This is a genomic window from Klebsiella sp. MISC125 (assembly GCF_051131775.1).
Taxonomy (GTDB): domain Bacteria; phylum Pseudomonadota; class Gammaproteobacteria; order Enterobacterales; family Enterobacteriaceae; genus Klebsiella.
This window is the reverse complement of record NZ_CP180448.1, coordinates 3,037,525-3,151,665: the sequence shown is the minus strand read 5'-3', so window position 1 is coordinate 3,151,665 and position 114,141 is coordinate 3,037,525. Positions and strand designations below refer to the sequence as shown.

Here is a 114,141-nt window from a genome sequence, read left to right as displayed (position 1 = left end):
CAGCACTTTGCCTTTTCCGCCCATCTGGCTGAACAGATATTCACAGGAGGTTTCTCCGGCCTGGATGGCGTTGGTCATGATGGCGGCGTCAGCACCTTTAGCGGGCGTATCGACCGCAATAACGATGATGCCCGCGGCTTTTGCCCTTTGAATTGCGGGCTCAATCCCGGACTCGTCAACCGCAGAGATAATAATGAGATCCATTTTTTGCTGAATAAACGCATCAATCTGGGTGTTCTGATTTGCCAAATCGACCTGCGCGTCTTGTACGTTAATGGAGGCACCGATCTCACCAGCGGCTTGCTTAGCATTTCTCTCCATTGCCGAAAAGAACGGGTTGGACATGTCCTGCACCATTAGTCCAATACGGGCAATTTTTTTGCCCTCCTGGGACGCGGCGCTGGCGGTGGGAGAAAAGCCGGTCATGGTGGCGATGACCGCTGTAACCGCGACAGCCAGCCATGCTTTGTGAAGTTTAGTCATGTTCTGCTCCTGTAATTATCTCGTTGTATGACGGTACGGCCAGGTATGGGGGAACCTCAGAAATAATTCCCTGATGTTGTTTTGTAATATTGGCTGAACGCTCAGCCATTATTTAAATAGATGAAAATGCGTCTTTTATTTCTTATTCGTTTTGCTACAGCCGCAGGACTGGCGAACAACCAGCTCGGCGGGCACTCTGAGTTGCGTTGTGGTGTCTCCTTTTCCTTCTTCTTTTATTAATCGGATCAGCATTTCTGCAGCCTGTTTGCCAATTTCTTCACTATTTTCATTCAGTACGGTGAGCGGTGGATTTAACAGCGGCGCCCAGTCAAATTCGTCATAGCCAATAAGGGCTATATCGTCGGGAATGGCTATTTGCCGTTGCTGGAGTTGTTGAAGCGACCCCAGCAGAATAGGGTTGTTACCGGCAATAAGTACGTCGGGCAACTGCGCCTGGCTGTCGAGGTATTGACTCAGTTTTTCAGAAGCTGAATGCGCGTCGTTTTCGGTTTCCAGCACTCGCAGCGTTGCGCCGCAGCGTTCTGCCGATTCGCGGATCCCGCGTTCGCGTTCAAAGCGTGTCGTCCAGCGTTCGGGGTAGATAAGCAGCAGCCAGTTTTTATATTCGTGCTGCGCCAGATGTTCACCGACTAACAGGCTGGCATGATAATTATCGGTGGTCACGCAGGGAAAATTATGATCGCCCCGAGGAGGGGAATCGACAAAAACCACCGGAATATCCCATTTAGCCAGCAGACTCAGGCTCTCCGGATGGAGCGTCACCGTCGAAATGATGCCCGCCATTCGGGATTCAATCAGACGGTTAATCATGCGATCTTCCTGGGTCCGATCGTAGATACCGTTTACTGCAATATCCCCAAGAACCACGGTCCATTGCGAAGGTTGCAGCATATGCTGAATCCCGGACATCAGGTTGAGGTAGTAGGAGTTGGAGGCGTGTGCGGTGATAACCGCCACGGAATCCCTGCTGGAACGGCGTAGCGCCTGGGCTGCACGATTAGGGACATAGCCAAGTTCCCGCGCCACCTTGAGTATCAGCTCCCGGCTGTCATCCGCAACGCCATCTCCGCCGTTTAGCGCACGTGAGACGGTAAACATTGAGAATCCTGTTGCCTCACTGACGTCCCGCATTGTCGCTTTTCGCATTTTCCACTCTCTATCTTTATGTGTATCAACTGGTGATATAAACGATTATTCCATTAACCTAAACGTTTATGATGTAAAACATAAACGTTTAGGTTTGTTAGATCAGTGAGCGGTTTCTCGTTTTGTGAACAAGATGTAATCAAGGTGGTTTGTGAATGAAATTTGATATTTATTGATTTCATGCATGATTGAACGCTCAATCATTTTGTTACTCTTGGCCTATTCGTTCGCAATCAGACAGGGTAGTCGCGTTGGAAATCTTTTTTTAACCCACTGAAAAGTATTCTCTAAATATTTTTCACATCGCAAAAAAATCACGGTCCGTTATAGACGGATCCGCTTTTGTATGGGTTAAAAAAAGGGTTACCATGAAAGTCACATGGAACGTCAGTCCTGTGGGCTACCAGCTGATTAGCAAACGCTGTCCCTCATGTCATGGGGCGCAGGATTTCACGCCATCCGGAGCCTTCCGGATCAATTCGCAAAAAAAGGTACTGGATGTCTGGAGTATCTATAAGTGCGTGCGCTGTGCCTACACCTGGAATATCAGCCTGTTCTCTCGTTTGCCGATCGGTAAAATCAATCCGCAACTCTATGGGCAACTTGTCGCTAACGCTGAATCTGCCGTTCAGCACTATTCTCACGATCTGCAGGTTCTGCGGCGCAACGGCGCAACGCTATCAGGTTCGCCTGAATTCGTTGTTGAAGAGCGGTGGCAAATCAGCCTTCTTCGCACTTCTCGCGTTAGGGTAAGAGTCAGACTGGAACGTACTTTTCAGGTCAGTTTGCTGGCGGTACTGCGCAGTCATCTGGGCCTGAGCGGCAACGAAATCCGCAAGCGCCTTGATTCGGGAGATATTGCGGGTATTACGTTGAAGACGTTGAAAGCACGAAGATTAAGGCCTGAAGGGTATACGCTTTATATCGCTACGGAAGTTCTCCTGGCGAACAGGCGTATTCCATTATCTGCAGGATCTGACCTGAGGAGAAAATAGCCAGTACCCCGGATAGTTATTCTATCCGGGGTACTGCCTCGCAAAAATTAACTCTGGTTGCTATGAGAGGAAAAATAACCTTGCCTTTATTACTGGGTATTTATACAGTTTTAGCGCGTGTAACAACACGCCAATTGCGTCGATTGCAAGAGCGACGCCAGGCAATCCGAACGCCGTCACGGCGGAATCTGTGTTTACCAGAGTTTTCGCGGAAAGCCCCTTCCTTTGAGGTAGGGGATGTAGAGCGAAGCGCCCGCCAGGGCGCTAATGAGGCCGGTTCTGCTCTTCAATGTATTTCTTAATCACCTCAAGGGGCGCACCGCCCACACTGCCAGCGAAATAAGATGGCGACCATAGCGCGTCTGACTTCCAGGCGGGCTTGTGCAGGTCTGGATGATGCAATTTCATCTTGCGGCTACTAACCCCTTTCAGGCTGTTAACCAGCTTGCTGATTGACACCTTCGGCGGGAAGTTAAGCAGCATATGAACGTGATCCGACTCGCCATTAAATTCCACCAGTTCGCACTCAAACAGCTTGCAAACGTTGCGACAAATCCCCTCAAGCGTTTCCAGGTGCGTGTCATTAAAAACACGTCCGCGATACTTCGTAAGGAAGATTAAATGACAATGCAGCATGAAAACACAATGCCGCCCCGTTCGATATGCCAAGCTCATAGACCAACCTTGTAAATATGTTTTAGGTGTGTAGTGTAGAGTGCTATGAGCATTCAGACCAAAACTTTATCAGTCAGAATTAAAGACCGCCACACCGCTATTTTGAGGCAAATGGCCTTTGAGGTTAATCAGGTCTTCAATCTGGCAAATGAGATAACCAGCGCGGCATACAGCAACGCTGGCGCTTTTGGTGCGCAGGTTCCAAAGTGGTTAACCGCGTTTGATGTTCAGAAGATGACAACCGGTATACAGCGTGAGCGCGGCTATTCCATCGGCAGCGCTACGGTACAGGAGGTGATCGCGCACCACGGCAAGGCACGCAAACAGTTTAAGCGTTCCCGCCTGCGCTGGCGTGTTAGTGGTGGCGCTCGCCGTTCACTGGGCTGGGTGCCGTTCAAGTCAAAACAGGCGCAGTGGCAGAATGGCTGCGTTAAGTTCGCCGGCCACTACTTTAAAGTTTGGGATAGCTACGGCCTGGCGGGATACAAATTCCGCGCTGGTAGCTTTTCAGAAGATAGTCGGGGCGCTGGTACTTCAATATCTGCGTAGAGGTTGTGACCGTCCATACCACGGGCGCGACCGCTGTCGGCATTGACCTCGGATTAAAGGATACCGCCACAGTATCCGATGGTAGCAAGCTGGTAGCTGGTCGTTTTTATTGTGACCTGCAACCAGCGTTAGGCAAGGCGCAGCGGGCAGGTAAAAAAGCCCGTGTACGCGCCATCCACGCAAAAATTAAGAACCGCCGCAAAGATGCCCTGCACAAGTTCAGCACGGCGCTGGTAAACAGCCATGCGGGGATATTCGTGGGCGACGTGAGCAGCAGCAAGTTAGCCAAAACCAAAATGGCTAAGAGCGTTTTAGACGCTGGCTGGGCGATGCTCAAAACACAACTGGAATACAAAGCGATTGCGCGGTCAGTGGTGTTTGAAGTAGTCAACGAAAGGTATTCCACCCAGGCTTGTTCGTGTTGCGGAGCTATCTCCGACAACAGTCCGAAAGGTAGAGTAGGCTTGCGAATAAGAGAATGGACTTGTTGTGAGTGCGGAACCGCTCATGATCGCGACGTTAACGCCGCAAAGAACATTCTCGCGGCAGGACATTGCCGTCTGGCTGTAGGAATCCCCGTCCTTTAGGCGGGGAGGATGTCAAAAAGGAGAGAACGATGTCTTTGGATACCCGCAAAGAAGTGTTGTTTGTGCTGATCCCAGAGTATGCCGACTGGGAGTTTGCATTATTAGCGCCGGGGTTACGTCGGGGATTTGGCGTATGGGAACCGCAATATGACGTCAAAATCGTCGCACCGGATGAGGGCCCTGTCACCTCTATCGGTGGTGTTCGCTGCCTACCGGACTATACCTTCCAGACGATGCCAGAAGATTACGCCGCCCTGGTTTTGGTTGGCGGGCTTAACTGGTGGGGTGAAGAGGCACTGCGAGTGGTGCCTCTGGTCAAGCAGGCGCTTGCCCGGCAGGTAGTGGTTGGGGCTATTTGTGATGCATCGGCATTTTTAGGTGCCAATGGTTTTCTCGATGAAGTTGCGCATACTTCTAACGGCCTGGCCTATCTCCAGGACAAAGCGGGGTCAGCCTATCGTGGCGAAGCGCGGTACCAGAACGTCCCTTCCGTGCGTGACGGCAACCTGGTGACTGCCAACGGCGTCGGTTTTGTCGATTTTACCTGCAATATGCTGGCCGCATTAGACGCGGCACAGGAAAAGGAGATTGCAGCGATGAGAGCGGCGTTTACATCAGGAATGTTTCCTGAAGGTTGATGCGATGCAAAGCGCGTCAGAAAGAGGGGCCTGGTTTTGCGTGCTTAGTGCACATCCGCATAATAAACGAACGCCAGCTTATTGCCGTCGGGGTCTCTGACGTAGGCGCTATAGAAACCTTCACCGTACTGCGGGCGGTGTCCTGGTGCCCCTTCATCGGTTCCCCCCAGGCTTAGCGCCAGCGCATAAAGCTGCTGAATGTGTTCAACGGAACGCGCATTCAGCGCAACCATCACGCCGTTGCCGGTTGTTGCCAGCTGTTGGTTAAACGGCCTACCAACGCACAGGCCGGTGGTGCGGTTTTCGCTGAATGTCCCCCATGATGCGCCTTCATCGCTCCGACCGCTCTGCGGGTGTCCCAGCATTTCCATCAACGGGTCGTAAAAACGAATAGCATGAGGCAGATCGTTGGTGCCAGGCATGATATAGGAAAACATGGAGCCTCCTGGTTTTTCGCCTGAGTAACGTGTCAATCTAGCAGCTATGGCGGTGACACGAGGCCTGGCAGGCCAAAAGTTCTACATTGATCGTGATTAATCAGCGCGGGTTGTTATCTGTGGCAAGGTATTTGAACGCAGGTAAAGAAATTAACCTTATGAAATATAATGGTAAATGGGTGTTTTAATCTTTTTGTTTATCGTAAAACGATAAATTATTATTGTTTTGCAGTGATTCTGTGTATTCTGTCATCACTTACTCAGAGAAATCACGAGGGATTGAATGTCTACTGATGCACTTGCGCGGTTCAGCCAAAGGATGGTTAGTATCACCCTGTTATTGATGGTGGCGATTATCGTGATGAATACGGCCGTTCTGTTCTTTCCATCGATATCATTGACCCATGAGCTGGCGGGGATCAATCTCTCGCTATCCGATCGGCTACTCTCGACGCTTAACATTCGCTTACCGGATTTACCATGGTGGCAAGCCGTCGGTGCGGGGGTCATCAGCTTTCTGGTTGTGCTTCCTCTTTGCTACAGCCTGTTCCACCTGCGGGCGCTATTTCACTCCTATGCGCGCAGGGACTACTTTTCTGCCGGTGCGGCACAGCATATGCGCAAAATTGGCGCTTCACTGGGGGCCTGGGTCATGATGACGATCGTCGTGGACCCGCTGCTCAGCTATTGGCTAACGATGCTAAAGCCCGCGGGCGAACGTGAGATATTATTCGGGTTTGAGCTGCAATCAATAGCCTGGCTTTTTGTTTCTGCCTGCGTCATGGCAGTGGCGAAAATACTGGAAAAGGCAACCGCGATCAATGAAGAAAATAAACTCTTTCTTTGAAAAATTGCAATAAACGATGATTATTATAAATCCGGGTGTGATTTCCACCCGGAATACTCCAAACTCTCTCGTTATGGTATTTTTTAATAATCAATGAAATACATTATTTGAAACCAGTTTATTTTACCAACAGGATGTTATTTATCCATTTGATACTGGCAATATTTTTCTATTGCCAACAGGAGTTCCTATGCTCGTAAAATATGCAGGCCTGGCTATATGTATTCTGACGATAACGTTCGCCTCGGTAAGCGCAAGAGCCTTAACCAATCAGGCGGTCAGTGTCTCAGAAACAGGAAAATATGAAATATTACATCGGGGAGACTATCTCCTGTTGATGGCGGAAAAGAAACAGCGACTGGCCGAAGAACCGCACAACAACGCGCTGCGCTGGGAACTATCCCAGGATGAGCTGATGAGCGGAAACCTGGAGGATGCGGAAAAAAGCCTCGAGCCGCTATTGGCAGTGGCTGCCTGGCAGGGGAATGCGACTTATTCTATGGGACTCATTCACTATTCGCGTGGACAATATAGTGAGGCAGAAAAAAATTTCTCCGCTATCAAAATGGATTCGCCGTTTTATCAGAAAAGTCGCTCAGAACTTCTCTACGTCTATTACCAAACCGGGCAATATGCAAAAGCGCTACAAATATTCAATCACGACACTGAATTATCACATCTTTCCGATAATGAGAAAGCGCTTGTGCAATTAATGAGAGACTTTGGCGATATAAAACCTTATCAACTGCTGTGGCGGGAAAATAAGGCCAAGCTTCCCTTTATTTCGATGAATAATCTGCCGGTGGTATCCGTCAAGGTGAATGGGCAACCCATTAATGTCTTCATCGATACCGGAGCCGATCTTTTTGTCCTTAACTCTACGCTGGCTGAGAAACTCGGTATTAAGCCCATCGCCAGCTATGCCGGGATTTATGCTGGCGGTAAAACAGCAGAAACCCGCTACTCGCGTCTGGAACGTCTCGACTTAGGGGCGGTGACGCTGAGTAACGTGCCTGTCGACTTAGCGGAATTTCCGCCAGAGTGGATTTTTACCGATGAGAAAACGGGAGAGACGATAGAAGTTGACGGTATTTTATCGACCGGGGTGTTCCATCAGTTTCTCACCACGCTGGATTATCCACAGAGACAGCTCGTTCTGAAACCCAGAAGCGGAACTACAGCTCATGTCAGCCCTGATGCGACAGCAGCCGCCAGGATCCCGTTTATTCTTGATGGTTCGCATTTCATGATTGTGAAAGGGGCGATCAACGGTAAAGAGGGAATGACCTTTTTCCTCGACTCCGGGCTGGACGACCCGGAGGCTTCGATTCTACTGCAGCAAGGGGCTCTGGATTATGTCGGTATTAAGCGCGATCCGCAGGATGCCTTTGTGCCGGATAACAGTAAAGGTGGGCTTGGCGGCGGTGGCTTTGAGATAACCCGATTAAGCATTGATAGCGTTGCTTTAGGTCCGCTAAAGCAGACTGGGTTAACCGGTCTCTTTGGTGTTCTGCCTGACGCGTTGTACCACACTGAGTCGGGGATGATTCTGGACGGTTTTATTAGCCATCAATTCCTCAGGCACTATAAGTGGACGATTGATTTTGATTCGATGGCTATGACATTTGAGTAGAAGCAGAGGCGGGAGGGTGCCCTCCCGGCGTCTCAGCTCAGGTCGTGCAAATCTTTACCATTCGGCGACAGCAGCGAAAGGTCGTGGAAATCGACCTTGAGTCCACTGCGTTGCGGCGTACAGCACATCACGCCGACCTTTGCCATCCCGGTTGGAAAAGGGCACAGGCGCAGCAGCGGCCAACGGTGACCGTCTGTGGAATATTGCAAACGTAGCGCTTCTCCCTGACGGGTCAGGCGCAGCCAGAACTCTCGGGGATCTCCTGAATAGTTGCCGGTTGCCCAGTCTGATTTCCCCAGCGTCAGTACGCTGCCGATGGCGGGTGCGCCGTCGTTATACTCAATGCCGGCCTTAAGCCAATGTCGCTCATCCTGCATCAGCATAATCCCCGCCTGGTCATACAGGGTGTCGAAATCAGCGCGAACCCGAACCTGGAAGGTGAAATCGCTGGAGATTTCCGTTGCGTAGATATGCCCGGAAAAGCGCTCAAACCCGTACCAGGTTTCACGCCAGAAGTCAGTTTGCGCGTCGGTTACCACGCTGAGGACGCCATCCTTATCGGCCCATGTTGTCGGTTCGTTAATCCAGTGAAATGCCTGATGCATCATGCCTCCTGTTTCTGCTGAATAAGGGATATGAATAGTTCTGCGGCCTCGGCTGCCTGCTGCGCAAGGCATGCGTCCCACGCCTGGCTATCGGCATCACAAAAGCCGTGCTGTGCATTGAACATTCGACAGGACACAGACGGCTTTTTCTCAAGTTCATTTTGCATTATGCGGGGATCGAACGCGGGCTCATCGCTGGCAATAATAACAAGCGTCGGGCAGGGCGGCGCAATGTCACTGTGCTGACGGATCCGTGAGCCATAATGGCAAATGACACCGTCGCAGAGTCCGCTTCTGGCGGCCAGCCAGCCTAAGGTTGCGCCCACGCTATAGCCGATCACCAGTACCGTGCCATATTTTTCCCTTAGCCCGGCTAGCAGGGACTCGACACCCGCCGTATCAAAGCCGACGTTATCGCTAAAGTGGCGGTAGGCTTCATCCTGCTGGTCATAGCGGAAAGGCGCTGAATGGGGAAAGAGCATTGGGGTATAAACATCGAAACCGCGTCTTTTCCATATATCAGCGGTTCGCTGAATATGCGCATTGATGCCATAGATTTCATGCAGCAGAACGATGGCTTTATCGCAATCAGGTAACATAAACGCGCCTCTGTTGGATAAAAATGAGTTTGTCAGAAATTGAGAACCATCCCGAACTGGGTCAGTGTATCAGAGCCCGTCAAGATGGTTGCTCGCTTCTGATTGTTTCTTGCCTGTACGCCTACCTTTCCGGCGCAACCGTGCGCGACATTGCAGCAACGATAAGCATCAACAAGGTGATAAAAATAAACGCATAGGTCAATGAGCTAAGATGCGCGACATAACCAATCAACGCAGGTCCCGCCAGTACGCCCAGATACCCCATGGTGGTAATCGCAGGAACGGCTACGGATTGTGGCATGACCTGCTGACGCCCCACGGCTGAGAACATCGCCGGGACAATATTGGCACAGCCTGCGCCGACCAGCACGTAGCCAAGCAGCGACAGCGACCAGGCGGGGACGAACGTCACCAGGCAAAAACCGATGGCGGCCAGAATGGAACCGCCAAATACCACCGGTACAAAGCCGAGGCGAGTGATAAGGCGGTCGCCGCTCAGGCGGACTGCGGTCATCGCTATGGCAAAGAAGGCAAAACCCAGCCCGCCCAGGTTTTCCGGCATGCCGCGAACTTCGGTGAGAAAGACGGCGCTCCAGTCGAGCACCGTGCCTTCGGCCAGAAAGACCGCAAAGCAGATTATGCCGATCAACAACACGATGCCTCGCGGGATAGCAAATGCAGGCCCGCTGGACGGGTTGGCCCACGGTAAAAGCCCTTTGGTACAGATGAGTAACAGCCCGGTGACGATCAGTGCAACAGTGATGGTGGCGGAGAGAGCGGCAAGTCCGGCGGTCAGCAGGAGAGTCATCACCCCGGCACCGGCAATTCCCCCGACGCTGTACATCCCATGAAAGCCGGACATTAATGGTTTGTTTGCCTGGCGTTCGACGATAATCGCCTGAATATTCATGGCGCAGTCCGTCACGCCGATGCCCACACCAAATATCAGCAGCATAAAACCGAGCAGCCGGGCATCGCTAATGATGGCCAGTAAAGGCATGGACACGATAACGATAGCCACTGACGACACAATCACCCGACGACAACCGTAGCGACTGGTCAGTATGCCGGTCAGCGGCATGGCAATAAGCGCGCCCATCCCCAGGCACAGCAGCAGGGTACCGAGCATGGCGTCGTTAACTGCCGTGTTGCTTTTGGCGAATGGCACGATCACCGCCCAGGTTGCGGTGGCAAAGCCTGAAATGAAAAACGCGATACGTGTTGCCAGGGACTGGCTGGCATTTAGAGCAGAAGCGTGCATTGATGTTCCTTGTCGTAAGATCGTAAGGCTTCCCTGTACTCAGTTGGCATCACGCCGATACCTTCAGAGAGGACTAATCATTCAGGTGCTCAATATTGCTCGAATGGTGTTTTCAGGGTGGTTTTGTTGCTCGATTTTGCAATATTAGCGCAAGGGCAGCAAGCGTTGATTAGCTGAAGGCACTGGTCAGGATGTCCGTAGTATCACAGTCTGTTGCATGCTAAACGGGTATTATCATAATAACTGTGAATACTCTGAGCATGACTCCTGCGGTAACTCACAGTAAAGGAACATCTTGCTTATTTTTCAGGGAGAAATTCATGTTCGATCATACCGGCATCACCGTGACTCATTTTGAACGTAGTAAAGTTTTCTATACCTCGGCGCTCTCGGCCCTGGGCCTCGGGATCAGTAAAGCTCCACCGGGCGAGCGGGTGGGGTTTGGCAATTTACAAAAGACCGGGCTGGAGCTGGCGGCGGAAACCTTCTGGATAACCGTCGGGATCCCTTATGTACCCCGAACCCATATTGCCTTTCGTGCGTATTCGGAAGAAGAGGTCGTGGCGTTTTATCACGCCGCTCTGAAAGCAGGTGGCCGTGACAACGGTTTGCCCGGTCTACGGCCCCAGTACGGCGCTGGCTACTATGCTGCATACGTTCTCGACCCCGATGGCTACAATATCGAAGCAGTTTATCGATACTAATGCGTCTGGATCTCTGGTCGCGCCAAATGGATATACAAGTTGTGAATCGGGATAAATTACTTCAGCTACTTAATAATCTGCATATCGATTATCGCTATATTGAACATCCGGCAATGAACAGCGTCAGCGATCGAGAGCGCTATGCGGTGAAGCTTCCTGCGCAACTGCTTAAAAATATGCTCTTAAAAAACAGCAGCGGACGCCATTTCTATCTTTATATTCTCGATGGTGAAAAGAGGGCCGATCTGAAGGCGTTAGCCAGAGAAATTGGTGACTCCCGTCTCTCCTTGGCAACGCCTGGCGAGCTAAAGCAGCTTTTGGGACTGGAGCCGGGCGAGGTCACTCCCTTTGCGCTGCTAAACGATCCGGCTCATAAAATTAAGGTGCTGATTGATGCCTCGGTTGATGAACTGGGACCATTAGGTTTTCACCCATTGGTGAATACCGCCACAGTGTGCATTTCACTCAGCGCGCTCCATCAATTTTTACACTACTGTACGCATGCATCTCAGCAGGTCGGCGATGTTGCCGGTCACTGCGGCTAACCGCAATGACCGGTATTTTTAATACACTAACGTTGCGTGATGCTGATCAGACGGTTGCAGCTTTCAGACGGGCAGCAAAGGCTTTCAGTTCTGTCAGCATGGCATCACGATCGTCAACATGTTGCTCAATGATCTTCACAATAGCAGAACCAGAAATCGCTCCGGCGGCGCCCGCTTCTAATGCATCCGCAACCTGGCCCGGGGTTGAAATTCCGAATCCCTGTAGCGCCGGGACAGCCTGGTATTCTTTAAGCTTCGCCACCAGATGTTGCAATGGCACTGCGCCACGATTTTCCGCACCGGTTACGCCCGCTCGCGACAGCAGATAGGTGTAACCGCGACCGTGCGCGGCAATCTGGCGCAGTAGCTCATCGTCAGCGTTGGGCGGACAGATAAAAATAGGCGCAATGTTGTGGCGTATTGCCGCCTGGCGGAACGGGGCTGATTCTTCGAACGGGACGTCCGCCACCAGTACCGAATCGACTCCGACGCGGGAACAATCGGCATAAAATGTATCGATCCCTCGGTTATAGACCAGATTGGCGTACATCAGCAGGCCGATGGGGATAGTCGGATATTTCGCGCGGATAGCCGCCAGCATCTCGAAGCAGCGGGCAGGGGTGACGCCTGACGCAAAAGCACGCAGAGCGGCGTTTTGAATGGTCGGGCCATCAGCCAGCGGATCTGAAAACGGGATCCCCAACTCCAGCGCATCAGCACCTCCGGCAACCAGCGCGTCAATGATTTGCAGCGATAGCCCCGGTTGCGGATCGCCCAACATGACAAAAGGAACAAATGCGCCTTCTCCACGGTTTTTCAGCTGCGTAAACAAATCGTTATAGCGTTCCATCACATTTCTCCTCGCGCTTGCAGAATGTCGTGTACGGTAAAGATGTCCTTATCGCCGCGACCGGAAAGATTCACCACCAGCAATTGCTCTTTGTCCGGATTTTCGCGCATCATCCTCAAGGCATGAGCCAGCGCATGGGATGACTCAAGTGCCGGAATAATCCCTTCAGCGCGGCTCAGGGTTTTAAATGCTGCCAGCGCTTCATCGTCGGTCACAGAGACGTATTCTGCGCGACCAATGCTGTTCAGATAAGCATGTTGTGGCCCGACTGATGGGAAATCGAGGCCAGCGGAAATAGAACAGGACTCTTTGATCTGGCCGTCATCAGTCTGCATCATGGGCGACTTCATGCCGAAGTAAATGCCAGTGCGACCGTGTTTTAACGGTGCGCCGTGCTCGCCGCTCTCAATGCCATGTCCCGCAGGCTCAACGCCAATCAGCCCGACCTGTGGGGTATCGATAAAGTCCGCAAACATGCCGATGGCGTTGGAGCCGCCGCCCACGCAGGCGATAACGGCATCCGGCAGGCGTCCCTCTTTTTCCTGTATCTGTACTCTGGTCTCTTCGCCGATCATGCGCTGGAATTCACGCACGATGGTTGGAAAAGGATGCGGCCCCGCGGCGGTGCCGAGCATGAAGTGGGCGGTTTCATAGCTTCCGGACCAGTCGCGCAGAGCCTCGTTCGGCGCATCTTTCAGGGTGGATGAACCGCTGTGAACGGGGATCACTTCCGCACCCATCAGGCGCATACGGAAGACGTTAGGCGACTGGCGTTCAATATCTTTCGCGCCCATATAAATGCGGCATTTCAGGCCCAGCAGGGCACTGGCCAGGGCCGATGCTACGCCGTGCTGTCCGGCACCGGTTTCGGCGATAATCTCTGTTTTGCCCATACGCTTTGCCAGCAGCGCCTGGCCAAGAACCTGATTGGTCTTATGCGCGCCGCCGTGCAGCAGGTCTTCTCGTTTGAGGTACAACGTTGAGCGGGTTCCTTGCGTAAGATTGCGGCATTTTGTTAGCGCCGTTGGACGACCTGCGTAATTTTTCAGGAGATGGGTAAATTCAGCCTGAAAGAGCGGATTTTCGCGTGCGCTGACAAACGCCGCTTCCAGTTGGCGTAGCGCCGGGATCAAAACCTGCGGAACGTACATACCGCCGAATTCGCCAAAATAGGGGTTAAGTAATGTGCTCATTATTGCTCCTTAATATATGCGCAGTACCTGAGTCGGGTTCCATCTCTCCCTGTGAGGACTCTGCACGTGAAGTGAAATCGGGTACTGCGCAGCGGTCGCGGCTATTTTCCTGCGCCGCATACGTAAAATCTGGACAAAAAAAAGCCCGCTTATTGGCGGGCCGGGTATCGGTGTGCAAACTGCAGACGTGACGATACTGCCCGTTAACGGGAAGTGCGCCACCAGCTGTGCAAAGTCATCATGATCACGAGTTGCATTTTTCGATACCTGGAAAATAGAGTTTGTACTAGTAAACTAGTTCTTGAGGTCAATGTCAACTTTGGAATTATTGGTACCAAGAATCGATCATTGCGATTTTTCTCGTCAGCGCAAACGTGAAACAGCGCATTGCTTCAATGCATCAAGTCGAGTTACCGTGGTTTTTTCAGCTGATTTTCTAACACGTTAGCGAGTTCGTATGAATTTGAACCGTGCCGATATGGCCGATCTTATCTATTTTTGCGCCATCGCACGCCATCACAGTTTTAGCAAGGCAGCCATCGAGCTTGGCGTCAGCGCCTCGACGCTCAGCCACGCCCTAAAGGGATTTGAGGCGCGACTGGGCGTACGTTTGCTGAACCGCACCACTAAAAGCGTCACTCTGACGGCGGCGGGTGAGAGCCTGGCCCGCGCGGTGAGCGAACCGGTAGCCACGATCGATGCGGCGATCGAGCAGCTTAATCAGTTCCGCGACTCACCCGCAGGACGCATTCGGCTTAACGTCGCCGTTGAAGCCGCCACGCTGCTCCTGGCTCCCATTTTGCCGATTTTTGCTGAGCGCTATCCCGACATTGAACTAGATATTGCCGCCAGCAACCGCATTATTGATGTGACGGAAGAGCGTTTTGATGCCGGGATCCGCTACGGCGGAACAGTACCTGAGGACATGGTGGCCCAGCGCCTCTCCGCCGATGTTCGCTGGGTTGTCGCAGCGTCTCCGGCCTATCTCGCGCGGTTTGGAGAACCTCAGCATCCAAACGATCTGCATCACCATCGCTGCGTTAGCAACCGGCTGGGGAATAATCGTGTTTATAAGTGGGAGTTTGAGCGCGGTGAGGAGCAGCTCACCATAAAGGTCCCCCCTTTGCTGACGGTCGATCAGGCGGAAACCGGGGTGGTGGCGATATTGCAGGGATTCGGTTTGATGTACCTCCCGGAACCGCTGATTTCTCAGCACGTTAGCGAAGGGCGTCTGCGCCTGGTGCTGACCGACTGGGCTTCTTCCGGGCCAGGGTTCTATATCTATTACTCCAGCCGTCATCAGCTTCCCGCAGGGCTGCGCTTATTAATTGATCTTGTCAGAGAGTTAAAACCGCTGGGCCTGTAGCCTGATTGATGAAAATTACTCACAACCCCATTCGATAAGCGGGGCTGGCTCCTTCGCAATGCACGCCTTACCCTTGAGGCAAAAGAGAAGGAGACCTCAATGAAATTACAACACCGCAATATCCCTGGACTATTTTGCTTTTTGGCCGCCACCCTCTTTTTTATCGGCTCTGTCAGTACCCGCGCGGTCGCAGAGACGAAAACCCTGGTGATTGTTTCTCACCCTTATCCTGAACAATCGGTCATGACCAAAGGTCTTGAGACCGCAGCGCAAAGCGTACCCGGCGTGACCGTGCGTAATCTGGAGACGCTTTACGGTTATGACACGCGAAAAATCAATGCCGATGAAGAGCGACGCCTTATGCGTGAACACTCGCGCATTGTTTTCATTTTCCCCACTCACTGGTTCAACATTACGCCGATGATGAAAGCCTGGATGAACGATACCTGGGGCAGCGTGGGACCAGGGTCGTGGCAGGGCAAGGAAATGCTGATTGTGACCACCGCAGCGGGAGGCGACACGACCTACGGCGAGTCCGGTCGAATTGGCGTCAGCCTTGCCGACGTATTTATGCCGATGAAGGCCAGCGCCCTGCATACTGGAATGACCTGGCTTCCACCGCTGGTGTTTCAGAGCGCCACTCGCAGCCAGTTGCCTGAGTATCAGCGCCAGCTAGTGGAAAGACTCTCAAATTAATTTGCCCACAAGGAGTTGACCGTGAAAGGTTTTATTGCCGTTGCTGCGATGTCACTTATTTTGGGCGATCCTGCCTGTGCTGAAGAAAAAAGAGGTACCAGTATGACTCCATTTACTCCATCCGTATTGTCGACTACGGATATCCAGTCGGTCTCCCCGGCGCTTGCACGTTTTGGCAATGAAGTCCTGGCTGAGGATCTCTGGAAGAGAAATGAACTCTCGCTGCGCGACCGGAGTATCGTGACCATCGCTATTCTTATTGCCCGCAACCAGCCCGCTGAGCTGAAGCATTACGTTGAAATCGCCCTCGATAACGAGGTCACCCCGGCTGAAGTCTCAGAGGTGATTACTCACCTGGCCTTTTATTCCGGCTGGCCAAACGCCATGTCCGCCATCGCCGTGACGAAAGATATTTTTGCCGCTCGTGGTATTAGCCACGAGCAGCTGGCGGCGGCCTCACCGGCGCTGCTTCCCCTCAATCAGGAGGTTGAAAACCATCGTTCGGCCACGGTAGAAAAGAGCGTCGGCCCCATTTCCCCAGGGCTTGTAAAGTTCACCACCGATCCGCTTTTCCTTGACCTGTGGCAGAGACCGGGGCTGAAGCCGCGCGATCGCAGCCTGGTAACGGTGAGTGCGCTGATTGCTGCCGGGCAAAGTGCGCAGATTGGCTATCATCTTAATCGGGCGATGGACAACGGTCTTACGGCGCAAGAGGCCGGGGAGATAGTGACTCACGCGGCGTTCTATGCGGGATGGCCCAATGCTTTTTCCGCCGCGCCGGTGGTTGGCGAAGTTCTGCGCGCTCGCGGTCTGGTCGGATGAGCCTATGTTTAAAACTCTCAGCACCGCGCTGTTTATCTTTGCCGCGCTGACGGGGGCCGCATCGGCTAACGGGCAGGAGAACAGGGTGAAAATTCAGTTTGTTTTTAACGGGGTGAAAGTGGTTGGCTCTCTGGAGGAGAGCGCCGTCACGCGCGAGTTTTTGGCGCAGTTACCGTTGACGGTGAAGCTTGAGGATTACGGCTCAACCGAGAAAATCGCCTGGCTACCGGCGAAGTTGCGCCAGGCAGACGCCCGGGAATCGATAATGCCGAAGCGGGGTGATATCGCGTATTACGCGCCTTGGGGAAATCTGGCTATTTTTCGTGAAGATTACCGCCATTCGCCGGGTTTAATAAAGCTGGGTAGGGTGGAGCAAGGGCTTGCCTCACTTAATCTGTCCGGTGCTGAAGTGGTGACTATCACGCGTGATGAGGAGCCATAAACGACTCCCTGCTCTGGCGATACCGCGGACATGTTATTTTTTAACCGTCAGGTAGCCGCTAATTGTGTAGGCTTCTTGCTAAGAAAAGCGTTGGGTCCTCCGGCATAGATTAAATCTGGCCGGAGGACCTGCTACTTAAAAGACAGGGACGGCATTATGCAAAAGCATCACCGCCAAGCTGCAATGTTCCATTGAGGGATGAGGTTTTTATCACGAAATTCTGCCCGCCGGGCCAGACGACGGCGTTAGTGGCGTCCGTTACCATGCCAGAAATAGACGGGAGCTTATCCGTGGTACCGCTGCCTGCAATTCTCGCAATTAATTCGGGTATCGCGGCAGCGACCCCCAAAACCAAAGCAACAATGATCGCAACAACAATGCGCACTGCACCCTCCAGCATTTTAGCCACGCCAAATGTAATACACGCAGCAATAATTCCGGCAATGACTTCGGTGATAATGACCCATGTCGCTTTTTCAACCCAGCTGTTTTTATCAGCTGGCCGCAGATCATAATATGAGAGCGTTTGTTCACCTTGATCATTGTTACCTAGCTTAACGCCCAGATAGCTGGTGGACTCGGCATAGGCATCTATACCTGGCAATATAGGAATATGCACTTTCATATACACCACCAACGTATCACCCTGCACCATCATCCAGAATTGTTGGCAAACGGGATAATAATCGCTCAGGGCATAGGTGATTTTCTTCATCGGGACATCTTTGGTATTGACGATCTTGGTATTATTCCCCGTAAGCTGAAAGTAGCTGTCGTCAACATTGTTATCCCACGCATTCGCCAGGGTCGGCAAGGCCATCTGTTGTAAAAACATTGATTGTGAGATCGAAAAACCTGATTGCTGTCCGTCGGGGACTGCCGCCGGGGCAATCTGGTTAGCCAGTCCATCAACGCTGTGATCAAGTACCATGCATAGCACGCCAAATAGCTGATTATTGCCGGCGGTATCCTGGTAATAAGCATAATCAGTCGTTGTGGGTTTAAGCCAGGCAAAAGCACCGCTGGATGCCTTCATATTTAAATTAACCGTATTAAAAACATAGGTTATTTGCTCAAGATGGGCATTGAGATAACCTTGAATGGCCGCTTTTAACAATGCATTAAGCGTTTCATCGCCAGAGTTGGGATTATCTATTTTCAGAACCACGACTGGCTCGACGCCAGAACCTGGACTGCTCTGGTTGAGTTTTAAATTATAAGGAATACCATTTTCTTCCTGTGCATTTTGCTGCTCAAGGTACTTCAATGTGACCTGGACTGTGGCGATCACTCCATTAATACTGAGAGGATTGCCCCCCACTGGCGTCAGCGTCCCATTGGCGACCGGTATTTTCATATTCATCAAACCGCCTGTTCCACCGGCAGTAATTAACCATGGGCCAAAGTTGCCATTAATAGTTAATGTTACTAACGACCCCACAAGGGTGTAATCAAAATTTGTTGGGTACTCGCCAGAGGCGGAGAAAACCTCATTGACTTTATCAACCGGAACAGCAAAAACAGTGTCCCAGCCCAGGGTAGTAAACGTCATCGGATCATATAACGATTCACCTTGTAAAGTTGTCGCCAGACGATGGCGCCGGGTCAACAATTGTTTGTTGGTATGTTCGGAACGATTGATTAACTGGCCGCTGAGCAGCGAGGGGGTATTTTCATGGTCAGGAAATTGGAACCGCAATGCACCACGATAAAGGGCATCTTCGGGTAATACCGTTTCAGTAGACATGATGAACTCCTAACATTGGGTAGCTATTTCAGCGGTGACCTATGCGGTGATAAATGCATTCCCACCAAACTGGAATGTTCCATTCAGTTGGGCGAGCGTAGGGGTAAATGATGTGCCGTCAGGCCAGCTGACTGGATTGGTCATATCAATTACCAAACCCTCAACCGAAGGCAGATGATCTGCGACACCGCCACCAACGATAGTGGCGACCAGACTGGCCGTAATAGCAGCCGCCCCCATCACAACCGCAATGACGCAGGCCACCACAATACGTGCGGTGGTCGTCGCCAAAACGCCCACGATGGTGCTGATCACTGCGCCCAACAATGCAATCAGTACTTGAGTAATCACAATCCAGTTTGCGATGTCTACCCAGTGATTTTGGTTAGGGGGAGCGGCTTCTACATAGCCAAGTGTGCTGGTACCATCTTCTTTCGTTACCAACTGAAGCGAGAGATAACAGGTTTCTTCGTAATAAGCATCTATGCCAGCTGAAATATGACAGTGCACCTTCGAGTAAATACAAATCATATCAGCATCAATCCAAAGTCGAAATTGCTCGATTTTAGGATGGTAGTTAATTGCTCCATATTTTACGGGGGCCGTGGGAAGTTGCCTATTCGCAATAATGGTGGTGTCGATTGCTAATAACTTAAAATCATCTGCTGTGGTATTTTGACCAAATGCTACAGGTAAACCGGGCAAAACCATTTGTTTCATAAATAATGGCTGGGAAACTGAAAACCCGGATTGTGATTCTGGAGGAATAGCCATTGGACCGAGTTGGTTAGCCGCAGTCCCCGGCTCATTATCTTGTACCATACAAAGAACACCAAATACGGCGTTATCAATACTGGCAGCATCATAATAGGCGTAGCTACTGTAAGTTGGTTTAAGCCATTGGAAACTTTCTTTATCGGCCACCATATTGAGGTTGATAGTATTAAAAACGTAGGTAAACGCAGACAGGTTTTGATTCAAATAGGCTTCAAAAGCCGCAGAGGCCGTTGCCAGTACCGCTGGGTCGCTGGAAGCAGGCAATTCAACTTGCAGGACTGTGACTGGATAAAGACCGCTTTGTGACTGAGTATTGAACCGTAGGGCATTCAGTGTGCCATTCTCAGGTATCTGCGGTTGCGGAACATAAACCAAATTTACCGAAATGGTTACTTTTCCCCCTGCCATATCAATTGGCTGCACACCAACGGGGGTGAAAGTACCGCTACTAATTGGAAGCGCCATGCGTACAATTCCGCCGCTTCCCCCGGTCGTGAGTGCCCAGGCACCGAATTTACCTTTAATATTGACGTTAATAATCGAACTATTAAGCGTGTAATCAAATGATTCAGGGTATGCCCTGGAAGCAGCAAAGGCCGTATTCACATTTTTTACCGGTACCGCAAATACGGTATCCCATCCAAGGGTATCGTTTTGTTGCACGGTCCTCAACGCCGTATGGCCAGCGATTCCGGGCGACTGTGGGCCAACCGCGCCGAGTGATGCGGCACCGACATGCGGGGCGCCAAAAATGCCTGGAATTTGAATTCTGACCGAGCGTTTAGTGGGGGCAGTGTCATCTTGAGAAACAGGATCCTTAATTTCACTCATACTATAACTCTCCGATGAGGTTGTTTAAATACATGGCTGTTTTAATCCCCAAATACTGGCGACGGTATTAAACTACGAGTGAAAATATTTCACTGAACTTACGTAGCTAACCTATCTGGAACGATAAATGTCTCCAGTTAACCATTTCCGGGGAGTACCACAGATTATTTGCTGGTCATCACAATCGCATCTTCCATTGTAACGGAATCAGCAACAAAACTACTTGCTCCAATAAAATGAACGGATGAAGGAGGTACGGCAGGAAAAAAATTCCCGGAGATCTTATCTGATAAATCTTTGACCAGAGCGCGGGCAATGAGACTGACTACCGCGGCACAGATACCATAAATAACTGGCCCAAGTGGTATCCAGTACCAAGGGATGTCGATGTCATAGCCCGAATTTGGATTCGGATCTGATAAGAAACTGATGGTTTTATTATCGCTATTAAAATAGAACGAATTATTGGCAGTAACATTCCAGCTACCACTCAAACCAGCATAAAAATCACAATCTCCACTAGCCTGAACATTGAGTGAATTATTGTGTGCGGTAGCGACCATACGTGACATTCTGGGGTAATAGGTAATTGCGGCCTCTTTCATTCCCCCAAGAGATATTGATGTACCTGGCCTGAGAGAAAGCGAAGTCACTGCCCCTGAATTAATGACGAAAGCATCCGCTGGCGTTCCAGCCGGTAATGAGGCTAATAATCCGGGCAAAATAACATTTTTAAAATAAAGTAGGTTAGAAAATGCAAACCCCGAGGAGGCACTGCCTTGCTTCACCAGTGCTGGATCGCAAATAAGGGGAAGATTATCGATTGACTGAGCACTTGATAATAGCACCAGATAGCCGCGTTTAGGGCTATTCAGTTCAAAGTATGCATAGGCAACATTTTGTGGTGCCAACCAGCTTTCCGCTCCCGGTTGGACAGGGTTAATGGAGGCAAATATAAAACTGAGTTCGTTGGCATGATCGACTAGCGCTTGCGCTAATGCATTAAGAATAATGGCCTGGACATCCACAGCCGGAGGTAATTTTGAAAAGCCTAACGGCAGCACCAGCCCTGGATATCCTTGTCCTCCTAGAGTCCCGGCTTTTTCGAAAGCAAACCGCAGAACCTTTACCGCCGGGTCTGTTGGTGAAGGAAGTAAAGCCAAAGATATCTGCATTAATGCTGCTGCCCCAGCCAGATCTATTGGACTGCTATTAGACGAGGTTAATGTCCCGGTCTGGAAGTTAATTTCCAGGTTTAGTAATGCGCCATTACTACCGCCCGTGACGATTTGCCATTGGCCAAATTTCACCTCGATATTGAAATCACCTAGCTGACTATGGATCTCACTATTAAATCCGGGAATTAACGTTGATGCGGTTTGCGACAGAGCATTATTAGCCTCACGGATATCTACCGCATAAGCGGTATCCCAACCAAATAAATTCATTTTGGCAGCCCTCGATAGAAAGTATAGGTATTTAATGGAGAACATTCCTACTGGATTAGTGATAGTTCAGCGTTGTGCGAGTGTCAATAGATTGTAATGTAGCCGATACGCATCTTTTTTAATGCCAGTGCCGTCTTGTAAATAATTACTTGTTGAAATTCAAGTCTAATTAATAAAATGCAAATTATATATATGTTTAAATGTCAGTTAAGTTCGTATAAAATAATAAAATAAATATTTCAGTGGGTTAGGTTTCATAAAGAAGTCCGTTAACAATCATTATCTATTGAAAATTCAGCGAGCTAATGAAACTGGAAAAAAACATGAAAAAAATGCTCCTTGCTAATAACTGCATTGTATCTACAATTGAAGATTCTTACCCTATATCACGTGCTTTCAAATTGAGTAAAGAATGCTGTGTTTATGTCCGCAGATATATACCCTAAATAATTCGAGTTGCTTAAAGGTGGCAAGATTCATTATCACGTAACACGACACTCATCCCGATCAAGCATCTGGTGCCTTCAAACGCACAATGAAATGTGAACCCCCGCATCGCCAAAAATCATCTACACTTTTTCAGCCAAACCATTTTCATGCCCACGAGACGTGATAGCCACCAGACAGAACACCCGACTCACTGCAGGCGTCAGCCAGCAGCCTTGTTTTCTCAATAGAGGAGTTTGTAGCATGGCATTTGTGACAACCAAAGACGGCGTTAATATTTTCTATAAAGACTGGGGTTCCAGAGATGCGCAGCCCATTGTATTTCACCATGGCTGGCCGTTAAGTGCGGATGATTGGGATAATCAGATGCTGTTTTTCCTGGCAGAAGGCTTCCGGGTGATTGCTATTGACCGGCGCGGTCACGGTCGCTCAGACCAGGTGAGTGAAGGTCATGATATGGATCATTACGCCGCGGACGCTTCGGCTGTGGCGGAACATCTGGATCTGCATAACGCCGTGCATATCGGGCATTCTACCGGCGGCGGGCAGGTTGCGCGCTATGTTGCAAAGTACGGCCAACCACAGGGACGCGTCGCCAAAGCGGTGCTTATCAGTTCGGTTCCGCCATTGATGGTCAAAACGGACAGCAATCCAGGCGGGACGCCTGTTGAAGTTTTTGATGGTTTTCGCCAGGCGCTGGCTGCTAACCGTGCGCAGTTTTATCTCGACGTCGCTTCCGGGCCTTTTTATGGCTTTAACCGCGATGGCGCAGAAGTGTCGCAAGGTACCATTCAGAACTGGTGGCGTCAGGGCATGATTGGCAGTGCGAAGGCACACTATGAGGGGATTAAGGCGTTTTCTGAAACCGATCAGACCGAGGATTTAAAAGCCATTACGCTACCGGTGCTGGTTATGCAGGGGGATGATGATCAGGTTGTTCCCTATCAGAACGCGGCGATATTGCAGGATAAACTACTGTCTGATAGCCAGCTAAAAATTTACCCCGGCTACCCGCACGGTATGCATACCACCCATGCTGATGTGATTAACGCCGATCTGCTGGCGTTTATTCGATCGTAACTGAGAAATAAATATCCTCCGGCATAGCCGGAGGTTTTTCATATGCGCCTATAAGGCTCTGTTGCCAGCCGCGCCCTAACAGGCGCATCGCGATCTGACATTTGCATTTATGGATTACTTACGGCCCGTAAACGGGCTGCCTGGATAGGGGATCGAGAGTTGCTCACCCATTTTATCCTCTTCCAACTGGTGCTTTATGTATTCTTGTATCCTGGCTGTATTTTTCCCAACCGTATCAACGTAATACCCTCGGCACCAGAATTCCCTGTTACGGTATTTGAACTTCAAATCGCCAAACTGCTCATAAAGCATCAGGCTGCTCTTTCCCTTCAGGTACCCCATAAATCCCGACACACTCATTTTGGGCGGGATTTCCAGAAGCATATGGATGTGATCCACACAGCATTCTGCTTCCAGAATATTCACGTTTTTACATTCGCACAGCTTTCTTAAGATACTGCCTATCGCTTTGCGCTTTTCCCCGTAGAACACCTTTCTTCGGTACTTCGGCGCAAAAACTATGTGATATTTACAGTTCCATCGCGTGTGCGCTAAGCTCTTTTCGTCCCTCATTGGGACCCCCTTTTGATTTCTTGTTGAACGTTTGCAGTTGCCAGACCGCAAACTGTTTTAACAAATCAAAAGGGGTTTTTATAACTGGCTCAAAGCTGAAAGCTTTACGGAACCTCCAGCCTAGCTGGAGGTTTTCTGTGCACAATCAGAAAGGCCGCCAGATGGCGGCCTTAATCGAAGCGTCAGGCCTGATTCAGGCTCTCATGCTGGAGGATTTTCAGTAACTCATCCTTCAACAGAAGTTTTTCTTTCTTCATATGAACAAGCTCAAGACTGTATCCTTTGCCGTCAGCTCCTTCTATCCGGGAAATATCGTGATCGAGCGCGTTATGTTTTTCGAATAGCGATTGAAAGCGCGAGTGCGAGGTTTTCAATCGAGAAATCAACTCTCTGTGTTCTGGAAACATGTACCTTCCTTGTTGATAGAAAAACGTGTGTACGAAGACACACACGTTTAGATTAACCACAGCAATGAAATGGTAATGAGAACAGTGTCGCGTTTATGTTACAGGCAGAGGAATTTCAGGCGCTGGGGAGGGGGGCCGTAACTAAGAGCCTATCCCATTAGGCTCTTAGCCGCTGGTGGGGTTTTAGTAATTAAATGGAATCCGCCAGGCGGTCGACAATAACTCGTCCACTATTATCAAACTGCGTTATGCGGTAATTCACACAATACGAACGACGAGTAGTAAACTGATTAAATAAGGCCACGCGGCCTTTTTTGTCGCCATTGCTATTGATAATGATCCATTCAGTGACATCCGTTGCGTTTATCATATCGTCGCTTGCGCATTGTTGTTCAACCAGGCGATCTTCTTTTTCTACCAACAAAAAATCTCGTAACATTTACTTATCTCCGCTCATCATTGTTTTTAACAATACTCCTTTTATCGATTCATTCAATTAAACATTTTAATCAATTAACGTAATTATTAGCCGGAAACTTATCGTCTTGCTTGAGTGCTCATTGTTTTGTTTTTAAAGGAAAAATAATTAATTCATGACGCAAAAGGGCAGATTTAATTCCATTAGAATAACTTTCTCTTTGATAAAATCGTATGTGACAACGTCACATTCTCTGAAATGCAAAAAGCGTGTTCAAACGATAAGTGGGCACGCTCGACGGGTTAAAACTTGAACATCAGACCTGGCTCACAGATAAGAATTTTGTATTATTGATGCGAACTTGATCACTTGACTGGACAAGTGGCGCTCGCCTATGTTGAAAGCACCTTCTTATCCGTTCCAGGGAGCAAGAAACATGGGCATCATTCGTACCTTAAACGGCGACATTGCCGCTAATCAACTGGGCGTGACCTACAGCCACGATCATATCTACTGTATTCCGCCTTATTGGGCAGAACGTCAGGATGACGACCTTTTGCTGGACGACCCGCAGGCTTCCGAGCGTGAGTTAAGTGATTTCCGTCTGGCTGGTGGCAACGCTATCTACGACGCCACCGCCCCGGATTACGGTCGCCATGCGGCAACCGTCGCGGAAATGGCCCAGCGGCAGCAACTGCACATTATCGCCACCGCCGGTTTTAACAAAGGCTTTCTGTGGAGCAGCCTGCGTCCAGGTTTTTCACAAAGCTTTGCTGACTGGATTGCCAACTCAGAAATTGATGAACTGGTTGAGCACGTCTGCCACGAAGTCACCGAGGGGATCGAAGGGACCCCGCATCGGGCCGGGGTGGTGAAGTGCGGTACGGGATATAACACGATTTCTCCGTTAGAGAGAAAAACCATGGAAGTCATTGTTCGCGCCCAGCAACGCACTGGCGCGCCGATGCACAGCCATACGGAAATGGGGACGATGGGATTAGAACAGGCGCAGATTTTTACCCGTCTGGGGCTGGATCTTTCCCGCTTATGTTTCACTCACATGGATCGCAACCCCGATCCCTGGCTGCACCGTCAGATCGCCAACACCGGGGCGTTTCTCTCTTTTGACGGTATCAGCCGCATCAAATATTACCCTGAACATATCCGCACCCAGGCCATTCTGGCGCTGTGCCAGCAAGGTTATCAAAAGCAAATACTCATCGGCGGCGATTTTGCCCGCAAATCGATGAGCGCGCATTACGGCAAAGGGGGATTGGGGCTGAAGTTTATCCTCAGCGACTGGCGGCCAAGATTCGTCGAAGAGGCGCGGGAGGCCGGGTTTGACGGCGAAGCGTTACTGCATGATTTCTTCGTTGAAAACCCGGCGCGTTACTTCGCTTTTGGTTAAGGAGAGGTGCAATGAAGCTGCACCATTTAAATGAACGTGAAGCCCGGCTCGCACTGCAGAAGGCGCAGATTGCCTTGCTGCCGCTGGGTGCGGTCGAGCCACACGGCGATCACCTGCCGCTGGATACCGACAACCTGCTGGCCGAGCGCTTTTGCGCGCTGCTCGATGAACAGTTAGGCGAGTGCGCGCTGAGCCTGCCCGTTATTTCTTACAGCCAGGTGTGGTCGCTGCGCGGGCACGCGGGAGCCATTGATATCGGCAATGAACAACTGACGTCGATGCTGGTGTCGCTGGCGGACAACATGGCCAGCTACGGCATTACCACCATGGCGGTAATTAACGCACATTACGGCAATTTTGACGCGATTAAAGCGGCTTCCCGCCAGCTTAAGGAGAAAGACATCACGTTGCTCAGCTACAGCTGGGCAGGTATGGAGCAGGAGGTGCAAAAGCGGCAAACCTCGGCGGTGGCTTATCCCGGCTATATGCATGCTGATGAGGTTGAAACCTCGCTGATGCTGGCGCTGGCCCCGGAGTTCGTCACCATGGCGAACGCCCGTGCGCACTATCCGGTATTTCCACAGAATTTCCGCTATCAACCGATACGCTGGACCGAGTTTTCTGATTACGCCGTGCTGGGTGACCCCACCTGCGCCTGCGAAGAGAAAGGCCGCGCCTTCGTTCAGCAGGCGCTGGAAACCACGCTGGCTTCTATTCGCCATCACTTAACGCAAGGAGCCACCGATGATCGAACGTCAGTCGATAAAGGTTGATTGCCCGGCCAGCAGCCCGGAGGAAGCAATTTGCGAAGCGGGGCAGGCGCTCTGCCGTGCGGGAGCCTGTAGCCCGCAATACGTTCAGGCCATGGTTGATAGCTACCGTGAGCTTGGCCCCTATTTTGTCATTACGCCAGGGCTGGCGCTGCCTCACGCCCGCCCCGAACAGGGGGCCATTAAGGCGCAAATCAGCCTAATCCGGCTGCGCGAGCCGCTGGCGTTTGGTCATGCGGAAAACGACCCGGTGCAGGTGGTGCTGGGGCTTTCGGCAACCAGCAGCGATGCGCATATCCATCTTATCCAGCATATCGTCACCGTGCTGAGCGATGAACATAACCTGCATACCCTGATGCATTCTCACGATCCTGAACAACTTTATCAGCTGTTAGCCAGCGCGTCGTAGGCTGCTCGCAGCGTCTGTAGCTTAATTAACACGGAGTGAATAGCGATGAAAATTCTGACAGTCTGTGGTTTAGGTATGGGCTCAAGCCTGATTTTAAAAATGAACGTCGAAACGGTGTTAAAACAGCACGGTATTCAGGCCTCCGTTGAACATATGGATGTTTCTTCAGCCGCATCGACTAATGCCGATGTAGTGATCACCAATGCCGAACTGGTGGACAATCTAAAACATTTGTCCTGCCCGGTGGTGGTGGTGAATAACTATATCGACAACGCTGAAATAATCCGGGCATTGACGCAGGCCAATATTCTGCAACCGGGAGCGCCGTCATGAGTGAATTTCTTGGCGTTCTGCGCTGGATAACGATCAATATTTTTGGTGAGGCGTCGATTTTAATTGGCCTGATTGTGTTGCTGGGCCTGGTGCTGCAAAAGAAACCGCTCGCTGATATTGTTTCCGGCACTCTGAAAGGGATCCTGGGCTTTCTGATCATCGGCGCGGGAGCCGGGATTATCGTTTCCGCTTTACTGATTTTTCAGCCTATCTGGACCGAGGTATTCGGCCTCAGTTCGATGAACCTGACCAATATTATCGGTCAGGCGCGTTTTAGCGAGCGCTACGGCAGCAGCGTGACGATCGCCATCGCTGGGGGATTCGCCATCAACCTGCTGCTGGCCCGGCTCACGCGCTTTAAATATATCTATCTCACCGGGCATATGATGTTCTGGACCACAATGATTTTTGCCGGGGTAATGGTGAACACCGAACCCGGTATTTCAGCGGTGCAGTTAACGCTAATGCTGACGGTGATTATGGGCCTGTACTGGACGTTACAACCCGCGCTGGTCCAGCCCTGGGTACGCAAAATTACCGGTAACGACAACGTGGCGCTGGGGCATACTTCGGCCTCGGTGGCTCTGCTTGGGGCGCTGTTTGGACAGCTATTTGCGCGTAATAAAATCAGCTCCGAGGATATCAAAGTCCCGAAAAAGCTAGGTTTTCTGCGCGATTCCAACGTGGTGACCGCATTAACGATGTCGCTGTTGTTTTTTATCGGCACCTTTATTCTGCAAATAAAAGGCACGGCGAAGGCGGCTGAAATTCTTGCCCAATCTGGCGACCTGAGCTTCTACATCTACGCGCTCAAACAGTCGCTGATGTTTACCGGAGGCATCGCCGTGGTGCTGCTTGGCGTGCGCATGTTTATTGGTGAAATGGTACCGGCGTTTAACGGCATTGGTTCGCGGCTGGTTCCCGGCGCAAAACCGGCGCTGGACTGCCCAATTCTGTTTAACTTTGCACCAAACGCGGTGGTGTTGGGCTTTGTCGGCGCGTTTGTGGGTTCGCTGCTGTGGTTGACCCTGATTGGCCGCTACACCGGCTACGTGTTTATTCCCAGCATGATTGTGATTTTCTTCCACGCCGGTACGGCAGGGGTTTTCGGCAACATTACCGGCGGCTATAAAGGTGCGCTATTGGCGGGATTTATCACCTCGACGGTGGTCGCGTGGGGGCAATATTTCTGCGTGACTGGTTTTATCAACAACACCATTCCCGACACCGCATTGTGGGCCGGCGACAGCGATATGTTTGTTCTTGCGCCGCTTATTCACCTTTTGACCAGCATGCTGACGTTTTGACGGGGAGAAAATAGATGAGCGATGCATTGAAGCAGTATTACAGCCAAATCCGCCAGAAGCTGGCTTTTCTCGAACAACGTCCAGATGAGCTACTACAGGCGGCGGAAATGATGGCGCAGAGCATCCTGGCACAGCGCAATATCTTTGTTTTCGGGGCCAGCCACGCCGGAATTCTGGCGGAAGAGATGAGCTATCGGGCAGGCGGTCTGGCCATTATCAATCCGCTTTTCACTCCCGCACTGATGCTTAACGTCAGGCCATTAACCCTGACCAGCGCGGTGGAGAATGTGGAAAATCTGGGGCGAGTGCTGGTTGAGCAGTCGCCGCTGCGGGCGGGTGACACGCTGTTGATTCACTCAGTCTCTGGGCGAAACGCGATTACGATTGATGTCGCGCTGGCGGCGAAATCCGGTGGGGCAAAGGTTATTGCTATTACCAGCCTCGCAACGGCGGCGCGGGTGACGTCGCGCCACTCCAGCGGCAAGCTGCTGGTCGATATTGCCGACATCACCATCGATAACCACTGCGAGTACGGCGATGCTTCCGTTAGCCTGCCGGGCCTGGCGCAGAAAGCCGCGCCGTTATCCACCATTATGGGCGCGACGATTGCCAACAGTCTGGTGCTACTTATTTGTGAAATCATGCTGGAAAATGAGCGCACGCCGCCCATTCTCGCCAGCGCAAACATAGACGGTAATCAGGCGATAAATCAGGATATACTGAGCACATACAGGAGCCAGATACACTACCTCTGAGTGGAGCACAAGTATGTTTGAGTCGAATGGACTCCCTCTCTATTTAAGGATAAAAGACGTTATCCTGCAGCGGATCCTCTCTTTTACCTATGACGATAAACTCCCGGGTGAGCTGCTGCTCGCCGGGGAGTTCAAGGTCGCGCGCGGCACCATTAAACAGGCGATAGATTCGCTGGCCAGCATTGGCATGGTGTATCGGGAGCAGGGGAAAGGGACCTTTATTAACCGCGATGCGTTGCAGAAATACTACACCGACCTCCCGGATGTACTGACCACCTTTGATGCGCCAGGGGCCGTCGAAGTGGACGTGCTGTCGTTAATTTCGACCATGGCAGATAAGGACGTGGCGGAGCGAATGGGGTTGGCTTTAGGCAGCCAGCTGATGCGCCTGGAGCGGTTGTTGGTGCAGGGGAAAAAACCGGTCGGCCACGTTCTGACCTGGCTAAATGGGCGGATTTATAACGATCTCAGCCACGTCGACGGCAGCCGATCGCTGTATAAGCAGCTGCGGGAAACCTTCGGCTACTCGCCAGCCAACGCCACGGAGCGCTATACGCCGGTTTCCTGCGATACCCGCACGGCGGGATTGTTAAATATTGAGCCGGGGCGCCCGCTGTTTCGCATTGAGCGAGTCGCCCGCGATCTGGATGACGTGGTGCTTGAATACAGCGTCACGCATACCCTTGATGCCAGCCTGTCGCTACAGATCGCTACCAGCCAGAGCAGCGTGAGCCAACAGTGGAACTGTATGATTGATAAAGGGCGTTAATCCGTTTCCCAGGCGAGAATATCGCCTGGCTGACACTCCAGCGCCTGGCAGATTTTTGCCAGCGTATCAAAACGAATACCTTTCACCTTTCCCGATTTGAGCAGCGACAGGTTCTGCTCGGTGATCCCGACATAAGCCGCCAGCGCCCTGGACGTCATTTTTCTCTCCACCAGCATTTTGTCCAGATTAACCACCACTGCCATAGTCAGATGAACCCCTTATTCTCATTTTCTGTTCAGATCTCCGGAGCATGGAGCGAAACGTCAAAAATAACAAGCCGCCCGTTAGCAGCAGCACAAAATCGCTAAGCAAAAGAATGATCTGGGCATAGGGATGCGGCCAGAAATAGACCAGCGGGACCAGAAATCGAAACAGCGGCAGCAAAACGCCCATACCCAGCATCGCCAGCGCTATAATAGCCGACTCGTGAGTCAGGATCGTCGGTTGCAAACCTCGGTATCATCCCCTGGCTTCCCGCAATTTTCTGGCCATTGTTACCTTTGCCAAAAATCTCTTTACGCCATAGTGTACACATTCTTCTTTTTCATGGAGGTTGGAATGTTAAAAGTCATCGCCGAAGATTTTATAAAACCTGAGGATATTGAGGCTGTTATGCCTTTGTACCGCGAGTTAATAGCGTCCACTAAAAAGGAACCTCTTTGCATCGCTTATGATCTGTATATTGATGAAAAAGATCCGGGTCATTTCATTTTTATCGAAGAGTGGCCGGATCGGGCGGCGCTTGACCTGCATTGTGCAAGTGAACATTTCAGGCGACTTGTGCCGTTAATAGATCACCATAAGCGGAAAGATGCTCAATACATACTGATGAGTTGCCAGGTAAGCGAGGTGAGTTCGTGAAATTAAGAAGGAACGGTTCTCAGTGTTGAGATTTGCAGTTATCAGAAAGTATTTGAGTCGAATTATATTCAGGTCAGGGTTAAGGAAGAAACTTCTGCTACAGGCCTGATGATAACGTTAGTCGAGTGAATGATTTTAATATTGATCGTGCGGGCTTCAAAAAACATGGGTCGCCAAAGTTGTCCGCTTAACCGAGGTGGCGTAATATACGATACATATATAAATCGTTACGGTACGTATAAATGGGTATTGTGAAAATTTCTGACCTGCTGCATGACGACATCCGTGATGCCAGCAAGGCGATGTCGCGTTCGGTCAACGCGCAGGCGGAGTACTGGATCCGCCTTGGAATGATGAGCGAGCTTTATCCTGAGCTTAACCATCAGCAAATTAAACTGATGATGCTGAAGTCCGGCTCCGATCGTTTGCTGGAGGTGATCAATGCTATCAATTCCCATTAAAACCACTGACGAACTCGCCCGCCAGCGCCACGCAGGCGAACTGCTGGCCTCGGTCTTTGACATGCTGGATACCTTTATTCAGCCTGGCGTCACCACCATGGCCATCAACAATCGGGTTGAGGATTTTATCGTCAACGAGTTGCATTCGCGCCCGGCCAGTAAAGGTCAGTATGATTTCCCCTACGTACTAAATACGTCGATCAATGACGTGGTTTGCCACGGTATGCCGAAGGAAACGGAACATCTGAAATCCGGCATGATTGTTAACGTCGACATTACGCTGGAAAAAGGCGGGCTAATTGCCGACTCCAGCAAGATGTACCTGATTGGTGATGTTTCTCCACTGGCTCGTCGACTGGTGAAGAAAACCTATGAAGCGATGTGGAAGGGGATCAAGGTTGTTAAACCCGGCGCAACCTTGGGCGACATCGGCCATGCGATCCAGTCCTATGTTGAAAGCAACGGCTACAGCGTGGTCAGAGAGTACTGCGGACACGGCGTCGGTATAGAGATGCACGAGGATCCTCAGGTGTTGCACTACGGCAAACCCGGTACCGGTGCCGTACTTAAAGAAGGGATGGTATTTACCATTGAACCGATGGTGAATCAGGGCGATAGCCGGATAAAAAACAAAAAAGACGGTTGGACGGTGGTCACCCGCGATAAGAAACTTTCGGCGCAATGGGAACACACCATTGCCGTCACCGCGCAGGGGTTTGAAGTATTGACGCTGCGTAAAGGTGAAGCGATCCCGGATTAAGCCAGACAACAGGTTTCAATCCTGCCGACTGAAACCTGTTTAACTCCCGCCAGCGGCGACTACATCGCCGTTTCTTTACGCCCCATATAGCGCTCCTTCCACAATGCACCCGCCACGCCGATATCCAGGAACGGGGAGGGCGGCATAAAGTTTGCCTGCCCCAGCGACTGCATCGCCGCGATCAGCGGGTTATCCTGCCCCAGTGCCAGGTCGGCGAGCAGCGTCCCGGCGATAGTTTGTTTTGACACCCCGGCACCGTTACAGCCTCCGGCGGTCCACACCTGCGGCGCAAGTCGCCCCCAGACCGGCGCACCGTTGCGGGTCACGCTAATCGTCCCGGACCAGGTCCTTTCCAGCGGCACATCTCGCAGTTCCGGGTAGGCATTGTGGAATAACGCCAGATGCTGGCGCGCGGCGTTGGCGGTTTGTCCCGCAGTGATGACGCCCCGCAGCGCCGGATCGACATGCTGGCGAATCAGAAAACGATGATCTCGGGTATAGCGCAGCGTGGCCCCGGCGATGGCATTCACCGGCGTCAGCCCCCAACTTTCCATTGCGGGCAGACGCTGGCGCTGTTCAGCTGTAAGCGGGGCGGTGATGCTGGCATAGGTCGCCATTGACGCCTGGCGACTTATCACTGGAGAGAGTTCACGAGAAAGCGCATTAGTCGCCAGCATAATCTGCCTGGCCTGAATCGTTCCCTGTAGGGTTGTCACCCTGATACCGCCGTTTTCGTTGTGAATAGCCAGCGCAGGCGTCTGATGGTAAACCGTGACGTTTTCCGGGAGATGGCGCGCGAGGCCCGCAATCAGTTTTGCCGGATTTACCAGAATACAGCTGGGGGTATAGATGCCTTTACTGTAGATCCGAGTTCCCAGCTTCTGATACAGCTCTTCTCTATTCAACAGGCTGTAGGGTTCCTGCATAAGCTGAAGGTTATCAACGTACTCCTGCATAATGGCTTCGCTGGATGGGTCAATCTGGCAGTGATATTTGCCAACGTTTTCCCACTCACACTCAATCTGCTGTGCAGTCACCGTTTCTTCTAGCAGGCGGATCCCTTCCTGGAGCAGGGCGCGATAGTCCTGCGCTTTTTTCAGCTCGGCGGTAGAGCTACCGATATTATGCGGCAGGCCAATAACAAACCCTGAATTTCGGGCTGAGGAACTGGTCGCCGCAGATTCGGCGTCAATAAGCACAATTTTCAGCTGCGGGTTGAGGCTGGCTAACCGGCGGGCAAAGCTCACGCCAGCATAGCCGGAGCCAATGACGACCCAATCAGCGTTGATATCACCGCTCAGCTGCGGTTGTAACTCTCTGTCAATCTCATTAAGCGGCCATCCCACCTGATTTTGATTGAAAGGGATTGATGCAAATTTCACGGTTATTCTCCCTGTGGCAAAAACACCTGCATGGCAGATGTGAATAAGCTCGCCGGACTTCGTTTTGTTGGTCTGGATATCGAGTCGGCAAGTACAGCATGCTGCCAGGACATTCCCTGAATAATCAATATTCTGAATGATAATCACCTAAGCAACAATTTTGCAGAATAACAAGGAACAGTCAAAATAACACCTCTTACCATATGGATATAAATTCATCTTGCGCCCCCCGCAGAATTTTATGACCCTTGCGCAGGCGCAGGCGCAGGCGCTGGAGGTGGAGGTGGAGGTGGAGGTGGGGCAGTTGGAAGCTGAATGAATCGCTGGTGTCAATGTGACAATCGGTTATCGTTGCGCGGGTTCATCCACTATTTTTTCGCATAGCCAGTTGAGACTCTCTTTAATCGATTTCCACCCCTCATCCTCCTGAATGGCGATGCCACCAAAGGTGGGGGTGCTTCTCGACTTCAGCATAAAATACTGTATTCCCGCAAACAGGGTGGTAATGATGATATTCAGCTTCTCAACATCGCCCGGATAGCCTTCCGCCAGCCGTACTTTAACGTCCAGCCCCCAGCGCTCCAGCGAAACGTTGAGGATCTCTGTCAGTACGTTAGGGCTGCTGACTTCCATCGCCAGGATTTCCTGCGTCAGCGGACGAGCACGCAAGGCATCAATGATCTTATCGATAAACAGCTGTAAGCGCGCGCTGAAAGGCATGGCGGCAATATCATACCCGGCCAGAAGTTCATCGACGGAAGGCCAGAAACCGCCGTATGATCCAAACGCGGTCAACAGCTCATCAAGGCCACCAAAATATCGGTATATCAGGACCTTATCAACACCCGCTTCCCTGGCAACTGCGTTAATGCCAAGTCCTGTCGCCCCGTCACGGATTAATATATTGCCGACCGCATTAAGGATAATCCCCTGCGTTTTATTACGATCGCGCGGGGGATGGCGTTTTGCGGATTCTCGGGAAGACATTGACGCTCCAATTAAATGACCAGGTCAGGAAGGTTTCGGCGCGGCGAGAGCGGCGCAGGGTCAGCATACCCTATACGGGCAAGCATCTGTACCGTCTCTTTTTCTGGCGTAACGGTTAAGACCTGGTAGAGCTTCTGCTGGCTTTCAATCATCGCAGGATAATCTTCCAGCGCTTGTGACATTGGCTGCAGGGCGATACCGAGCTGCGTGGCCCTTAAATGTAAGCGGACAAAGGCCCGTCCAGCAGCAATCTGCTGCGAGCGAGAGTTGCCTGTTGTGACCAGCCACACCCACCCCGCTGCGCTGCCTGCCTGCTGCTCACCCATTTCACGCATGCTTTTCATCATTGCCGAGTTTTGCTCGGGTACGCGGTCGCGTGGAAACATCCCCAGTTGCTCGGCCAGTTCGGGCAGAAATCCCTGAATGGCGATACCATCACGGTAATGTTCAATCTCACGCCATCCGATACGGGTGACCTTGAGCATTTCCAGCATGATTTCCGGTTGTTGCAAATCTATTCGCCAGGCCTCAGCGACCTGGGCGCTGATTTCAGATATTTTCCTGGTTTGCACGCTACCGTGGGCGACGGCGTCCCGGCGACTCCCGGCGGCGAGCAGCAGAGACAAGCGCTCCTCTGAAATTGACGCTGTCTGATGAAATGTCTCTCTATTGACCCGACGCGAAGCAGCGAAAGGCAACAATCCGTCCGGCTCCTGCGCGGCTTGCATCCGGGTAAAGATGAAGAGGGCGACAGGCTGATTTACATCTTTATTGGGCGCTAGTTGTTCCACCTCGCAGTGAACGCCATCGGCATTTGCCGCCATACACAGCAGTTCAATAAATCCGCCTAGGGAGATCATGGTTTGCCGACACTGCGGATCGGCTGCGGGTAACAGACTCCCGGTGTCGACATACAGCGCCATTTTGTCCGGTCGGGAAGTCAAAGCGACCTTCCAAGGCTGCATATTGTGCGAACTGGGGGCCCGTGCGGCCACCGCCAGCCAGCGATAGCGGGGATCGCCATCGTTGACTGGCGCAGCGATTACAGTTGATTTCAACGTGTTGCCGCAGCCGTTTAGCAAAGGCAAGAGCAGAATCGACGCGCCCCCCAGCAGGCGAAGAAATCGACGACGCCCTGTATTTTTATTTGTATGAGTCAACATAGTACTTCCCTTTATCACCAAGTGGTGATATTTACATTGTCACTCGTCGGTGACAATGTAAACACGGAAGGTAAAAAACTCTCGATGAGATCCAGGTTTTGTTGGCAGGAGGTGTATTCTTCTATTCACTGCCTGTTTCCGGCGAGCCGCCGCGAACGGCCGACAGGACGTGCAGTATAAAAGCCAAATTTGTCGTATGGCCTTTTTTGCTGGTATCGCTGCTTATTGGGCTGGCTTATTTGCAACCAACAATTAAGCTTACGACTGTTATTATGATCCTGGCGGCAATCGTGTTGATTGCCGGGAAATATTCCTCCCATAAAAGCCAATCAAACGATAAGCCGCTATTCGGACCTTTCACCTTTGATGAAATCAGCCCTGACTGGCGGCGTTAAAAAATATATCTATTTCTTCCATATCTGCGATGCCATGATCGCCCGTAGTCCTCTCTCAACCGCACGATTATTCATTGTATCAAGGGATAAATTGCCAGACATCAATCTCAAGCTTCTGCATCTCGATCGGCATATCATCTACGAGCTGATTAGCCATTTCACGATCATTTTTTAAACAGTGGGTAAAGTAAGCATAAGATTTTTCATTAATTATGACTACATCTCAAACAATATGTATTAGGATTTTTCCTAGCGATAATTCCTAATACACTTCGCTGTAAAAAAACAATCATAAGATGTTGATTTTTATTAATTTAATTAAATTATCCTCAGCCAATCCTGGCCTTCAGGTATATGAGAATTAGAATATAACAAATTTACAGTCATACTTTTACACATATTGTCGTATTTATTTGCATAAACAGCATTTTATTCTGCATATTTTTATTAAAAAAAATTATTTACTCGCAATCGCTTTGTTGGTAGCGACTTGTATTTAATTGTAAGAATTTTCGCGTTAGTATTAATTCGCTGTCAGGAATAAACATAACTTAAGAAGTTGAGTATTTCCTCTGTCTCAATAGATATGAGCATCACTCTTCGTAAGTTATTTTTCAGGATGGTTATCCAGTAACTTTTAATATAACGGAATGTATTATGAAAATTAGCAAAATCGCATCTGCTGTTGTTCTTACTATGGGTGTCGCCTCTTTCGCAGCTCAGGCCGATCAGGGAAGCGGCAAGGTCACCTTCTGGGGTTCCATTATTGATGCACCGTGCTCAATCAAAAATGGTTACGGCGATCAGCGTATTGAGCTGGGACAGATTTCCAATACTCATTTGGATAACGGCGGTATTTCTACTCCTCGTCCGTTCGACATTCAACTGGAAAACTGCTCTTTCGAACTCGACCCAGCGACGCAGGATCCGCTGTATAACACCGTGAAGGTCACTTTCGCTGGCGGCAATGTCCCGGGTGACATGACAATGCTGGCAATCACCGGTCAGGCTGCTGGCGCTGGCGTGCGTATTCAGGATTATGCAGGTCAGCCGATTACTTTATTGACTCCGAGCGCTGGCCGTGGCTTGGGCATTGGCGACAATACCCTGAGCTTTAGCGCTTACCTTGAAAAAATCTCCACTGTAGCTAACGTGACGCCTGGTGATTTTGAAGCAGTAACCAACTTTACCCTGGCTTATGAATAAGGCGAGCCCTGTTCTCATGTAGCTTTATTCGGGCTGCATCTGCAGCCCGATATTCAGGAGCACAGTCATGGTAAAAAAATCGCGTTTCCTGGCATTGAGTTTGTTATTAGGGATATCTCCGTTGTCGGTAGCATCCGATCAGGGAATGGGCCTTGTCACGATGAATGGTCAAATTCAGGAGTCGGCCTGTTCTATTCATACTGACGACGTCTGGCAGGAAATTCCATTTGGTGTGATCTCTTATAACGATCTGAACCAGGAAGGAAAAGCAGTGATCAAGCCCTTTGCCGTACGTCTGGTGAACTGTTCACTGGAGCGTAGCCAGGAAGGCCTGTGGCAGAGCGTGAATATCACATTTGATGGGGAGACTGAGACTTTTCGCCCGGATATTTTTAGAGTACACGGCGATGCTCAGGGGCTGGGACTACGTATTCACAACCAGATTGGCGATCTGGCAAGGGCAGGGGAACCGATGCCCGAAGTCATGCTACAAAATGACAATAACGAATTACGCTATTTATTTTCGCTGGTGCGCAGCGGTAAATCGTTGTCGGAAGGTGACTGGTACGGAATTATTCGTTTTATGGTGACCTATCAGTAACGGAAAATACCATTGGATAAAAAACGGGTAAGCATATCTATGACGACTTATTCAGGTTATCTCCGTAATTGACACTTTCCCTTCGGTGAATTCTACCAGGCAATAAATGGATTTTAAAAAATGAAAAAAAGCAGACCACCAGCTTTCTACCTGCGACGTCTGGGTATTTACATTGTTATTGCCATTTTTGGTTCTACATCACCGGTAGTGGCAGTAGAGTTCAATATGGATATTCTGGATTCAGAAGATCGCGAAAATATCGATTTATCCCGTTTTTCTCGGGCTGGCTATATTATGCCCGGGACCTACACGCTAAGTATGCGCCTGAATGAGCATGGTATATCCGATCAGGAAATTTCCTTTGTTGAAAGAACCCGCGACGACCAGGTCGTTGTTGAAGCCTGCCTGACGCCCGCGCAGGTCGAATTACTCGGTCTGCGGGAAGATGCGCTCAAAATGATCCAGTGGCTCGACGATGGTCGCTGTGCTGATTTTATGGCGCTTGACGGACTCGTCCTGCGTGGTGACTTATCCGAATCCTCCTTACATGTCGCGGTACCTCAAGCCTGGTTGGAATATCAGGATGCCTCCTGGCTACCTATTTCCCGTTGGGAGGAGGGGATCCCGGGGATACTGGTCGACTACAACCTGAATACCAACGTCACCTGGGCACGCCAGGGTAACCAGAACCAAAATGCCAGCATTAGCGGCACCACGGGCGTTAATCTTGGTGCATGGCGTCTGCGTGGGGATTACCAGGGGAGTTATTACAATACCACCGGGCGCTCAGATAGTACCTCGCGCAATTTCGACTGGAGCCGTTTCTACGCCTATCGCGCACTGCCCGGCATTATGTCAAAGCTGACCGTCGGCGAGGATTACCTTTCTTCCGACCTTTTTGATTCGTGGCGCTATACCGGCCTGTCGCTGGTCAGCGATGAAAGCCAGCTACCGCCAAAGCTGCGCGGCTACGCACCTGAAGTATCCGGTATCGCGCGGACGAATGCTAAAGTGACCGTCAGCCAGCAGGGTCGGGTTATCTATGAAAGTACGGTTGCGGCCGGGCCATTTCGCATTCTGGAGCTGAGCAGCGCCCTGACCGGGCGACTGGATGTGCGGGTGGAAGAGCAAGATGGCTCCGTTCAGACATTTTCGGTTGATACCGCTCAGGTTCCTTATCTGACGCGACCAGGCCAGCTGCGCTATAAGCTGACGACTGGTCGCCCGCGCGACTACAACCACAACACTCAAGGGCCGTACTTTGCCACGGGTGAGCTTTCGTGGGGTCTCTCTAACGCCTGGTCACTCTACGGCGGCGGCGTTTTCTCCCAAGACTATAACAGCGTGGCATTGGGGGCAGGGCGTGATATGAGCGTCTATGGCACCATATCCGCTGACGTCACCCATGCCAGTGCACGTTTCCCGGGGGATAAAAACCGACACGGGAGATCCTGGCGACTCAGCTATTCCAAACGTTTTGACGAAATCAGCAGTGAGGTAACGTTTGCAGGTTATCGCTTCTCTGAACGCGACTATCTCACCATGAGTGAGTACCTGGATATGCGCTACAAAGATGGGTATATCGGCAACAGTAAAGAGCTCTATACCATTCAGGCGACCAATAATTTCGAAGATTTGCGCCTGTCGACACATATCAACTGGTCCCATCAAACTTACTGGAACCGCGCAGCAACCGATCGCTACAGCGTATCGCTTAATAAGTATTTTGACCTTGGCGACTGGCGACATCTGTCGCTGTCTCTAAACGCTGCGCGCAGTGAGTTCAACGGTCGCAAAGACGACAGTGCCTATATCTCACTCACCATGCCACTAGGGTCAGGTACCGCCGGCTACAACGGCAGTATGAGTCGAGATCGTTATACGCAAAATGCCAGTTGGAGCCAAAGACTGGATAACAACGATTATTACAGCATTAACGCCGGTAACAGTATTGGTGGTGGTCAAGGGACTCGTAGTCAGATGAGCGGCTACTACTCGCACCTGGGCAGCATTGCGGATGTAACCACCAACGTTAACTGGGCGCAGAGCCAATACACCTCTTTTGGTATCTCTGCCACCGGAGGCATGACCGCCACGCTTGAAGGGTTGGCGCTGCACTCCGGCGGCGTGCAAGGTGGTACGCGACTGATGGTGAGTACTGATGGCGTGAGCGGCGTACCGGTTGGCTATCAGGGTTATACCAATGCTTTTGGTATCGCGGTGATCCCCGGGGTGCCTAATTATTACCGAACCAGCGCTGAGATTGATGTTAACCGCCTACCGGACGATGTGGAATCAGCGGGCTCGCCTATTGCCGAGCTGGCGCTGACAGAAGGCGCTATCGGTTTCCGTCGTTTTGACGTCCTGAAGGGTGCCAAGGTCGTGGCGATTCTCAGTCAGGAGGACGGTCGCCATCCGCCGTTTGGCGCAACGGTACATAACGCAAAAGATCGCGAACTGGGCATGGTCAGCGACAGCGGTCTGGCCTGGCTAACCGGGGTAAATCCGGATGAACGCTTAACCGTGCACTGGGGCGGTTCCGCTCAGTGTGAAGTCGTACTGCCAAGAGTGCTCCCTGCACAGCAGTTGTTACTGCCTTGCAAGCCGATCGCTCGCGGCTGATAAAGTGAATGGTGATGTTATGAAAGTAAATAAAATGGCGATGACTATGCTGCTGGGGAGCCTGGCGGTGGGTCTTGTGAACGAAGCCGGGGCAGCGATTGCCCTGGACAGAACGCGGGCGATTTTCCCCGGTTCGGAAAAAAGCATGTCACTGAACATCACTAATGACAGTACTTCAATGCCATATCTGGCGCAGGGATGGATCGAGGATGATAAAGGGGCAAAGATTAGCGGTCCTCTGGTGGTTGTCCCCCCGCTGCAACGACTGGAAGCGAAAGGCAAGAGCTCAATGCGTATCAACGCGATGCCGGATGCAGCTATGTTGCCCCAGGATCGCGAGACCCTTTTTTATTTCAACGTGCGCGAAGTCCCGCCAAAAAGCGATCGACCGAATGTGATGCAACTGGCGCTCCACACCAAAATAAAATTGTTCTACCGACCGAAGTCTATCCTGCCGGAGAAATATAGCCGTTGGGATAACCAATTGGTGCTGCATAAAGTGAGCGGCGGTTATCGGGTAGAAAATCCTACGCCTTACTACATGACGGTGATTGGGATTACGGCAGCGCCAAAAATGGCCGTGGCAAAGGGATTTCAGACGGTGATGGTGCCGCCGAAATCGACAGCAATGGTCAATAGCTCGCACTATACCGCGCCGCACGTGACGACGATTAACGACTTCGGCGGTAAGCCAACTCTGCCGTTTAGTTGCAACGGTAATCTCTGCCGGGCTGCAGCCTCCCCGAGATCCTGATGGGCACCGGGGTTGTACACAGGAGAAGCCTGATGAAAAAAGGATTTGGTCGAACCACCCTGATGTTGTGGCTGTTGACCGCCGGGACTATTTCTACGGCAGGTGCCGCAAACTGGGATACCGATGGCCTCAATGGCGGACTGCGTGCTACCGGCACACTGGTCGCCTCACCGTGCGTGCTGTTACCTGAGTCAGCAGAACAACATCTCGATTTAGGCAGCACCGTCGCATGGGGGCTGGAGCAACCGGGGAGCACCACGTCGCCGGTGCAGGTTTACATCAAATTAGACCGCTGCCCTGGCGAATTTCAGTTTATGCGTGACCGCCAACTCATGCGGGGCTCAATGATGCTGAACGGGCAGTCCGCTGTGAAAATGACTATCTATGGCGAAGTGGAGCCCACGGATGGGCGCTTTTTCCGGGTACACGGCGGCGTGGAGGGCGTAGCGCTTCGTCTGAGCGACCGCCAGGGAGAACTTTTGCGACCCGGCATGCAGAGCCGACCACAGGTGCTTAATCCCGGTCGTAATGATCTGGTGTTTCAGGCCCAACTGTGGCGTCTTCCAGCACCGCTGATGGCCAACGAATGGCGCAGCGTGGTGAATATCGGGTTGGAGTACGAATAATGAAAAGACACATAGCGCGTACACTGAGCCTGACAATTTTTCCCCTGATGCTATTGCTGACAGGTACTGTGGCCACTCATGCCGATACAGATGTTTATTTCTCCGGCAATCTGATTGCCGATCCTTGTGAGCTGCATGTGGACTCAGAAGATCAGATTGTCGATTTTCGCAACGTACCATCGAAAACGTTTATTCAATACCATCGTAGCGAACGTGAGCGTTTTTCAATCTGGCTAACGGAGTGCGATTTGTCGCTCGGAGACACGGTAACGGTGACCTTTATAGGTTCTGAGGATATCTATCAGCCTGGGTTATTTGCCGTTACCGGAACGGCTGCCGGGATAGCCATTGCGCTTGAAGATGAGAGTGGCACCCCGGTGAAACCCAATGTCCCTATGCGTCCATCAGCATTGGTCGCAGGTGACACTTTTTTGAATTTCCAGGCTTTTATTTCTGCGCCAGTACATAGCCGGGTAAGGGAAGGGGATTTTGAGTGTATAACTACTTTTCTGCTGGAATATGATTAAAGACAGTTGGTTGTAAAAAAGCCATATATTGGCCTGACTTTAAAGCAGTCAGGCAATGTTATCAATGCGTTAATTATAGCGAATTAAGCATTTATATATTTTTATATCAAGATCTGTTTACTTCCTGATATTTGAACTGCAGGGAGTGATGGAATTAATAAGAAATAACTCTGGAGTTAATAGAAACAATGTTCAGATTAGGATGGATCGCAACGATCATTGCAGGCACATTTTTAACCGGCTGCGTCCCACAAAAGGCGCCATCTCTAGTCACGTCCTCAATTGAGGACGTAGCGCCGCCAACCAATGCAGATGGAGAGTTGGATATGGTGCAGTGTGAGAAAGAGCTTAGTGCTTTGGCGTCGGTAAACCAGGCAAGGCAAGTTGATCTCAAAGCTCGCTTTGAACGAGTGATGCACGGCGCATCGGGCTATACCGACGTTCGTGGTTCAATTAATCCAGAAACACGCAATGCCATTGATGCTTTGTATAAGTTTCAGGCGGTAAAATTGTGTTCGGAGATACGTGGAGAAATGCTGAACAGCCTGGCGGTAAAACCTACAGGTGAGCGTGTCGAATGAGCCGTAGAGCAGGGAGTGCTGTAGTTTTCATTCTCGGCATTGTTTTGATCCCCTGCTCCAGGGCAGATGTTTTGAACTATGCGCGTGAATGGACGTCTCGTGATAGTGAAAATAAAGCCGTCACGCAACCGCCAGTGCAGGAAGCGAAACCGTCCGCTCAGCGCCCAAAGGCTCAAGTACAGAGAGTCACCCCCACTAGGGATAAACCTAAGGAAAGAAAACCGGCTGCCATAAAGGAAAAAGCGGTCTTGTCGGCGACTACCGATAGTCAAGTTGCAAAAAGGACACCCGCAATGAAAGCTGACAGGCCAGTTATAGCGAAGGATGCCAATAGCCAAATGGATATAAAACTGCCTGACGCCAGAATTTTAGGCGGATGGATTAAATCCTTGATACGACATATATCACTTAACCCCTCTGATGCTGAAATACGTCATCTCTACCAAATGCAAAGTGATGAGTTACAAAGAGTTAATACTGCGTTGTCTAATAGCGACCAGGAAATGAGTCGCCTTACGAGTAAAGAACAAGAATTGCAGTCACTTATTGTTCGCGCCAGCGAAATGGAAGAAAAGAATGCACAGTGGCAAGTATTAACGCAGAAGTTACAGCAAAGTCTCAAAGAGGCGCAATATCCTTCATTGCCATCCACTGATGACGGGCTAGCGGATTTTGCTGCAGGTATGGCTATGGGGGTTGACGTGCTGGAAGTCCTTAAGCAACGTGATGAACAGGGGGTTTACGTTGATAAGTCACTATTTCTGGCAGGAATTTCTGAAACGGTACGCGGCGAGCGACGTCTGCCCCAGGAGCAATTTGAACGCCATCTCTCGCGGGCAAATTTGCGGGTAGAAGATGCCATGCAGAAATTAATTAAAGAGAAAGAAGTGCGGGATAACGAATGGTTGACGAAATTCATTAACGATAAAGACACTCTGAGTGCTGGGAAGGAAGCCTGGTATAAAATAGTTTATACCGGTGAGCAATTATTTCAGGGTGACCACTTAGCTGGAGAATTAACAATTTCGGTAAGCCGCCGTCTTTCAGACGGAACGTTGATTGCAGATTCCGATCTTTCCGGCCTGGTATTGCAGGAAAAGTTTATTGACCTTCCTGACTGGCTCCAGGTGGTGGTTAACGCGGTTCGTCTTCACGGGGAAGCTGAATTAGCGGTGAAAGTGAATGAATATGGTGACCCTTGGGAGCAGGGTACTCATGTGGAACATTGGCGAATTCGCGTGAGTGAACAGCAGGCAATGTAAATATCATGAACCAAACTTTACGTTACTTTTAATATATTGCGAACATCATCGCGATAGTTCATTAAATATTAATTGTATAATTATCCTAATGATTTATTTGTAAGGGTAACACTACCATCAAATCTTAAAAGGAGTAGAGAATGGTACATTATGTAAACAAAACACAGCTTCCCGTTCATATTGCGACTGAGAATAATTATTTTTCTCAGGGTATTATTTTTCTGCTAAAGGAGTTGTTTGAAGACGAGTATGGCGAGAATATTTCAATATATTTAGTCGAGGAACCAGAGGAAGCGGACCTGATCGTAAAAATGCAATCGCCGGGAGAAAAGGCATTTAACTGGGTGGATTGTGAACAGTTCAGTACGCAGGGTGACTATAAGCACACATTACTGAGCAAAAAGTGGGTCAGCGTCTATCCACGTAGTGAGCACTATGACCGAAATTTTCATTGCCCTGTAGTGAGTTCTGTTATCGCAATGAGAAACTCGGTTGCCACTATTCGTCGAAAATTATTCATGCTTTTTTTCGCCGACCTGATGTGTGGACCTCCGGACTTACGCAAACCGGGTTGTAGTACATGTCCTGGAACCTACCATTTGACATGGCGCGAGCAACTTCTATTAGGCTATTTAAGCAAGGGCTTAGGCCATAATGAAATCGCCATGAGAATGGGGTGTAGCATTAAAGCACTGAGTAGTTATCGCCGTTCTATCATGCGCAAAGTTAATATTGACAGATACAGCGATTTCGTTTTATGGCTGGGAAATAAATCCATCTCTGATAAATATTCAAAAGTTGTTAATCACCAGGCTCATGACGGTGGTGAATTCCAGCTTATTTGGGATATATCCTTTTCTGGTGATGTTGTTGAAGGTCTTGATGATAAAGATCGGGTATTACAAAGTATAAAGCGTTTAATTAATAAACGGTTAGGAAAAAGCGATTTTGATGATGAGGTCTGGTTAACAATTCGTGAAATTGCAAATGAAATGGATATCAGTATCTATAGCATGCGTTATTTATTATGCCAGATGGAAACTAACGGCAAAGTTGTAAGTATCAAAACGGGTAGAGGCAGAAGTAACACTCTACGTTGGAAACTAGCGAGTTGATTATTGCCCTGGCGATTTGACGCATTGTGGGCAGTATTAAAGCAACAGATTAATAGTGCGCTAGCTTTCAGGAAGTTTAGGAATGTTCATCGATGCTTTTCTGAAAATAGGCTGCGCACTAAGAAACCAATATGTACAGATATGCATAAATTGTAAATTATCTGAAAATGAAATGGATTTCACTCTTTGCTATCAGAGATGAAATATTTATGGTCCTGTAAGTGATACGACAGGTGAAAGTATGAAACTGAAATTAATGTCTTTTTTGGGTATTCTGCTGCTAACGGGAAGTCTGCATTCAGTTCAGGCTGCATTATCTGTGGAGCGCTCTCGTGTCATTTTTAATGAAGATGATAAATCGGTTGGGTTAAACGTAAAAAATAACAATATCCAGGATCCTTATCTTGCTCAAGGATGGATGGAAAACGAAAAAGAAGAAAAACTGAGTGGCCCATTGATGATATTGCCGCCCGTACAGCGTATTGAGCCCGATGGTAGAACGATGATCAGAATTCAACGGGTCGCTGATACCTCGAATCTTCCCAGCGATAGAGAAAGCGTCTTCTGGCTTAACTTACGCGAGATCCAGCCAAAATCAGATAAACCCAACGTTTTGATGCTAGCGATGCAGACTCGCATGAAAGTGTTCTGGCGTCCAAAGGGAGTTAAGGTTGATCCGCTCCTTGACGTGGTGCCTGGCGCAGAAACGCTGACCCTGATTCGTAAGGGTGATAGCTATGAGGTCGTTAATCCGACAGCCTATCATTTTTCATTTGTCGAAGTGCGAAGCAGCCTGCACGGAAAAGGGCTGGATGACTTTGAACCAGTCATGGTTTCTCCGAAAGATAAAGCGGCGCTACCGCTACCCGCCTCCCGGATGGGAATTAACCCGGTGTTGATGTTTATCAATGACTACGGCAGCGCACGGTTGCTGCCTTTTACCTGTACCGGCAACCTCTGCCGAGCAGGGAAAGTGGCACAACCAAAGGAGGGCTGATATGACGCGCCAACACTCAACAACATTTCGGATGTGCCTGATGATGGCCGGAGCCATCCTGCTTCTTTCTGGCGAGCGAGTAACTGCTGCGGAAGGAGATACCACCACCATCAACGTCACAGGCACTCTGCTTGACGGCCCTCAGTGCGTCATTGATGGAAACGATACTGTAGACGTGAGGTTTGGCAATGACCTGATCACGCGCCTGGTCGACGGGGTGAATTATAAAAAAGAGATTCAATATGGTCTCACCTGTACCGGCCTGAACAGCAATGCTCTCAAACTGACTATACGCGGCACTCTGGCGAGTTTTGGCTCCGGGCTTCTGCTGACCAACAAGGGAGGACTGGGCATACGCCTGTATAGCGGAAGTTCAGGTACCACACTCATGACCCCCGGTAGCTACGTTAACTTCAATGGGACAACCAATAAACCAAGGCTGTGGGCTGTACCCGTGGCTCAGAATAACGCCACGCTTACCGCAGGTCCGTTTGCTGGCACCGGCACTATGGTCATTGACTATCAGTGAAGCAACAGGAGAGATACACCATGAAACCCTTAAGCCTGCGTAATGTGTTGCTTCCCATTGGTTTTTTAATCAGCACCAGCGTTCTGGCTGATGCAACAGTGAACTTCAGCGGTATGTTGATCGAAGCGCCGCCGTGCGTCGTGCATAACAACAACGTCATCACCGTCAACTTTGGTAACGAGGTGATGACGACCCGTATAGATGGAGCACAGTATCGAAAGCTCATCGACTTCGATTTAGATTGCTCCATGGCGGTATCGTCAAGTCAGAAAGTGCGGATATCAGGCACTCAGGCCAGCTTTGACAGTACGGCGCTTGCGGGTGGTAAGACCGGGCTGGGTATCGCGCTGTACAACGGTAACACCCGCCTTAATGTGGGTTCCTGGGTGAATTTCACCGACCCCAATGTTCCGAACCTGTACGCCGTCCCGATTAAACAAAGCGGTGTGACCCTGAGCGGCGGGCCGTTCAGAGTCGTGGCCTCTCTGGTTGTGGAGTATCAGTAAATGACGCAGAGAAACAAGTTAGTGAAACGCAACAGAACAAGGTATGTCCCGATTCTGCTGGCAGGTTTGATGACCGGTCCAGCGTTCGTTCAGGCTGCAGACCCGGAAAATCTCGAGTTTATCGGCACCCTGGTGACACCGCCGGCCTGTTCTATTAGCGAAGGGGGACCGGTCTATGTGTCGTTCGGTGATGTGCGGATAAAGAAGGTGGTGGAGGGGAATTACCGTGAAACCGTACCGTTATCCCTGAAATGTGAGGACACCACGCTGGCATGGCAGTTGCAGCTCAGCGTACGTGGCAATGCGGCTAGTTTTGACGCCGATAATGCCACCGTAGTGACCCCTGAACAGGCGAATCTTGGCGTAAAAATTTACCAAAACGGCCAGCCGTTTAAGCTGGGCGAGGCAATAAATATCAACAGCGTAACGTTACCGGGCATTGAAGCCGTCCTTGTTCAGCGCACCGGGGTGGAGTTAGTGGAGGGATTATTCAGCGCCACTGCGACCTTGCGGGCGGAATATCAATAACGCGATTGATGCACAGGAGAGTGCAGGTGAAGAAAAAGTTATTTCTGGCCGCGTTAGCGGCAGCCATGATACTGCCAGTGTCTGTCCCCGTGTACAGTGAAAACTATCGGTGGAAAACGATTACCAATGTAAGGTTAGTCCCTTTTGGTACGGGTGGTGTTGAGTGGATTATCACCACAGGCGATATTACTGTTAATTCAGGCAGCGTTAGTCTGGATTCTACAGTGAATTTTTTTGGAAATCATGAGGGTTTAATGATTGCAAATGCACTGACCTCCCAAGGCTATTTTTGGGGAACAGCGGATGTTGCCTCAAGTTATCCTCAACCGGCTCTCAGTGGAACCTGGCGGGAGGTACTCAACGCTAGCGTCGGCAGAGTTCGAAACCAAATTTCCATACGAAATTATGGTGTCGACGGAGGTTCTTCCACCGTCTGTTTCGGATATACGGATTTTGATCGCGAACTTGGTATCGTTGATTTTTCAAAAATTATTTATCCACCAGGTGCCGGTGCAGGAATAAATTGCGTTTCTGTACCACCATTGAACGAGTGGTGTGCCATGACCGTGCCCCGGGTGACGCTGAGCTTTGGTACGCTGATGCTCGATCAGGCTGTGGGGAAAACGGCGGATACCACGGTAGGAGTGTCCTGTACCTCTTCCTCGGTTAGTTATGTGCTGAAGCTACAAACGGGCAATACTTATATCCCGCTTAGCAACGGCATGCGTGCAAATCTGGGTCTCGGGACGACCAACTCGGCTCCAGGTAATACCACCTATTCCGGCTCCCAGTCCTCTCTGCGGTTAAGAGGAACGCTGGCGGGCACCCCGACTTCCGCAGGAGCCTTCAACGGAAACGGAGTGATGATGGTAGTTTATAACTAAGTCGGCCTTACGTTCCGGTGAGATTGAGTCGGATGCTCTACACCCGCTCAATCCTCGCCGGTAGCCCCTGGCGCACCGCAGCGCCGCTGACCCAGTCCAGCCAGGTGTTGCTGACCTCGCGCGTCGGATCGGCAAATCCCAGATCGTTAAGGTTAATCCCGGATTTTATCTGCGCTGCAAACGGCAGCGCTTCGCCGTCAAGCGTGTGCTGCGCCGCGCCCATTTCCCGATGCCCGTAGCCGTGCTCAATGGCGATAACCCCGGGCATCACGCCGTTTAACAGACTGATCTCGACTTCGACCTGGCCACCGGGCGTTGAAATACGCGCTCTGTCACCGTGCGCCAGCCCGTAACGGCTGCCGTCCTGCGGATTCAGCGCCACCAGGTTGGTCGGCTTGAGATGATGCAAGCGCGGGATCACCGTCGAGGCGCTGGCCATGGTGTTGGATTTAAACGAGATCAGCTTTAGCGGCCACTGCTGCGCTGGAAATAGTTCATCTACCGAACGTCCGTCCGACAATCTGGCCGGGTACCATGCCGGGCAGCCGCTGTAGCGCTCGCCGGTAATGGCGTGGCGATGCGCTGCCACCTGCGCATTCCAGATTTGCAGCGGTTTTTCCCATTGGTTGCCGACGCAACCATCAGTCCGCCCGCTTTTGTCGGGGGCAAAGCGTCCGCCGCGTGAATAGATAAAGGCCACGCGGCTGACTTCGTCTGCTTTCAACGTCTGGCTGATTACGGGCAGGATGCGCTGCACGCCGCTGAGCGTAAGATCCTCCGTGACGGCTTCGCCAACCGGCGCTTTACCCATAAACGCAATATTGGCAGCTATGCGCAGATAATAGTCTTCAGCCCGGTTTAGCGGGTAGCGGTTGCCCTGAGCATCGGTGATGGCGTTTTCGCCAAACCCCGGTAGATTCAGGCGCTTTGCCACCGCGATGCAAAATGACTCCATCGCCACCGGCTCACCGTCAGCGGTTCTGGCGGTGGCGGAAGGGACTATCGGCCAGCGAGCGGTGGTGGCTTTACTGGCGACCCCGGCCCACGGGGCGCTGAACCCCCAGCTTTCGAAATTGTGAGTGTCCGGAACGATATAATCGGCCAGCGCGGTGGTCTCATTCATGAAAGCATCGATGGCGATAAACAGCGGCAAGCGTTGCGGATCTTTCAGTTTTTCTTCCGCCACCGCGCGGAGTCCCGGAACGCCGTACAGCGGGTTGGTCATATTGGAGATCCACGCCTTCAGCGGATAAGGGTAACCCTCCAGCGCGGAGGTGAGCAGCTCGGTCAACTGCCCGGCAACGAACGGATACCACGGCGCTTTGGCCGGGAAGGGCGAAACGCCCGCCGCCACCTTGTTACGGTACTCTTCGGAAGATTCATACGCCGTTTTACTGCGCGCAATACTCAGCCCTTTGGGCTTCACTTTGCCGGGAAAGCTCTCCATGTTGTAACGCGGCCCGTCTGTCGCGCCGTTAAACTTGCCGCCGCCGACGAACACGCCGCCTTGCAGACTGAGATTGCCGATCAGCGCGTTAAGCATCATCACCGCCCAGGCGTTATAAAAACCGTTCCCGGCCATCATCCCGCCGTGGGTGATCACGGCGGCCCGGCGTCCGTGAGCGGTGAACGCCTGCGCCAGTGCGACTATTTTCTTCTCCGGAACGCCGCACTGCTGGCTGTACTGCGCGAGGGTAAGCTTTTCAGCCGACTCTTTCAGCAGCTGAAAGCTGCTTTTGACCGTGACCGTTTGTCCACTGACGAGCGTAAGCTGGCGGGTAACAAAGAGTGCAGCGCGGGGGCAGTCGCTGGCGGCGACAAGTTCACCGCTATCACTGACCACCACCGATTCGCTGGCAGCGTTCGCGTTCAGGTGGGCAAGGGTTAAATGCTGCCCGGTAAGCTCCGGCAGTTCATCGGTAATCACCAGATGGGTGGCGTTGCTCCAGCTTTTCTCCCCAGCCTGCTGCATTGCCTGCGCGCCGGGTATCGCCAGATAGTCGGCGTTGTAACGCTGGTTTTCGATAATCCAGCGAATCATCGCCATCGCCAGCGCCGAATCGCTCCCGGGGATCACCGGCAGCCAGCGTCCGCGATCGTCAGCCATCACCGTGGTAAGCGGCAGTGCCGGTGCGACAACGACATACTGAAAATCATCACGCAAGCGGGCACTGGCGAGCTGTCTGGCCTGACGCTTAAACGGGTTACCGGATTGCGCGGGCGAGGTGCCCATGAACAGGGCGAACGCCACGTGATCCCAGTCGGGCTTCACGTGCGGGTTTTTATCCAGATCGCCCATTAACGCCCCGGAACCTGCGCGATAGGCCAGTCCGCAGTACGAACCGTGGGCACCGAAGTTTTTGCTGCCGAAACTGTTCAGCGCGAAGCGGCGCAGAAAGGTATCGCGCCCGTCGTCGCTGGTATTGGTGACCAGCAGCTGGTTGGATTTCGGACCAAACCCCGGATGCTTAGGGTCGATGGGTGTCGTCGGGGAATAAATCGCCCGCAGGCCGTCAACGTGCCCCTCGCCAAACAGATCGCCGCCTTCCACCACCTCTTTTACCAGCTGTTCAAAACTGATGCGCTGCCATTTCCCTTCACCGCGCTTACCGACGCGCTTCATCGGTTCAAGAATACGCAGCGGGCTGTACAGCCCTTCCAGCAGCGTCGCCCCGCGGGCACAGGCGGTGGAGCGGCCATCCAGGCCATTTTCACCCGCCAACTGTTCCATCGCGGTTGAAAAAGGCACTGCCGAGTCGATGTGATGTTCATGGGAAAGCGGATGATAGGGATTGCCCGCAATGCGCAGCACTTTGCCTTTCTCGCTATCCACTCTCACCCTTACGCCGCACTGCGTCCAGCAGCCAAAACATTGGGTCATCGAAATGACCTGTTGTGGATTTTGCCGCCAGCCCGTATTGGCATTAGCCTCCGGGATCAGGGCGTTGCCGAAGAGCCGGTCGCGAGTGATTTTACCGGAAGTGCCGTTGAGCAGGCCGTCGATGGCGCGCTTTGCCACATCACGATAGCTCAGGGCGAAGGTGGCCATTCCGCCTGCGGCGAGGCCGACTTTAAGCCACTGACGACGGGTTAAATTAGCCATGTTGCATTCTCCTTGCGAGTCCGTTCACGGTTTCACTAACGATAATAAGCAGCGCTATCCACAGGCCAAACGTCCCGAGGATAGCCAGCCAGCCATCGGTCCCGGCGGGCAGAGTGTAAGGGTTGAACTGGGCGTTAAATTTCGGCAGGGTCTGTACCTGAATCAGCAGCGTCCAGCGCATTAACCAGCACAGCGCCATGGCGCTAAGGACCAGCACACTGCGCAGCGGCAACCCCAACGGGCGGCGCAACGCCAGAGTGCAAAAGAGCAGCGAAATCAGCCAGAAGGCCAGCCAGCCGAGTGCGTAATGACGGGATGAAGGCGAGATCGCCAGCCATTGCCGTATCGCGGTGCCGGACAGGGTATCGCCGCTGACCCACATCGCCACCACAGCGGTCAGCAGAATCAACGCCGAGAGCTGCCACCGCGCCAGGCGTCGCTGAAGGGGGAAATCATCGCGCGTTGACACAATTAGCAGGGCGAAAAAGGTTTGCAGTGCACTAAAGAACATCGCCAGTGGAAAGGCGTAGCTGAACCAGACCGGGCGCGCCTGAACAACTGAAACTTCACGTCCGGTGTAGACCAGCAGGCCAACCGCCGTAAGGGCACTGGCAAGAGCAACCCATTTGGTGACGCCGTAACTTTTATTGAAGAGCTGTTTGACCCACTGCGCCACAAACCACAAGCCTAAAAACAACGTGAACAGCGGCAGGAACAGCGCGCCCCAGGGCATCCAGGACCAGGGCGTGGGATAGGCGTAGAAATGCCAGAAGCGAGCGGTCTGATGCAGATCCGCCGTCAGCGCCAGCGGAGCGGTAATGGCGCAGGTCAGGGCGATCAGCAGCGTCAGGTTTTCCAGCTTCGGGTTCTGATTTTTACGCCAGTGGAGCGCGCAGCCAAAGAGCGCGGCGCAGGCGGCAATGCCGATAAAAAAGAAATATTGCACCGCCCACGGTAACCAGCTCACCTCCTGCGGACGCGCCAGCACCTCTTCGATGATCAATGCGTGTGTCATTCAGACCTCCTGCCAGAGTGCGGGTTGGGCATGGCCCATCAGAGGCGTCACAAACGCCTCATCCAGCCCGAGATAGAAAACGTGGGGCAAGGTGCCGTTTTCCGGCTTCAGTACCTTGATGGCGTCATGGTGCAAGGCGAGCATCTGCGAGATGCGGCTCTGACGATCGTTGATATCACCGATGACGCGCGCACCGCCAACGCAGGACTCCACGCAGGCGGGAAGCAGCCCGGCTTCCAGGCGGTGAACGCAGAAAGTGCATTTATCGGCGGTCTGCGTTTCATGATTGATAAAACGCGCATCGTAGGGACAAGCCTGCACGCAGTAGGCGCAGCCCACGCAGCGGGTGTTGTCCACCACCACAATGCCGTCTTCACGTTGAAAAGTGGCCTGTACCGGGCAGACCGGCACGCAGGGCGGATTGTCACAATGGTTACACAGTCGCGGGAGCAGAACGTTGGTCACCTCATCATCAAGCTGCACCTGATACTGATTGACGTGAGTGCGAAACTCCCCCTGCGGCGTCTGATTTTCTATCGCACAGCTGACGGTGCAGGCCTGGCAACCGATACAGCGGCGCAGATCGACCAGCATCGCGTAGCGGTGGCGAGGGGAACCTTCACGGCGCGCAGGCGAAAAGGGGAATTTCGCCTGCGCCAGCGGAACCAGAGACGCGCCGGCGCTGAGAACGCCCAGCTGCGCCAGAAACTGTCGTTTACTGCTGTCCATATTTTCTCCCTCGCGCGGCAACAACTAAACATTTGTCACGTCGTTGATTTGCATGTGATGAATAAAGAATGTTGATGATTTACAGTGTAAAAATCGCGGCGGGGGCAGCTCTATTGTGGTTAACCACATACCCGGCGGGTTGTTGATCTAAAACAACATAATGAACAGGGATAATCGGGTGAGAGCAAAAAAACGGCGACGTCTGGCGCTGCTGGCATCGGCATTACTGCTGAATGCTCAGGCATGGGCGGACTCATGGAATATCGGCGTTCTGGCGATGCGGGGCGAGGTTTTTACCCGCAGCCACTGGCAGCCGCTGGAAGCCGCACTTAATCAACAGTTACCGGATCAGCAGTTTCATATTCAGCCGCTGGATCTACAGCAGATGCAGGAAGCGGTGAATAAGGGTTCCGTGCAGTTTGTGGTGACCAACCCGGCGCAGTTTGTGCAGTTGAATAGCCACTCTCCGCTACGCTGGCTGGCGTCTTTACGCTCATCGCCCGGAACGGGCAACGTGATAGGCAGCGTGATTTTAACGCGTCGCAATAGCGGTATTTCGTCAGCAAGCGACCTGATCGGCAAGACGGTAGGGGCTATCGATCCCCAGGCTTTCGGCGGTTATTTGCTGGGAATGAAGGCGCTGAGCGACGCCGGACTGAGGCCGGAGCGCGACCTCCATCTGCGTTTTACTGGCTTTCCCGCCGATGCGCTGATCTATCTGCTGCGTGAACAGGTGGTGCAGGCGGCGATTGTGCCGGTCTGCCTGCTGGAAAAAATGGCCGACGAAGGGCTGGTGAATAAAGCCGATTTTGTGGCGGTTATTCGCCGTCCTGCGGTCATTCCTTGCCTGACCAGCACACCGCTGTATCCCGACTGGTCGTTTGCCGCGCTGCCCGAAGTCAGCGATGCGCTGGCCGATCGGGTGACCCGCGCATTGTTTAATGCGCCAGAGGATGCCGCCTTTCACTGGGGCGCGTCGGCCTCGACCAGCCAGGTAGAGGCGCTGTTGCGCGAAGTCCGGCAGCACCCCCAGCAGCGGCGGCTGTGGCTGGATGTCAAAAGCTGGCTGATCCAGCACCGGTTCATCATGGGGGGGACCGCGCTGGCCCTGTTGCTGCTGACGCTAAACTATATCTGGGTGATGCTGCTGGTGCGACGGCGCGGCAGGCAGTTGGAACGCAACGCCGTGCAGTTACGCGAGCAGGAGCAGGCCCTGGAAACGGCAAGGCAGATGAGCGTCCTGGGTGAGATGACCTCGGGCTTCGCCCACGAACTGAATCAACCGCTGTCAGCCATCCGCCATTATGCGCAGGGGTGTACGATCCGTTTGCAGAAACAGGATCGGCAGCATCCGTTGCTGCCCGCGCTGGAGCATATTGATCAGCAGGCCCAGCGCGGGGCGGATACGTTACGTAATCTGCGTCACTGGGTCAGTCAGGCGCAAGGGGAGCCCATGCAAGCGGATGAGTGGGAACAGATTAGCGTTCGCCAGGCGATTGACCATGTCTGGCAGTGGCTGCGTGTGCCGCAGCAATTTCCCCAACTGCTGCTGAACAGCGATGTTGATCGTTCGGTGACGCTCGTATTGCCGCCGGTACTGCTGGAGCAGGTGCTGGCGAATCTGATCCTCAACGCGGCGCAGGCGGGGGCGAAAATGCTGTGGATCAGCGCCGTCCGGAAACCCGGAGTCGTCAGTATCACCTTGCAGGACAACGGCGGCGGTATAGATGATGCGCAGCTGAGTCAGATGTTTCAGCCCTTTAAAACCCGTCGAAAAGAGGGGATGGGGCTGGGATTAGTGATTTGTCAGCGTCTGGTGCGCTTCGCCCGGGGGGAGATCAACATCATCAACCGCGCCGCACCTGACGGGCACAACGGCGTCGCCGTCATGCTGAATTTTTCGCAACAAGAGGATAAGAGCAGCCATGGCGATAATTCATCTCCTGGATGATGATCTGGCGGTCACCAGCGCATGCGCATTTTTGCTGGAAAGTCTGGGTTATGAAGCATTGTGCTGGGCGGAGGGGGGAATATTTCTGGCACAGGCCGACCTCTATCAGACCGGCGTGGTGCTGTTGGATATGCGGATGCCAGTGCTTGACGGTCAGGGCGTTCATGAGGCGCTACGTCAGCGTGGCAGTACGCTGGCGGTGGTATTTCTGACCGGACATGGCGACGTGCCGATGGCGGTAGAGCAGATGAAGCGCGGGGCGGTGGATTTTTTGCAAAAACCGGTTTCTGCCCAGCCGCTGCAAACCGCGCTGGATCGTGCGCTGGTGGTCTCCGGCGAGGCGTTTTCACGGCATCAAATCCTGACCAGCTATCAGCAACTGACGCCTAAAGAGCGTGAACTGGCTCTGCTGGTGGTGAAGGGACTGATGAATCGGGAGATTGCGGAGATGATGAACATTGCCGTACGCACGGTAGAGGTGCATCGGGCAAGAGTGATGGAGAAGATGCAGGCGGGGAGTCTGGCGGAATTAGTCCGGATATTACAGCAGGTTATGTAGTTAATCCTCTGCATGATCTTGTAGCTATTTCAGCGTACGTGTAAACCGCTGCCGCTTCGATTACAACACAAAATTTGGTAGGGAGTATGGAGTACCATGCAATTGCAAATGATATTCATATTCATTATTGTTTGCATTCCGTAAACTACTGTAAAGAAAAATTACATGTCTACAGCATCTGTAAAGAAAGCCACGCTCTGCGCGCTGGCTATTTCATTATCTCTTCATGCTTTTTGCGCGTCGGCAAAGGATTTCAGCGAGAAGGATTTCCGCTCACAACCATTGGGTTATGGGGTTTATGAGCTGGCCTATGATAACGGTCAGAAGACGATCTTTGCCGCCTCGGCACCCTCCTTTGAGAAAGATAAAACGGCCGGCGTGGTGTTTCGCCTGGCCGCCGACTCTCTGCAGATTAATGAGAAGATAGCCACCGAGCGCCGTACCTTTGCGCTCTCTCTGGATGAAGAAAACCATATCCTGTATTTGGGTAACGCCCTGGACGGTTCAGTCACGCTTCTGGATACGCTGACCAACAAAGTGATTAAAACTATTCAGCTCAGCGATGATTCAGATCCTGATAAAAAGGCCCACGTTCGTGAAGTCGTGCTCGATAAGCAGAATCAGCGCCTGTACGTTTCCGGGATTGGACGTAAAGACAAAGGCCTGCTTTGGGTCGTCGATACGCGTAAACAACAGTTGCTGGAAACAATCGGCAAAATCGAGCCGGTGGGTTTTGCTGTGGATGCTACGGGTGAGAAGGTTTATGTGGTCACCGGTAATGGGGAGCTGGTTACCCTTGATGGCAAAACATCAAAACTGCTTTCCCGTGTGAAGGTTGATCCGGCTGAAACTGAGCATTATTTCCTCAATATTGCCCTGAACAACGCTGCGGGAGTCGGGTACATCGCTGATACCAATACCCGCGATGTGCTGGTGGTGCAACTGGACTCCGGCAAGCTGGTTCAGCGTATTGCCACGCCTAACTCGATTGCGGTGCTGTATAACGCCGCGCGCGATGAGATCTACGTTACCCATCGCAACGATCGCTCGATTAGCGTGATTGACGCGAAAACCAACGGTGTCAAACACACTATCAAAACGGCGGCCATGCCCAACAGCCTGGTGCTTTCTGCGGATGGCAGAACGCTTTATGCCAGCGTCAAACAGGACGAAAAAACCGACCAGGCTGACTACGTTCTCAAGATTGATCTAACTAAATTTTAAGGACTTTTTTGTGACGATTAAGACACGCATGGACGTGGCGATTGCGCTCGCCTTCGCCAATCTGCCAGCGGCCGTTTACGCAGCAGACAGCACGCCCGTCAACGAAGAGCAGATGGTGGTGACCGCCACCGGATTCAGCCAGGAGAGACGCGAGGCACCCGCGACGATCTCGGTACTCGATGAGAAAGCGCTGAATACCCGTTCGAATCAGAACGTGACGGAAGCCATCCGCGAAATGCCGGGTGTGCTGGTGGGCAACGGTCACGGCAGCCTGGCAACCGGCGATGTGCAGATGCGCGGTATGGATTCGTCGTATACCTCGTTCATGGTCAACGGCATCAAGCAGTCTACCCGCGAATCCCGGCCTTACGGACACCATATCGGGACTGAGGCGGCCTTTATGCCGCCGCTGGCCGCCATCGAACGGGTTGAGGTGATTCGCGGGCCGATGTCCTCGCTGTATGGTTCGGACTCCATCGGCGGTGTGGTTAACGTCATCACCAAAAAGGCTTACAACCTCGATAAATGGACGGGAGTGCTGGAGGATAATTACTTCCTGCAGGAGAAAAGCGAATACGGCAATACCAACCAGACCAACGCTTTCTTTATGGGGCCGGTGATCCCGGGCAAGCTCGGGGTGAGCCTGGGGGCGGATTACCTTGACCGCCGCGATGATGATAGCCCGACCAAAGAACGTTTTGTTAAACATCAGGCAGGGAATCTGGATGCAACGATTTCGATGTCGCCCACCGATACTCAGCTTTGGGATCTGAACGCTTCCAAAGGCAATCAGGAGAAAACCCACAACGATAAGCAGTGGTACTGGGGCTTTGACCGCGATGCGGCCTCGCTTTCACAGCACGCCTGGTACGGCGATGACCTCGTAGAAGTGAAGAACTTTATCAGCTACGAGAAAGCCCGCACGGAGTATCGCGTGCCCGGCATGGATTCGCAGTTTATTAAGCAGAATAACTTCGAAGCCAATAGTGCGAACACCTTTACGCTGGCCGATCACAAGTTAACGCTGGGCGTGAACTTTACGCGCAACGAACTGAACGACACCTTCGGCATAGAAGATAAACAGGCACCTGGCGTGACCCCGGTCAGCAAGATCACCCGCCACGGTTGGGCGGTATTTGCGGAAGATGCGTGGATGATGGTGCCGGACTTCACGCTGACAACCTCAGCGCGTCTGGATCATGACAGCTACTTTGGCTACCATGTGACGCCGAAGCTGTACGGTAACTGGACCATTGATGAAGCCTGGGCGCTGAAAGGGGGCGTTTCCGCGGGTTATAAGAAGCCGGACCTGCGTCAGAATAATGCCGGTTTTACCAGCGTCTATGGTGCTTATCCCTATTCTGAAATCGGTATTGGTAATGATGACCTGAAGCCGGAACAGAGTATCAACACCGAACTGGGCGTGTACTGGCAGAAAGATGCGCTGGCGCTGGATGCCACCATCTTCCATACCAAATTCAAGGACAAAATCAGCGATCACACCATCTGTACTTCCTCTGCTACCCAGCAGTGTCAATACAATGGCTATACCGCTGACACCGTGTCGCAATACATCAACGTGGGTGATGCGGAGATTTATGGTCTGGAGCTGAACGGCGACTGGCAGGCTACCGCTGCACTGAAAGCCAACGTGAACTACACCTATACGCACAGTGAGCAGAAAAGCGGTGACTATAAGGGTTACGCGCTGAGCGATTTCCCAAGCAGCATGGCCAACGTTTCACTGACCTGGAATACGACGAACGATCTGGAACTGTGGACCAAGGCAAGCTGGCGCAGCAATTCACCGGATATCGGCAAATCCAGTTCAACAGAGGCCTATGCGCTGGTTGATTTAGGTGCGCGTTATCACCTGAATAAGCACGTTACGCTGATGAGCGGTATCTACAATCTGTTTAATGTGAACCCGATTTACACCACGTCATATCGGCAAACGTCGATGCTGGAAGGGCGGCGTTATAATTTCGGCGGCCGCGTCGAATTCTAAAAATGATGCAGGGGCCTGATGGCCCCTGGATAAATGCCTGCGGTATCGCAGGGAAGGAAGCGTATTTAGGATGCTGTAATCAGGATATCAACGGACGTCCTTTGTTAATTTTTATGAGCTGATACTTGATACTCCAGCTCTTTTCCCGCCTTTTATGATTTACGCTCTCGATAGAGCCATCGAAATTAACGCCTTCCTCAAAATCATGTCGTGATTGCTGTTACCTGCATGAAGTGAAACTGGCATAGCCAAACGTCATACAAGTTGATGTGGAGTCAATCAGACTCCATAAGCCCGAAGGTGTTTGAAACTAAAAACCCCGCCTGGGGCCAGGTACATGTTACTTGGGTAAGATTATCTATCGTAAGTTCACTGAAAGCAGGTTCATTTCTCTGTTTTTAATTAAAAGATAAAAATATTCCATTGTTTACTGCAGTGAGAATCGGTGAATTATTTAATATTCATTAAAATTCAATTAGATACTTTGCTTTTTGAAAATCAAAAAAATGACGTAATAGAAAAAAATTCTCTTCAGCTCAAATAATAGCCATAAAAAGACAAAGTATTTCTCCATGTAACTAGATATGTTTAGGGAAAAGATACTCATCCGTTAATCTTGCTTATTAATACCTGACAAAAAAGGCAATGGCAGCGATGAAATTTAGTTTACCCCATTTTTACAAACGAAATTACTCTGCATCAGGATGTGCTGAATGTGTGGCATTGGCTTATGCCGGGGTTGTTGTTAAAGAATCAGGTGTTGAACAAGATACTGAGCATACACGTATCGACCAAAGATACTATCGATAGGAAAAATAGCCTGTGACGGTATGCAACTAACCTACAAAATGATGTTAAAAATAATGCTGGAGCACTGAAATGGTAATGACAAATATTGCTCGTGTACAAAAAAACATTGACGATCTGAAAGAGATTTCTGAGCCATGTAATGGCGGAGTGACCCGTATCGGTTTTACGCCAAAGTATCGTGAAGGTGTTGAATATATAAAATGTCAGATGCGTGAGGCAGGTCTGGAGATTATCGAAGACGATGTTGGGAATATCTATGGTCGGCTGGTAGGCAAAAATCCGCAACTGCCAGCCATTCTCAGCGGTTCTCACCTGGATACGGTACGCAATGCAGGGGCATTTGATGGAATTGCCGGAGTTGTTGCAGCCCTGGAAGTTGCCAGAATGCTCAAAGAAAATGGGATCCAGTTAAATCATACTTTTGAAGTTGTTGGATTTATTGAGGAAGAAGGTACCCGGTTTGGTATCGTTCTATTGGGTAGCCGTTTTATTTCTGGTGAATTTACCGAGAAAGATCGCGACAGAATCAGTAGTGAAAATGGAGATACACTACGAGATGTACTTCAAACTTATTCTTCTGATTATCAGGTAGTGCCAACACGAAGGCATCCCGAAACAATTAAGGCTTTTGTAGAACTTCATGATGAACAGGGTCCGTTGCTAGAAAATACTCAAAGCGATATTGGTATTGTGGATAATATTGTGTCTATCGGGCAGATGGTGATCCATGTGCATGGTTTCGCCGGCCACGCAGGAACTGTTCCAATGACGATGCGCCAGGATGCAGGTGTCGCAGGAAATTTGTTTGCAACACAAATCACAAAATATGTTGTTGATAATTATCCGAAAATAGCAACGATAACAATCGGTAAATTTACCCTGGAACCGGGATCGGCTAACTGTATTCCTTGTGAATGTCGCTTTACTCTTGATATTCGTTCCGGAACATCAACTATTGTGCAAGATATTATACGCTATATACATAGAGAGGGGGTTAAAATTGCCAAGCGTTGTTCTGTAGAAATTGATACGGATGAAATCTCGTTTAAACAACCTGTGGAGATGGATAGTACGCTGAAAGATATTATTAAAAACATCTGTAAAGAACGAAATCTGACCTGGCAACATATGAGTAGCGGTGCGGGTCATGATGCTATGATTATGGCAGGGATTAGTCGCTCCGCCATGATATTTGTTCCCTGTGAAAAAGGAATTACACATCATCCTGCAGAGCGTGTTTTTTGGGATGACATGGAAAACGGAGTCAATGTACTCTTTAATACCATACTTAAAATCGACAGTCTCTAATATTACCTACAACTCACTGGAAGATAATCATGAACTCTAAAAAAAATGTCAGTAATAAAATTTCCGATGACCTCAAGCCTGTATCAATGTATCAAATGTTTGCCCGTATGTTTTCCCATTTAGCTAAGGAAGTTGTAGATGAATTTGGTGAAAAAGGAGCGGAAGCAATTAAGCGCGGTGTGTGGAATTTTGGTGTTGAGCGCGGTGAGGATATTGCTAAACGCGCTTTTGCTCGCGGAAAAAATAACGATAGTGACAATTACCTGGTCAGCTATGATATGGATCGCAGTGATGAATTTGAAAGTATCGACAGTTATCATGAAGGTTACGTGGAGCAGATATTTACCCGTTGCGTATTTGCCAGTGAGTTCCAGAAAACAGGTATGGAAGCTTATGGCATTCTCTATTGCGAAATGATCGACCCTGCAATTGCTTATGGTTACAATCCCGATCTTAAATGCATTCATAACAAACATTTCTTCACAGATAATACATGCACATTCTGTTTTAAAATGGAAGGATGTAAAGGTGCTGAGGGATGAAAGAATATAATGAAATTGCTAATAGTTTTATTTTATGGATGGCGGCAGCACCGGCGCTATGTTTTGTATTTATCCAGGCATGGCTGTTTTTTCGAAAAAGCGTAAAAACGGCAGCTGACATTGGCATTCCAGATAAAGCGGTTCGCAGTGCAATTCGTGGGGCATCCATTGCATCCATCGGCCCTTGTTTTATGATGCTCTCCGGTATCCTGACTTTGATGCTTTACGTTGGCGCACCTATGGCCTGGATGCGTGTTGACTTTATTGGTTCAGTTGCTGATGCGTTGATGGAGGCTGCATTTACCGCGGATGGTATGGGTATCAAATTGGGGCAGGATACATTAACTGTTGACTATCTTTGTGCTGCTGCAATAGTAATGACCACCTGCGGGCTACCATTTTTACTGTTTGTCTCTTTCTTTGCCCACCGTATGGATAATGTTAACCAATTTATGTCAGGAGGAAATACGCATCTGATACCCATTATTGGAAGCGGTGCAATGATTGGAAGTTTTGGTGCCCTGACAATGAATTTCGCTTATCCATTAGGGGCCAACACTATTGCAGTTATTGCTTCAGCACTCTCGATGGCAGTAATTATTCTGTATAATCGTAAAGCGAACATACAGTGGCTAAAGGAGTGGGGGTTGACAATTTGCATGCTTGTTGGAATGTGCGTAGCCGTGCTGAGTAAATAAAGGAATTCAAAAATGGAACGAACAAAAGAAGCAATTTTCACTAAAGATTACATGCCATATATTATAAATAGAGGGAAGTGGTGTACTCGGTTAGTATTATTGGCGGCTTATTTACCTGTATTAGTGCTTTTGTTTTATTTCGACGCTCACCCGACGACTGATAGTATTTTTACTGGGATGGTGTCAATGCTTTCAATTTTATTGCCATGGTATATTGTTGATCCGATCTCTCTACAGTCAATATTTGGCACCCCGGGTATGTATTTATCCTATATGGCAGGCAATACTAAAGAAGTCCGCGTTCCTGCTTCAACACAAGCGCTTAGTGCTTCTGGCTATCAATTGGGAACAAAGGAAGGGACGATTATTTCCGCTATTGGTATTGCAGTCTCAACATTTATTAGTCTGGGGTTAATGACGTTTCTGGCGGTTGCTGGGCAGGTGATTATTGATTTGTTGCCCCATACTATACTAGATGCATTACAGTTTCTCCTGCCATCACTATTCGGCGCACTGTTTATGGAACGTTTGCTTAATAGCTCAATAAAATTGTCACTGAGCGCGCTGCCTGTGATCTTCATTGTTAAAGTATTTGCAGTATTGGGTATATTTACCACATTGCCCTTTGGCGGAGGTTATGCATCGATTATTATTTGCGTCATCACTTGCATGTTATTAGCGAAGATCACCTTTAGCCCAGAAAGCAAGGGGAAAAACATCTGAAGAAGTTTTCCTCATAATAGTGGAGTTCATATTTTCCCGGTAGAAAAAGCATTGTTTATTTATACATAGATGCTTTCTAACTTCGAGTACTGATGACCATCAGGCCTTTCTCGGCTCGGAGTTTTTCTACCGGGGCAGTTCCCTCTCACATGACCGTAATAAAAGCAGCCATTCCGCTGGTGTTTGATCAGCCGCCATCAGGTATATCCCGATTGTTCAGTTAACATTTTCAGCAACCCAGATATCGTCCTCACCTCCATAAAAATCACACAAAAAGTTTGACTCACCTCCATATACAAACAAAAAGTAAGAAATCAGTGTGCTACTGATCACTTTTTACCCAGAGCAATCTTGATGGTTATCAGTCGATGCAGGTATACATTACAAAAAGTTTGATTGCCTAACATAAAATCAGGTCGATATGAAAAACATACAAGAGAACTTGGATTTCTTTATTCCGATGATGGAAGGGATAGCCAACCAGTTTGGTGAGAACTGCGAGGTGGTCTTACACGACCATTCTCTGGGGCTGGAGAGCAGTATCGTCGGGATCATTAATGGTCATGTCACTGGTCGAAAAGTAGGGGACCCCAGCAGTAACCTGGGCCTGGAGGTCCTTCGGGGCACTGACGTAAACGGCGACAGGCATAATTATGTCACCCGTACCCGCGATGGTAAGACGCTGCGATCAACCTCTGTTTACATTCGCGATGACAATAAGCAGGTCATTGGCGCACTGTGTATCAATCTGGACATCAGCGATATTTTACTGGCTGAGAAAATACTCAATAAGATGGCCGGTCGTGGTGATTCCACGCCGGCAAAAAAAGCGGACGTCAAGGAGGTCTTCGTCAAGGATGTCAATGAGCTGCTGGATTACCTTATTGCTGAATGTATGGCGCTTATTGATGTCCCGGTCAGCAATATGTCTAAACAGGATAAGCTTAACGCCATTAAATTTTTCGATGAGAAGGGCGTTTTCCTCATCAAAAAATCAGGAGAGAAAATCTGCGAGTTTCTGAATATTTCAAAATATACCCTTTATGCCTATCTGGGAGAGGTTCGAGGGGAGAACCCATCTATTGACGGTTAGCCGTCAGGAGGAAAAATGTTAACAACACCTTATGTTGCACTGGATATGGATATCATGGAGAAGAATATTATCGCTATGACGTCCGGACTGGCGCGGAATAATATTCAGCACTGGCCGCATATCAAAACCCATAAATCCGTGCGGCTGGCTAAGCTTGAGCAAGAGCTTGGAGCGAGTGGGATTACCTGTGCCAAACTATCAGAAGCGGAAGTGATGGCCGCTGGCGGGATTACCTCTATTCTGCTGGCTTATCCGCTGATTGGCGAGGATAAATGCCAGCGCTATGCTGAGCTTGCGCGTAAAGTCACTCTTCGTACTATTGTCGATAGCCTGCCTGGCGCTGAGGGATTATCGCGCGCAGCGGTGAGAAATAGCCTGACGTTTGACATCGATATCGCCATTGATTTCGGCGCACACCGGGAGGGGATTCAACCAGAACAACTGCTGGATTTCGCCCGCGCGGTGGCAGAGCTTCCAGGTTTAAGGGTAAAAGGTGTATTCACCTATGCCGGTACAATTTATCAATATCGCAATGAACCCGATATTCGTCGGGCAGCGCGTGAAGAAGCCATGCTGTTAATCCAAAGCAGGGATATCCTTAACGCACATGGTTTTGCTATTGACGTCTTATCCGGCGGCTCGACGCTATCCTCATTTTATGCCGATGAGCTGAATGGAATTACAGAGTCACGAGCCGGGAATTTTATTTTCGGTGATATGAATGCCATTAATGGTGGAATTTATACCCCTGAACACTGCGCCCTGACAATTTGTTCAACGATAGTCAGCATTCCACTACCTGGCTATGCCACACTGGATGCTGGTACCAAATCGCTGACCTCAGATCTCTCTGCAACAGCAGGGTCTTACGGGTTGATTCAGGAGCATCCGGATGTCGCTCTGGTGAAACTCAATGAAGAACATGGTTATTTGCGCTATGACCCGGAAAAAGTTTCGCTGACCATTGGCGAGCAGGTGCATATTATTCCCAACCACTGCTGCGTGGTCGCCAACCTGGTCGATGAAATATATGCATTCCGCAACGGAAAATTAAGCGAAACGATTGCTATAGACGCTCGCGGAAAAAGCTATTAATTAACTAAGAGTATTATCATGACTAATATTGAACTCACTGCTGGCGAACGGCAGGAACTCACTACGCTCCTTTGCCGGCTGATAAAGTTTCCTTCGGAAAATCCTCCGGGAAATGAAAAAGCGGTCGCACTATTTATCGCTGAGGTATTACGTGCTGAAGGAATTGACGTCGATATACAGGAAGTTGCGGCGGACCGACCGAACGTCATCGCTCGTCTCAAAGGCCAACAACCCGGCAAGCGGCTGATCCTTAACGGTCATTCAGACGTGGTGCCATGCGGAGAAGGGTGGTCGGTAGACCCGTTTGCTGCGGTCATTGATGGTGATCGTATTATTGGCCGTGGTGCGGCAGATATGAAATCCGGCGTGGCGGCCATGATGTTTGCTGCAATCCTGATTAAACGCCGCCAGTATGCCTTCAATGGTGAAATTGTCCTGCTGTTTAACGTTGATGAAGAGCGGATTAACCTGGGTATGGAGCACTTTGTTGCCCAGGGAGTGAAAGCAGATTATGCCATTATTGGCGAACCCACCTCGCTGGAGATTTGCGTGGCCCACAAGGGGGTGAGTCGTACCCGTTTAACCACTCACGGTACCGCCGGGCATGCAGCGAAAACCCGCAACCCGGATAGCGCCATCGACAAAATGGCGGGACTCCTTCCTGAATTACTTGAGGAATGCCGTCGGGTGAAGCTTAAGCATCATGAGCTGCTGGGCAATGCCTCTATGCTGGTGACCACCATTAACGGCGGCAGTGCGCCGAATATCGTGCCGCAATCATGCAGCATTGAAATCGATCGCCGCGTATTGCCGGGAGAAAGACGTAATGAGATCAATGACAGCTTGCAAAGGGCTCTCCATGGCATCGGTCTCAATCAGCAACAGGATTATTCGTTGGAGAACTACCTGTTCATTCCGGCATCGGCGATTGAAGAGTCTCACCCGTTGGTAGAAGCCGCCTGTCAGGTCGTAGACTCGGTAACCGGTGCAGCGAGAAAAACGATTTTTGATGCGACGTGTGAAGCGCCATTTTTCTCGGTCGGGTGTCAGATCCCGACGATTATTATGGGGCCAGGAGATTTAGCCCAGGCTCACGTCAAAGATGAATATGTAAAAATTGAGGAACTTCACCAGGCAGCACAAATATATACGTCGCTGGCATTATATTTGCTTAAATAAATCATCAGGGAACCACAATGAATATTGAAGCTCGTATTGTCGAACTGGGTATTACACTTAGTGAACCTACAGCACCTAAATTCTCTTATGTTCCGATTAAACAGACGGGAAATTTACTCTACTCTTCGGGAAACGACTGCCGGGTTAATGGCGAGTTAATTTATCAGGGAGCCCTTGGGAGAGATTTATCGATTGAACAAGGGCAGGCGGCGGCTCGTCAGTGTATTATCAATATTCTGTCGTCGCTGAAAGGATATCTGGGCGACCTCGACCGGGTCTCTGGTTGTATCAAAATGCTGGGTTTTGTACAAAGCGTCGAAGGTTTTAAAGAGCAGCCGCTAGTCATGAACAGTGCTTCCGATTTACTTATTGCGATATTTGGCGAATCGGGCAAACATGCTCGCTCAGCAATCGGCACCAATACATTACCTTTTGATACGCCTGTTGAAATTGAACTTATTTTTGAAATAAAAGATTAAACATAATTAGCATTTAGCATTAGCAAACCTCCGGGAATATATCCGGGTCTCTGTGACGTCACGATTCTGCTCTCAGCAGAATTGTGCCGTGGTTAACCTTACAAAAGGATAATATATGTCCAGTCAAGCAAGCCCTCGCCTGAAGCGTTTGCAAATTATGGCATTATTGTTTTTGCTCGTGGCGGGTATTATTAATTTCCTCGACAGAACCTCACTTTCTATTGCCAATACCACCATTCGTGAAGAGATGGGGCTGACGGCAACGGAAATGGGATTGCTGCTGTCGGTATTCTCATTCGGTTACGCCCTGTGCCAGCTGCCAATTGGCATGGTGATGGAACGCTACGGAATCAAAAAAGTCTACGGTTTCGGCATCTTCCTGTGGTCTGCGGCCCAGACCGCACTGGGGTTTGTCGGCTCTTTCAGCCAGATGATTGTCGCTCGTGTCGTACTGGGTATCGGGGAATCTCCGCACCTGCCAACTGGCGTGAAGGTGGTGAATGACTGGTATAACATCCGTCAGCGCGGCGTGCCGATGGGGATTGTTAATATGTCATCCACTCTGGCGCAAGCGCTGGCGCCACCGCTGCTTATAGCGATGATGCTGGCTTTCGGTTGGCGCATGATGTTCATCATTATTGGAGTGAGCGGTATTATCCTTTCCGTTCTCTGGTTTGTGTTCTATCGCAATCGGGAAGATGCCGGACTGTCGGCGGAGGATATTGCACATCTGGAAGAAGAGACGCCACCATCCAGTAAGGAGAAGGTGACCCTGAAGGACTGGGCCGGGCTGTTTAAGCAGAAATCCATGTGGGGCATGATTATTGGGTTTAATGGCGTCGGCTACATGGTTTGGTTGTTTCTGACCTGGCTCCCTTCTTATCTGGAAATGTCACGCGGCCTGAGTCTGGAAAAAACGGGTTGGGTAGCGGCAATTCCCTTTCTGTTTGGTGCCGCCGGGATGCTGGTTAATGGCGCAGTCGCCGACTGGGTGATGAAACGTGGCGCGGATAAAATGAAAAGCCGCAAGTGGATGATCTGCCTCGGTCTTCTTTGCGCAGCAGGCTTTACGCTTCCGGCAGCATATACTGACAGCACCTTTATGGCCGTAGCCTGTATCAGTATGGCGCTATTCTCAATTCACTTTGCCGGGACATCGGCATGGGGATTGATTCTGGTATCGGTACCGTCGCGTCTGATAACGTCGGTCAGCGGTATCCAGAATTTCGGCGGCTTTATCGGCGGCTCTTTTGCACCGATTATTACCGGCATGATTCTGGACAACACCGGTTCGTTTACCCTGGCACTGGTCGCATCTTCCGTCATTGCTTTTATGGCATCACTGGTTTATTTCTTTATGGTGAATAAACCGATTGTTGACCCTGCCGCACTGTAATTGCTGCGAGTAACAAGCAAAGAGAAGCCTCCATGCTGGCGCTGGAGGCTTACTTATACCTATATTTTCAATCAGCGCGTGATGGACTTATTCTAAATAATTTTCCTGCATTGTTTTAAAGTCAGCATCGCTAAAACCCAACTCAGTTTTAATATAATCATTAACGCTGCCGGACATCGCCTTCATGGCATTCAGCGCTTCAACAATAAACGCTTCGCGGGTATCGATCAGCGTAAGTAAATAATCGAGTACATCCTGGTTATCGGTAATCTGTCGATAGGCGGCCATTTTCACGTTGTTGCGCTCCAGACGGTTAGCGCCGGTGAGCATATAGTCGGCAATAATGTCCTGCTCAGAAACGCCCAGCATGGAGAGAATCAGCAGGGCGCCATAGCCGGTGCGATCCTTGCCGCCGCGACAGTGCTGAATATTCGGCGTATTACTGGGGTCAAGCAGCACATTAACCATTGCCTTAAAAGCATTTTTTGATTTCTCACTGACCACGAAATTCCGATACTGCTCAATAACCTGGCCTCCCTGACCATTGATTAACTCAGCAGGAATATCGCTTATCACGCTTTCTATCAGGGCACGATCCTCATTGCTCGGCTCAGCGGCAAACTGGGCAGCTAACTCAGCGGTTTGCGCCGTAGCATCCAGGTGAAAAGTTTGACGTTCACCGATAGAACAATTGGGGCTCTTAGCGATTTCATCGGCACTGCGATAATCGATAATAGTTTTAACGTGCAAGCCTTCCAGATAGGTCCGGGCCTGAGGATGCAGATTGTGCAAATGGTTGGAGCGGTAGAACATGCCCCATTTAACCCTTTTCCCCTCCGCGCCGATATAGCCGCCCATGTCCCTGAAGTTATTGATGCCGGATACCGGTAGGGTTCTTTCGGCAAACAGCCAGGATTTTCCCGCATGCTCAAGAATAAAATAGATACGTTGCTCTGCCTGCAAAGGGTCATCCAAATACACTGCGTCAACAGCACAGTCGGTAATAAGCTGGCGCTCCGTTGCGTTGACATTATTTTCCCGCGTCCAGTAAAGCGCGGCGTTGTCCAGCGATGGTGAGAAGCGAATTTCAAGCTGCGTCAGATTTTTGCGAATAACTGAAAACTGCAATATTTCATTCATGCTTAATCCCTTTAATTTAAGATTCCCAATGTCGAGCAGATCACCCCAATAACCATCATGCCGACGATAAGAGCGACGGTATGTTTACCTTTAAACTTTTTGACCAGGAAAAAGATACCCAGAGAAAATAGCAGGGTGAGCAGATTGGGAATAACTTTATCGAACATCTCTTGCACTTTGATCGACTGTTCACCTACGGCGATCACCAGCGGCGTTGATACTTTCACCGTGGTGGCAATTAGCGACCCCAATACCATGACGCCGACCACGTTGGCAACGTTGGAAATACGCTGAATAATATTTGAGTTTTTCGACTGTTCGATTAAATCGACACCTTTATTGTAACCGTAGTGGATAAAGAAATATTTTGTGCCGACGTTGACGATGTTAAACAGAAGAAACATCAGAATAGGGCCGATAATATTTCCCTGGAGCGCAAACGCCGCACCGATACTGCCGCAGATCGGCAACCAGGTAAATTTCAGCAAGCTGTCGCCCAAACCAGCAAGCGGCCCCATAAGTCCGGCTTTTACCGAAACAACGGCTTCTTTTTCTTCTTCAGTGGTTTTTTCTTCAAGCGCGGCGGTGACGCCCATGATCAGCGCACCGGTATTCACCTGCGAGTTGTAAAACTCCAGATGGCGCTTCATGGCTTTAATGCGCGTGGCCTGGTCGGCATCAGCATAAAGCCGCTCGAGAACCGGGATCATGCAGTGGGCAAAGCCAATAGTTTGTAACTTCTCATAGTTGTAGGAGAAGGACATTGACTGGATATTCCAGAAAATACGGTTAAGGTCCTGCTTTGTCAGCTTTTTGTCCGAGGTTGAAGTGTCAACCACACGATAAGAGGCGATGTCGCTCATAGGTCATATCCTTCTTCAGTCTCGGTATCGGACTGTTTCTCTTTTTCCGCTGGTGAATTCGCAGCGTTGTTACCATTGCTGTAGGCCATGTCATAAAGCACGGCAAAAGCCAGGGCGATAAAGGTGATTGGAATGATCGGTAGCTTCAGGTAGGTAGTGAGCATGAAGCCGAGCAGGAAGAAGAACCACATCCGGCCTTTTAACAGCATTAAAAGCAGGATACATACGCCGATTGCCGGGATCATTTTGGCCGCAACGCCCATACCTGTCAGAATACTTTCCGGAATAGCGGCCAGAATCCGACCCACCAGGTCACCGCCAAAATAGACCGCCAGGAAGCAAGGGACAGCGCGAATTAAGAACCACAGTGGGGTGGAGAAATAGTGGATCTTAATCAGTTTGCCATAGTCACCATCCTGGATGGCTTTCTCCGCCCAGACGTTCAGGAAACTGGCGAAAGAACGCCAGATAATGAGAAGTTGCTGGCAGAGTATGGAAACCGGAACGGCGAGGGCGATGCCCGCAGCAATGCCGCCTTTAGAGGAAATACCCAGCGCGACGCCGATGATTGCTCCGGCAATAATATCAGGAGCGGAATAAGCGCCGACGTTGCCGATCCCCATCCACATCAGTTCCAGCGTGGCGCCGATTGCCAGTCCCTGAACCACGTCGCCCATAATGATACCGGCCACGGTTCCCGTGAGTAGAGGGCGTCGCAGCATCTGCGGCCCGACGTCGTCCAGTGAGCAGATACCTGCCCAGATGGCGACCAGAATAGCTTCAATTAACATAGCGTTATCCCTGGTTATTTAAAGTCGTCGTTCACGCTGGTGTTAAATTAACGTCCGTAGGTCCACTACCGGATCTTTTGGTACCATCTGTATTTCCACGGGAATATTTCTGGCGATAATGGATTTAAATGCCTGCTCTTCTTCTGGCGTCACGGAGACGGCGCGGGAGAGCGTTCTTCGGCCTTCCTGCATTCTCATTCCCCCGACGTTAAGTTTGTCGATTTTTATTCCGTTTTCCACCAATGTATTGACGTCAATACTGTTAGTAAAAAGCAGCATTGTGCGTCTTTTTATTTCCGTCTTTTGCAAGATTTCAATAAATTTCTGTACGCCGAATACTTGTACTTTTAATTCCGGCGGTGCCGACATCGTTAAAACAGACTGCTGAATTTTATCGGCGGCAACTTTGTCGTTGATGATCAGCACTTGTTCAATATCATGGTTCTTGACCCAAGTGGTAATAACCTGTCCATGAATAAGGCGGTCGTCAATTCTTGCAAGATTAATAGGCATAATAATTTCTCCTACAGGTCGGTTGATTGTGTGCATTCTGCCTGTAACGTTTTCCCGACGTTAAAACAACTCCCCGGAAAAACTTCTTCGATAATTTCCCCAATCTCCTCAAGCGGCAAATCGCGGTTGCTGAGGACTTCCAGCAGCGTCGGAATATTGAACCCACAAAACAGTAAGATATCGTCGTAGGTGAGAAATAGCTCACTGGCTAAGTTGCAGGGTGAGCCACCCATCATGTCAACGAGAATAACGACACCGTTTCCCTTATTGATCGCCTGGTAGGTTTCCAGCAGGGTGGCGCGAACGTCGTTGATGTTGCTCTCAGGTTGCAGCGATACCACAGCAACATTGTGCTGTTCGCCAATGAGCATCTCCGCACAAGAGAGTGCCCCCTGGGCAAAGGGGCCGTGACTGACCAGAATGACAGGAACCTCAGTTTGCATGTTTTCTCCCGATCTGATTTATAAGTTACATTATTACTAAATTTCTTTTCCATGTTAGTAATACTATTACTTTCAGATGCGCGAATACACAGGGCAAAAGCCCATTTATTCATTCTGCGAGGGTGATCACTCTTCAGGTATTCATCGCCGTATTGCGTTTACGACATCGCAACATGGCGAGGGAAAGGAGCTATAGCGCGGTATCTATCAGGATTTGTGATTCTGGTTGTAGAAACGCTGGGCACGGTTTTGGGCTTGTTTCAGCAGCCGATCATCGTATTGCTGAACAAAGAGATTCGTGACCAGCATATTAATAACCGAGAGCTGCGACATTTTCGAACGGATGGGGATCAGTCGCGACACGCTCTCACTGGTGATGGTATGCAGAAGAATCGTGGCGAGACCCGAGATGCGACTTTGCCCCATTTTGGTGATGGCGATTGACGGGACGCCCAGCTGTTGCGCCATGGTAAGCAACTTAACCCCTTCCAGATTTTCACCAGAGTGGGAGATGATAATCACCAGGTCATGTTCATCGAGCGTGTTTACGATGCTGTACTGGATGCTGTAATCAGGATGACAACTGACGTCCTTTTTTATTTTGATCAGCTGATATTCCAGTTCTCTTCCTACCAGTCCGCTGCTGCCGGCACCATAAATAACGATCTTATTACTTTTCCGGATGAGCTTAATCGCCTGGTCGAGCTGCTCGACGTTAACGATAGCGTGGGTCTCGTCAATAGATGACTTTTCAATCAGCTGAATTTTATGGTTTACGCTCTCGATAGAATCATCAAGATTGATGTCTTCCTGCAAAATCTTTTCGTGATTGTGGCTACCTGAAGAGGTAATCAGGTCAATTTTGAGATCGCTGAAGCCCTGATAACCGAGTTTATGACAAAGACGCAGTATGGTTGTCGTGCTCACATCGTTAGCCTTTGCCAGAGACTGAATGCTCATGCTCTTCAGCAGCGGTTTATTCGCCAGAATATAGTCAGCGACCAGGCGCTCTTTGGTGGACAGGCTATCGTTAATTTCTCTTAGCTTTAAATCAAGCATCTGACCACCTTTACTGGAGTAGAATTTTCGTTGCCGAACATCATACAAGTTGATGTTGAGCCAATCAATTACCGCCTGAATTAACGTAAGGTGAGGGTGTTGTCCAGGCAACCACGGTGCAGGTAATATTGCTATCATCAGGCAGATTTGAATATTCGTGACTATTTTTCTATCAGGGAAATTATGAAGTATCAGGACGCATTGCAAAGACTCTTGTTAAATGATCCGCTAAGGATGGACGCGCTTTATACCGTTCAGGAATTAAAACTCAATGATGGCTGGATCGGAGCCGGGTTCGTGCGCGATGCCGTTTGGGATTGCTTGCACGGATATGGGCAAAGGCCCGTTGCAGGTGATGTGGACGTTGTTTGGTTCAACTCAGAACATAGCGATCCCGTTCATGATAGCAGCCTTGAGGAGACGCTTAGTCTGCAATCATCAGGCTTTAACTGGTCGGTGAAGAATCAAGCCAGAATGCATCAACGCAACGGCAACGATCCTTATCTCTCTACAGAAAATGCGTTGCTGTACTGGCCCGAGACAGCGACAGCTGTCGCCGTCAGATTGGGGGAGACAAATCTTATTGAGATTATTGCGCCTTATGGGCTGGATGATCTGTTCGAATTACGTCTACGGCCGACACCCATATTTGAGCGTGAAAAGCTGAATATTTTCAGGCAACGTGTGGCGGCAAAACGGTGGCTGGAACGTTATCCCAGGTTGCAGTTTATCGCGACCACATAGCCAGGGCGAAAAAATACCCGGCACGTGTGTGTCCGGGCTTAACGTATGATTATTGCTGATGACATTAATCCGGTTCAGTTATTTAACTGACTGGGTCACCAGCATCCAGATGTTTTCATTCTAATGAGGATTGACCTACTGTAGTTCCATGATAATTTGCAGCTGTGCCTCGACGGTTCCGGGCTTCACCGTCTGGCCCGGAATGGCTTCCAGAGAAGCAATAAAATTGCCGGAAAAATTATTCAGCCCCGTCGTAGAATCGTAGCCATCATCACTGGACAGTAGATTTTTCAATAAGTACCAGCCACCGTTTTCTCCTGTTCCTACAACGGGGCCCGAGAGTAGATTGATCGGTTGTGACGAACTGTTGTAGATACGGATCCCCGTTCCGGATGAGACGCCATTAGCACCGTAATTATTATTCAGTAACCAGGTATATGCGCCTTCTGCCGTTGTCAATCCCAGCGCTGATGCCTTAGCTGCTGCCTGGGTGTTATTCACCATAAATCCCATGATCACCGTTGAACCTCCCATCATTGATGCCCACGACTCATCGCCGTTACACTCGGCACTCACTGAAAAAATGGCCTGACTGGTTGTGCCTGCGGCCAGATCCTGGGCCAAAATGGGAGGGATATTCACCACCGGCGAATAGTCTTTGACACGACAACCGCCATGCCCCCATGTGATGAACTTCGCATCAAGCCAGGAAGCAACCGGAACGATCGATGCGTAATCCACGCTCCTGCAGCTGTTGTTCCCTGGAGCCAGCGTCGAGTGATAGCCAGGCCCTTGAAAAACAACATAGCCAATGGGTACGCCTCCATGGGAATATATTCCGGCCCAGGACGTTCCGGATATTGCCCCCGCTTTGATTAAATCGACGGAAATACCGCTGAAGGCATTAGCTGGTACATAGATATAAGTACCATCATTAAATACATCCTCTGCGGGAATAGCTCGCCGCTTCCAGTAGGGGGTAAAATACTCTCCAGACTTCAGATTAGTCGCCCGATAAGCGAGATTTCTTATCTCGGTATAATAAGCCCCTGCGGCTTCAGGAACTTCACGACTACAAATCGCTGAAGACGAACGTGCGTCGCCAAAAGCATAATATTCGAAAATACTTCCCAGATCGGCAGCATCGCAACGATAAATAATATCATTTGGTGCAAGCCCGCCGGAGGCTGAAGGGTAGGAGGCATTGCCTCCACTGTACAGGACTCTACCATCGGCATAAGTCAGAGAACTGAATCTGAGCCTTTGCGGTATTCCTAAATCTCTTTGATTAAACGAAGACCCGATATTCGTGGCTTTTGTCACCGTGTATCCGGCATCCCGCGCTGCCTGAGAAAGCTGACTCGTCGATGTGGTGTTAATACAGATGGCGGAGCTAATGCCAGGCAACAGTGCAGGAATCAGAAAACTGCACAGATATAATCCATATTTCATTATTTTATTTTTCCTCTTTCTGTTCTGTGCTTTATCGGCCCTGTACCTGGGCGACATGCTTCAGACGATTACCATCGTCATTGATCACTTCATAGTTAACGGTCGCACATTCGGGTATATGCCCCTTAAATGGCAGGATGAGTCTGGTACCGGGCGCAATCAGTACCCCCGTCACCATTGTTTTACCGCAGGAGAGTGTTGCCAGCGTCATATGCCAGGGGGTCGGATTCCTGACGCTAAGTTGTGCCAGGGTTCCTTGCATCTGTCGTGCAAAAATGAGTTTTCCCCCCTCCTTCTCCGAGGGGGGAGCCACTCCTTCAGGACGAATAAACAACTTCATCCGGATACGCAGAGGCAGTATCACGCGCGACGTTGCCTTGTCGTCCTGAAGCGACGCTTTTTCATTTTGAACGGGAAGCGGGGGAACCTGGTAGATATTGAGCCAGTACAGCGCTTCTCGATCGGGGTGTAGAAGGGTTGGATTGGCCAGCAAAATTTTTACAGAACGCTCCTCTCCCGGTGACATGCGAAAAACGGGAGGCAGGATAACGACCGGCGTTTTAACCTTATCCGGTGATACGCCAGGATTGCCTTCATCAACCCAAACCTGTACCAGCATGGGCTGGTCTCCGGAGTTGTCCAGCGACAGGGGCACGCTTTTCTCTCCGGCATTGATGATTGCCCGGGTTATGTCAACGTTCACCACTGCTGGCGTTGCTGCGCTAAACAGCGTCGCAACAAGAATGACAATTGTATGAACAGTTCGCAGGGCACAAGATCCCGCTTTAATATTCATGATTTTTATTCCCGTTTACATGGCAGGGCTAGCTGATGAATACCCGTATCTGGCCGCTGAGCGGGCAACTGGTAGTAGACGCGGCATTGCTGAGAGGCTTTGGTTCCCCAACTAACATAAAGTACTCCGGACTGATCCGGTAAACGGGCGTAGATTTGCCCGGCCTGGCCGACCATCCCCAGCGATGCGCCTTTACTGTCCGCGACTTCAGCGCCCATCGGCGGCGCGCTGCCGTTCGTCAGAGTGGTATTGATCAGCACGGCCTGACCGCTGAGCGTGGCAAAAGTGACGCGGGTAATCGCTCCGGCATAAGGCACTACGCGTTTACTGCCCCCCTGTAACTCAACATCACCATTCATCTCACCCGTTTCCAGGCTGACGGTGTTGTAGCGATAGGGCGTCAGAGACGGCAGCAGGGCATAGCCGAAACGGTCTACTTTCGCACCCTGTCCGTTACGTATTGTTGCGCCCTTTGCGCCTGGAGCGGCAATCAGCGCAAAAGTATCGCTGGTATAGGGACCGACCGTCAGCCCGCCGCTGTGCACGAGTAGCGTGCCTGATGTTCCCAGACCATACTGGCGGTAGTCGTGGCCGCGCGAGGCTGTGCCACGTAATGCCCCGAACGATGTGCGTGTTTCCAGGCTTCCGCCAAAAGTGGTGCTATTGCTGTCCTGATCAGGTCGTTCCAGTCCCGTGTAAACCGACCAGGAGTATGCCTGGGCCTCCCCAGCCGTTCCGCTGGTGCTTGCCATTACATTATCGCCTGTACCACTTCGGTTAGCGCTCAGCATTAGCTGTGAGCTATTTTGCCCAAAATTGAGCGGCACTGAGACATTGAAGGAGAAGGTGTTTTCGGTGTAGCGGCGGCTGCGATCGTCAGTATCCAGGAAACTGCCATAATTGCGGCTGGTCTGGACGGTACGCTGACGGGCAAAATTAAGGTTAAAGCCGATATTGCGCCAGCTGTTACTGTATCCAAGCTGTATCTGAGTGAGACGTGAAGCGTCGCTGTAATAATCTGCTGTACTGGCATTCAGGCTAAGGATCCCCCAGCGATCCATAGACTGGTTGAGCGTTGCTGATAAATGGTTACGCTGATATAGAGTGTCGGAATGGTAAGTAATATGATCCCGATACTGCTGGCGCACACCCAGCACATCCTGAAGGTCACGATAGCCGCGGGTAGAATAGCGGTAAGCCGCCAGCATCAGGTTGGTCCCGGTAGAGAACGCCTTACCGTAGCTGGCTTCCAGTCGCCAACCCTGCTCATTGCGGCCGTGTTCGATCTGCGCGCGGGAATACACAGCATTAAGACCAAAGGCTCCGGCTGAAGTGGCAATGACGCCACCCAACAATCCGGCCTGATAGCCATCAGCAATGCGGATACCGGAGTTAGACGTCAGGTAATTATTTACCCCCCGCTTCAGGATACCCTCAACAAATTTATTGTTCTGGTCATAGTAATGGCGAACATATCCACCTGCCAGGCCATAACTCCAGTTGCCTGGCCGGACAGAATCCGGGACGGAAGAGTAGGGGACCGTGAAAGTGGATATCTGCCCGTCAGCTTCAATGACCCGAACATTCAGGTCACCCTGGTTGGTGGTGTTATACAAATCGTTGATAACAAAAGCTCCAGGGGAAACGGTGGTTTCATAAATCACCTTTCCCTGTTGCAGGACCTCCACCCGGGCAGTGGTGTTGGCCACTCCGCGCACTTCCGGAGCGTAACCCCGTTTACCCTGAGGCCACATTTGCGGATCGGTACGCAAACGAATGCCGTTAAACGACAAACTACCAAAGAGGCTGCTGTCGGTCGTCGCATCGCCAAGAGTGAGGACGCTGTTGATGCTCTGCAGTGGGCGCTGAAGCCAAACACGTGAGGAATTGTAGCGGTATTGTCCTCCGCTAATACTGTCGTCCGAGTAACGCAGGTTTCCCTGGTGGCGCAGCTGCCAGAGGCCGAAATTAAGACCGGTGTTGATATTGCTCCACAGATAATCATATCGGTAGCCCGATGAGGTGTTTTCCGTGCGATAGAGATTGGTATTATGTCTCAGAAAAAGCGCAGCGTTCCCCGCCTCCCACTCGGATGCGGGGATATATCCTCGTGGATCCCGATAAAGCTCTGCCTGAGGGACGCTGATGTTAAGACGAAGGGCGGCTGTATCAACCTCCCAGCGGATATTTTTCCCCAGCGCACTGATAAACCGACAGGCGGGTGGTGTTTCCGGTAAAACATGCGACCCTGCGGGCACGCGGATAGTGCTGATTTCAATCTGTACTGGCGTCAGGCAGGGTTCCGTGCGCCCTTTATTCTCGGGAGGCTCAGCAAAGGTGATGGTTTCCTGTCCCCGGAGCAACTGCCCGTTCAACCAGATATCCAGCACATAGTCTGCGGTTGGCAGCTCTTCATCGCTCTGATTGAAACGAGAAAGGTCCAAAGCGCTGTCGTAGCCGCTTCCCTGCAGTAAAGTGGGATCGAAATAATATTCTGCCGCCGCAGAGCCGGGCAACAGCATAAGCACCAACTGAGTGCCCGGGATCAGCAGCTGTTGCAGACTCTTACAACGGGTAATCTTCACTTATTCTCGCTCCCTGATCGTTAATCAGCGTAATGCGTACGCTTTTCATCCCTGCTGGTGCTTTCCCTGAAAAGGGGAAAAAGTGGTCACTAAAAGGCGGAATAACAACGTCCTTATCCCCGAAACGAACGGTCTTATTCCCTGACGGCGACACCGAAGAGGCGGTGACGTAAAACGGCTGGTTACTGGTCACTTTCACGCCGGTTTTGCCGTCCAGGACAGCATGACTGACCCGCAGGTTTTGTAGTATTTCCTGTGGATTACCGTCTATTCCTGCGGGACGATAAAGAAGCTTGACCCGGTTACGTAGCATCACCAGGATGCCATTCTGTTTACGTCCATCAGGGGCGTCAGCCACGTTGGCGGGTGGAACCTGCATGAAGTTGAACCAGAACAGCGACTCCCGGTCTTGCGGCAAAGGTTTCGCGCCCGTGTAGACAATTCGCAAAATCTGGCCTGCGCCGGACTGAATGCGAAAAACCGGAGGTGTGACAATGAAGGGGACGGATGCTGATTGTTCTGAACCGTTTTTCGGGTTGCCATCATCAACCCATGCTGTAATGACGTAAGGAAAATTATCGACATTCCGTAACTGCACGTCGGTGGATTTAGCCCCGCCATTATAAATGACACGGGTTCCCAGCATGGTGACACTGGCCTGCGCCGTACTGATGGCGGCAGAGGCCAGAAGAAATCCCAGAATGCCGGGAAGTACCGCTTTGTAATAAAGTTTTTTCATCCGACACGTCCATGACGATACGACGGGAGGAGCCCCCCGTCGCAATGACCGGTAATTACGGGTAAGTAACGGCGTACTGTAAGGAAGCCTGGACGGTACCTACAGTTGCTGCACCGGTGGCATAGTAACGAGCGGTGTAGGTGGCAGAAGCTTCGGTATCGCCGGCTGGCAGGAGCAGATCAGGGCTGGTGTAGCCGCCTGTCAGGTTAATCGGCGTCCCCGTCGTATTAAGCAATTGGATATCGACATTGTTCGCGGTACCGGTGTTGCCCAGACGACCCGCATCAGTCACATTGTTGCCTACGAAGACGGTCGAAACAGTCACGTCATCTTCAGAAACCGTGCAGTTTGAAATGCCCAGGTCAAAAGTGGTGTCTTTGTCTGTTGCACCGCTAATAGCCAGATCTGCCGCACGGGCCGTTGGGAGTAACACGACAGGGGCCACTTCGTTACCGTTAATAGTTACAGTACAGGTCTGGTCCGCAACAGCTCCCTTGAAAGTGATCGTGTTATCCGATAAAGCTAGTGCACTGGTAGATAACAGGGCAGAGGAAACAGCGGCAGCGATGAATAATTGATTTAATTTCATAAAAAAACAAACTCCGTTTTGCATTAAAAACACTGACGGATATTCCGTCAGCGGTGGTTAACCCGCCAGAATTATTCTGAGCGTCACAAGCAGTAACGACGGGCATATTCGAATTTCAGTTTTAAAAAACACACTATTACTATTAATGATTTAGGTTAGACCAGTTTTTTCCGCTACCCTAAAAGCATCGGCCCTGATTATATTAGTGCCAATTTGCCACCCTGAATGTTACAGCGGCTATTAAGCGCTATACGGCTCCACTTAGCGTGATTAAATCCCGACAGATCTGAATATTGACGGCATTGCAGTGCTGCAGTCCGTATTGCATTAAAGTTTTTCGTTTTAAGCGATAAAGATGCTTGGCACCGGTTTCCATTTTCATCTCCAACTGCTGCGGGGAATATCCGCGGCTGAGGTAACAAAACAGACGAATTTCCCGCACCGAAAGCCTCCTGTGAGTCAGGGGATAGTGGCTGATTTGACTGAGGCAGGCCATTAGGTCACTCATGCATGTACCGTGCGGAATCAGCCACGGGAAGCGTCCGTCATTGAAATAGCGATGACCATGATTCTCTTTTAACATAATAACTACTCTGCTGGTTGCCATGCCTGGAAGCATAGCAATCCTGCTCCGCTCTCCAGTATGTGATACATGAATAACCACCACATCCCCGAAAGAGGGAGAGAATTTACCCGGCGCATCGATAACAGGAATACAGTAAACATTCCCATCATAAATTTCATTATGGGCCTGAATACCTGATAAAAAAAATAGATTGTCAGATATAAAATAATAATCCATAAATTTCTTTTGCTGTCGGTTGTAGTTATTAAGGCAACTAGGCATTAATTCTTCCCTGTCAAGAAACAATATCTAATGCACTGTGACTGAATATCCATTAGCCACATCAATGTTCTTTTAAATAAACAATTCAGCAATCAATCTCATATGCAGGAGAAGTGTTGTCTGAGAAGTACTTACGTATAAAAGATATTTAAATTATTAACTGATAGTTTCAAATGATTACAATCGTTTAAAACGATCAATAGGAATTAATTTGATAGTTAGTGGCTATCAAAGGGGTGTTTATTGATCGCTTAACTCGATTAAATAAATGTTAAATAATATGATGCCGATAAGTATTGCAGAGTAGCGTAGCCGTTAGATTTAATATAAATACGCAATGTTACTCGCCTTTAAAACCGAAGAAATACTGCAAATGTAAGACCAAATGACCATTTGGCGGAATAAACATCGATGACATATATATCAACCTGTTAATTAAATTATGTCATTAGGGGGAATAATCTTATAGAAGAAACGCGTGAATAAGGCAAAAAATGACTTATCAGGCTGAATCTATGATGGACCAAAATGGCGGAAATAAGTATCAGAGCAGATCCCGCCATCGATTATTTTCAGATTTTTATAGCAATAAATATGTATTATTTCACTTGTAAATATTTAGTTAGTCAATGAATTATCCGTATGACAACCCACGACAGCTCAAGAGATAGTTTTATTGAGCGCTGGGATTTCTTCTCTGTGGGTTTCCTGCGCCGACGCGAGGGGCATCTCCGGCAGGCAGTGCCTGAGAACGGTTAAGCGCGCGTTCCCTGCGCTGACCGATACTGCTGTGATTGGTCCGGCGGCGAATTACTGCCAGAAGGGGCGACGGCCGACGGGCTTATCGCAGTCGATTTTGGTCGCCGCCTGCACCCCGCCCATCGGTATATATGCCAGTACCAGCGCGCCGATAATCAGTAACCCAGCCATAAACCACAAGCCAGCATTAAAATTCCCGGTCATTTCCCTGTCCCAGCTTGAGGTTTGTTCGCTAGACGTAATAGATTAATAAATTCAAGTGTCCGCCCGAGTCGCTTATTGTCCACGATAGCCCCCTGGTCAATTTCCTGAAGACGATCATAGGTGGAGTAGGGAAGAGTAACCCCGTTAAACCGTAGCTCTTTCCCGCCATCCGGGTAGTGCCAGACCTCGATATATTTTCCGATTGCCTTGCGACTGATTTCATTGTCTTCAATCAGATAGAGCACTTTGTCATACTGAACCGTCAGTGATTTTGAAACTCGGCGCGGTTCCCGCCATGTGAAAAAGGCAGCCAGATCATCATCATGTTCAAGTGGCCGGTGAACATCAAAGTCATGCCGGGGCGCTTTCGCAAAGCGCCGGTTGTAATCGACCATAAACTCATCTGCAAAATCATTGGCAGCATCCACTGAAGAAATGCCCCTGAGCCGGAGCTCCTTTACGAGGCGATCCTGAAGCGTCAGATGAGCACGTTCCACGCGGCCTTTAGCAGAGCTTGTATTGGCGCAGATAGTCTGGATATTCAGTTCGTGCATCGCACGGCCAAACTGGGTATAGCCGTCGCCACCGGTGGCATTTTTATTGTTGATTCTGAAGACGCTGGCTTTGTCGCTGTACAACGCCAGTGGCTTGCCATGCTTTTCCAGATAGCCCCGGGTGGCTTCAAAATAAGTGAAGGTAGATTCCGATTTCACAAAGAGGAGTTGCATCAGGCTACTGGTTGCATCGTCAACGTAGACCAGTGCAGTACAGGCAGGCGTACGGTTCTCGAACCAGTGATGGTCGCAACCATCAATCTGTATCAGTTCGCCGCAGCAGGCCCGCCGATAGCGTGGCTGCTGAATTTTTGGCGCACGTTGTTTGCGGGGTATCCAGAGACCGGCTTTGACCATGAGTGAACGGACAGTCTCTTTGGACAGGTGAACATCGTGCAGTTCTGCGAGTTTCTCACACGCCAGCGTCGGCCCGAAGTCGGCATAGCGCTCGCGGATAATATTGAGTGCGTACCGGGCAAGACCATCAGGCAACTGATGGTTGCTGGGTTTTCCGCGACGACGGTTAGCCATACCAAGCGAGCGGGCCAGATTCGTGGTAACGCGACATTGCTGTTACACCCTAAGTGCGCATAATGTATATTATGTTAAATTCCATTCATGATTCACTGAAGCAGCCACAGAAATCAGCATGTTGTGAATTTTGAGATACTTCCCTTTTATTGCATTAGGTCTGTCGTACATTTACTTCACTTCATTCTGATTGTTAGGTGTTTCGATGTACTCGCTTACCCAGATTGTAAGTTCAAGCGGCCGAAGGCTCTGGATTCTTAACCCTTACAGTTTTAGTCCGGGCTGATGGAACATCAGACGCCGAAGCCCTTGTACGCGAACTGGCACAGCGTGCGTCGTAACTCACCCATTGGTCTTTTGTCCTGTCTAAATAAAATATATAAGGAAATTGATATGAAATTCAGCAACGTAAGACTATTAGTCAAAGATTACCGCAAATGTTTTAACTTCTACACTCAGCAACTTGGTTTGGAAGCGGTCTGGGATATTGAAGATTGCTATGCCAGCTTCAAAGTAGCTGAAGGAATAGAAGGCTTCGCCCTATTTACATCCGACCTGATGGCACCGGTTATTGGAAACACCGAAAAAGCACACCCTATAGGATATCGAGAAAAATCAATGATATCTTTCGAGGTAAATAACGTCGATGAAAGCTATCATGCATTCTTAGCAAAAGGGATTAAATTCATTAACAAGCCAATGGATATGCCCGAATGGGGTATGCGTGTAGTTCATCTGTACGATCCGGAGGAAAACTTGATTGAGTTATTTACTCCGCTTGCTACAACGGAATAATACATAAAATCAAAGGGAGCCAGATCAGAGCCCCGTTCGGCAGACAAAACATCTTCCGTTAACTGATTGATTAAAGGCGTTAAATTCCCCTTTATCGCCTTAATCCAGGCACCACCACAGCGAGTAACGTTGCACCTACCTCTCCCGCTTAAACCAGGATGATGCGCTGCAGGGCTTACTGAAGCGTGCACAATCCGCGGTCCTTAACTCAAAATGAACTTAAAAGCTGACGCCAATAAATACAGCAGACAAATATATTGTATCGTCTGCCATCCCCATCGGGCATAACGCCAGCGGTAACGTTCGCGGGCGTTAGCTTCAGCAATAGCCGGGGCGATATCCAGAACCGGTTTTTTCGCCTTCCGTTTTATAAAGCTCCAGACTCCCAGGGCAAGAAGTAAAATCATGATCGCTTTTGGCAGCAAAGATAGGGAGTCATGCATTTTGAATTAACATCCTGTTTTATCCACATGGACGTTCAGTCTACCGCGATTTGAATACAAATAAGTTATCTGGTTTAAGATTTCACCCATAAAGATAAGCAGATACTTCATTCATAAACAAGAAATGGTGGATATGGGCGGGTTTATTGCTAACGCTAAGCCACCAAAATGCCAAAGGAAGCGGCAGATTTTATGGGGATCGCCCCGCTCCCCGCACCAGATATAGCCTACAACGAAATACCGGAAAACGACATAAAACCCAGCGACATTAACCCGGCGGTAATAAATACGCTGCCTAATCCGCGTAATGCTTTAGGCATATTTGCGTACTTAAGTTTTTCACGGATCCCGGCCAACGCCACAATCGCCAGCATCCAGCCGATACCGCATCCGGTGCCGTAGGTCAGCGACTCAAGGAAAGTGTACTCACGCTGGACCATAAAAATCGTCGCGCCAAAAATGGCGCAGTGAATGGTCAGCAGCGGCAGAAACGGACCGAGGGCGTGGTTTAACGCATGGAAGTATTTGTCGATAACCATTTCCAGAATCTGCACCAATGCAGCGAGAACGCCGATAAAAGTGATGAAATCGAGAAAGCTCAGGTCAACCCCATCGATCAGGGCATTCTCTTTTAAAAGGTAATTGTAAATGAGGTTGTTAATGGGCGTTGCTATCGCCAGCAAGGCCGTCACCGTCAGTCCGAGACGAAAAGCTACATCAATTTTTTTCGAAATAGCCAGAAAGGTACACATACCAAGGAAAAAATTGAGCGCCATATTTTCGACGAACACCGCGCGGATAAAAATATTCAGGTGAGTTTCGAACAAGACAACCTCCATGTTGTTGAGTTATTTCTTAATAGTGCCAAATTTTCAGCCAAAACAGGAAATTAAAACTCGGTTTTGCCGAGTTGATCACCTTTTAATTTCCTGTGTTTTGGTAGGAACAGAAGTCACTCATTCTCTTTCTTGCTTAGCGAAACGAGCGTGAAAGCATCTGAATGTACTCATTAACCGCTACCGGTTTCGAGAAGTAGTATCCCTGATAGATAGCGATCCCCATATCCTTAAGCACCTCAAGCTGGCCCTTATCCTCAACACCTTCCGCAATGACCTGACAGTTAAATTTCTTCGCCAGATTGACCATGTTCTTGACCACCAGCGCAGAGGCATTATTGGTCACAATGTTAAAAGTAAACACCTTATCAATTTTGATAATTTCAGGGTTAAACTGCTGAATGTAATTGTAATTAGCGTGCCCGGTACCGAAATCATCCAGCGAAAACTGTACGCCCATTTTTCTGAGCCGATCCGTCACTGCCGACGTTTGCAAGGTATTTTCAATTGATTCCCGTTCAGTAATTTCCAGCACCAGGCGTGCCTGCAAGTCTTTCAGTTGCTGAATAAACGTCTGACATAGCGCGACAATCTCGTCATCCTGGAAGTTTACCGAGCTGGTGTTAAAACAGATAAACAGCCCTTTTGGGATCACTGACTGCTGGCGGCGAAACTGGCGAATGACCTCGGCGAAACAAATCGCCGTGATCTCTTTGATCAACCCGGTCTGCTCAGCGACAGAAATAAACTTATCCGGCGCAATAAACCCCAATTTTGGGTGCTCCCAACGCACCAGCACTTCCCCGCCAACCACCCTTCCCGTCTCATCGCTGACGATGGGCTGAATATACGGTTTGAGCTGTTTAAGTTCGATCGCTTGTCTGAGCTGATACTCAATCGTATTGCGGTAGCGCAGATAATTCCTGAATAAAAACGTGAGCAACAAGGAGGCCAGGATAATCGCGATCAACGTATGTTGCTCATAGCGAATAAACGCCCTCACCCCGGATGCCCAGGCACGATCGGCGATGACTGAGAAGTTAAACTGCTCTGACTTTAAGCTAACGGGGGCTTTGATATCTGGCGTGGCAATGACTTCCCCCTTACGCGTCATCACCCGATCGCCGACCTTTAGATACAAATGCGAGTCGCCATCAAGAACGGTCAGGATATTGTATAAATAATAACCATCAACACCGACAAGAACCGTATTTCCTTTATCATCCTGTTCGCTATACACCATCAATGGATGCATAGGCGTGATTTCATTACCGCTGAATAATTGCAGAGCACCTTGCGTATATTGAGTCCGATCGAATTGAAACTTCCGCCCCCCAAATACCGAGGTGCAGTATATTTCATTATTCTTACCAAAATTCACCGTCCGCACATCAGGAATGGTGGCAACCAGGGTGCGCAACTCTGTCAGGACATTCTCATCACAGTTTTTCCCCATAAAAGGTTCGGCCATATTAGCGGCCTGTTCCGCATGTGAAACCGTGACATCGAGACTCGCTATCGCCTGCTGAAGCCGCGAATGGATATCCTTATCGACTTTTTTTTGCATTTGCCAGTAGCAAAGTCCCGTACCCAGGCTCAGTACCGTAATCAGAAATAAGAATATCCACAGATGGCGGCGTAAAGATGAATATTTCATTGTGTTAACCCAGTTCGACTCACCATGAAAGACTGGTGGTCAATTGTTTGGTCAAATTTTAACAAACCCTGTTTAAACTTGCCCTGAACCAATCAAGTTTTAATGCATATCAATGATATACCATGGCAAACAGTTGCGTGATGCGAGGAAAAATTTATCGTTCTACGACTCACACGTCTACGCGGTGACACATGCAGCTAAACTATTGACTTAATGTCGAATAATACGAAAATGACTCTTTTGCACGACGACCAGAAAAGCTGGCAAATATGATGATCCGCTCTCGTAGCTCTCTTTTGACTAAATTGAAAATATCCGGCGTAGTGATAGCCGCCGCTCTGTTACTGGCTCACTGTACCAGTAAGCCACCTGTTTCTCTGGTCACCCCGATACCGCCCGTAGCGAAGCAGCCAACGTTGCCCAAAAGCCATGAGCCGGTGCGCGGCGTCTGGTTAACGACCGTATCGCGCCTCGACTGGCCGCCGCTGGAATCTGTTAACGGCGGCATCGACGCCAGTCGCCGCATTCGCCTGCAGCAGGAAGCGCTGATCGCCAAGCTGAATAATCTGAAAAATCTCGGGATCAATACCGTGTTCTTCCAGGTGAAACCGGACGGCACCGCGCTCTGGCCATCAAAGATTTTGCCGTGGTCCGACATGCTGACCGGGAAAATTGGCCAGGATCCTGGCTACGATCCGCTGAAATTTATGCTCGATGAAGCGCATAAGCGCGGAATGCGCGTTCATGCGTGGTTTAATCCTTATCGCGTCTCCGTCAATACCCGTCCTAAAACCGTAACTGAGCTTAACAGCACACTTTCGCAGGTTCCCGCCAGCGTATATGTCCTCCACCCGGAATGGATCCGCACCTCCGGAGACCGCTTTGTCCTTGACCCGGGCATTCCGCAAGCGCGTGACTGGATAACCAGTATTGTTGCTGAAGTCGTTGAACGCTATCCGGTTGACGGCGTACAGTTCGATGATTATTTCTACACTGAATCGCCTGGATCGGCGCTTAACGACAACCGGACATTCCAGCAGTATGGCCAGGGTTTTGCCTCGAAGGCAGACTGGCGGCGGCACAATACCCAACTGCTGATTGAACAGGTCTCCCGCACCATCAAACAGCTTAATCCCGACGTGGAATTCGGCGTCAGTCCGGCGGGCGTCTGGCGCAATCTGTCGCACGACCCGGCGGGTTCCAACACCCGAGGCGCTGCGGCCTACGATGAGTCTTATGCCGATACCCGCCTGTGGGTTCAGAAGGGTTGGCTGGATTATATCGCCCCGCAAATTTACTGGCCCTTCGCTCGCGACGCGGCTCGCTACGATGTACTGGCAAAGTGGTGGGCTGACGTGGTGAAGCCCACCAATACCCGTCTCTACATCGGCGTAGCGCTCTACAAAGTAGGCGAACCGTCAAAGAACGAGCCCGACTGGATGGTCAGCGGCGGCGTGCCTGAACTGAAAAAGCAGCTTGATCTGAATGAATCAATGCCGCAAATTCAGGGCACGATTTTGTTCAGAGAGAACTATCTGAATCAACCACAAACCCAGCAGGCCGTTAACTACCTGAAAAGCCGTTGGGGCGGTTGATTACTTCACCTGACAGGCTAGATGCCTGATACCACAACCATCGCTGGAGGTTTTATGCTTAAGAAATCGCTCATTGCTCTGTCTCTGTTTTGCGCGCTGTCGCCCGCTGCTTTTGCGGGCAATAGCGAAAGTGAACAGTTAAACAAAAAGAACGTTATTGAGTTTTATAACAAAGCGTTAAACGACAAAGATTTTGCTGCCGCGAAGCCCTACCTCGGCGATCGTTACATTCAACACAACCCGATGGCGAAAGATGGCGAGGAGGGTTTTCAGCAGTTTATCGCTTTCCTGAAGAACAAATATCCCGACTCGCACAGCGAAATTAAGCAGGCGTTTGTCGACGGGGATCACGTGATCCTGCACGTCGAGGTTACCGGGCGTGAACCGGGCGTCACGCGTGCAATCATCGATATTTTCCGCGTCGACGAGCAGCATAAAATCATCGAACACTGGGATGTGACCCAAACCGTTCCAGAAAAGACCGCCAGCGGCAATAGCATGTTTTGACCCACCAGCCAGCGGAGCACCTCTCGTTGGCCTTCCCTCTTCCCTTAGCCTCTTTGATCGTATTGAGGGCTTGTTTAAACAATTTATTTACTTTACTGTAAAGTAAATAAATTAACGGGGAGAAAATGATGTTCAGCGGCAAAAAATGGGCAAAGCTGTTTTTTTTCATTGGATTATCACTTTTTCCATGTTTGTTAAGCGCCTCGTTGCTGAAACCAGTTCCCAGCGAGGCGCATCTACTGGAGGCGTGCTCACCCGAACAGGATCCGGCACAGGCTAAACTTTGCCGCACCCTCTTCATCTATGAATATGCGCAGAAACGGCAACACGATCTGCGCGTTCTGTTACAACAGAATATTTTCAGCATCCAGACCTACGACTATCTCTGGAGTGAATATCAGCGCACGAAGTCATGCATTGAAATCCATCGATATCTCGTTGCCAAAGCCTGCGATGTGCTGAACTGCCCGGCGGCACCCTCTTCGCCTTTTCAAGGGCAACGCCCCGACTCCAGCCTTATTGAACCGCCGCCTATTTTCGCCCTGCAAGACCCCATTAACTGATCCGAGGTGATCGCGATGCTGGCCCGCTTTTTTATCTTCCGACCCGTTTTCGCCGCCGTCATCGCCATTTGTATTATGGCCGCCGGAACCCTTGCGCTATTGACGCTTCCCGTCGAACAATACCCGGATATCGCCCCGCCGGGCGTCAATGTCACGGCGAACTATCCTGGTGCCTCCGCTGAAACCGTCGAGGACAGCGTCACGCAAGTTCTTGAACAGCAGATTAAAGGCATTGATGGCCTGCTTTACTTCTCCTCCAGCAGCAGCTCAGCCGGACAGTCGCGGATCAGCCTCAGTTTTGATCAACATATCAATCCCGATATGGCGCAGGTCCAGGTGCAGAATGCCGTCAATCAGGCGATGACTCGTTTACCGCAGGAGGTTCAACAGCAAGGGATCACGGTGACAAAATCGCAGGGTGACAGCCTGATGGTGGTCGCGCTGTATGATGAAAGTCATCAGTTAACCAGTATTGATATCAGCGACTTTCTTATTAGCACTCTTCAGGAGCCACTTAGCCGGGTTGATGGCGTCGGAGAGACGACTGTTTTTGGCGCGCAGTATGCCATGCGCATTTGGTTAAATCCGCTGCAACTCACCAGCTATAACCTGATGCCTTCCGATGTACAGGCCGCCGTTGAAGCGCAGAATACGCAAGTTACCAGCGGGGAAATCGGTTCACTTCCGACGCTAAATGGGCAGTATCTGAATGCGACGGTAACGACCCAATCACGCCTTGAGCATCCACAACAATTTGAAAACATCATTCTGCGCACCAACAGCGACGGCTCCGTGATTTACTTGCGCGACGTTGCGCGCGTTGAGATTGGTGCTGAAAACTATCAGAACCAAACGACGCTTAACGGTTTTCCTGCCGCCGGGATCTCCATTCAGTTAGCATCCGGCGCCAACGCGCTGGAAACAGCGGAGAAAGTCCGGACAGAGGTAGAGCGTTTAACGCCGCGCTTCCCACAAGGCGTTATCGCCGCTTACCCGCGAGACAGCACGCCGTTTGTGACGGTCTCGATCGAAAGCGTGGTGCATACGCTGATTGAAGCGATTCTTTTTGTGGTGGCCGTGATGTATCTCTTTCTCCAGAGCTGGCGGGCGACGCTGATCCCAACGCTCACGGTTCCGGTTGTCCTGTTGGGGACCTTCGGCATTCTTAGCCTGTTGGGCTACAACATCAACACCCTGACGCTGTTTGCAATGGTTCTGGCGATCGGCTTGCTGGTTGATGATGCGATCGTAGTAGTGGAGAACGTAGAGCGCTTAATGGCGGAGGAAGAACTCACGCCGCTGGAGGCGACTCTGCGCTCCATGCAGGAGATAACCGGCGCGATCATCGGTATCGCGTTAGTTCTTTCCGCCGTTTTTATTCCGATGGCATTCTTTGGCGGATCGGTGGGGATTATTTATCGCCAGTTCACCGTGACCATTGTCTCCGCAATGGCGCTCTCTGCGCTGGTCGCCCTGACCCTGACGCCAACGCTGTGCGCCCATCTGCTATGGCCCGGGCACGTTAAAAAAGGGATATTTTTCACCTGTTTCAATCGTGGCGTTGAGTTAAGCCAGAATCGCTACCTTGCTCTGCTTCGGCAAATAGCCGGTCGCCCTTTTCGTTTTGCGCTGCTGGCTTTGATGCTGTCGCTATTGATGCTCTGGCAATATCAGAAGCTCGCGACAGGGTTTCTCCCCGAGGAAGATCAGGGCGCGGTGATGGTTCAGTTTACCCTTCCTTCGGGCTCGCCGATGTCGATGACCGAAGAGGTGGGTGCTGAGATTACGCGCTATTTTATGACTGAGGAGGCCAACAACCTGAATGTTATCTTTATGGTGACAGGGAGAAATAACGCCGGCAGCGGGCAAAATGTGGGGATGGCTTTTGCTGAATTAAAACACTGGGATGACCGTCCCGGCGCGTTCAATAGCGCGCAGGCCATTATCTCGCGGGCAAACCAGCACTTTAATCAAACATCCCGGATTGCCACCATCAGCATCACATCTCCGCCTACGGTTCGCGGTCTTGGGCAATCCAGCGGTTTTGAACTGTGGTTGCAGGATAGCGCGGGAAATGGCTATCGCGCCCTTACCGAAGCGCAAACCGCTCTGCTTAACGCGGCCAGAGAAAATCCTAATCTGAACGCCGTGCGAATCAACAGCCTCGAAGAAAAAGCCCAGCTACAGGTGGATGTCGACCGACAAAAAGCGCTGGCGCAAAGTCTGGATCAGGTCGATATCAACAGTACGCTCTCCGCGGCCTGGGGCGGGGTTTACATCAATGACTTTATCGATCGCGGGCGCGTTAAACGCGTCTATATGCAGGGTGATGCGCAGTGGCGTTCAGCGCCAGAACACTTATCCACCTGGTTTGTGCGCGGTAGCAGCGGCAATATGGCCTCTTTCGACAGTTTCGCCTCATCACGTTGGACCACCGGGCCGCAGATGTTGCAGCGCTTTAACGGTTTATCCGCCGTTCAGTTTCAGGGCGGCGCGGCCCCGGGCTTCAGTTCTGGCAAGGCAATGACGGAGATAAGCGGACTAGCGGGCGCTCTTGACGGCTTCGACATACAATGGAGCGGCCTCTCCTTTCAGGAACAGGCATCATCCACGCAAACGCTATGGGTATATCTGGCGTCGCTGGCATTCGTGTTTTTATGCCTGGCTGCGCTGTATGAAAGCTGGTCTATTCCGATCTCCGTGATGCTGATCATCCCTCTTGGTATTTTGGGGGCCGTGGGCGCATCAAGGCTGGTCGGGTTCGAAAACGACATCTACTTTCAGGTCGGCATGCTGACCACCATGGGGCTCTCCGCCAAAAATGCGATCCTCATCGTGGAGTTCGCCCTGACGCAGTTCCGACAAGGAAAAACGCTGGCTGAAGCGGCCCTGGAAGGCGCGCGATTGCGATTGCGCCCTATCGTCATGACTTCACTCGCATTTGTTGTCGGTGTTATCCCTCTGGTACTCTCTACCGGTGCAGGCGCTTCCAGCCAAAAAGAGATAGGGACTGCGGTGATCGGCGGTATGCTCACCGGGACCCTGCTGACGTTGCTTTTCGTCCCACTATTTTTCTTGCTGGTTCAGCAAGGGATCGTGCAACTGAAAAGACGCAAACCGTAAGGATTGAATCGATGGCGAATCAACGCGGGCGGCCAATGAAAGCCCGCCCCCGCATTTTACAAACTGCCCGCGAACTGTTTCTTCAGCACGGGCTTGATGTATCTCTGGACACTATCGCCGCCGAAGCGGGAACTTCGCGACCGACGCTGTACAGCCATTTCCCCGGTGGTAAAGACGCGCTGCTGCTGGAAACTTTTGAGTTTCTCAATGATAAAATGCAGCCACCCTTGCGCCAGCTCTTACAGGAAAGTCAGCAGGATCTCCCGGCGCTGCTGCGCGGTTTCGCGAAAGTCGTACAGCAACACTTTTATACGCCGGAAAATATCCATTTTCAGCGCTTACTGATCCAGGTGCTGGTGCAGAAACCTGAGCTGTACCTCACTCTCGAACAAAGACCTTCAGGTCGCGTATTACAGGCGTTAAGCGAAATACTGACGCAAAAACGCGACCAGGGCATGCTGAATATAAGCGACCCGAACCTCCAGGCTACCGCGTTTCTCGGCGCAATTATGGGCTATCTGCTCCCGGGAGCGTTAATTGCGCAAAAAGCGGTGGAGCCAGAGAAGCTGGACCAGCTTGCGGAGTGTGCGATTAACGTCTTTCTCTCGGCCTGGGAATATAAATCGTAAATTTTTTCATCTAAGCGCAACTTTTCTGCCTGCTCCTGCGAATTGAATAACTGAGTTGACCAAAACCCAGATTGTCCATCCATCGCAGGAGCTGATAATGAAATCAATAAAAACCCTCGTGTCTACCCTGACCCTCGCCGCCGCGCTGGCGTTACCTGCATTCAACGCCAGCGCGGCGCTGCCAGTAGGAGCTAAAGCCCCTGACTTCGAGCTGCAGGGTGCGCTGGCCGGTAAATCGCTGACATTCTCACTTAAAGACGCGTTGCAAAAAGGTCCCGTGGTGCTCTACTTCTTCCCGGCGGCCTTTAGCGCAGGCTGTACCATCGAAGCGCATGATTTTGCTGAAGCCACCGATGATTTCAACAAAATGGGCGCGACGGTCGTTGGTGTCACCGCAGGCAACACCGATCAGGTGAGCGATTTCTCCAAACTAGAGTGTCGGGATAAATTCACCGTGGCAGCCGACCCAGGTGCCAAGGTCGCGGCGCAGTATCAAACGCTGATGGAGATGAAAGGCAAAACGCTTTCCGACCGTACCTCTTACGTGATTGCGCCAGATGGCAACATCTTACTGAGTTACACTGATAGAAACCCGGAAACGCATATTGAGAAAACCCTGGCTGCCGTTAAGCAGTACGACGCATCTCACCCGCAAACCCACTAAGCACAGAGGCCAGCGATGTTAACTGCCATGCTGGCCGCCTTTATTGGCGGCATCATCCTCAACTTTATGCCCTGCGTATTTCCGGTCGTCTCGCTGAAAGCGCTGGGTTTGCTGCGTCACTCAGATAATGCCGCCAGCGCACGGCGCGAAGGACTCGCATTTTTGCTCGGAGTGGTGATAACCATGATGGCGCTGGCAGGCATTCTGCTGGCGGTGCGAGCCGGTGGTACTGCGGTTGGCTGGGGTTTTCAGCTGCAATCACCGCTGGTTATCGCCCTATTGTCGTTGATTATTCTGACCGCGGCGCTCAATTTGCTTGGCGTATTTGAAGTGGGCTTAGCCGCGCAGCGCGTCGGGGCGCTGAATATTAACCGAGGCGAATTTATGCGTTCCGCGCTGACTGGCGCATTGGCTATAGTCGTCGCAACGCCCTGCGCCGCCCCCTTTATGGCCAGCGCCATTGGCTACGCTTTAGTTCAGCCGCCTGCAGTGGCGCTGACGGTTTTTCTGGCCCTGGCGCTGGGTTTTGCGGCACCGTTTACTCTCATCTCACTGTTCCCGGCGCTGGCAAAAGTGTTGCCGCGTCCCGGCGTCTGGATGGATATTCTTAAGCGCGTGCTGGCGTTTCCGATGTTCGGCGCTTACGCCTGGCTGGTCTGGGTGCTAGCACAGCAGGCCGGAAGCAGCGCGCTGGCGGCATTACTTGCGGCCTCCGTCGTGCTAAGTTTTGCCGCGTGGCTGTACGGCATCGCCCAGCAGCGTCGTTTTCACGGCAAAGGTCACAAGGTGCTGTTTACGGTCACCGCGGTTCTGGTGGCTGCGGTTATTGTCCCGCTTCAGGGGGTCATGAAAGCCGAAGGCACGCCGCCCGCTGAGGCTCAAACTGCCGACGTGACCGCGCAGAAGTGGACGCCGCAAACCGTCGCGCAACAGCGAGGACAGGGAAAACCCATCTTCGTTAACTTTACCGCTTCCTGGTGTATCACTTGTCAGGTCAATGAAAAAACGTCGCTCTCCACCCAGGCAGTTAAAGAGGCGCTGGCAAAAACCGGGACCCTGTATATGGTGGCTGACTCCACAAAATTTAACCCCGATGTCGATGACGCGCTCAACCAGTTCGGCCAGGGCGGCCTGCCGTTATACGTGGTTTATCCGGCGGACGGTAGCCCACCGAAGGTGCTGCCGCAGGTTCTTACCCCTGGCATTGTGGTCAACGCACTTAATCAGGCTGCCGGTAAAAAAGCGTCATAGCACAAGGCGGATTATGCAAACAAACGATAGCGCGCGTGAAAGCTGGCCCGCGCTAATGGAACGGGCGCAGGCGGGCGACAGGCTCGCCTACACCCGGCTGTTAAAAGCGCTGGTGCCGGTGATCCGTTCGCAAATACGTAAACAAATCAGCGACGATACGCTAGTCGAGGATGTGATTCAGGATGTCCTGCTGACGGTACATCGGGTTCGCCATACCTACGATCCGGCATTTCCCTTTCTGCCCTGGCTGATGGCGATTATCTCAGCGCGCGTGATTGATACGCTTCGGCGGCGCGGTCGTCGTCAGCACTGGGAAATTAACGAAGAGACTCTGCCGGACGTTCCCTCCACGCCGCAAGGGCAAAATCAGGATACCCAGGAGGAGCTGGCGGATTATTTGCGCCAGCTGCCCGATCGCCAGCGTGAAATCGTCGAACACGTGCATCTGCGAGAAATGAGCCTGACGGAAGCCGCCGAGCATAACAATCTAAGCGTTGCGGCGGTGAAGTCGCTACTGCATCGGGCGCTGAAGAATCTGCGCCGTTTTGGAGCCCATCATGACCGATCATAATGTGTTGATTGAAAAACTCAGCCGCGAGATGCAGCCGATAAAGCGTCCGTGGCCAACAGACAAACGGGTCTTCGGCTGGCTGGCGGTGGCGCTGCCCTGCGCTATCGCTGTAAGTTACTTGCTACCGCGAGGGTTAACCGATTGGTCACAGCCGGGGGCCATATGGGCTGTCGCGCAGCTACTGTTGGCCTTTTTACTCGGGACGCTGGCCATCCGCAGCGCTTTCACTATGAGTATTGCCGGGCGGCAGGCGCTAAGTTGGAAAGCATTGCTGCCCATCGGGTTGATGTGGCTCGGGTTAAGCCTGCGCAGTATTCCCGGTGATACGCCAGTGATGCACGATAACGACAGCATTAGCTGCTTTACCTTTCTGTTGGCAGTAAGTTCGCCGATGATAGTACTGATGATTGCCAGCCTGCGGCGTACCCGCGCGCTTAACCCGGTGCGCAGCCTGGCGATGGCGGGATTGGGGATCGCCAGCCTGGCGGTGAGCCTGCTGGCCTTTTGTCACCCGGTACATCTGCACGCCCTGGATTTCGTGATGCACCTGGCCGCCATAGTCGCAATCATGGCGCTGACAATTCTGGTCGGTAGGCGTTGGGTGGGCGTTGGCGAGTGATTATTGATTTGTACGACAAATTTCACTATGTGATCTTTATCACTATTCAGCATCGGCAAGGGGGGTAACCTGGAAAAGTTATTTCATTGAAGAGAGAAGCTTATGAACGCAGTAAAATCACTAAAAGCAGACTGGGCGATTATTACGGTGATGATTGTTATCGCGGTCGTGATGTATGGCTACTTAATTCCTAAGTACTGGTAATCTACGCTATACCTGTGTTGAACCGCCCATCCGTTCGGGCGGCTCACAGAATTATGCCTACTGCTACTGGTTATTTAACGTCTTAATCAAAAACGGCACCGAGTCGCGTAAAGACGGGTTAACCGTACCGCTATGATCCAGTCCTTCGTAGATATGCACGTCCGCTTGCGTTCCCGCGCTTATCACCGCATCAGCAAAACGTTTTTGCATCGCCGTTGGCACATTCACATCAACGCTACCCATGCCAATAAATACCGGATGATCGATTCTCAATGTTGGATAGAGCATCGTGCCTACGCTGGCGCTGAGCAGCGAATCGATACCCGGCTTGAGAGAATTGCCGGCATTAAGTCCTGCCTTCATCACTTCATCGTTTAATGGCGTAATACACAGGTTGGTCGCCTCTTTAAGCAGCGGCAGCGCTTTCGCCTGGAAATAGTCGGCGGGATTTAGCTGCGGATTAGCATCGGCGGCTGAAAGATAGATATAGAAGATATAGGGAATTTTCGGATCGCCACCGGTCTGGACTTTGCCACCCGCAGGCGGAAGGATGTCAGCAGCGGTGGTCCCTTTTTCAAAATAAGGCGTACCGGTCAACACCGTTGCGCGAATATTCAGCTCTGGCGCATATTCAGGCTGATATCCCGCACTGGCGAACGCGGCATGTGCGCCCTGGGACTGTCCTACCAGAATAAGCTCATTCTTAAGCGGAAATTGTTTCAGCGCCGCGCGAATTCCATCCAGAACACTCCAGGCTTCACCACGAGCATTAAGATAATGGTGTAAACCCGAAGAACCCAGTCCGGCATAATCCGGGGCAACCACCGCATAGCCTAACGACAGCCACGTATTCAAATACTGCTTATCGCGATCGCTACGCGGGTTTAACGAAGGCGCACAGTGATTAGCAACACCAACGGTGCCGTGGGCCCAGACAACCACTGGCCATCCGCCTTCCGGGGTTGTGCCGAAAGGAATAAATACGGCGGCAGTATCTTCGCGCACGGTTTTGCCATCAACGCCGCTATGGGAAGGATAATGCAGGAGATACTGTTTCGCGGCTTCGCTTAATCCGTGCTCTTCACTGAGTGGAGAAATCACATCCGCAATAACCGGTAGAGAGCTCATTGAAAGAAGCAGTAGCGCTGAGGTCGCAGTAAGAAGTTTCTTTGAGATTGAATAAGTCATGACATCCTGTTCCTGTCTTTGTGATGCACTTATTGTAGACCCTTACGCTTGAATATCAGGTCAATGAAGCTAGCACTTCTCAATCAGGTGTAGCTGAACTTTATTACGCCCCGCTTTTTTAGCCGCATATAACGCTTTATCAACGCGATTAAACAACTGATCTATCTCTTCGCCATGCTGATGTTCCGCAACGCCAATACTGACCGTAACAGGTACCAGCAGGTCCGGCGTATGATGTTCGCTGATGGCATAGCGAATTTTCTCCGCCATCTCCAGCGCCGTTTCCAGCGAAGCATTTGGCAGGAACAGTAAAAACTCCTCACCGCCCCAACGATAAATTTTATCGTCGATGCCCCCGGCAGCGGCCAGGAGAGCGGAAATTGCCAGCAGAACTTCATCACCCTTCTGGTGCCCGTAATCGTCATTGATCAACTTGAAATGGTCGATATCCACCAGTAACAGGCAAAATCCTTCCGGTTTAAACGAAGGCGACTCCACGACGCGGTAAAATTCGCGACGATTAAGCAGTCCGGTGAGCGAGTCGTGTGAGGCGGAGAACTCCAGCTCTTTCTTTAAATGCACTTCTTCGGTGATATCATGAATAATGCACAGCATCAGGCGCACGTTGTATAAAATCACCGGTCCAGCATAGACCTGAACATGCCGTATCGCGCCATCGGAAAGTATGTGGGTAAAATTAAGCGGTTTATGTCCCCCGGGTAAACTCACCACGTTATGCATGATCGGCAGGACGTCGCGACCGAGGGTATTTATCTGCCAGGTATGCCGGGTCCGAATTTCTTCAGAGGAGTAGTTATAAAAACGCAGCGCCGCAATATTAGCATCAACAATTCGTCCATCTTTATTGGGGTCGATTAATAGCATCGGTGCCGAGTTAGTCATAAAAAAGCGGGCAAAGAAACCATTATTACGCCGTTGATAAGAACGAGAGGCTGTATTAACCGATCTATTCTGCGGCAGCAGTTTTACCGCCTCAAAGAGAATTAAGGCTCCCTGCTCCTCTAATGTAATCAGGGTCGTTTTACAGCTGATAGAGGCCAGTCCCTCAGCGGTTTCAATGGTCCATATTTCATAGACTTCGGTAATATTCTGCAAGTAGCGCAAATAGTGCTGTAGCGCGGTTTCCGGGCTGGTCGAGAAGGTCCCTTTGCGCATTTGAGCGAGGGTCATATTGCCGCACAGCGTCTTAGATGCCTGGTTGGCGAAGATGATATTTTCATTGAAAGGATGGACTACCCAAACGGGGGTGCTTAATAAGTCAAAAATAACAAGTTCTTTTAATAGCATACAAACCTCCGCCCTTCCAAACCTTCCACTTCAACAACCACATCATATGAGCAGGTAATGCATTGAGCGTAAAATTAACAATAATTAATATATTTTTGAACGTATTGCCGGAAGATTGCCAAGTATAGTCCGTTTTGCCAATCAAAAGACCGTTTGTGATAGCAGGATGGCATTTCATTTGAAATAAAAATGAGATTTTTCTTAATTTCAAGAGGATAAGCAAGAAACACGGATCTGGTAGTATCTTTTTAAGAAGAAATATGCATTAAAACAATGTCGTGTCAGCTCTCTTTTCCTGAAATCAGAGTCTCTTCGCTTTTTATCGTTCCAAATAATGATAGATTTTTATCATTAATGGATAAGGAGTGACATTTATGTCTGCGAAGAAAGTGACCATGACCGACATTGCCAGAGATGCCAGAGTCGGCATTGCGACGGTGGACAGAGTGCTTAACAAGCGAACCCCGGTCAAAGAAAGTACGGAACGCAAAGTGCTTGAATCCGCGCGTCGCTTAGGGTTTGCCCTGGAGCAATCGCACTATCGGCTGGCCGCCGGTCAGTCGGCAGTTCCTCTCAGAATGGGATTTATCCTGCTGCAGCAATCGCACTCTTTTTATTCTCAGCTGGCGCAAGCGCTCGAGCTGGCGGCGATGCCCTGGCATGCCCCAAATCAGGCTCCCGTTTTTCTGCATTATGATATTAATGCTATCGACGAGATGGTCGCTGGTATCGCTCGCCTGAGCGATGAAGTTGATGTCATTGGCATTGTGGCGCTGGATAACCCACTTATCCGCCACGCCGTCGCTCAGGCCGCCGATAAAGGCGTGCGCGTATTCACTCTGCTCTCCGACATGGCCGTCGCGCATCGCAGCGGCTACATCGGCCTCGATAATCAGAAAGCGGGCCGCACTGCAGGCTGGGCGGTTGACAGACTGTGCCACAACGAAGGGGAAATCGGCATTATCGTCGGCGATAACCGGTTTATCTGTCAGGAAAACTGTGAAATTAGCTTCCGCTCTTACCTGCGTGAACACGGTAAAGGTGATTGGGTGCTGGAGCCGGTACGCTGTCATGAAAGGACTGATATTGCCCATCAGGTAACGGACAAAATGTTGCAACAATACCCTTCACTGACGGCGATTTACGCGCCCTGCGGCGGCGTTGAGGGTATCATCTCCGCGCTGCATGCCCATCAGCGCCAGCATCAGGTCACGCTGATTTGCCATGGTCCCGTGGAGAACGGCGAGCTGGCGTTAATCGACGGCACCATTGATTTGATGATTGCGCATCGGCTGAGCGAATTTGCCGCTGCGACGATACGCGAGTTTGTGCAGGCAACCAGCCAGTCGCAGGCGACGTTTACCGCCGCGCTACAACCTTTCGATCTGCTCACCAAAGAAAATCTCTGATTTCCTGCGTTACCCGCAACGCGCGCACTTTCTCTGCGCGCCTTCTCGCGCCTAATTTTGATAAAAAACCATCAATTTAACTATCAAAATAAATCTTGAATCACATCAAAGAATTTAAATTTCATCATTGTTGATTTTGAAATATTCATTCAATACTGGTCATGTTTTCTCCTCAATCTGCAAAGGAATCCATCATGACCATACATATTGCCAATGCGCCATGTAGCTGGGGCGTCGATGATCCCAAAAACCCCTATCTGCCACCCTGGTCACAGGTGCTGCAGGAAGCGGCGACCGCGGGCTACAAAAGTATCGAACTGGGGCCATGGAGCTACCTGCCGACTCAGGCTGATGAACTTAGCGCGGCGCTGAATAAACAGGGGCTGTCGCTGGTAGCCGGAACGATCTTTGACGATCTGGTCAGCGAAGAAAACTTCCCGAACATTGCCGAACTGACGCACAACCTCTGCCGCAATCTGTCGCAGGTTCCAACGGCGGAAAAAACGCCCGGAAACTCGTTCCAGCCGCCCTACCTGGTGATCATTGATTTCGGTAATCCGCAACGGGCCAAATACGCCGGACGCAGCGACCTGGCACCACGGCTTTCCCCCACCGACTGGAAGCGGATGATTAGCCACATTGTCACCATCAGCAAACTGGCGTGGCAGGAGTACGGCGTTCGCCCGGTTATCCACCCTCACGCAGGCGGCTGTATCGAATTTGCCGATGAAATAGACCTGCTGGCAACGCAAATCCCGCACGACGTTGCCGGGCTATGCCTTGATACCGGTCATCTCTACTACTCGGGTATGGACCCGATTAGCTGGTTGGATCGCCACTTTGACCGGCTCGACTACCTGCACTTTAAAGATGTCGACCCGGAAGTGTTCGATAGCGTGATTTCCCGCGGTATCGACTTCTTCGCCGCCTGCGCGGAAGGTGTGATGTGCCCGCTTGGCAGCGGCGCTATTGATTATCCGGCGGTTCGCGCGTTTCTGGATAAGCGCGGCTATCAGGGCTGGATAACCATCGAACAAGAACGTGACCCGCGCAACGTTGAAGGCAGTTTGCAGGCGGTCACGGAAAGCCTGCGCTACCTGCGCTCCGTCGGATTTTAATCAGGAGATAACCACATGATTAACGGTACAAAACCTGTAGGCAGGTCGTTACGCTGGGGCATGGTTGGCGGCGGTGGAAGCAGCCAGATTGGCTATATTCACCGCTCTGCGGCGCTGCGCGACGGTGCGTTTACCCTGCTGGCAGGCGCATTCGATATTGATGCCGAACGCGGGCGAGAATTTGGTCAGCAGTTGGGGGTGAGCGCTGAACGTTGCTATCCCGACTATAAAACCCTGTTTCGTGAAGAAGCGGCGCGAGAAGACGGCATTGAAGCTGTTTCCATCGCTACGCCGAACAACACTCATTACGAGATTTGCCGGGCGGCGCTGGAAGCCGGGCTGCATGTAGTCTGCGAAAAACCGCTGTGCTTTACTGGCGAAGAGGCCGATGCGCTGGTGGCCCTTAGTGAGAAGCAGCACAAAATCATTGGCGTCACCTATGGCTACGCCGGGCATCAGCTGATTTTGCAGGCCCGAAAGATGATTGAACAAGGGCTGCTGGGCGAGATCCGTATCGTCAACATGCAGTTCGCACACGGTTTCCACAATCAACCGGTAGAGCAGGAAAACCCCAGTACCCGCTGGCGCGTTGATCCGAAATTTGTCGGTCCCAGCTATGTCCTGGGCGACCTGGCCACGCATCCGCTGTTTCTGGCAGAAACCATGGCCCCGAAGCTCAACATCACACGTCTGATGTGCTCTCGCCAGAGCTTTGTCAAAAGCCGCGCCCCGCTGGAGGATAACGCCCATGTGCTGATGGAATACGACAACGGCGCGATCGGCTCGATGTGGTGCTCGGCGGTCAACAGCGGTTCAATGCACGGGCAGAAAGTACGTATCGTCGGTGAAAAAGCCAGCCTGGAGTGGTGGGATGAACAGCCAAACCAGCTGCGCTATGAAATCCAGGGCGAGCCGGTGCGAATTCTGGAACGCGGGATGGCCTATCTCGATCCGCTAGCCTTGCAGGATGACAGGATCGGCGGCGGTCATCCCGAAGGGCTGTTTGAGGCCTGGTCAAACCTATATCGGCGCTTCGCTATCGCCATGGATGCGACCGATCGCCGCGACGCCGCGCTGCTGGAAAACTTCTGGTATCCGGATGCGAATGCCGGTGCGCTCGGCGTGCATTGGGTGGAGAACTGCGTGCGTTCAGCAGATAACGGCGCCAGCTGGGTTGAGTTTCGTTAATATCGAGCCGGCAACGGCGGCAATCCGACCGTAGGCCGGGTAAGGCGGCTCGCCGCCACCCGGCAAATTAAAACGTGACAATGTCACTTGAATTCGCCAAATTCAAAGCATTGTAATCAAAAAGCGAATGTCGTATAACATTGGCCAAACCGAGGGGTGTCCCGTGAGGGCTGAGATGGCGTAAGCCGAACCCTTTGAACCTGATCTGGGTCATGCCAGCGAAGGGACGGGTTGGCATTTCCGCCAGTTTTGCGCCATTGCCTGTTCACACTTCAGCACGCCCGGATCTCCCCTTAATCAGGAGGTCCTGTGATTCTTCCCGAGTTTCCTCAAGGTCTTTACGGTCGTCTGCGTCAGCAGGCCGGTGATGACTGGCAACATTACGTCGCCCATCCCTTTCTGCGCCAACTCGCCGACGGTACCCTGCCCGAACCCGCTTTCCGCCGCTATCTGACCCAGGACTACCTGTTTCTGATCCACTTTGCCCGCAGCTATGCGTTGCTGGTCAGCAAGCTGCGTACGCTACCGGAAATGCGTACCGCCGCCGCGTCGATGAACGCCATCCTCGACGAACTCCCGCTGCATGTTGGCTACTGCAACAGTTGGGGGCTGAATGAGGCGACAATGGCCAGCGAACCTGAAGCCGCGGAAACCGTCAACTACACTCGCTATGTGCTGGACATTGGTTATTCCGGCGACGCGCTGGATCTGCTGGCGGCGCTGATGCCCTGCGTTGCCGGATATGCGGAAATCGGCCTTGGCCTGCTGCACGATCCGGCAACAAATTTGACCGCTAACCCTTATGCCTCCTGGATCCGTAACTACGGTGATGAGGGCTACCTGAACGGCGTCAATGCCGCCATTAGCCTGCTGGAAACGCTCTGGCAACAGCGCGGCGGCGAGGCGCGTTTTGCTGAACTCAGCGCTATTTTTACCACCGCCACGCGGCTGGAAGCTAACTTCTGGCAAATGGGGTTGAATGTCGTCACGGAGCGCCCGGCGTGACTGCGCCCGGCATTACGGTGCGTGGTCTGAGCCTGCGCTTCGGTTCGCGGCTGGTTTTCGACAATCTGACGTTTGATATCCCCGGCGGTCAGTGGGTTTCGCTGCTGGGGGCCAGCGGTGCCGGGAAAACCAGCCTGCTGCGCATTCTCGCCGGGCTGGCAAAAGCCAATGCGGGCGAGGTTCGCGCCAGCGATGGTCAGCCGATAGCTAAACGGCTGGCGTGGATGGGGCAAAAAGATCTGCTCTATCCCTGGCTAAACGTGCGTGACAACGTCTCCCTCGGCGCGCGTCTGCGCGGGGAACGGGTTGATACCCAGCGGGTTGCGACTTTATTACAGCAGGTTGGCCTTGAGCATTGCGCTAACGACCGCCCGGCCTCGCTCTCCGGCGGTATGTGCCAGCGGGCGGCGCTGGCTCGCACCCTGTATGAAGATCGACCCATTGTGCTGATGGACGAGCCTTTTTCAGCGCTCGATACCATCACCCGCACGAAAATTCAGACGCTGGCCGCCGAGCTGCTGGTGAACCGCACCGTGGTGCTGATTACCCACGATCCGATGGAGGCCTGTCGGCTAAGCCATTGCCTGCTGGTGCTCTCTCCCGCCCCCGGTAATATCGACGATTCACACCGCTTATCCGGCGTACCGCCGCGCGCGCCGGACGATCCGCAGCTGTTAACCAGTCAGGCGGAACTGTTACAACAGCTAATAAGGGCTAACGGATGAGCGGGAAACTGTTTCGTGGCTGCGTAGTGTTCTGCGGCCTGCTGCTGCTCTGGTGGTTGGCAAGTCGTAGCGGCATTCCCGCCTTTTTGCTCCCATCGCCATCGGCAGTCGGCAATGCGCTATGGGTCAATCGGGCTTATCTCGGCTGGCACACTCTGATTACATTGAGCGAAATACTCAGCGGCCTCGCGCTCGGCGTCCTGCTCGGCGTGATTCTGGCGCTGTGCATGATCGTCTCGCCGCGTCTTCAGCGCTGGCTGATGCCGCTGGTACTGACCAGCCAGGCGATCCCGGTCTTTGCCCTCGCCCCGCTGCTGGTACTGTGGTTTGGCTTTGGGATGAGCGCCAAGGTGATGATGGCGGTGCTGGTGATTTTCTTCCCTGTGACCTCGGCGTTTTTTGACGGTCTGCGGCGGGTCAATAACGACTATCTCGATCTGGCGCGCACCATGGGCGCTTCATTTGGCGCGCAACTGCGCCACGTGCGGATGATGGCGGCGCTCCCGGCGCTCGGCTCGGGCCTGCGGATGGCCGCCGCCGTGGCTCCCATTGGCGCAATTATCGGCGAATGGGTCGGCTCAGCTGAAGGCCTGGGCTACGTCATGCTCAACGCCAACGCCCGCCTGCAAACCGATATCTGCTTTGCCGCCCTGTTTATTTTGGTACTGCTGACCGTCCTGCTGTGGCTGGCGGTGGATGCTTTTTTACACCGGTTGATCAACTGGACGCCGGAATAACAACATATAAGGAATAACGATGCGTAAATGTATACTCGCCGGAGTCACCTTCACCGCTCTGCTCAGCGCTCAGGCGCTGGCTAACGAGAAGCTCACCCTGGTGCTGGACTGGTATATCAACCCCGATCATGCGCCGATAATGGTCGCCGAGCAGATTGGCGCGTTTAAAGAAGCGGGCCTGGACGTTAAAATTGTACCACCGTCCGACCCGGCGCTGCCGCCACGACTGGTGGCAGCCCGTCAGGCCGACCTGGCAATTACCTATCAGCCGCAGGTGCACTTTTTTGCCGATGAAGGACTGCCGCTGGTACGTGTCGGCACGCTGATTAACTCGCCGCTAAACACGGTCATTGCGCTGGATAAAAACATCAAAACTCCGGCTGACCTGAAAGGTAAAAAAGTCGGTTATTCAGTCAGCGGTATTGAACAGGCGACGCTGGCTACTATGGCGCAACACGCGCAAATCGATCCCAAAAGCATTAAGCTTATCAATGTGAACTTCCAGTTAACCAGCGCCCTGCTGGCCGGTCAGGTTGATGCGGTCATTGGCGGCTACCGTAATATAGAAGCGCTGGAAATTAAGCTTCAGGGGAAAGATCCTGTGGTGATGAACGTCGAGGACTATGGCGTACCGGCCTATGACGAGCTGGTGATTGTCGCCAATCGCGATGAAGTTAACGCCCCGAAAATCAAAGCATTCCTCGGCGCGTTGCAAAAAGGCGTCACTTACCTGCGCGCCCATCCGCAGGAGACCTGGCAGGCGTTCGCCGCCGCGCATCCGGAGCTCAACACCGAGCTCAATAAGCAGGCATGGCTGAAAACCATTCCTCTGTTTGCGACCGATCCGGCCGCGCTGGATAAACCACGTTATGAAGCTTACGAACAGTTTTTATATAACAACAAGTTGGTGAAAAAAGTCACACCTTTAGCAAATTATGCGCTTGAACTGCATTGATTCATCCTGGTGCTGGCGGAAATTTTTTCGCCAGCAACGTCAGCGAAGCGGTAATAAAAAATGAGAAATTACTTCACTAATAATTACAATTTTAAATGTCTTTCATCCTTTAAAACACTTCACTTCTATCAATGAGTTACCCCCATTTTTAACAATGTAAAAATAACGTAAAAATACCGCAATCAATAAAACGTTGAATGCGGATTTAAAAAGCCATATATTGTGCCCGCTTTATGCATAGCGATTCAATTTCTTACACCAATTTATTCAACCAGCATTCAACCGTAACGCTGGTTGTGGGAGTGATATGATGACGGATAAAGTCCGTATTGATACTTTAGGCGCAGATTTATTAGATGCAAACAACGATACCTTTTTGGCCCGTCAGGCTGAATTCGAATCGAATGTCAGGAGCTACCCACGCAAGCTGCCCCTTGCGATTACCAAAGCGGAAGGCGTATGGCTGACCGATGCGGATAACAAACAGTACCTGGACTGCCTTGCCGGCGCCGGTACTCTGGCACTCGGTCACAACCACCCTGATGTGCTGCAGAGCATCCAAAGTGTCATTACCAGCGGCTTGCCGTTACATACTCTCGATCTGACGACTCCGTTAAAAGATCGCTTCTGTGAATACCTGCTCTCCCAGTTACCTGGCGAAGGTAAAGAATACTGCCTGCAGTTCACCGGCCCGACCGGTGCTGATGCCGTGGAAGCGGCGCTGAAGCTGGCGAAAAAATACACCGGCCGTTCTTCCATCATCAGCTTCTCCGGCGGTTACCACGGGATGACCCACGGTGCGCTGTCCGTCACCGGTAACCTGTCACCAAAAGAAGCCGTCAACGGTATGATGCCGGAAGTGCAGTTTATGCCTTATCCGCACCAGTACCGCTGCCCGCTGGGTATCGGCGGTGACGCAGGCGTGAAAGCGCTGACTTACTACTTCGAAAACCTGATCAACGACGTTGAAAGCGGCGTGCGTAAACCGGCGGCGGTGATCCTCGAAGCCGTTCAGGGTGAAGGCGGCGTGAACCCGGCTCCGGTCGAGTGGCTGCAGCGCATCCGTAAAGTGACGCAGGAACACGGCATTCTGCTGATTATCGATGAAGTTCAGGCGGGCTTTGCCCGTACCGGTAAATTCTTCGCCTTCGAACACGCGGGCATTGAGCCGGACATCATCGTGATGTCGAAAGCGGTAGGCGGCGGTCTGCCGATGGCCGTTCTGGGTATCAAAAAGCAGTTCGATGCCTGGGAACCGGGTCACCACACCGGCACCTTCCGCGGCAACCAGCTGGCGATGGCTACCGGCCTGACCACCCTGCGTCATCTGAAAGACAACAACATTGCCGATAAAGTCGCCGCCCAGGGCGAGTGGCTGAAAGGCAAACTGGCTGAGATGCAGAAACGTTACCCGGTTATCGGCCACGTGCGCGGTCTGGGCCTGATGATTGGTATCGAGATCGTCAAACCGAACGAAGCGCCGGATCACATGGGTAGCTACCCGGCTGATGGCGAGCTTTCTGCGCTGCTGCAGAAGAAATGCTTCGAAGCGGGCCTGATCCTCGAGCGCGGTGGCCGTCACGGCTGCGTACTGCGCCTGCTGCCGTCCCTGCTGATCAGCAACGCGGAACTGGAAATTTTCTTCGACAAATTTGAACAGGCCCTACTGGCCGCCGGCGTAAAACCGGTCTGAGTGGAGTAAGTGACCGCAATGTCCAAATTGAATCCAATTCTTGCTGGTTCCGCGCAGAGTATTGACGCCTATCAGCAAGCGATTGCTCAGACCAGCCAGGCGGTAGCGCAGTGGCTGCAGCAACCTGAGATGTATCAGGGGAAAAGCGTTGACGAGCTGCGTGAGCGCATCACCCTTGATTTCAACGAACAGGGTCTGGGCAACCAGGCGGCGATTGAACGTGCGATCGAGTACTTCCTGAAAGACAGCCTGTCGGTGCACCACCCGCAGTGCGTGGCGCACCTGCACTGCCCGAGCCTGGTGATTAGCCAGGCGGCGGAAGTGCTGATTAACGCCACCAATCAGAGCATGGACTCCTGGGATCAAAGCCCGTCGGCGACCATCATTGAGATCAAGCTGATTGAATGGCTGCGCGCTCAGGTCGGTTATGGCACAGGCGATGCGGGCGTATTTACCAGCGGCGGTACCCAGAGCAATATGATGGGTCTGATGCTGGCGCGCGATGCCTTCTTTGCCCGCCAGGGCCACTCCATTCAGCAGGATGGTCTGCCGGGCGATATTCGCCAGTACAAAGTGCTGTGTTCAGAAAATGCCCACTTCTCGGTACAGAAGAACATGGCACTGATGGGCCTTGGCTACCGTTCCGTGACGCTGGTAAAAACTGACGAATTCGCGCGGATGGACGTGGCGGACCTGAAAGCGAAAATCGCGCAAGCCCAGGCTAACGGCGAGCAGATTATGGCGATTGTCGCCACCGCTGGCACCACCGATGCGGGGGCGATTGACCCGCTGCGTGAAATCGCGGCAGTGGCGGCAGAGCACCAGATCTGGCTGCACGTTGACGCGGCATGGGGCGGCGCGCTGCTGATGTCGGAGAAATATCGCGATCGTCTGGACGGTATTGAGTTAGTGGATTCCATCACCCTGGATTTCCACAAACAGTTCTTCCAGACCATCAGCTGCGGCGCGTTTTTGTTAAAAGAAGCCCGCCATTATGAGCTGATGCGCTATCAGGCGGCCTATCTGAACTCTGAGTTCGATGAAGAGCACGGCGTGCCAAATCTGGTGTCCAAATCGCTGCAAACCACCCGCCGCTTCGATGCGCTGAAGCTGTGGATGGGTCTTGAGGCGCTGGGCCAGAAGCAGTACGCGGAGATCATCGATCACGGCGTGACGATGGCGCTGAACGTGGCGGATTATATCGAGACGCAGCCGACGCTGGAGCTGGTAATGCAGCCGCAGCTGGCGAGCGTGCTGTTCCGTTCGCGTCCGCAGCAGATGGCAGGCAGCGACGATGCCGCCATCGCCCTGCTTAACCAGCGGGTTGGCGATGCGCTATTGGCCTCCGGTCGTGCGAACGTCGGCGTGACCGAGCACAATGGTGTGACCTGCCTGAAGCTGACGCTGCTGAACCCGATCGTCACCTTAGATGACGTGAAGGTGCTGCTGAGCCTGGTAGAACGTACCGCCCAGGAACTGCTGGCGCAGTAAGCTAGTTTCGCAATAAACGCTGAAAAGCCGATAATTCACTTTATCGGCTTTTTTTTATATTTTAAAAAGTGACATTGTCACTAACAATCCCGGAGGCGGTGCTGCGCACCTGTCCGGGCTACAGCTTCACAGCCGCCTCCGGGGAAACAGCGCGCAATGCAGCCGCAGTCAATCTCCCCTTTAGCTAGCTCAGACTCTCGCCTCTTGTAACAGCTGCTGGATCATCTTCTCCTGCTGGGCGTAGTCCCCTTCGCCAAAAGCGGTATAGCGCAGCTTGCCTTTGGCATCGAACAGATAATGCGCGGGCCAATACTGATTACCAAACGCGTTCCAGATGGCGTAACCATTATCCGCCACAATAGGGTAAGTCAGCTGCCATTTTGTGACCGCTTCACGCAGCGCGGGCAGCGAACGCTCCCACGGATACTCCGGAGTATGTACGCCCACCACCACCAGCCCGGCAGCGCGATATTTATTCGCCCACTCGCGCACGTAGGGCAGCGTGTGCTGGCAGTTAATACAGTCCCAGGTCCAGAAGTCGATTAATACTACTTTGCCCTTTAGCGAAGCGTTACTGAGCGGCGGACTATTGATCCACGTACTACCGCCTTCCAGTGCAGGCATTTCGCTGGTTGGTTGCGGCGCAACAACCGGCTGGAGAACCGCTTTTTGCTCCGGCGGTGGCAAACCAGCGCTGAGACGCTGCTCCAGCCGTTGCGTCAATCCGTTAGCCTCTTGTAGAAAACTGTCCGCCCCGCTGGCTATCAGCACCACCGATGCCAGCATCGCCACGCCCGCCAGCTGACGCAGGCGTTCGCTAAAAGCCAGACCTTTACGCAAACGCGCAGTCAGCCGCGAGCCGAACAGCCACAACAGTGCCAGCATCAGCGCGCTACCGCTACCGTAAGACAGCAGCAGTAATCCGCTGGTGACCGAGCTGCCCTGAATAAATCCAAGGCTGAGGATCGCGCCCAGTACCGGCCCGGCGCACGGTGCCCACAGCAAGCCGGTGGCCAGACCCGCCAGCAGCGCGCCCGCCCCTCCGGCGTGCTGATAGCTGCGCGCGTTAATACGATTACCTAACGCCACCATCGGAGCCGCCAGGCGCTGCGCGGCCTTTGTGGATATCAGGCTCACTCCGACCAGCGCCAAAAACAGCAGCGCCAGCCAGCGTCCGGCAAGCGTCAGGCTCACCACCCAACTACTGGCAACCGTCACCAGCAGCGAAACGGCGGTAAACATCAGCACCATGCCGCTAAGCATCAGCAGCAGATGTGCCCTTTTACCGCGCACGCTGGCAAAAATTAACGGGATAACCGGCAAGGTACAGGGGCTCAGCAGCGTCAGCATACCGCCGAAAAAAGCAATCAGAATGGACATACACGCTCTCCTCAGATGAGTTAGCTGCCTGTAGCGGCAGCCAACCCATTACAGCAGGCGTATGTATGGCTAAAGTGTCTGAAATAGCGGGAACTTGTCAGCTTAGTTATCTGTAGCGCCCGGGGATACAGAAGGATACAAAGCGGTGGCAAACAGCAGTACCGAAGCCTCCAGCCCCCCCCTTGAGCAATTGCGCAGCGTCAGCTTGCCCGCCATCTGACTGGCTAGCTGCGCGGCAATTGCCAGACCCAGCCCGGTGCCGCCGGTATCGCGATTGCGCGAATTCTCCAGCCGATAAAAAGGTTGCAGCACCGCCTCCAGTTGATCATCGGGGATCCCTGGCCCTTCATCGGCAACCTTAATTGTAATATCACCGTTTTGCGCATCTTCGAGGCTAACGGTGACGCTATCGCCAAATTTCAGCCCATTATCAATCAGATTGCTCATAATGCGCCGCAGCGCCTGCGGCTGAATCAGCACCGGTCGCTGGATAGCGCCGGGAATAAAGCGCACCGCTTTGCCAACATCAGCATAATCACAGACGATAGTGTCGAGAAAATCATTCAGGTTGAGACGCTGGCGCGACTCTTCCAGCGGCTGGGCGGAGCGGGCAAAAGCGATCCCTTCTCTGACCAGGCGGGTCATATTGTCCAGGTCTTCCAGGAGCTTGTCGCGTAATTCCGGCTGTTCCGCCATCTCGACCCGCAGCTTCATTCGGGTAATTGGCGTTTGCAGATCGTGAGAGATCGCCGCGAGGATCCGCGCTCGCTCCTGTAAATGGTCGTGAATACGCGTCTGCATGGCGTTAAATGCCCGCGCCGCGTGGCGAACTTCAACCGGCCCCTGCTCCGCCATCACCTCAGGCACATTCATTGCCGGTTCGAGGTGGTCAATGGCGCGGGTGAAGCGGGTCATCGGACGCACCACCTGACGCACGGCGTACCAGGCACAAAACAACAACAGTAAGAATTGTGCGGCCAGTACCACGGGTAGCCAACGGGCGATCGCCGGCAGGCGCGGCCACAAATCAATGGTTAGCGGCGCGCCGTCGTGCAGGGTAAGGTGGGCCTGAATATGCTCGCGCGGACCGGGGATCGCCACAATGCTTAGCGGATAAGTGCCGCTGAGCGTTTCTTGCAAAGTCCGCACCGCATCACGTACCCGCCAGCTAGTGGGATAGTCGCCGCCTTGCCCCGCCGTAAGCTGATAGCGATAGTTACCGCGCGCCAGCCGCGCCAGCCACTGTGGGCGTTCGGCGGCAGGAAGACGATTAAGGATCGCCACGCTGGTGGCGACATCGTATTCGAGGTTGCCCAGCATCACGCTGCGGGCGCTGCTCATCCTCTCATAAAGTAACAACGATAGCGTTAAGGCGTTCGCCAGCAGCAGCGCGAGGAAAATCATCACGACCAGTCGGGACTGCAACGATGCGGGCCAGAGCTTCATTCGCGAGCCTCGCGAATCGACACCGGAACCGAGAGCACATAGCCTTCGCTACGGACGGTTTTGATATAGGCCGGTTCGCGGGCATCTTCACGCAGGCGCTGACGTAAACGGCTCACCAGCAGGTCAATGGAGCGCTCGAACAGTTCGGCATCCCTTCCCTGCGTCAAATTCAGCAGCTGATCGCGATTCAGTACCCGCTGCGGGTGATCGAGGAAAACCCGCAATAACCGATATTCCGCACCGCTTAGCGCGACGATAGTGCCGCTGTCATCAAGCAGATGCCTTGCCGAGGTATCCAGCAGCCAGTCGCCAAAGGCGATGAGTCGTCCGGCCTCGGTAATCTGCAAATTTGGCGGCAGCGCCCGGGTGCGGCGCAGAATGGCCTTGATGCGCGCCAGCAGCTCGCGAGCGACAAAGGGCTTCACCAGATAGTCATCGGCACCCATTTCAAGCCCCAGAATTCGGTCGCTGTCGTCGGTGCGCGCGGTCAACATCAGAACCGGAATGTCCTGCTGACCGTTGCTGCGCAGTTGGCGACAGAGAATTAAACCGTCGTCGCCGGGCAGCATCAGATCCAGAACGATCAGGTCCACCTGATGCGCGTTAAGCACCGCCCACATCGCCTTGCCGTTGGCGGCCCCCGTCGCGCGATATCCCGACTTTTCCAGATAACCGGTGACCAGCTCACGAATATCACGGTCATCATCAACAACCAGAATATGATCAATACGTTCCAAAGCAGGCTCCGGTAAAAAAATGCCACTCAAAGAGAATATGCGCTATCGCCGGAAGCGCAACTTCACACCCCGGCGCAGCAGTTACAGATGATCGGCATCGACAATCGCCTGCACGAACGCCTGGGGGGCTTCCTGCGGCGGGTTATGGCCGATATTGCCTTTGAATTCGCGATGCTCGTATTTGCCAGTAAATTTAGCGCGATAGCTTTCAGGTGCCGGGTGCGGCGCACCGTTGTTATCACCTTCGATGGTGATGGTCGGAACGCCAATAGTCGGCAAAGCCGCCAGTTTCTGCTCGTAGTTTGCGTATTTCGCTTCGCCTTTCTCCAGCCCTAAGCGCCAGCGGTAGTTGCTAATGGTCACCGCCACGTGATCGGGGTTATCCAGCGCCTGCGCGCTCTGTGCAAACTGCGTATCACTAAACTGCCAGCCCGGTGAAGCCTGGTGCCAGATAAACTTCGCA

The 114,141-nt window shown here is 51.4% G+C and carries 115 protein-coding genes, 2 pseudogenes, 1 riboswitch and 1 other annotated feature (2 of these 119 cut by a window edge); of the genes and pseudogenes, 72 read left to right on the top strand and 45 right to left on the bottom strand.

Annotated features, from left to right (window positions below):
- Nucleotides 1-483: the 5' portion of an ABC transporter substrate-binding protein gene (locus tag ACMYSL_RS14965; protein WP_434658921.1), read on the bottom strand. The gene continues 471 nt to the left of window position 1, outside the view; the window shows 483 of its 954 coding nt (coding positions 1-483); the start codon lies at nt 481-483; the stop codon falls past the left edge of the window.
- Nucleotides 484-618: 135 nt separating this feature from the next.
- A complete protein-coding gene (locus tag ACMYSL_RS14960) occupies nt 619-1,650 on the bottom strand; it encodes a LacI family DNA-binding transcriptional regulator (RefSeq protein ID WP_434658920.1) in 1,032 nt (343 codons plus the stop codon).
- Nucleotides 1,651-2,018: 368 nt separating this feature from the next.
- Between ACMYSL_RS14960 and ACMYSL_RS14955 the strand changes: the two genes are divergently transcribed.
- Nucleotides 2,019-2,645 carry a DUF1062 domain-containing protein gene (locus ACMYSL_RS14955; protein ID WP_434658919.1) on the top strand — a complete coding sequence of 209 codons (627 nt, stop codon included), beginning with the start codon at nt 2,019-2,021 and terminating at the stop codon, nt 2,643-2,645.
- Between the two features lie 264 nt (nt 2,646-2,909).
- Here ACMYSL_RS14955 and tnpA (ACMYSL_RS14950) read toward each other — a convergent pair whose 3' ends face one another.
- Complete coding sequence (gene tnpA / locus ACMYSL_RS14950; protein WP_434658918.1) at nt 2,910-3,320, bottom strand: IS200/IS605 family transposase; 411 nt, start codon at nt 3,318-3,320, stop codon at nt 2,910-2,912.
- A gap of 45 nt (nt 3,321-3,365) precedes the next feature.
- Between tnpA (ACMYSL_RS14950) and ACMYSL_RS14945 the strand changes: the two genes are divergently transcribed.
- The 3 genes from ACMYSL_RS14945 to ACMYSL_RS14935 are packed head-to-tail and all read left to right on the top strand — an operon-like array spanning nt 3,366 to nt 5,094.
- Nucleotides 3,366-3,869, top strand: a complete 504-nt coding sequence (locus ACMYSL_RS14945) for a hypothetical protein (protein WP_434658917.1) — start codon at nt 3,366-3,368, stop codon at nt 3,867-3,869.
- Between the two features lie 5 nt (nt 3,870-3,874).
- A complete protein-coding gene (locus ACMYSL_RS14940; RefSeq protein WP_434658916.1) occupies nt 3,875-4,456 on the top strand; it encodes an RNA-guided endonuclease InsQ/TnpB family protein in 582 nt (193 codons plus the stop codon).
- A gap of 29 nt (nt 4,457-4,485) precedes the next feature.
- Nucleotides 4,486-5,094, top strand: coding sequence for a DJ-1/PfpI family protein (locus tag ACMYSL_RS14935; RefSeq protein WP_434658915.1), 609 nt, complete (start codon nt 4,486-4,488; stop codon nt 5,092-5,094).
- A gap of 44 nt (nt 5,095-5,138) precedes the next feature.
- Here ACMYSL_RS14935 and ACMYSL_RS14930 read toward each other — a convergent pair whose 3' ends face one another.
- Complete coding sequence (locus ACMYSL_RS14930) at nt 5,139-5,531, bottom strand: VOC family protein (RefSeq protein ID WP_434658914.1); 393 nt, start codon at nt 5,529-5,531, stop codon at nt 5,139-5,141.
- Nucleotides 5,532-5,814: 283 nt separating this feature from the next.
- Here ACMYSL_RS14930 and ACMYSL_RS14925 point away from each other — a divergent pair, with 283 nt between their 5' ends.
- Nucleotides 5,815-6,378 (top strand): DUF2975 domain-containing protein, encoded by a 564-nt coding sequence (locus ACMYSL_RS14925; RefSeq protein ID WP_434658913.1) that lies wholly within the window; start codon nt 5,815-5,817, stop codon nt 6,376-6,378.
- Between the two features lie 190 nt (nt 6,379-6,568).
- Nucleotides 6,569-8,011 carry an aspartyl protease family protein gene (locus ACMYSL_RS14920; RefSeq protein WP_434658912.1) on the top strand — a complete coding sequence of 481 codons (1,443 nt, stop codon included), beginning with the start codon at nt 6,569-6,571 and terminating at the stop codon, nt 8,009-8,011.
- Nucleotides 8,012-8,043: 32 nt separating this feature from the next.
- Here ACMYSL_RS14920 and ACMYSL_RS14915 read toward each other — a convergent pair whose 3' ends face one another.
- The 3 genes from ACMYSL_RS14915 to ACMYSL_RS14905 all read right to left on the bottom strand — a co-directional run bounded on the left by ACMYSL_RS14915 (nt 8,044) and on the right by ACMYSL_RS14905 (nt 10,476).
- A complete protein-coding gene (locus tag ACMYSL_RS14915; RefSeq protein WP_434664096.1) occupies nt 8,044-8,616 on the bottom strand; it encodes a DUF1349 domain-containing protein in 573 nt (190 codons plus the stop codon).
- Nucleotides 8,616-9,215: a dienelactone hydrolase family protein gene (locus ACMYSL_RS14910; RefSeq protein WP_434658911.1), complete on the bottom strand. Its 600-nt coding sequence runs from the start codon at nt 9,213-9,215 to the stop codon at nt 8,616-8,618. The genes ACMYSL_RS14915 and ACMYSL_RS14910 overlap by 1 nt, the downstream gene beginning before the upstream one ends.
- A 121-nt stretch (nt 9,216-9,336) precedes the next feature.
- A complete protein-coding gene (locus tag ACMYSL_RS14905) occupies nt 9,337-10,476 on the bottom strand; it encodes an MFS transporter (RefSeq protein WP_434663915.1) in 1,140 nt (379 codons plus the stop codon).
- Between the two features lie 320 nt (nt 10,477-10,796).
- Between ACMYSL_RS14905 and ACMYSL_RS14900 the strand changes: the two genes are divergently transcribed.
- Together ACMYSL_RS14900 and ACMYSL_RS14895 are read left to right on the top strand one after the other, a co-directional pair.
- Nucleotides 10,797-11,180, top strand: coding sequence for a VOC family protein (locus tag ACMYSL_RS14900; protein ID WP_181486251.1), 384 nt, complete (start codon nt 10,797-10,799; stop codon nt 11,178-11,180).
- A gap of 26 nt (nt 11,181-11,206) precedes the next feature.
- Complete coding sequence (locus ACMYSL_RS14895) at nt 11,207-11,725, top strand: prolyl-tRNA synthetase associated domain-containing protein (RefSeq protein ID WP_182238599.1); 519 nt, start codon at nt 11,207-11,209, stop codon at nt 11,723-11,725.
- A 46-nt stretch (nt 11,726-11,771) separates the two neighbouring features.
- Here the strand turns inward: ACMYSL_RS14895 and trpA are convergent, their stop codons facing one another.
- Both trpA and trpB read right to left on the bottom strand, forming a co-directional pair.
- Nucleotides 11,772-12,575, bottom strand: coding sequence for a tryptophan synthase subunit alpha (gene trpA / locus ACMYSL_RS14890; protein ID WP_434663912.1), 804 nt, complete (start codon nt 12,573-12,575; stop codon nt 11,772-11,774).
- Nucleotides 12,575-13,768 (bottom strand): tryptophan synthase subunit beta, encoded by a 1,194-nt coding sequence (gene trpB, locus ACMYSL_RS14885; RefSeq protein WP_434663910.1) that lies wholly within the window; start codon nt 13,766-13,768, stop codon nt 12,575-12,577. The genes trpA and trpB overlap by 1 nt, the downstream gene beginning before the upstream one ends.
- 135 nt (nt 13,769-13,903) lie before the next feature.
- Nucleotides 13,904-13,998 (bottom strand) — a sequence feature (Trp leader region).
- A 227-nt stretch (nt 13,999-14,225) separates the two neighbouring features.
- Here trpB and ACMYSL_RS14880 point away from each other — a divergent pair.
- The 4 genes from ACMYSL_RS14880 to ACMYSL_RS14865 all read left to right on the top strand — a co-directional run bounded on the left by ACMYSL_RS14880 (nt 14,226) and on the right by ACMYSL_RS14865 (nt 17,094).
- Nucleotides 14,226-15,134 carry a LysR substrate-binding domain-containing protein gene (locus ACMYSL_RS14880; protein WP_434663908.1) on the top strand — a complete coding sequence of 303 codons (909 nt, stop codon included), beginning with the start codon at nt 14,226-14,228 and terminating at the stop codon, nt 15,132-15,134.
- Nucleotides 15,135-15,233: 99 nt separating this feature from the next.
- Entirely contained in the window at nt 15,234-15,830 is a 597-nt protein-coding gene (locus ACMYSL_RS14875; protein ID WP_434663905.1) for an NAD(P)H-dependent oxidoreductase, read from the top strand.
- A 21-nt stretch (nt 15,831-15,851) separates the two neighbouring features.
- A complete protein-coding gene (locus ACMYSL_RS14870) occupies nt 15,852-16,652 on the top strand; it encodes a carboxymuconolactone decarboxylase family protein (protein ID WP_434663902.1) in 801 nt (266 codons plus the stop codon).
- Nucleotides 16,653-16,656: 4 nt separating this feature from the next.
- Complete coding sequence (locus ACMYSL_RS14865; protein WP_434663899.1) at nt 16,657-17,094, top strand: cyclophilin-like fold protein; 438 nt, start codon at nt 16,657-16,659, stop codon at nt 17,092-17,094.
- A 154-nt stretch (nt 17,095-17,248) separates the two neighbouring features.
- On the opposite strand, the gene ACMYSL_RS14860 is transcribed toward ACMYSL_RS14865, so the two are convergent.
- The 3 genes from ACMYSL_RS14860 to ACMYSL_RS14850 form a co-directional block, all read right to left on the bottom strand.
- Nucleotides 17,249-18,841 carry a TULIP family P47-like protein gene (locus ACMYSL_RS14860; RefSeq protein WP_434663897.1) on the bottom strand — a complete coding sequence of 531 codons (1,593 nt, stop codon included), beginning with the start codon at nt 18,839-18,841 and terminating at the stop codon, nt 17,249-17,251.
- A 39-nt stretch (nt 18,842-18,880) separates the two neighbouring features.
- Nucleotides 18,881-20,449 carry a TULIP family P47-like protein gene (locus ACMYSL_RS14855; protein ID WP_434663895.1) on the bottom strand — a complete coding sequence of 523 codons (1,569 nt, stop codon included), beginning with the start codon at nt 20,447-20,449 and terminating at the stop codon, nt 18,881-18,883.
- 164 nt (nt 20,450-20,613) lie between these two features.
- Nucleotides 20,614-21,897 (bottom strand): TULIP family P47-like protein, encoded by a 1,284-nt coding sequence (locus tag ACMYSL_RS14850; protein WP_434663892.1) that lies wholly within the window; start codon nt 21,895-21,897, stop codon nt 20,614-20,616.
- A gap of 690 nt (nt 21,898-22,587) precedes the next feature.
- Between ACMYSL_RS14850 and ACMYSL_RS14845 the strand changes: the two genes are divergently transcribed.
- Nucleotides 22,588-23,424, top strand: a complete 837-nt coding sequence (locus ACMYSL_RS14845; protein ID WP_182238619.1) for an alpha/beta fold hydrolase — start codon at nt 22,588-22,590, stop codon at nt 23,422-23,424.
- 114 nt (nt 23,425-23,538) lie between these two features.
- On the opposite strand, the gene tnpA (ACMYSL_RS14840) is transcribed toward ACMYSL_RS14845, so the two are convergent.
- The 3 genes from tnpA (ACMYSL_RS14840) to ACMYSL_RS14830 form a co-directional block, all read right to left on the bottom strand.
- Nucleotides 23,539-23,997: an IS200/IS605-like element IS1541C family transposase gene (gene tnpA / locus ACMYSL_RS14840; RefSeq protein WP_434663890.1), complete on the bottom strand. Its 459-nt coding sequence runs from the start codon at nt 23,995-23,997 to the stop codon at nt 23,539-23,541.
- Between the two features lie 182 nt (nt 23,998-24,179).
- A complete protein-coding gene (locus ACMYSL_RS14835) occupies nt 24,180-24,404 on the bottom strand; it encodes a YdcH family protein (protein WP_080828775.1) in 225 nt (74 codons plus the stop codon).
- 190 nt (nt 24,405-24,594) lie between these two features.
- Nucleotides 24,595-24,843 (bottom strand): hypothetical protein, encoded by a 249-nt coding sequence (locus tag ACMYSL_RS14830; RefSeq protein WP_434663887.1) that lies wholly within the window; start codon nt 24,841-24,843, stop codon nt 24,595-24,597.
- Nucleotides 24,844-25,258: 415 nt separating this feature from the next.
- Between ACMYSL_RS14830 and ACMYSL_RS14825 the strand changes: the two genes are divergently transcribed.
- Genes ACMYSL_RS14825 through ACMYSL_RS14795 form a run of 7 tightly spaced genes read left to right on the top strand, consistent with a single transcriptional unit; the run spans nt 25,259 to nt 30,573 of the window.
- Nucleotides 25,259-26,230, top strand: coding sequence for a phosphotriesterase family protein (locus ACMYSL_RS14825; RefSeq protein ID WP_434664093.1), 972 nt, complete (start codon nt 25,259-25,261; stop codon nt 26,228-26,230).
- 11 nt (nt 26,231-26,241) lie between these two features.
- On the top strand, nt 26,242-27,003 hold the full coding sequence (locus ACMYSL_RS14820; RefSeq protein ID WP_434663884.1) for a creatininase family protein: 762 nt from the start codon (nt 26,242-26,244) through the stop codon (nt 27,001-27,003).
- Nucleotides 26,975-27,409, top strand: a complete 435-nt coding sequence (locus tag ACMYSL_RS14815; protein ID WP_434663881.1) for a PTS sugar transporter subunit IIA — start codon at nt 26,975-26,977, stop codon at nt 27,407-27,409. Before ACMYSL_RS14820 ends, ACMYSL_RS14815 begins: the two co-directional genes overlap by 29 nt.
- Before the next feature lie 45 nt (nt 27,410-27,454).
- Nucleotides 27,455-27,742 carry a PTS sugar transporter subunit IIB gene (locus tag ACMYSL_RS14810; RefSeq protein WP_434663879.1) on the top strand — a complete coding sequence of 96 codons (288 nt, stop codon included), beginning with the start codon at nt 27,455-27,457 and terminating at the stop codon, nt 27,740-27,742.
- Nucleotides 27,739-29,049 carry a PTS ascorbate transporter subunit IIC gene (locus tag ACMYSL_RS14805; protein WP_304259082.1) on the top strand — a complete coding sequence of 437 codons (1,311 nt, stop codon included), beginning with the start codon at nt 27,739-27,741 and terminating at the stop codon, nt 29,047-29,049. The genes ACMYSL_RS14810 and ACMYSL_RS14805 overlap by 4 nt, the downstream gene beginning before the upstream one ends.
- Before the next feature lie 14 nt (nt 29,050-29,063).
- Complete coding sequence (locus tag ACMYSL_RS14800) at nt 29,064-29,804, top strand: sugar isomerase domain-containing protein (RefSeq protein WP_434663875.1); 741 nt, start codon at nt 29,064-29,066, stop codon at nt 29,802-29,804.
- Nucleotides 29,805-29,817: 13 nt separating this feature from the next.
- Nucleotides 29,818-30,573 (top strand): GntR family transcriptional regulator, encoded by a 756-nt coding sequence (locus ACMYSL_RS14795; RefSeq protein WP_434663872.1) that lies wholly within the window; start codon nt 29,818-29,820, stop codon nt 30,571-30,573.
- Here the strand turns inward: ACMYSL_RS14795 and ACMYSL_RS14790 are convergent.
- Both ACMYSL_RS14790 and ACMYSL_RS14785 read right to left on the bottom strand, forming a co-directional pair.
- Nucleotides 30,570-30,776: a helix-turn-helix domain-containing protein gene (locus ACMYSL_RS14790; protein WP_434663870.1), complete on the bottom strand. Its 207-nt coding sequence runs from the start codon at nt 30,774-30,776 to the stop codon at nt 30,570-30,572. The two genes, ACMYSL_RS14795 and ACMYSL_RS14790, sit on opposite strands and share 4 nt — an antisense overlap.
- Nucleotides 30,760-31,023: a hypothetical protein gene (locus ACMYSL_RS14785; protein WP_434663868.1), complete on the bottom strand. Its 264-nt coding sequence runs from the start codon at nt 31,021-31,023 to the stop codon at nt 30,760-30,762. Before ACMYSL_RS14785 ends, ACMYSL_RS14790 begins: the two co-directional genes overlap by 17 nt.
- A gap of 108 nt (nt 31,024-31,131) precedes the next feature.
- Between ACMYSL_RS14785 and ACMYSL_RS14780 the strand changes: the two genes are divergently transcribed.
- The 3 genes from ACMYSL_RS14780 (at nt 31,132) to map (ending at nt 32,655) form a co-directional block, all read left to right on the top strand.
- Nucleotides 31,132-31,434 carry a putative quinol monooxygenase gene (locus ACMYSL_RS14780; protein ID WP_139539801.1) on the top strand — a complete coding sequence of 101 codons (303 nt, stop codon included), beginning with the start codon at nt 31,132-31,134 and terminating at the stop codon, nt 31,432-31,434.
- 242 nt (nt 31,435-31,676) lie between these two features.
- Entirely contained in the window at nt 31,677-31,895 is a 219-nt protein-coding gene (locus ACMYSL_RS14775) for a ParD-like family protein (RefSeq protein WP_004102160.1), read from the top strand.
- Nucleotides 31,876-32,655: a type I methionyl aminopeptidase gene (map, locus tag ACMYSL_RS14770; RefSeq protein ID WP_181486229.1), complete on the top strand. Its 780-nt coding sequence runs from the start codon at nt 31,876-31,878 to the stop codon at nt 32,653-32,655. The genes ACMYSL_RS14775 and map overlap by 20 nt, the downstream gene beginning before the upstream one ends.
- A 59-nt stretch (nt 32,656-32,714) precedes the next feature.
- On the opposite strand, the gene ACMYSL_RS14765 is transcribed toward map, so the two are convergent.
- From ACMYSL_RS14765 to ACMYSL_RS14755, 3 genes are all read right to left on the bottom strand, one after another.
- On the bottom strand, nt 32,715-34,037 hold the full coding sequence (locus ACMYSL_RS14765) for an NAD(P)/FAD-dependent oxidoreductase (RefSeq protein ID WP_434663865.1): 1,323 nt from the start codon (nt 34,035-34,037) through the stop codon (nt 32,715-32,717).
- 345 nt (nt 34,038-34,382) lie between these two features.
- Complete coding sequence (locus ACMYSL_RS14760) at nt 34,383-35,024, bottom strand: TetR/AcrR family transcriptional regulator (protein WP_434663862.1); 642 nt, start codon at nt 35,022-35,024, stop codon at nt 34,383-34,385.
- A gap of 11 nt (nt 35,025-35,035) precedes the next feature.
- Entirely contained in the window at nt 35,036-36,187 is a 1,152-nt protein-coding gene (locus ACMYSL_RS14755; protein ID WP_434663861.1) for an Acg family FMN-binding oxidoreductase, read from the bottom strand.
- A 98-nt stretch (nt 36,188-36,285) separates the two neighbouring features.
- Here ACMYSL_RS14755 and ACMYSL_RS14750 point away from each other — a divergent pair, with 98 nt between their 5' ends.
- The 15 genes from ACMYSL_RS14750 (at nt 36,286) to ACMYSL_RS14680 (ending at nt 49,320) form a co-directional block, all read left to right on the top strand.
- A complete protein-coding gene (locus ACMYSL_RS14750; RefSeq protein WP_434663858.1) occupies nt 36,286-36,582 on the top strand; it encodes a hypothetical protein in 297 nt (98 codons plus the stop codon).
- A gap of 657 nt (nt 36,583-37,239) precedes the next feature.
- Complete coding sequence (locus ACMYSL_RS14745) at nt 37,240-37,788, top strand: fimbrial protein (RefSeq protein ID WP_434663856.1); 549 nt, start codon at nt 37,240-37,242, stop codon at nt 37,786-37,788.
- A gap of 67 nt (nt 37,789-37,855) precedes the next feature.
- A complete protein-coding gene (locus ACMYSL_RS14740) occupies nt 37,856-38,389 on the top strand; it encodes a fimbrial protein (protein ID WP_434663854.1) in 534 nt (177 codons plus the stop codon).
- Nucleotides 38,390-38,509: 120 nt separating this feature from the next.
- Nucleotides 38,510-41,011: a fimbria/pilus outer membrane usher protein gene (locus tag ACMYSL_RS14735; RefSeq protein ID WP_434663852.1), complete on the top strand. Its 2,502-nt coding sequence runs from the start codon at nt 38,510-38,512 to the stop codon at nt 41,009-41,011.
- 19 nt (nt 41,012-41,030) lie between these two features.
- Nucleotides 41,031-41,765 carry a fimbria/pilus periplasmic chaperone gene (locus ACMYSL_RS14730; protein ID WP_434663850.1) on the top strand — a complete coding sequence of 245 codons (735 nt, stop codon included), beginning with the start codon at nt 41,031-41,033 and terminating at the stop codon, nt 41,763-41,765.
- A 32-nt stretch (nt 41,766-41,797) separates the two neighbouring features.
- Nucleotides 41,798-42,391: a fimbrial protein gene (locus tag ACMYSL_RS14725; protein WP_434663848.1), complete on the top strand. Its 594-nt coding sequence runs from the start codon at nt 41,798-41,800 to the stop codon at nt 42,389-42,391.
- Nucleotides 42,391-42,918, top strand: coding sequence for a fimbrial protein (locus tag ACMYSL_RS14720; protein WP_434663846.1), 528 nt, complete (start codon nt 42,391-42,393; stop codon nt 42,916-42,918). Before ACMYSL_RS14725 ends, ACMYSL_RS14720 begins: the two co-directional genes overlap by 1 nt.
- 188 nt (nt 42,919-43,106) lie before the next feature.
- On the top strand, nt 43,107-43,499 hold the full coding sequence (locus tag ACMYSL_RS14715) for a hypothetical protein (protein ID WP_434663843.1): 393 nt from the start codon (nt 43,107-43,109) through the stop codon (nt 43,497-43,499).
- The gene (locus ACMYSL_RS14710; RefSeq protein WP_434663840.1) at nt 43,496-44,761 is read left to right on the top strand and encodes an FKBP-type peptidyl-prolyl cis-trans isomerase N-terminal domain-containing protein; all 1,266 of its coding nucleotides are present in this window, start codon (nt 43,496-43,498) and stop codon (nt 44,759-44,761) included. Before ACMYSL_RS14715 ends, ACMYSL_RS14710 begins: the two co-directional genes overlap by 4 nt.
- 140 nt (nt 44,762-44,901) lie before the next feature.
- Nucleotides 44,902-45,876 (top strand): helix-turn-helix transcriptional regulator, encoded by a 975-nt coding sequence (locus ACMYSL_RS14705; protein ID WP_434663837.1) that lies wholly within the window; start codon nt 44,902-44,904, stop codon nt 45,874-45,876.
- A gap of 241 nt (nt 45,877-46,117) precedes the next feature.
- A complete protein-coding gene (locus ACMYSL_RS14700; RefSeq protein ID WP_434663835.1) occupies nt 46,118-46,873 on the top strand; it encodes a fimbria/pilus periplasmic chaperone in 756 nt (251 codons plus the stop codon).
- Nucleotide 46,874: 1 nt separating this feature from the next.
- On the top strand, nt 46,875-47,402 hold the full coding sequence (locus ACMYSL_RS14695) for a fimbrial protein (RefSeq protein ID WP_434663833.1): 528 nt from the start codon (nt 46,875-46,877) through the stop codon (nt 47,400-47,402).
- A 20-nt stretch (nt 47,403-47,422) separates the two neighbouring features.
- Entirely contained in the window at nt 47,423-47,908 is a 486-nt protein-coding gene (locus ACMYSL_RS14690; RefSeq protein WP_434663830.1) for a fimbrial protein, read from the top strand.
- Nucleotides 47,909-48,436, top strand: coding sequence for a fimbrial protein (locus ACMYSL_RS14685; protein ID WP_434663827.1), 528 nt, complete (start codon nt 47,909-47,911; stop codon nt 48,434-48,436).
- Between the two features lie 26 nt (nt 48,437-48,462).
- Nucleotides 48,463-49,320, top strand: coding sequence for a hypothetical protein (locus ACMYSL_RS14680; RefSeq protein ID WP_434663824.1), 858 nt, complete (start codon nt 48,463-48,465; stop codon nt 49,318-49,320).
- 37 nt (nt 49,321-49,357) lie between these two features.
- On the opposite strand, the gene ttrA is transcribed toward ACMYSL_RS14680, so the two are convergent.
- The 3 genes from ttrA to ttrB are packed head-to-tail and all read right to left on the bottom strand — an operon-like array spanning nt 49,358 to nt 54,167.
- Nucleotides 49,358-52,423, bottom strand: coding sequence for a tetrathionate reductase subunit TtrA (gene ttrA, locus ACMYSL_RS14675; protein WP_434663823.1), 3,066 nt, complete (start codon nt 52,421-52,423; stop codon nt 49,358-49,360).
- Entirely contained in the window at nt 52,416-53,438 is a 1,023-nt protein-coding gene (ttrC, locus tag ACMYSL_RS14670) for a tetrathionate reductase subunit TtrC (protein WP_434663821.1), read from the bottom strand. The genes ttrA and ttrC overlap by 8 nt, the downstream gene beginning before the upstream one ends.
- Complete coding sequence (gene ttrB, locus ACMYSL_RS14665; RefSeq protein ID WP_434663819.1) at nt 53,439-54,167, bottom strand: tetrathionate reductase subunit TtrB; 729 nt, start codon at nt 54,165-54,167, stop codon at nt 53,439-53,441.
- Between the two features lie 178 nt (nt 54,168-54,345).
- On the opposite strand from ttrB, the gene ttrS reads away from it, so the two are divergent.
- From ttrS to ACMYSL_RS14600, 13 genes are all read left to right on the top strand, one after another.
- A complete protein-coding gene (gene ttrS / locus ACMYSL_RS14660; RefSeq protein WP_434663817.1) occupies nt 54,346-56,118 on the top strand; it encodes a tetrathionate respiration histidine kinase TtrS in 1,773 nt (590 codons plus the stop codon).
- The gene (gene ttrR / locus ACMYSL_RS14655; RefSeq protein WP_434663815.1) at nt 56,093-56,677 is read left to right on the top strand and encodes a tetrathionate respiration response regulator TtrR; all 585 of its coding nucleotides are present in this window, start codon (nt 56,093-56,095) and stop codon (nt 56,675-56,677) included. The genes ttrS and ttrR overlap by 26 nt, the downstream gene beginning before the upstream one ends.
- Nucleotides 56,678-56,842: 165 nt before the next feature.
- On the top strand, nt 56,843-57,901 hold the full coding sequence (locus ACMYSL_RS14650; protein WP_434663813.1) for a YncE family protein: 1,059 nt from the start codon (nt 56,843-56,845) through the stop codon (nt 57,899-57,901).
- A gap of 28 nt (nt 57,902-57,929) precedes the next feature.
- Entirely contained in the window at nt 57,930-59,909 is a 1,980-nt protein-coding gene (locus tag ACMYSL_RS14645; protein WP_434664091.1) for a TonB-dependent receptor domain-containing protein, read from the top strand.
- 879 nt (nt 59,910-60,788) lie between these two features.
- Nucleotides 60,789-62,027 carry a M20 family metallo-hydrolase gene (locus ACMYSL_RS14640; protein WP_434663811.1) on the top strand — a complete coding sequence of 413 codons (1,239 nt, stop codon included), beginning with the start codon at nt 60,789-60,791 and terminating at the stop codon, nt 62,025-62,027.
- Nucleotides 62,028-62,056: 29 nt separating this feature from the next.
- Nucleotides 62,057-62,569, top strand: coding sequence for an L-2-amino-thiazoline-4-carboxylic acid hydrolase (locus ACMYSL_RS14635; protein WP_434663809.1), 513 nt, complete (start codon nt 62,057-62,059; stop codon nt 62,567-62,569).
- On the top strand, nt 62,566-63,267 hold the full coding sequence (locus tag ACMYSL_RS14630; RefSeq protein WP_304259132.1) for a DUF5058 family protein: 702 nt from the start codon (nt 62,566-62,568) through the stop codon (nt 63,265-63,267). Before ACMYSL_RS14635 ends, ACMYSL_RS14630 begins: the two co-directional genes overlap by 4 nt.
- A 12-nt stretch (nt 63,268-63,279) precedes the next feature.
- Nucleotides 63,280-63,990 carry a hypothetical protein gene (locus ACMYSL_RS14625; protein ID WP_434663807.1) on the top strand — a complete coding sequence of 237 codons (711 nt, stop codon included), beginning with the start codon at nt 63,280-63,282 and terminating at the stop codon, nt 63,988-63,990.
- A 421-nt stretch (nt 63,991-64,411) separates the two neighbouring features.
- Nucleotides 64,412-65,083, top strand: coding sequence for a helix-turn-helix transcriptional regulator (locus ACMYSL_RS14620; protein WP_434663804.1), 672 nt, complete (start codon nt 64,412-64,414; stop codon nt 65,081-65,083).
- 15 nt (nt 65,084-65,098) lie between these two features.
- The gene (locus ACMYSL_RS14615) at nt 65,099-66,178 is read left to right on the top strand and encodes an alanine racemase (RefSeq protein ID WP_434663802.1); all 1,080 of its coding nucleotides are present in this window, start codon (nt 65,099-65,101) and stop codon (nt 66,176-66,178) included.
- 18 nt (nt 66,179-66,196) lie between these two features.
- Nucleotides 66,197-67,357, top strand: coding sequence for a M20 family metallopeptidase (locus tag ACMYSL_RS14610; protein WP_434663800.1), 1,161 nt, complete (start codon nt 66,197-66,199; stop codon nt 67,355-67,357).
- Nucleotides 67,358-67,374: 17 nt separating this feature from the next.
- Nucleotides 67,375-67,836, top strand: a complete 462-nt coding sequence (locus ACMYSL_RS14605) for a RidA family protein (RefSeq protein WP_182238673.1) — start codon at nt 67,375-67,377, stop codon at nt 67,834-67,836.
- 115 nt (nt 67,837-67,951) lie between these two features.
- Nucleotides 67,952-69,232, top strand: coding sequence for an MFS transporter (locus ACMYSL_RS14600; protein ID WP_182238675.1), 1,281 nt, complete (start codon nt 67,952-67,954; stop codon nt 69,230-69,232).
- Between the two features lie 87 nt (nt 69,233-69,319).
- Here the strand turns inward: ACMYSL_RS14600 and ACMYSL_RS14595 are convergent, their stop codons facing one another.
- From ACMYSL_RS14595 to ACMYSL_RS14570, 6 genes are all read right to left on the bottom strand, one after another.
- Nucleotides 69,320-70,372 (bottom strand): tyrosine-protein phosphatase, encoded by a 1,053-nt coding sequence (locus ACMYSL_RS14595; RefSeq protein ID WP_434663796.1) that lies wholly within the window; start codon nt 70,370-70,372, stop codon nt 69,320-69,322.
- An 11-nt stretch (nt 70,373-70,383) separates the two neighbouring features.
- Nucleotides 70,384-71,235, bottom strand: coding sequence for a PTS system mannose/fructose/sorbose family transporter subunit IID (locus ACMYSL_RS14590; protein WP_434663793.1), 852 nt, complete (start codon nt 71,233-71,235; stop codon nt 70,384-70,386).
- Nucleotides 71,232-72,026 carry a PTS mannose/fructose/sorbose/N-acetylgalactosamine transporter subunit IIC gene (locus ACMYSL_RS14585; RefSeq protein WP_434663790.1) on the bottom strand — a complete coding sequence of 265 codons (795 nt, stop codon included), beginning with the start codon at nt 72,024-72,026 and terminating at the stop codon, nt 71,232-71,234. The genes ACMYSL_RS14590 and ACMYSL_RS14585 overlap by 4 nt, the downstream gene beginning before the upstream one ends.
- 42 nt (nt 72,027-72,068) lie before the next feature.
- Nucleotides 72,069-72,539 carry a PTS system mannose/fructose/N-acetylgalactosamine-transporter subunit IIB gene (locus tag ACMYSL_RS14580; RefSeq protein WP_182238683.1) on the bottom strand — a complete coding sequence of 157 codons (471 nt, stop codon included), beginning with the start codon at nt 72,537-72,539 and terminating at the stop codon, nt 72,069-72,071.
- A gap of 11 nt (nt 72,540-72,550) precedes the next feature.
- On the bottom strand, nt 72,551-72,982 hold the full coding sequence (locus ACMYSL_RS14575; protein ID WP_434663788.1) for a PTS sugar transporter subunit IIA: 432 nt from the start codon (nt 72,980-72,982) through the stop codon (nt 72,551-72,553).
- Between the two features lie 207 nt (nt 72,983-73,189).
- Nucleotides 73,190-74,041 (bottom strand): MurR/RpiR family transcriptional regulator, encoded by an 852-nt coding sequence (locus ACMYSL_RS14570; RefSeq protein ID WP_112214918.1) that lies wholly within the window; start codon nt 74,039-74,041, stop codon nt 73,190-73,192.
- 183 nt (nt 74,042-74,224) lie between these two features.
- On the opposite strand from ACMYSL_RS14570, the gene ACMYSL_RS14565 reads away from it, so the two are divergent.
- Complete coding sequence (locus ACMYSL_RS14565; protein ID WP_434663786.1) at nt 74,225-74,785, top strand: nucleotidyltransferase family protein; 561 nt, start codon at nt 74,225-74,227, stop codon at nt 74,783-74,785.
- Nucleotides 74,786-74,920: 135 nt separating this feature from the next.
- Here the strand turns inward: ACMYSL_RS14565 and ACMYSL_RS14560 are convergent, their stop codons facing one another.
- The 8 genes and pseudogenes from ACMYSL_RS14560 to ACMYSL_RS14525 all read right to left on the bottom strand — a co-directional run.
- Complete coding sequence (locus tag ACMYSL_RS14560) at nt 74,921-76,237, bottom strand: fimbrial protein (RefSeq protein ID WP_434663784.1); 1,317 nt, start codon at nt 76,235-76,237, stop codon at nt 74,921-74,923.
- A 31-nt stretch (nt 76,238-76,268) separates the two neighbouring features.
- The gene (locus ACMYSL_RS14555) at nt 76,269-77,033 is read right to left on the bottom strand and encodes a fimbria/pilus periplasmic chaperone (protein WP_434663782.1); all 765 of its coding nucleotides are present in this window, start codon (nt 77,031-77,033) and stop codon (nt 76,269-76,271) included.
- Between the two features lie 5 nt (nt 77,034-77,038).
- Nucleotides 77,039-79,555 (bottom strand): fimbrial outer membrane usher protein, encoded by a 2,517-nt coding sequence (locus tag ACMYSL_RS14550; protein ID WP_434664088.1) that lies wholly within the window; start codon nt 79,553-79,555, stop codon nt 77,039-77,041.
- A 43-nt stretch (nt 79,556-79,598) separates the two neighbouring features.
- The gene (locus ACMYSL_RS14545) at nt 79,599-80,357 is read right to left on the bottom strand and encodes a fimbria/pilus periplasmic chaperone (protein WP_434663780.1); all 759 of its coding nucleotides are present in this window, start codon (nt 80,355-80,357) and stop codon (nt 79,599-79,601) included.
- A gap of 55 nt (nt 80,358-80,412) precedes the next feature.
- A complete protein-coding gene (locus tag ACMYSL_RS14540) occupies nt 80,413-80,946 on the bottom strand; it encodes a fimbrial protein (protein ID WP_434663777.1) in 534 nt (177 codons plus the stop codon).
- Nucleotides 80,947-81,193: 247 nt separating this feature from the next.
- Nucleotides 81,194-81,748, bottom strand: coding sequence for a helix-turn-helix transcriptional regulator (locus ACMYSL_RS14535; RefSeq protein WP_434663775.1), 555 nt, complete (start codon nt 81,746-81,748; stop codon nt 81,194-81,196).
- Nucleotides 81,749-82,603: 855 nt separating this feature from the next.
- A pseudogene (locus ACMYSL_RS14530) lies at nt 82,604-82,762 on the bottom strand (4-hydroxyphenylacetate permease); the annotation flags it as partial.
- A 26-nt stretch (nt 82,763-82,788) separates the two neighbouring features.
- Nucleotides 82,789-83,847 (bottom strand): annotated as a pseudogene (locus tag ACMYSL_RS14525) (ISNCY family transposase); the annotation flags it as partial.
- A gap of 387 nt (nt 83,848-84,234) precedes the next feature.
- Between ACMYSL_RS14525 and ACMYSL_RS14520 the strand changes: the two are divergent.
- A complete protein-coding gene (locus ACMYSL_RS14520) occupies nt 84,235-84,636 on the top strand; it encodes a VOC family protein (protein WP_434663773.1) in 402 nt (133 codons plus the stop codon).
- A 670-nt stretch (nt 84,637-85,306) separates the two neighbouring features.
- Here the strand turns inward: ACMYSL_RS14520 and nqrE are convergent.
- Both nqrE and ACMYSL_RS14510 read right to left on the bottom strand, forming a co-directional pair.
- Complete coding sequence (gene nqrE / locus ACMYSL_RS14515; protein ID WP_228725746.1) at nt 85,307-85,918, bottom strand: NADH:ubiquinone reductase (Na(+)-transporting) subunit E; 612 nt, start codon at nt 85,916-85,918, stop codon at nt 85,307-85,309.
- A 133-nt stretch (nt 85,919-86,051) separates the two neighbouring features.
- Nucleotides 86,052-87,572, bottom strand: coding sequence for an EAL domain-containing protein (locus ACMYSL_RS14510; RefSeq protein ID WP_434663769.1), 1,521 nt, complete (start codon nt 87,570-87,572; stop codon nt 86,052-86,054).
- A gap of 272 nt (nt 87,573-87,844) precedes the next feature.
- Here ACMYSL_RS14510 and ACMYSL_RS14505 point away from each other — a divergent pair, with 272 nt between their 5' ends.
- From ACMYSL_RS14505 to ykgR, 10 genes are all read left to right on the top strand, one after another.
- Nucleotides 87,845-89,167, top strand: a complete 1,323-nt coding sequence (locus tag ACMYSL_RS14505) for a glycoside hydrolase family 10 protein (protein WP_434664085.1) — start codon at nt 87,845-87,847, stop codon at nt 89,165-89,167.
- Nucleotides 89,168-89,221: 54 nt separating this feature from the next.
- On the top strand, nt 89,222-89,674 hold the full coding sequence (locus tag ACMYSL_RS14500; RefSeq protein ID WP_182238719.1) for a nuclear transport factor 2 family protein: 453 nt from the start codon (nt 89,222-89,224) through the stop codon (nt 89,672-89,674).
- 125 nt (nt 89,675-89,799) lie between these two features.
- Complete coding sequence (locus ACMYSL_RS14495; RefSeq protein ID WP_434663766.1) at nt 89,800-90,237, top strand: hypothetical protein; 438 nt, start codon at nt 89,800-89,802, stop codon at nt 90,235-90,237.
- Nucleotides 90,238-90,252: 15 nt separating this feature from the next.
- Entirely contained in the window at nt 90,253-93,360 is a 3,108-nt protein-coding gene (locus tag ACMYSL_RS14490) for a multidrug efflux RND transporter permease subunit (RefSeq protein ID WP_434663764.1), read from the top strand.
- Between the two features lie 11 nt (nt 93,361-93,371).
- Complete coding sequence (locus ACMYSL_RS14485; RefSeq protein ID WP_434663761.1) at nt 93,372-93,989, top strand: TetR/AcrR family transcriptional regulator; 618 nt, start codon at nt 93,372-93,374, stop codon at nt 93,987-93,989.
- Between the two features lie 97 nt (nt 93,990-94,086).
- Entirely contained in the window at nt 94,087-94,653 is a 567-nt protein-coding gene (locus ACMYSL_RS14480) for a peroxiredoxin (RefSeq protein WP_434663758.1), read from the top strand.
- A gap of 15 nt (nt 94,654-94,668) precedes the next feature.
- A complete protein-coding gene (locus ACMYSL_RS14475) occupies nt 94,669-95,904 on the top strand; it encodes a protein-disulfide reductase DsbD family protein (RefSeq protein ID WP_434663755.1) in 1,236 nt (411 codons plus the stop codon).
- A gap of 13 nt (nt 95,905-95,917) precedes the next feature.
- Nucleotides 95,918-96,475, top strand: a complete 558-nt coding sequence (locus ACMYSL_RS14470) for a sigma-70 family RNA polymerase sigma factor (protein WP_434663753.1) — start codon at nt 95,918-95,920, stop codon at nt 96,473-96,475.
- Nucleotides 96,462-97,094, top strand: coding sequence for an NrsF family protein (locus ACMYSL_RS14465; RefSeq protein ID WP_434663750.1), 633 nt, complete (start codon nt 96,462-96,464; stop codon nt 97,092-97,094). Before ACMYSL_RS14470 ends, ACMYSL_RS14465 begins: the two co-directional genes overlap by 14 nt.
- A gap of 102 nt (nt 97,095-97,196) precedes the next feature.
- On the top strand, nt 97,197-97,298 hold the full coding sequence (gene ykgR / locus ACMYSL_RS14460; RefSeq protein WP_434663747.1) for a small membrane protein YkgR: 102 nt from the start codon (nt 97,197-97,199) through the stop codon (nt 97,296-97,298).
- Nucleotides 97,299-97,361: 63 nt separating this feature from the next.
- On the opposite strand, the gene ACMYSL_RS14455 is transcribed toward ykgR, so the two are convergent.
- On the bottom strand, nt 97,362-98,486 hold the full coding sequence (locus tag ACMYSL_RS14455) for an alpha/beta hydrolase (RefSeq protein WP_434663745.1): 1,125 nt from the start codon (nt 98,484-98,486) through the stop codon (nt 97,362-97,364).
- Nucleotides 98,487-98,555: 69 nt separating this feature from the next.
- Entirely contained in the window at nt 98,556-99,794 is a 1,239-nt protein-coding gene (locus ACMYSL_RS14450) for a diguanylate cyclase (protein ID WP_434663742.1), read from the bottom strand.
- 374 nt (nt 99,795-100,168) lie between these two features.
- Here ACMYSL_RS14450 and ACMYSL_RS14445 point away from each other — a divergent pair, with 374 nt between their 5' ends.
- From ACMYSL_RS14445 to ACMYSL_RS14405, 9 genes are all read left to right on the top strand, one after another.
- On the top strand, nt 100,169-101,203 hold the full coding sequence (locus ACMYSL_RS14445; RefSeq protein ID WP_434663740.1) for a LacI family DNA-binding transcriptional regulator: 1,035 nt from the start codon (nt 100,169-100,171) through the stop codon (nt 101,201-101,203).
- A 194-nt stretch (nt 101,204-101,397) separates the two neighbouring features.
- Nucleotides 101,398-102,321 (top strand): TIM barrel protein, encoded by a 924-nt coding sequence (locus tag ACMYSL_RS14440; protein ID WP_434663737.1) that lies wholly within the window; start codon nt 101,398-101,400, stop codon nt 102,319-102,321.
- Nucleotides 102,322-102,336: 15 nt separating this feature from the next.
- Nucleotides 102,337-103,509 (top strand): Gfo/Idh/MocA family protein, encoded by a 1,173-nt coding sequence (locus ACMYSL_RS14435; RefSeq protein ID WP_434663734.1) that lies wholly within the window; start codon nt 102,337-102,339, stop codon nt 103,507-103,509.
- Nucleotides 103,510-103,651: 142 nt separating this feature from the next.
- A riboswitch (TPP riboswitch) is annotated at nt 103,652-103,753 on the top strand.
- Between the two features lie 65 nt (nt 103,754-103,818).
- Nucleotides 103,819-104,514, top strand: coding sequence for a TenA family protein (locus tag ACMYSL_RS14430; protein WP_434663732.1), 696 nt, complete (start codon nt 103,819-103,821; stop codon nt 104,512-104,514).
- Nucleotides 104,511-105,239, top strand: a complete 729-nt coding sequence (locus tag ACMYSL_RS14425; protein ID WP_434663729.1) for an ABC transporter ATP-binding protein — start codon at nt 104,511-104,513, stop codon at nt 105,237-105,239. Before ACMYSL_RS14430 ends, ACMYSL_RS14425 begins: the two co-directional genes overlap by 4 nt.
- Nucleotides 105,236-105,976 carry an ABC transporter permease gene (locus ACMYSL_RS14420; protein ID WP_182238747.1) on the top strand — a complete coding sequence of 247 codons (741 nt, stop codon included), beginning with the start codon at nt 105,236-105,238 and terminating at the stop codon, nt 105,974-105,976. The genes ACMYSL_RS14425 and ACMYSL_RS14420 overlap by 4 nt, the downstream gene beginning before the upstream one ends.
- Before the next feature lie 19 nt (nt 105,977-105,995).
- Nucleotides 105,996-106,931: an ABC transporter substrate-binding protein gene (locus ACMYSL_RS14415; RefSeq protein ID WP_434663727.1), complete on the top strand. Its 936-nt coding sequence runs from the start codon at nt 105,996-105,998 to the stop codon at nt 106,929-106,931.
- A 307-nt stretch (nt 106,932-107,238) separates the two neighbouring features.
- Nucleotides 107,239-108,624: a diaminobutyrate--2-oxoglutarate transaminase gene (locus ACMYSL_RS14410; RefSeq protein WP_181486203.1), complete on the top strand. Its 1,386-nt coding sequence runs from the start codon at nt 107,239-107,241 to the stop codon at nt 108,622-108,624.
- Nucleotides 108,625-108,633: 9 nt separating this feature from the next.
- Complete coding sequence (locus ACMYSL_RS14405; RefSeq protein WP_434663724.1) at nt 108,634-110,115, top strand: pyridoxal phosphate-dependent decarboxylase family protein; 1,482 nt, start codon at nt 108,634-108,636, stop codon at nt 110,113-110,115.
- A gap of 189 nt (nt 110,116-110,304) precedes the next feature.
- Here the strand turns inward: ACMYSL_RS14405 and ACMYSL_RS14400 are convergent, their stop codons facing one another.
- From ACMYSL_RS14400 to ACMYSL_RS14385, 4 genes are all read right to left on the bottom strand, one after another.
- Nucleotides 110,305-111,495: a cytochrome c biogenesis protein DipZ gene (locus tag ACMYSL_RS14400; RefSeq protein ID WP_434663722.1), complete on the bottom strand. Its 1,191-nt coding sequence runs from the start codon at nt 111,493-111,495 to the stop codon at nt 110,305-110,307.
- Between the two features lie 102 nt (nt 111,496-111,597).
- On the bottom strand, nt 111,598-112,941 hold the full coding sequence (locus ACMYSL_RS14395; RefSeq protein WP_434663719.1) for an ATP-binding protein: 1,344 nt from the start codon (nt 112,939-112,941) through the stop codon (nt 111,598-111,600).
- Nucleotides 112,938-113,678 carry a response regulator gene (locus tag ACMYSL_RS14390; RefSeq protein WP_304259277.1) on the bottom strand — a complete coding sequence of 247 codons (741 nt, stop codon included), beginning with the start codon at nt 113,676-113,678 and terminating at the stop codon, nt 112,938-112,940. The genes ACMYSL_RS14395 and ACMYSL_RS14390 overlap by 4 nt, the downstream gene beginning before the upstream one ends.
- An 81-nt stretch (nt 113,679-113,759) precedes the next feature.
- A protein-coding gene (locus tag ACMYSL_RS14385; protein ID WP_434663717.1) for an alpha/beta fold hydrolase crosses the window boundary here: on the bottom strand, nt 113,760-114,141 show its 3' end. 611 nt of this gene lie beyond the right edge of the window; 382 of the gene's 993 nt are visible here — the last part of the coding sequence; its start codon lies off the right edge, out of view — the gene reads right to left on this strand; the stop codon is at nt 113,760-113,762.

Bases quoted from the DNA above. Each gene is read 5' to 3' on its own strand.
- ACMYSL_RS14960 (WP_434658920.1), bottom strand. From the start codon at position 1,650: ATGCGAAAAGCGACAATGCGGGACGTCAGTGAGGCAACAGGATTCTCA.
- ACMYSL_RS14955 (WP_434658919.1), top strand. From the start codon at position 2,019: ATGAAAGTCACATGGAACGTCAGTCCTGTGGGCTACCAGCTGATTAGC.
- tnpA (WP_434658918.1), bottom strand. From the start codon at position 3,320: ATGAGCTTGGCATATCGAACGGGGCGGCATTGTGTTTTCATGCTGCAT.
- ACMYSL_RS14945 (WP_434658917.1), top strand. From the start codon at position 3,366: ATGAGCATTCAGACCAAAACTTTATCAGTCAGAATTAAAGACCGCCAC.
- ACMYSL_RS14935 (WP_434658915.1), top strand. From the start codon at position 4,486: ATGTCTTTGGATACCCGCAAAGAAGTGTTGTTTGTGCTGATCCCAGAG.
- ACMYSL_RS14930 (WP_434658914.1), bottom strand. From the start codon at position 5,531: ATGTTTTCCTATATCATGCCTGGCACCAACGATCTGCCTCATGCTATT.
- ACMYSL_RS14925 (WP_434658913.1), top strand. From the start codon at position 5,815: ATGTCTACTGATGCACTTGCGCGGTTCAGCCAAAGGATGGTTAGTATC.
- ACMYSL_RS14920 (WP_434658912.1), top strand. From the start codon at position 6,569: ATGCTCGTAAAATATGCAGGCCTGGCTATATGTATTCTGACGATAACG.
- ACMYSL_RS14915 (WP_434664096.1), bottom strand. From the start codon at position 8,616: ATGCATCAGGCATTTCACTGGATTAACGAACCGACAACATGGGCCGAT.
- ACMYSL_RS14910 (WP_434658911.1), bottom strand. From the start codon at position 9,215: ATGTTACCTGATTGCGATAAAGCCATCGTTCTGCTGCATGAAATCTAT.
- ACMYSL_RS14905 (WP_434663915.1), bottom strand. From the start codon at position 10,476: ATGCACGCTTCTGCTCTAAATGCCAGCCAGTCCCTGGCAACACGTATC.
- ACMYSL_RS14900 (WP_181486251.1), top strand. From the start codon at position 10,797: ATGTTCGATCATACCGGCATCACCGTGACTCATTTTGAACGTAGTAAA.
- ACMYSL_RS14895 (WP_182238599.1), top strand. From the start codon at position 11,207: ATGGATATACAAGTTGTGAATCGGGATAAATTACTTCAGCTACTTAAT.
- trpA (WP_434663912.1), bottom strand. From the start codon at position 12,575: ATGGAACGCTATAACGATTTGTTTACGCAGCTGAAAAACCGTGGAGAA.
- trpB (WP_434663910.1), bottom strand. From the start codon at position 13,768: ATGAGCACATTACTTAACCCCTATTTTGGCGAATTCGGCGGTATGTAC.
- ACMYSL_RS14880 (WP_434663908.1), top strand. From the start codon at position 14,226: ATGAATTTGAACCGTGCCGATATGGCCGATCTTATCTATTTTTGCGCC.
- ACMYSL_RS14875 (WP_434663905.1), top strand. From the start codon at position 15,234: ATGAAATTACAACACCGCAATATCCCTGGACTATTTTGCTTTTTGGCC.
- ACMYSL_RS14865 (WP_434663899.1), top strand. From the start codon at position 16,657: ATGTTTAAAACTCTCAGCACCGCGCTGTTTATCTTTGCCGCGCTGACG.
- ACMYSL_RS14860 (WP_434663897.1), bottom strand. From the start codon at position 18,841: ATGTCTACTGAAACGGTATTACCCGAAGATGCCCTTTATCGTGGTGCA.
- ACMYSL_RS14855 (WP_434663895.1), bottom strand. From the start codon at position 20,449: ATGAGTGAAATTAAGGATCCTGTTTCTCAAGATGACACTGCCCCCACT.
- ACMYSL_RS14850 (WP_434663892.1), bottom strand. From the start codon at position 21,897: ATGAATTTATTTGGTTGGGATACCGCTTATGCGGTAGATATCCGTGAG.
- ACMYSL_RS14845 (WP_182238619.1), top strand. From the start codon at position 22,588: ATGGCATTTGTGACAACCAAAGACGGCGTTAATATTTTCTATAAAGAC.
- tnpA (WP_434663890.1), bottom strand. From the start codon at position 23,997: ATGAGGGACGAAAAGAGCTTAGCGCACACGCGATGGAACTGTAAATAT.
- ACMYSL_RS14835 (WP_080828775.1), bottom strand. From the start codon at position 24,404: ATGTTTCCAGAACACAGAGAGTTGATTTCTCGATTGAAAACCTCGCAC.
- ACMYSL_RS14830 (WP_434663887.1), bottom strand. From the start codon at position 24,843: ATGTTACGAGATTTTTTGTTGGTAGAAAAAGAAGATCGCCTGGTTGAA.
- ACMYSL_RS14825 (WP_434664093.1), top strand. From the start codon at position 25,259: ATGGGCATCATTCGTACCTTAAACGGCGACATTGCCGCTAATCAACTG.
- ACMYSL_RS14820 (WP_434663884.1), top strand. From the start codon at position 26,242: ATGAAGCTGCACCATTTAAATGAACGTGAAGCCCGGCTCGCACTGCAG.
- ACMYSL_RS14815 (WP_434663881.1), top strand. From the start codon at position 26,975: ATGATCGAACGTCAGTCGATAAAGGTTGATTGCCCGGCCAGCAGCCCG.
- ACMYSL_RS14810 (WP_434663879.1), top strand. From the start codon at position 27,455: ATGAAAATTCTGACAGTCTGTGGTTTAGGTATGGGCTCAAGCCTGATT.
- ACMYSL_RS14805 (WP_304259082.1), top strand. From the start codon at position 27,739: ATGAGTGAATTTCTTGGCGTTCTGCGCTGGATAACGATCAATATTTTT.
- ACMYSL_RS14800 (WP_434663875.1), top strand. From the start codon at position 29,064: ATGAGCGATGCATTGAAGCAGTATTACAGCCAAATCCGCCAGAAGCTG.
- ACMYSL_RS14795 (WP_434663872.1), top strand. From the start codon at position 29,818: ATGTTTGAGTCGAATGGACTCCCTCTCTATTTAAGGATAAAAGACGTT.
- ACMYSL_RS14790 (WP_434663870.1), bottom strand. From the start codon at position 30,776: ATGGCAGTGGTGGTTAATCTGGACAAAATGCTGGTGGAGAGAAAAATG.
- ACMYSL_RS14780 (WP_139539801.1), top strand. From the start codon at position 31,132: ATGTTAAAAGTCATCGCCGAAGATTTTATAAAACCTGAGGATATTGAG.
- ACMYSL_RS14775 (WP_004102160.1), top strand. From the start codon at position 31,677: ATGGGTATTGTGAAAATTTCTGACCTGCTGCATGACGACATCCGTGAT.
- map (WP_181486229.1), top strand. From the start codon at position 31,876: ATGCTATCAATTCCCATTAAAACCACTGACGAACTCGCCCGCCAGCGC.
- ACMYSL_RS14760 (WP_434663862.1), bottom strand. From the start codon at position 35,024: ATGTCTTCCCGAGAATCCGCAAAACGCCATCCCCCGCGCGATCGTAAT.
- ACMYSL_RS14755 (WP_434663861.1), bottom strand. From the start codon at position 36,187: ATGTTGACTCATACAAATAAAAATACAGGGCGTCGTCGATTTCTTCGC.
- ACMYSL_RS14745 (WP_434663856.1), top strand. From the start codon at position 37,240: ATGAAAATTAGCAAAATCGCATCTGCTGTTGTTCTTACTATGGGTGTC.
- ACMYSL_RS14740 (WP_434663854.1), top strand. From the start codon at position 37,856: ATGGTAAAAAAATCGCGTTTCCTGGCATTGAGTTTGTTATTAGGGATA.
- ACMYSL_RS14735 (WP_434663852.1), top strand. From the start codon at position 38,510: ATGAAAAAAAGCAGACCACCAGCTTTCTACCTGCGACGTCTGGGTATT.
- ACMYSL_RS14730 (WP_434663850.1), top strand. From the start codon at position 41,031: ATGAAAGTAAATAAAATGGCGATGACTATGCTGCTGGGGAGCCTGGCG.
- ACMYSL_RS14725 (WP_434663848.1), top strand. From the start codon at position 41,798: ATGAAAAAAGGATTTGGTCGAACCACCCTGATGTTGTGGCTGTTGACC.
- ACMYSL_RS14720 (WP_434663846.1), top strand. From the start codon at position 42,391: ATGAAAAGACACATAGCGCGTACACTGAGCCTGACAATTTTTCCCCTG.
- ACMYSL_RS14715 (WP_434663843.1), top strand. From the start codon at position 43,107: ATGTTCAGATTAGGATGGATCGCAACGATCATTGCAGGCACATTTTTA.
- ACMYSL_RS14710 (WP_434663840.1), top strand. From the start codon at position 43,496: ATGAGCCGTAGAGCAGGGAGTGCTGTAGTTTTCATTCTCGGCATTGTT.
- ACMYSL_RS14705 (WP_434663837.1), top strand. From the start codon at position 44,902: ATGGTACATTATGTAAACAAAACACAGCTTCCCGTTCATATTGCGACT.
- ACMYSL_RS14700 (WP_434663835.1), top strand. From the start codon at position 46,118: ATGAAACTGAAATTAATGTCTTTTTTGGGTATTCTGCTGCTAACGGGA.
- ACMYSL_RS14695 (WP_434663833.1), top strand. From the start codon at position 46,875: ATGACGCGCCAACACTCAACAACATTTCGGATGTGCCTGATGATGGCC.
- ACMYSL_RS14690 (WP_434663830.1), top strand. From the start codon at position 47,423: ATGAAACCCTTAAGCCTGCGTAATGTGTTGCTTCCCATTGGTTTTTTA.
- ACMYSL_RS14685 (WP_434663827.1), top strand. From the start codon at position 47,909: ATGACGCAGAGAAACAAGTTAGTGAAACGCAACAGAACAAGGTATGTC.
- ttrA (WP_434663823.1), bottom strand. From the start codon at position 52,423: ATGGCTAATTTAACCCGTCGTCAGTGGCTTAAAGTCGGCCTCGCCGCA.
- ttrC (WP_434663821.1), bottom strand. From the start codon at position 53,438: ATGACACACGCATTGATCATCGAAGAGGTGCTGGCGCGTCCGCAGGAG.
- ttrB (WP_434663819.1), bottom strand. From the start codon at position 54,167: ATGGACAGCAGTAAACGACAGTTTCTGGCGCAGCTGGGCGTTCTCAGC.
- ttrR (WP_434663815.1), top strand. From the start codon at position 56,093: ATGGCGATAATTCATCTCCTGGATGATGATCTGGCGGTCACCAGCGCA.
- ACMYSL_RS14650 (WP_434663813.1), top strand. From the start codon at position 56,843: ATGTCTACAGCATCTGTAAAGAAAGCCACGCTCTGCGCGCTGGCTATT.
- ACMYSL_RS14645 (WP_434664091.1), top strand. From the start codon at position 57,930: ATGGACGTGGCGATTGCGCTCGCCTTCGCCAATCTGCCAGCGGCCGTT.
- ACMYSL_RS14640 (WP_434663811.1), top strand. From the start codon at position 60,789: ATGGTAATGACAAATATTGCTCGTGTACAAAAAAACATTGACGATCTG.
- ACMYSL_RS14635 (WP_434663809.1), top strand. From the start codon at position 62,057: ATGAACTCTAAAAAAAATGTCAGTAATAAAATTTCCGATGACCTCAAG.
- ACMYSL_RS14630 (WP_304259132.1), top strand. From the start codon at position 62,566: ATGAAAGAATATAATGAAATTGCTAATAGTTTTATTTTATGGATGGCG.
- ACMYSL_RS14625 (WP_434663807.1), top strand. From the start codon at position 63,280: ATGGAACGAACAAAAGAAGCAATTTTCACTAAAGATTACATGCCATAT.
- ACMYSL_RS14620 (WP_434663804.1), top strand. From the start codon at position 64,412: ATGAAAAACATACAAGAGAACTTGGATTTCTTTATTCCGATGATGGAA.
- ACMYSL_RS14615 (WP_434663802.1), top strand. From the start codon at position 65,099: ATGTTAACAACACCTTATGTTGCACTGGATATGGATATCATGGAGAAG.
- ACMYSL_RS14610 (WP_434663800.1), top strand. From the start codon at position 66,197: ATGACTAATATTGAACTCACTGCTGGCGAACGGCAGGAACTCACTACG.
- ACMYSL_RS14605 (WP_182238673.1), top strand. From the start codon at position 67,375: ATGAATATTGAAGCTCGTATTGTCGAACTGGGTATTACACTTAGTGAA.
- ACMYSL_RS14600 (WP_182238675.1), top strand. From the start codon at position 67,952: ATGTCCAGTCAAGCAAGCCCTCGCCTGAAGCGTTTGCAAATTATGGCA.
- ACMYSL_RS14595 (WP_434663796.1), bottom strand. From the start codon at position 70,372: ATGAATGAAATATTGCAGTTTTCAGTTATTCGCAAAAATCTGACGCAG.
- ACMYSL_RS14590 (WP_434663793.1), bottom strand. From the start codon at position 71,235: ATGAGCGACATCGCCTCTTATCGTGTGGTTGACACTTCAACCTCGGAC.
- ACMYSL_RS14585 (WP_434663790.1), bottom strand. From the start codon at position 72,026: ATGTTAATTGAAGCTATTCTGGTCGCCATCTGGGCAGGTATCTGCTCA.
- ACMYSL_RS14580 (WP_182238683.1), bottom strand. From the start codon at position 72,539: ATGCCTATTAATCTTGCAAGAATTGACGACCGCCTTATTCATGGACAG.
- ACMYSL_RS14575 (WP_434663788.1), bottom strand. From the start codon at position 72,982: ATGCAAACTGAGGTTCCTGTCATTCTGGTCAGTCACGGCCCCTTTGCC.
- ACMYSL_RS14570 (WP_112214918.1), bottom strand. From the start codon at position 74,041: ATGCTTGATTTAAAGCTAAGAGAAATTAACGATAGCCTGTCCACCAAA.
- ACMYSL_RS14565 (WP_434663786.1), top strand. From the start codon at position 74,225: ATGAAGTATCAGGACGCATTGCAAAGACTCTTGTTAAATGATCCGCTA.
- ACMYSL_RS14560 (WP_434663784.1), bottom strand. From the start codon at position 76,237: ATGAAATATGGATTATATCTGTGCAGTTTTCTGATTCCTGCACTGTTG.
- ACMYSL_RS14555 (WP_434663782.1), bottom strand. From the start codon at position 77,033: ATGAATATTAAAGCGGGATCTTGTGCCCTGCGAACTGTTCATACAATT.
- ACMYSL_RS14550 (WP_434664088.1), bottom strand. From the start codon at position 79,555: ATGCTGTTGCCCGGCTCTGCGGCGGCAGAATATTATTTCGATCCCACT.
- ACMYSL_RS14545 (WP_434663780.1), bottom strand. From the start codon at position 80,357: ATGAAAAAACTTTATTACAAAGCGGTACTTCCCGGCATTCTGGGATTT.
- ACMYSL_RS14540 (WP_434663777.1), bottom strand. From the start codon at position 80,946: ATGAAATTAAATCAATTATTCATCGCTGCCGCTGTTTCCTCTGCCCTG.
- ACMYSL_RS14535 (WP_434663775.1), bottom strand. From the start codon at position 81,748: ATGGATTATTATTTTATATCTGACAATCTATTTTTTTTATCAGGTATT.
- ACMYSL_RS14520 (WP_434663773.1), top strand. From the start codon at position 84,235: ATGAAATTCAGCAACGTAAGACTATTAGTCAAAGATTACCGCAAATGT.
- nqrE (WP_228725746.1), bottom strand. From the start codon at position 85,918: ATGGAGGTTGTCTTGTTCGAAACTCACCTGAATATTTTTATCCGCGCG.
- ACMYSL_RS14510 (WP_434663769.1), bottom strand. From the start codon at position 87,572: ATGAAATATTCATCTTTACGCCGCCATCTGTGGATATTCTTATTTCTG.
- ACMYSL_RS14505 (WP_434664085.1), top strand. From the start codon at position 87,845: ATGATCCGCTCTCGTAGCTCTCTTTTGACTAAATTGAAAATATCCGGC.
- ACMYSL_RS14500 (WP_182238719.1), top strand. From the start codon at position 89,222: ATGCTTAAGAAATCGCTCATTGCTCTGTCTCTGTTTTGCGCGCTGTCG.
- ACMYSL_RS14495 (WP_434663766.1), top strand. From the start codon at position 89,800: ATGATGTTCAGCGGCAAAAAATGGGCAAAGCTGTTTTTTTTCATTGGA.
- ACMYSL_RS14490 (WP_434663764.1), top strand. From the start codon at position 90,253: ATGCTGGCCCGCTTTTTTATCTTCCGACCCGTTTTCGCCGCCGTCATC.
- ACMYSL_RS14485 (WP_434663761.1), top strand. From the start codon at position 93,372: ATGGCGAATCAACGCGGGCGGCCAATGAAAGCCCGCCCCCGCATTTTA.
- ACMYSL_RS14480 (WP_434663758.1), top strand. From the start codon at position 94,087: ATGAAATCAATAAAAACCCTCGTGTCTACCCTGACCCTCGCCGCCGCG.
- ACMYSL_RS14475 (WP_434663755.1), top strand. From the start codon at position 94,669: ATGTTAACTGCCATGCTGGCCGCCTTTATTGGCGGCATCATCCTCAAC.
- ACMYSL_RS14470 (WP_434663753.1), top strand. From the start codon at position 95,918: ATGCAAACAAACGATAGCGCGCGTGAAAGCTGGCCCGCGCTAATGGAA.
- ACMYSL_RS14465 (WP_434663750.1), top strand. From the start codon at position 96,462: ATGACCGATCATAATGTGTTGATTGAAAAACTCAGCCGCGAGATGCAG.
- ykgR (WP_434663747.1), top strand. From the start codon at position 97,197: ATGAACGCAGTAAAATCACTAAAAGCAGACTGGGCGATTATTACGGTG.
- ACMYSL_RS14455 (WP_434663745.1), bottom strand. From the start codon at position 98,486: ATGACTTATTCAATCTCAAAGAAACTTCTTACTGCGACCTCAGCGCTA.
- ACMYSL_RS14450 (WP_434663742.1), bottom strand. From the start codon at position 99,794: ATGCTATTAAAAGAACTTGTTATTTTTGACTTATTAAGCACCCCCGTT.
- ACMYSL_RS14445 (WP_434663740.1), top strand. From the start codon at position 100,169: ATGTCTGCGAAGAAAGTGACCATGACCGACATTGCCAGAGATGCCAGA.
- ACMYSL_RS14440 (WP_434663737.1), top strand. From the start codon at position 101,398: ATGACCATACATATTGCCAATGCGCCATGTAGCTGGGGCGTCGATGAT.
- ACMYSL_RS14435 (WP_434663734.1), top strand. From the start codon at position 102,337: ATGATTAACGGTACAAAACCTGTAGGCAGGTCGTTACGCTGGGGCATG.
- ACMYSL_RS14420 (WP_182238747.1), top strand. From the start codon at position 105,236: ATGAGCGGGAAACTGTTTCGTGGCTGCGTAGTGTTCTGCGGCCTGCTG.
- ACMYSL_RS14415 (WP_434663727.1), top strand. From the start codon at position 105,996: ATGCGTAAATGTATACTCGCCGGAGTCACCTTCACCGCTCTGCTCAGC.
- ACMYSL_RS14410 (WP_181486203.1), top strand. From the start codon at position 107,239: ATGATGACGGATAAAGTCCGTATTGATACTTTAGGCGCAGATTTATTA.
- ACMYSL_RS14400 (WP_434663722.1), bottom strand. From the start codon at position 111,495: ATGTCCATTCTGATTGCTTTTTTCGGCGGTATGCTGACGCTGCTGAGC.
- ACMYSL_RS14395 (WP_434663719.1), bottom strand. From the start codon at position 112,941: ATGAAGCTCTGGCCCGCATCGTTGCAGTCCCGACTGGTCGTGATGATT.